Source organism: Thalassospira sp. CH_XMU1458 (assembly GCF_037027205.1).
Classification (GTDB): Bacteria; Pseudomonadota; Alphaproteobacteria; order Rhodospirillales; family Thalassospiraceae; genus Thalassospira; species Thalassospira tepidiphila.
Genome location: NZ_JAYMDW010000001.1, coordinates 1,148,167 through 1,263,509 on the forward strand (window position 1 = coordinate 1,148,167; position 115,343 = coordinate 1,263,509).

Annotated in this window: 96 protein-coding genes and 2 tRNA genes (1 of these 98 running past the window's edge); 56 read left to right on the forward strand and 42 right to left on the reverse strand. The window is 52.9% G+C overall.

Annotated features, from left to right (window positions below):
- Window positions 1-13: 13 nt before the first annotated feature.
- The 3 genes from WBY09_RS05230 to proC all read right to left on the reverse strand — a co-directional run bounded on the left by WBY09_RS05230 (window position 14) and on the right by proC (window position 2,238).
- Entirely contained in the window at window positions 14-466 is a 453-nt protein-coding gene (locus WBY09_RS05230) for a phasin family protein (protein ID WP_063088716.1), read from the reverse strand.
- Between the two features lie 197 nt (window positions 467-663).
- The gene (locus WBY09_RS05235) at window positions 664-1,380 is read right to left on the reverse strand and encodes a TetR family transcriptional regulator (RefSeq protein ID WP_336232156.1); all 717 of its coding nucleotides are present in this window, start codon (window positions 1,378-1,380) and stop codon (window positions 664-666) included.
- 42 nt (window positions 1,381-1,422) lie between these two features.
- On the reverse strand, window positions 1,423-2,238 hold the full coding sequence (gene proC, locus WBY09_RS05240; protein ID WP_336232157.1) for a pyrroline-5-carboxylate reductase: 816 nt from the start codon (window positions 2,236-2,238) through the stop codon (window positions 1,423-1,425).
- 55 nt (window positions 2,239-2,293) lie between these two features.
- On the opposite strand from proC, the gene WBY09_RS05245 reads away from it, so the two are divergent.
- On the forward strand, window positions 2,294-2,578 hold the full coding sequence (locus WBY09_RS05245; RefSeq protein WP_336232158.1) for a hypothetical protein: 285 nt from the start codon (window positions 2,294-2,296) through the stop codon (window positions 2,576-2,578).
- Here WBY09_RS05245 and WBY09_RS05250 read toward each other — a convergent pair whose 3' ends face one another.
- Together WBY09_RS05250 and WBY09_RS05255 are read right to left on the reverse strand one after the other, a co-directional pair.
- Window positions 2,579-3,085: a YbjN domain-containing protein gene (locus tag WBY09_RS05250; protein WP_120224348.1), complete on the reverse strand. Its 507-nt coding sequence runs from the start codon at window positions 3,083-3,085 to the stop codon at window positions 2,579-2,581. It lies immediately after the preceding gene.
- 246 nt (window positions 3,086-3,331) lie between these two features.
- Window positions 3,332-3,670, reverse strand: a complete 339-nt coding sequence (locus WBY09_RS05255) for an accessory factor UbiK family protein (RefSeq protein WP_336232159.1) — start codon at window positions 3,668-3,670, stop codon at window positions 3,332-3,334.
- 210 nt (window positions 3,671-3,880) lie between these two features.
- Here WBY09_RS05255 and rfaD point away from each other — a divergent pair, with 210 nt between their 5' ends.
- From rfaD to WBY09_RS05305, 10 genes are all read left to right on the forward strand, one after another.
- On the forward strand, window positions 3,881-4,867 hold the full coding sequence (rfaD, locus tag WBY09_RS05260) for an ADP-glyceromanno-heptose 6-epimerase (RefSeq protein ID WP_336232161.1): 987 nt from the start codon (window positions 3,881-3,883) through the stop codon (window positions 4,865-4,867).
- A 109-nt stretch (window positions 4,868-4,976) separates the two neighbouring features.
- Window positions 4,977-5,810, forward strand: a complete 834-nt coding sequence (gene lgt, locus WBY09_RS05265; RefSeq protein ID WP_174713872.1) for a prolipoprotein diacylglyceryl transferase — start codon at window positions 4,977-4,979, stop codon at window positions 5,808-5,810.
- 2 nt (window positions 5,811-5,812) lie between these two features.
- Entirely contained in the window at window positions 5,813-6,940 is a 1,128-nt protein-coding gene (locus WBY09_RS05270) for a class I SAM-dependent methyltransferase (protein ID WP_336232164.1), read from the forward strand.
- Between the two features lie 43 nt (window positions 6,941-6,983).
- Window positions 6,984-7,814 carry a peptidoglycan editing factor PgeF gene (gene pgeF / locus WBY09_RS05275; protein WP_336232166.1) on the forward strand — a complete coding sequence of 277 codons (831 nt, stop codon included), beginning with the start codon at window positions 6,984-6,986 and terminating at the stop codon, window positions 7,812-7,814.
- Between the two features lie 117 nt (window positions 7,815-7,931).
- Window positions 7,932-8,945 carry a hypothetical protein gene (locus tag WBY09_RS05280; RefSeq protein ID WP_336232167.1) on the forward strand — a complete coding sequence of 338 codons (1,014 nt, stop codon included), beginning with the start codon at window positions 7,932-7,934 and terminating at the stop codon, window positions 8,943-8,945.
- Window positions 8,946-9,264: 319 nt separating this feature from the next.
- Window positions 9,265-10,197, forward strand: a complete 933-nt coding sequence (locus WBY09_RS05285; protein WP_063088722.1) for a ribose-phosphate pyrophosphokinase — start codon at window positions 9,265-9,267, stop codon at window positions 10,195-10,197.
- A gap of 123 nt (window positions 10,198-10,320) precedes the next feature.
- Window positions 10,321-10,950 carry a 50S ribosomal protein L25/general stress protein Ctc gene (locus tag WBY09_RS05290; protein ID WP_064787368.1) on the forward strand — a complete coding sequence of 210 codons (630 nt, stop codon included), beginning with the start codon at window positions 10,321-10,323 and terminating at the stop codon, window positions 10,948-10,950.
- Between the two features lie 15 nt (window positions 10,951-10,965).
- Window positions 10,966-11,769, forward strand: a complete 804-nt coding sequence (pth, locus tag WBY09_RS05295) for an aminoacyl-tRNA hydrolase (RefSeq protein ID WP_336232170.1) — start codon at window positions 10,966-10,968, stop codon at window positions 11,767-11,769.
- Window positions 11,770-11,833: 64 nt separating this feature from the next.
- Complete coding sequence (gene ychF, locus WBY09_RS05300) at window positions 11,834-12,937, forward strand: redox-regulated ATPase YchF (RefSeq protein WP_336232171.1); 1,104 nt, start codon at window positions 11,834-11,836, stop codon at window positions 12,935-12,937.
- Between the two features lie 143 nt (window positions 12,938-13,080).
- The gene (locus WBY09_RS05305) at window positions 13,081-13,818 is read left to right on the forward strand and encodes a glutamine amidotransferase-related protein (protein WP_336232172.1); all 738 of its coding nucleotides are present in this window, start codon (window positions 13,081-13,083) and stop codon (window positions 13,816-13,818) included.
- Between the two features lie 9 nt (window positions 13,819-13,827).
- On the opposite strand, the gene WBY09_RS05310 is transcribed toward WBY09_RS05305, so the two are convergent.
- The 4 genes from WBY09_RS05310 to WBY09_RS05325 are packed head-to-tail and all read right to left on the reverse strand — an operon-like array spanning window position 13,828 to window position 17,364.
- Window positions 13,828-14,340, reverse strand: coding sequence for a DUF2478 domain-containing protein (locus tag WBY09_RS05310; RefSeq protein WP_336232173.1), 513 nt, complete (start codon window positions 14,338-14,340; stop codon window positions 13,828-13,830).
- 3 nt (window positions 14,341-14,343) lie between these two features.
- The gene (locus WBY09_RS05315; RefSeq protein WP_336232174.1) at window positions 14,344-15,384 is read right to left on the reverse strand and encodes a zinc-dependent alcohol dehydrogenase family protein; all 1,041 of its coding nucleotides are present in this window, start codon (window positions 15,382-15,384) and stop codon (window positions 14,344-14,346) included.
- A gap of 36 nt (window positions 15,385-15,420) precedes the next feature.
- Window positions 15,421-16,386 (reverse strand): rhomboid family intramembrane serine protease, encoded by a 966-nt coding sequence (locus WBY09_RS05320; protein ID WP_336232175.1) that lies wholly within the window; start codon window positions 16,384-16,386, stop codon window positions 15,421-15,423.
- 54 nt (window positions 16,387-16,440) lie between these two features.
- The gene (locus WBY09_RS05325) at window positions 16,441-17,364 is read right to left on the reverse strand and encodes a LysR substrate-binding domain-containing protein (protein WP_063088730.1); all 924 of its coding nucleotides are present in this window, start codon (window positions 17,362-17,364) and stop codon (window positions 16,441-16,443) included.
- Window positions 17,365-17,529: 165 nt separating this feature from the next.
- Between WBY09_RS05325 and WBY09_RS05330 the strand changes: the two genes are divergently transcribed.
- Window positions 17,530-18,057, forward strand: coding sequence for a peroxiredoxin (locus tag WBY09_RS05330; RefSeq protein WP_008889483.1), 528 nt, complete (start codon window positions 17,530-17,532; stop codon window positions 18,055-18,057).
- A gap of 181 nt (window positions 18,058-18,238) precedes the next feature.
- Window positions 18,239-18,775 carry a carboxymuconolactone decarboxylase family protein gene (locus WBY09_RS05335; RefSeq protein ID WP_064787361.1) on the forward strand — a complete coding sequence of 179 codons (537 nt, stop codon included), beginning with the start codon at window positions 18,239-18,241 and terminating at the stop codon, window positions 18,773-18,775.
- A 91-nt stretch (window positions 18,776-18,866) separates the two neighbouring features.
- On the opposite strand, the gene WBY09_RS05340 is transcribed toward WBY09_RS05335, so the two are convergent.
- Both WBY09_RS05340 and WBY09_RS05345 read right to left on the reverse strand, forming a co-directional pair.
- Window positions 18,867-19,673, reverse strand: coding sequence for an alpha/beta fold hydrolase (locus tag WBY09_RS05340; protein ID WP_336232176.1), 807 nt, complete (start codon window positions 19,671-19,673; stop codon window positions 18,867-18,869).
- A gap of 154 nt (window positions 19,674-19,827) precedes the next feature.
- Window positions 19,828-21,030, reverse strand: a complete 1,203-nt coding sequence (locus WBY09_RS05345) for an aspartate transaminase (RefSeq protein WP_296990420.1) — start codon at window positions 21,028-21,030, stop codon at window positions 19,828-19,830.
- 316 nt (window positions 21,031-21,346) lie between these two features.
- Between WBY09_RS05345 and uvrB the strand changes: the two genes are divergently transcribed.
- Window positions 21,347-23,482, forward strand: coding sequence for an excinuclease ABC subunit UvrB (gene uvrB, locus WBY09_RS05350; protein WP_336232177.1), 2,136 nt, complete (start codon window positions 21,347-21,349; stop codon window positions 23,480-23,482).
- Between the two features lie 112 nt (window positions 23,483-23,594).
- The gene (locus tag WBY09_RS05355; RefSeq protein WP_336232178.1) at window positions 23,595-24,365 is read left to right on the forward strand and encodes a substrate-binding periplasmic protein; all 771 of its coding nucleotides are present in this window, start codon (window positions 23,595-23,597) and stop codon (window positions 24,363-24,365) included.
- Window positions 24,366-24,452: 87 nt separating this feature from the next.
- Here WBY09_RS05355 and msrP read toward each other — a convergent pair whose 3' ends face one another.
- Window positions 24,453-25,421 carry a protein-methionine-sulfoxide reductase catalytic subunit MsrP gene (msrP, locus tag WBY09_RS05360; RefSeq protein ID WP_063088734.1) on the reverse strand — a complete coding sequence of 323 codons (969 nt, stop codon included), beginning with the start codon at window positions 25,419-25,421 and terminating at the stop codon, window positions 24,453-24,455.
- 245 nt (window positions 25,422-25,666) lie between these two features.
- On the opposite strand from msrP, the gene WBY09_RS05365 reads away from it, so the two are divergent.
- Window positions 25,667-26,950, forward strand: coding sequence for an amidase (locus WBY09_RS05365; protein WP_336232179.1), 1,284 nt, complete (start codon window positions 25,667-25,669; stop codon window positions 26,948-26,950).
- A 41-nt stretch (window positions 26,951-26,991) separates the two neighbouring features.
- Here the strand turns inward: WBY09_RS05365 and WBY09_RS05370 are convergent, their stop codons facing one another.
- The gene (locus tag WBY09_RS05370) at window positions 26,992-27,957 is read right to left on the reverse strand and encodes a PDR/VanB family oxidoreductase (protein ID WP_336232180.1); all 966 of its coding nucleotides are present in this window, start codon (window positions 27,955-27,957) and stop codon (window positions 26,992-26,994) included.
- A gap of 134 nt (window positions 27,958-28,091) precedes the next feature.
- A complete protein-coding gene (locus tag WBY09_RS05375; RefSeq protein ID WP_040822962.1) occupies window positions 28,092-28,814 on the reverse strand; it encodes a GntR family transcriptional regulator in 723 nt (240 codons plus the stop codon).
- A 175-nt stretch (window positions 28,815-28,989) separates the two neighbouring features.
- On the opposite strand from WBY09_RS05375, the gene WBY09_RS05380 reads away from it, so the two are divergent.
- The gene (locus WBY09_RS05380; RefSeq protein ID WP_336232181.1) at window positions 28,990-30,006 is read left to right on the forward strand and encodes an aromatic ring-hydroxylating dioxygenase subunit alpha; all 1,017 of its coding nucleotides are present in this window, start codon (window positions 28,990-28,992) and stop codon (window positions 30,004-30,006) included.
- Between the two features lie 152 nt (window positions 30,007-30,158).
- A complete protein-coding gene (locus WBY09_RS05385; RefSeq protein WP_336232182.1) occupies window positions 30,159-31,193 on the forward strand; it encodes a TRAP transporter substrate-binding protein in 1,035 nt (344 codons plus the stop codon).
- Window positions 31,194-31,342: 149 nt separating this feature from the next.
- Here the strand turns inward: WBY09_RS05385 and WBY09_RS05390 are convergent, their stop codons facing one another.
- From WBY09_RS05390 to trxB, 4 genes are all read right to left on the reverse strand, one after another.
- A complete protein-coding gene (locus tag WBY09_RS05390; protein WP_063088738.1) occupies window positions 31,343-31,813 on the reverse strand; it encodes a Dps family protein in 471 nt (156 codons plus the stop codon).
- 886 nt (window positions 31,814-32,699) lie between these two features.
- Entirely contained in the window at window positions 32,700-34,088 is a 1,389-nt protein-coding gene (locus tag WBY09_RS05395) for an adenylate/guanylate cyclase domain-containing protein (protein WP_336232184.1), read from the reverse strand.
- 920 nt (window positions 34,089-35,008) lie between these two features.
- Window positions 35,009-35,941, reverse strand: coding sequence for a LysR family transcriptional regulator (locus WBY09_RS05400; RefSeq protein WP_063088740.1), 933 nt, complete (start codon window positions 35,939-35,941; stop codon window positions 35,009-35,011).
- Between the two features lie 311 nt (window positions 35,942-36,252).
- Entirely contained in the window at window positions 36,253-37,203 is a 951-nt protein-coding gene (gene trxB / locus WBY09_RS05405; RefSeq protein ID WP_336232185.1) for a thioredoxin-disulfide reductase, read from the reverse strand.
- Between the two features lie 345 nt (window positions 37,204-37,548).
- On the opposite strand from trxB, the gene WBY09_RS05410 reads away from it, so the two are divergent.
- The 3 genes from WBY09_RS05410 (at window position 37,549) to WBY09_RS05420 (ending at window position 40,260) form a co-directional block, all read left to right on the forward strand.
- Complete coding sequence (locus WBY09_RS05410; protein WP_008889517.1) at window positions 37,549-38,034, forward strand: Lrp/AsnC family transcriptional regulator; 486 nt, start codon at window positions 37,549-37,551, stop codon at window positions 38,032-38,034.
- Window positions 38,035-38,440: 406 nt separating this feature from the next.
- Window positions 38,441-38,779, forward strand: a complete 339-nt coding sequence (locus tag WBY09_RS05415; protein WP_064779684.1) for a hypothetical protein — start codon at window positions 38,441-38,443, stop codon at window positions 38,777-38,779.
- Between the two features lie 17 nt (window positions 38,780-38,796).
- Window positions 38,797-40,260 (forward strand): methyl-accepting chemotaxis protein, encoded by a 1,464-nt coding sequence (locus tag WBY09_RS05420; RefSeq protein ID WP_287446090.1) that lies wholly within the window; start codon window positions 38,797-38,799, stop codon window positions 40,258-40,260.
- Window positions 40,261-40,396: 136 nt separating this feature from the next.
- Here WBY09_RS05420 and greA read toward each other — a convergent pair whose 3' ends face one another.
- The 3 genes from greA to carA all read right to left on the reverse strand — a co-directional run bounded on the left by greA (window position 40,397) and on the right by carA (window position 45,479).
- Window positions 40,397-40,870, reverse strand: coding sequence for a transcription elongation factor GreA (gene greA, locus WBY09_RS05425; RefSeq protein ID WP_008889520.1), 474 nt, complete (start codon window positions 40,868-40,870; stop codon window positions 40,397-40,399).
- A 103-nt stretch (window positions 40,871-40,973) separates the two neighbouring features.
- Complete coding sequence (gene carB, locus WBY09_RS05430) at window positions 40,974-44,216, reverse strand: carbamoyl-phosphate synthase large subunit (RefSeq protein ID WP_120224378.1); 3,243 nt, start codon at window positions 44,214-44,216, stop codon at window positions 40,974-40,976.
- A 96-nt stretch (window positions 44,217-44,312) separates the two neighbouring features.
- The gene (gene carA, locus WBY09_RS05435; protein ID WP_336232186.1) at window positions 44,313-45,479 is read right to left on the reverse strand and encodes a glutamine-hydrolyzing carbamoyl-phosphate synthase small subunit; all 1,167 of its coding nucleotides are present in this window, start codon (window positions 45,477-45,479) and stop codon (window positions 44,313-44,315) included.
- A gap of 368 nt (window positions 45,480-45,847) precedes the next feature.
- Here carA and WBY09_RS05440 point away from each other — a divergent pair, with 368 nt between their 5' ends.
- The 11 genes from WBY09_RS05440 to WBY09_RS05490 all read left to right on the forward strand — a co-directional run bounded on the left by WBY09_RS05440 (window position 45,848) and on the right by WBY09_RS05490 (window position 58,390).
- Window positions 45,848-46,303, forward strand: a complete 456-nt coding sequence (locus WBY09_RS05440; protein ID WP_008889523.1) for a GatB/YqeY domain-containing protein — start codon at window positions 45,848-45,850, stop codon at window positions 46,301-46,303.
- Between the two features lie 160 nt (window positions 46,304-46,463).
- On the forward strand, window positions 46,464-48,353 hold the full coding sequence (dnaG, locus tag WBY09_RS05445; RefSeq protein WP_336232187.1) for a DNA primase: 1,890 nt from the start codon (window positions 46,464-46,466) through the stop codon (window positions 48,351-48,353).
- A 116-nt stretch (window positions 48,354-48,469) separates the two neighbouring features.
- Window positions 48,470-50,551: an RNA polymerase sigma factor RpoD gene (rpoD, locus tag WBY09_RS05450; RefSeq protein ID WP_336232188.1), complete on the forward strand. Its 2,082-nt coding sequence runs from the start codon at window positions 48,470-48,472 to the stop codon at window positions 50,549-50,551.
- A 106-nt stretch (window positions 50,552-50,657) separates the two neighbouring features.
- Window positions 50,658-50,734 (forward strand) — tRNA-Ile (locus WBY09_RS05455).
- Between the two features lie 852 nt (window positions 50,735-51,586).
- Window positions 51,587-52,222 (forward strand): TnsA endonuclease N-terminal domain-containing protein, encoded by a 636-nt coding sequence (locus tag WBY09_RS05460; RefSeq protein ID WP_336232189.1) that lies wholly within the window; start codon window positions 51,587-51,589, stop codon window positions 52,220-52,222.
- On the forward strand, window positions 52,219-54,267 hold the full coding sequence (locus WBY09_RS05465; RefSeq protein WP_336232190.1) for a Mu transposase C-terminal domain-containing protein: 2,049 nt from the start codon (window positions 52,219-52,221) through the stop codon (window positions 54,265-54,267). Before WBY09_RS05460 ends, WBY09_RS05465 begins: the two co-directional genes overlap by 4 nt.
- Window positions 54,260-55,222, forward strand: coding sequence for a TniB family NTP-binding protein (locus WBY09_RS05470; protein WP_336232191.1), 963 nt, complete (start codon window positions 54,260-54,262; stop codon window positions 55,220-55,222). The genes WBY09_RS05465 and WBY09_RS05470 overlap by 8 nt, the downstream gene beginning before the upstream one ends.
- The gene (locus tag WBY09_RS05475) at window positions 55,209-56,810 is read left to right on the forward strand and encodes a TniQ family protein (RefSeq protein ID WP_336232192.1); all 1,602 of its coding nucleotides are present in this window, start codon (window positions 55,209-55,211) and stop codon (window positions 56,808-56,810) included. The genes WBY09_RS05470 and WBY09_RS05475 overlap by 14 nt, the downstream gene beginning before the upstream one ends.
- A gap of 58 nt (window positions 56,811-56,868) precedes the next feature.
- A complete protein-coding gene (locus WBY09_RS05480) occupies window positions 56,869-57,750 on the forward strand; it encodes a hypothetical protein (RefSeq protein WP_336232193.1) in 882 nt (293 codons plus the stop codon).
- A gap of 38 nt (window positions 57,751-57,788) precedes the next feature.
- Window positions 57,789-58,160: an MbcA/ParS/Xre antitoxin family protein gene (locus tag WBY09_RS05485; RefSeq protein ID WP_336232194.1), complete on the forward strand. Its 372-nt coding sequence runs from the start codon at window positions 57,789-57,791 to the stop codon at window positions 58,158-58,160.
- Window positions 58,161-58,313: 153 nt separating this feature from the next.
- Window positions 58,314-58,390: transfer RNA gene (locus tag WBY09_RS05490), tRNA-Ile, on the forward strand.
- A 7-nt stretch (window positions 58,391-58,397) separates the two neighbouring features.
- Here WBY09_RS05490 and WBY09_RS19895 read toward each other — a convergent pair.
- The 3 genes from WBY09_RS19895 to WBY09_RS05500 are packed head-to-tail and all read right to left on the reverse strand — an operon-like array spanning window position 58,398 to window position 61,749.
- Entirely contained in the window at window positions 58,398-58,892 is a 495-nt protein-coding gene (locus WBY09_RS19895; RefSeq protein WP_443082655.1) for a Mov34/MPN/PAD-1 family protein, read from the reverse strand.
- 5 nt (window positions 58,893-58,897) lie between these two features.
- A complete protein-coding gene (locus tag WBY09_RS05495) occupies window positions 58,898-60,562 on the reverse strand; it encodes a ThiF family adenylyltransferase (RefSeq protein ID WP_336232195.1) in 1,665 nt (554 codons plus the stop codon).
- A complete protein-coding gene (locus WBY09_RS05500) occupies window positions 60,562-61,749 on the reverse strand; it encodes a CBASS cGAMP synthase (RefSeq protein ID WP_336232196.1) in 1,188 nt (395 codons plus the stop codon). The genes WBY09_RS05495 and WBY09_RS05500 overlap by 1 nt, the downstream gene beginning before the upstream one ends.
- A gap of 75 nt (window positions 61,750-61,824) precedes the next feature.
- Between WBY09_RS05500 and WBY09_RS05505 the strand changes: the two genes are divergently transcribed.
- The 19 genes from WBY09_RS05505 (at window position 61,825) to WBY09_RS05590 (ending at window position 91,746) form a co-directional block, all read left to right on the forward strand.
- Window positions 61,825-62,517: a hypothetical protein gene (locus WBY09_RS05505; protein WP_336232197.1), complete on the forward strand. Its 693-nt coding sequence runs from the start codon at window positions 61,825-61,827 to the stop codon at window positions 62,515-62,517.
- A 722-nt stretch (window positions 62,518-63,239) separates the two neighbouring features.
- On the forward strand, window positions 63,240-63,803 hold the full coding sequence (locus WBY09_RS05510; RefSeq protein WP_083997108.1) for a cupredoxin domain-containing protein: 564 nt from the start codon (window positions 63,240-63,242) through the stop codon (window positions 63,801-63,803).
- Between the two features lie 78 nt (window positions 63,804-63,881).
- Entirely contained in the window at window positions 63,882-65,564 is a 1,683-nt protein-coding gene (locus tag WBY09_RS05515; RefSeq protein ID WP_064781635.1) for a copper resistance system multicopper oxidase, read from the forward strand.
- A gap of 17 nt (window positions 65,565-65,581) precedes the next feature.
- On the forward strand, window positions 65,582-66,289 hold the full coding sequence (locus WBY09_RS05520) for a copper resistance protein B (RefSeq protein ID WP_246879250.1): 708 nt from the start codon (window positions 65,582-65,584) through the stop codon (window positions 66,287-66,289).
- Between the two features lie 69 nt (window positions 66,290-66,358).
- The gene (locus tag WBY09_RS05525) at window positions 66,359-67,558 is read left to right on the forward strand and encodes an ABC transporter ATP-binding protein (protein WP_064781636.1); all 1,200 of its coding nucleotides are present in this window, start codon (window positions 66,359-66,361) and stop codon (window positions 67,556-67,558) included.
- A gap of 551 nt (window positions 67,559-68,109) precedes the next feature.
- Window positions 68,110-68,445, forward strand: coding sequence for a YHS domain-containing protein (locus tag WBY09_RS05530; protein WP_064781637.1), 336 nt, complete (start codon window positions 68,110-68,112; stop codon window positions 68,443-68,445).
- Between the two features lie 110 nt (window positions 68,446-68,555).
- Window positions 68,556-69,005 carry a c-type cytochrome gene (locus tag WBY09_RS05535; RefSeq protein WP_064781638.1) on the forward strand — a complete coding sequence of 150 codons (450 nt, stop codon included), beginning with the start codon at window positions 68,556-68,558 and terminating at the stop codon, window positions 69,003-69,005.
- Window positions 69,006-69,012: 7 nt separating this feature from the next.
- Entirely contained in the window at window positions 69,013-70,350 is a 1,338-nt protein-coding gene (locus WBY09_RS05540) for an APC family permease (protein WP_068518364.1), read from the forward strand.
- Window positions 70,351-70,392: 42 nt separating this feature from the next.
- Entirely contained in the window at window positions 70,393-72,759 is a 2,367-nt protein-coding gene (locus tag WBY09_RS05545; protein ID WP_287455979.1) for a heavy metal translocating P-type ATPase, read from the forward strand.
- A gap of 1,006 nt (window positions 72,760-73,765) precedes the next feature.
- Entirely contained in the window at window positions 73,766-74,404 is a 639-nt protein-coding gene (locus tag WBY09_RS05550; protein WP_336232198.1) for a TnsA endonuclease N-terminal domain-containing protein, read from the forward strand.
- Window positions 74,401-76,491 carry a Mu transposase C-terminal domain-containing protein gene (locus WBY09_RS05555; RefSeq protein ID WP_336232199.1) on the forward strand — a complete coding sequence of 697 codons (2,091 nt, stop codon included), beginning with the start codon at window positions 74,401-74,403 and terminating at the stop codon, window positions 76,489-76,491. The genes WBY09_RS05550 and WBY09_RS05555 overlap by 4 nt, the downstream gene beginning before the upstream one ends.
- A complete protein-coding gene (locus WBY09_RS05560; RefSeq protein WP_336232200.1) occupies window positions 76,484-77,434 on the forward strand; it encodes a TniB family NTP-binding protein in 951 nt (316 codons plus the stop codon). Before WBY09_RS05555 ends, WBY09_RS05560 begins: the two co-directional genes overlap by 8 nt.
- Window positions 77,421-78,974 (forward strand): TniQ family protein, encoded by a 1,554-nt coding sequence (locus WBY09_RS05565; protein WP_336232201.1) that lies wholly within the window; start codon window positions 77,421-77,423, stop codon window positions 78,972-78,974. The genes WBY09_RS05560 and WBY09_RS05565 overlap by 14 nt, the downstream gene beginning before the upstream one ends.
- A gap of 271 nt (window positions 78,975-79,245) precedes the next feature.
- Window positions 79,246-79,440: an antitoxin Xre/MbcA/ParS toxin-binding domain-containing protein gene (locus tag WBY09_RS19900; protein ID WP_443082656.1), complete on the forward strand. Its 195-nt coding sequence runs from the start codon at window positions 79,246-79,248 to the stop codon at window positions 79,438-79,440.
- Between the two features lie 185 nt (window positions 79,441-79,625).
- Window positions 79,626-83,135 (forward strand): protein NO VEIN domain-containing protein, encoded by a 3,510-nt coding sequence (locus tag WBY09_RS05570; RefSeq protein WP_336232202.1) that lies wholly within the window; start codon window positions 79,626-79,628, stop codon window positions 83,133-83,135.
- The gene (locus WBY09_RS05575) at window positions 83,132-83,827 is read left to right on the forward strand and encodes a hypothetical protein (protein ID WP_336232203.1); all 696 of its coding nucleotides are present in this window, start codon (window positions 83,132-83,134) and stop codon (window positions 83,825-83,827) included. Before WBY09_RS05570 ends, WBY09_RS05575 begins: the two co-directional genes overlap by 4 nt.
- Window positions 83,828-83,945: 118 nt before the next feature.
- Entirely contained in the window at window positions 83,946-85,616 is a 1,671-nt protein-coding gene (locus WBY09_RS05580) for a GmrSD restriction endonuclease domain-containing protein (protein ID WP_336232204.1), read from the forward strand.
- 9 nt (window positions 85,617-85,625) lie between these two features.
- On the forward strand, window positions 85,626-88,427 hold the full coding sequence (locus WBY09_RS05585) for a DUF1156 domain-containing protein (RefSeq protein ID WP_336232205.1): 2,802 nt from the start codon (window positions 85,626-85,628) through the stop codon (window positions 88,425-88,427).
- A 10-nt stretch (window positions 88,428-88,437) separates the two neighbouring features.
- Entirely contained in the window at window positions 88,438-91,746 is a 3,309-nt protein-coding gene (locus tag WBY09_RS05590) for a DUF499 domain-containing protein (RefSeq protein WP_336232206.1), read from the forward strand.
- 332 nt (window positions 91,747-92,078) lie between these two features.
- Here the strand turns inward: WBY09_RS05590 and WBY09_RS05595 are convergent, their stop codons facing one another.
- The 9 genes from WBY09_RS05595 to WBY09_RS05635 form a co-directional block, all read right to left on the reverse strand.
- The gene (locus WBY09_RS05595; protein WP_064779679.1) at window positions 92,079-92,597 is read right to left on the reverse strand and encodes a DUF2478 domain-containing protein; all 519 of its coding nucleotides are present in this window, start codon (window positions 92,595-92,597) and stop codon (window positions 92,079-92,081) included.
- 45 nt (window positions 92,598-92,642) lie between these two features.
- Window positions 92,643-93,266, reverse strand: a complete 624-nt coding sequence (locus WBY09_RS05600) for a carbonic anhydrase (RefSeq protein ID WP_336232207.1) — start codon at window positions 93,264-93,266, stop codon at window positions 92,643-92,645.
- Window positions 93,267-93,312: 46 nt separating this feature from the next.
- Window positions 93,313-94,131 (reverse strand): peptidylprolyl isomerase, encoded by an 819-nt coding sequence (locus WBY09_RS05605; RefSeq protein ID WP_336232208.1) that lies wholly within the window; start codon window positions 94,129-94,131, stop codon window positions 93,313-93,315.
- Window positions 94,132-94,188: 57 nt separating this feature from the next.
- Window positions 94,189-94,884, reverse strand: a complete 696-nt coding sequence (gene narI / locus WBY09_RS05610; protein WP_064779676.1) for a respiratory nitrate reductase subunit gamma — start codon at window positions 94,882-94,884, stop codon at window positions 94,189-94,191.
- 11 nt (window positions 94,885-94,895) lie between these two features.
- Window positions 94,896-95,600, reverse strand: a complete 705-nt coding sequence (gene narJ / locus WBY09_RS05615) for a nitrate reductase molybdenum cofactor assembly chaperone (protein ID WP_064779675.1) — start codon at window positions 95,598-95,600, stop codon at window positions 94,896-94,898.
- Complete coding sequence (gene narH / locus WBY09_RS05620; RefSeq protein WP_336232211.1) at window positions 95,600-97,123, reverse strand: nitrate reductase subunit beta; 1,524 nt, start codon at window positions 97,121-97,123, stop codon at window positions 95,600-95,602. The genes narJ and narH overlap by 1 nt, the downstream gene beginning before the upstream one ends.
- Window positions 97,120-100,860: a nitrate reductase subunit alpha gene (locus tag WBY09_RS05625; RefSeq protein ID WP_336232212.1), complete on the reverse strand. Its 3,741-nt coding sequence runs from the start codon at window positions 100,858-100,860 to the stop codon at window positions 97,120-97,122. Before WBY09_RS05625 ends, narH begins: the two co-directional genes overlap by 4 nt.
- A gap of 68 nt (window positions 100,861-100,928) precedes the next feature.
- Entirely contained in the window at window positions 100,929-102,323 is a 1,395-nt protein-coding gene (locus WBY09_RS05630) for a NarK family nitrate/nitrite MFS transporter (RefSeq protein ID WP_336232213.1), read from the reverse strand.
- A 61-nt stretch (window positions 102,324-102,384) separates the two neighbouring features.
- Window positions 102,385-103,749 (reverse strand): MFS transporter, encoded by a 1,365-nt coding sequence (locus WBY09_RS05635; RefSeq protein ID WP_063088761.1) that lies wholly within the window; start codon window positions 103,747-103,749, stop codon window positions 102,385-102,387.
- Window positions 103,750-104,006: 257 nt separating this feature from the next.
- On the opposite strand from WBY09_RS05635, the gene WBY09_RS05640 reads away from it, so the two are divergent.
- Together WBY09_RS05640 and WBY09_RS05645 are read left to right on the forward strand one after the other, a co-directional pair.
- Window positions 104,007-104,705, forward strand: a complete 699-nt coding sequence (locus WBY09_RS05640) for a helix-turn-helix domain-containing protein (protein ID WP_063089020.1) — start codon at window positions 104,007-104,009, stop codon at window positions 104,703-104,705.
- A gap of 11 nt (window positions 104,706-104,716) precedes the next feature.
- On the forward strand, window positions 104,717-105,022 hold the full coding sequence (locus WBY09_RS05645; protein ID WP_063088762.1) for a carboxymuconolactone decarboxylase family protein: 306 nt from the start codon (window positions 104,717-104,719) through the stop codon (window positions 105,020-105,022).
- Window positions 105,023-105,212: 190 nt separating this feature from the next.
- Here WBY09_RS05645 and ubiV read toward each other — a convergent pair whose 3' ends face one another.
- From ubiV to ubiT, 3 genes are read right to left on the reverse strand one after another with little or no spacing between them, the layout of a single operon-like run.
- The gene (ubiV, locus tag WBY09_RS05650; RefSeq protein WP_197145727.1) at window positions 105,213-106,130 is read right to left on the reverse strand and encodes a ubiquinone anaerobic biosynthesis protein UbiV; all 918 of its coding nucleotides are present in this window, start codon (window positions 106,128-106,130) and stop codon (window positions 105,213-105,215) included.
- Complete coding sequence (ubiU, locus tag WBY09_RS05655) at window positions 106,127-107,104, reverse strand: ubiquinone anaerobic biosynthesis protein UbiU (protein WP_286791947.1); 978 nt, start codon at window positions 107,102-107,104, stop codon at window positions 106,127-106,129. Before ubiU ends, ubiV begins: the two co-directional genes overlap by 4 nt.
- Window positions 107,105-107,128: 24 nt before the next feature.
- Complete coding sequence (gene ubiT, locus WBY09_RS05660) at window positions 107,129-107,839, reverse strand: ubiquinone anaerobic biosynthesis accessory factor UbiT (RefSeq protein ID WP_245227676.1); 711 nt, start codon at window positions 107,837-107,839, stop codon at window positions 107,129-107,131.
- 272 nt (window positions 107,840-108,111) lie between these two features.
- Between ubiT and WBY09_RS05665 the strand changes: the two genes are divergently transcribed.
- The 3 genes from WBY09_RS05665 (at window position 108,112) to WBY09_RS05675 (ending at window position 110,435) form a co-directional block, all read left to right on the forward strand.
- The gene (locus WBY09_RS05665; RefSeq protein ID WP_083996935.1) at window positions 108,112-108,819 is read left to right on the forward strand and encodes a DUF542 domain-containing protein; all 708 of its coding nucleotides are present in this window, start codon (window positions 108,112-108,114) and stop codon (window positions 108,817-108,819) included.
- A 205-nt stretch (window positions 108,820-109,024) separates the two neighbouring features.
- Window positions 109,025-109,762 carry a Crp/Fnr family transcriptional regulator gene (locus WBY09_RS05670; RefSeq protein WP_167351180.1) on the forward strand — a complete coding sequence of 246 codons (738 nt, stop codon included), beginning with the start codon at window positions 109,025-109,027 and terminating at the stop codon, window positions 109,760-109,762.
- Between the two features lie 34 nt (window positions 109,763-109,796).
- The gene (locus WBY09_RS05675; protein WP_167351179.1) at window positions 109,797-110,435 is read left to right on the forward strand and encodes a Crp/Fnr family transcriptional regulator; all 639 of its coding nucleotides are present in this window, start codon (window positions 109,797-109,799) and stop codon (window positions 110,433-110,435) included.
- Window positions 110,436-110,489: 54 nt separating this feature from the next.
- On the opposite strand, the gene WBY09_RS05680 is transcribed toward WBY09_RS05675, so the two are convergent.
- The 6 genes in view from WBY09_RS05680 to nosZ are tightly spaced (at most 6 nt apart) and all read right to left on the reverse strand, a layout consistent with a single transcriptional unit that may run on beyond the window.
- A complete protein-coding gene (locus tag WBY09_RS05680; protein ID WP_336232216.1) occupies window positions 110,490-111,428 on the reverse strand; it encodes an FAD:protein FMN transferase in 939 nt (312 codons plus the stop codon).
- Window positions 111,425-112,018 carry a nitrous oxide reductase accessory protein NosL gene (locus WBY09_RS05685; protein ID WP_064779666.1) on the reverse strand — a complete coding sequence of 198 codons (594 nt, stop codon included), beginning with the start codon at window positions 112,016-112,018 and terminating at the stop codon, window positions 111,425-111,427. Before WBY09_RS05685 ends, WBY09_RS05680 begins: the two co-directional genes overlap by 4 nt.
- Complete coding sequence (locus WBY09_RS05690) at window positions 112,015-112,836, reverse strand: ABC transporter permease (protein WP_064779665.1); 822 nt, start codon at window positions 112,834-112,836, stop codon at window positions 112,015-112,017. Before WBY09_RS05690 ends, WBY09_RS05685 begins: the two co-directional genes overlap by 4 nt.
- Complete coding sequence (locus WBY09_RS05695) at window positions 112,833-113,723, reverse strand: ABC transporter ATP-binding protein (RefSeq protein WP_336232219.1); 891 nt, start codon at window positions 113,721-113,723, stop codon at window positions 112,833-112,835. The genes WBY09_RS05690 and WBY09_RS05695 overlap by 4 nt, the downstream gene beginning before the upstream one ends.
- The gene (locus WBY09_RS05700; protein ID WP_336232370.1) at window positions 113,695-115,032 is read right to left on the reverse strand and encodes a nitrous oxide reductase family maturation protein NosD; all 1,338 of its coding nucleotides are present in this window, start codon (window positions 115,030-115,032) and stop codon (window positions 113,695-113,697) included. The genes WBY09_RS05695 and WBY09_RS05700 overlap by 29 nt, the downstream gene beginning before the upstream one ends.
- 6 nt (window positions 115,033-115,038) lie before the next feature.
- Window positions 115,039-115,343 carry the 3' end of a TAT-dependent nitrous-oxide reductase gene (gene nosZ / locus WBY09_RS05705; RefSeq protein WP_062957249.1) on the reverse strand. 1,642 nt of this gene lie beyond the right edge of the window, so 305 of the gene's 1,947 nt are visible here — the last part of the coding sequence; its start codon lies off the right edge, out of view; its stop codon occupies window positions 115,039-115,041.

The window sequence follows — 115,343 nt, forward strand, 5'->3', positions numbered from 1 at the left end:
ACAGCCAAAGCTGTTATTTCGAAGCTGCGGTCTTTTCGATAGCAGCTTTGAATTCGTCAAGGGATTCGGTAAAGCGAGTCTGCAGAAGAGCAAGAGCTTCTTCCTGTGACTTGGTTACCAGACCTGACAGTTCCTTGGCATTTGCAAGGGCTTCTTCGTAAGCCGTTTTTGCAGCTTCGGTCTGTTTTGCAGCCGAAGCCATCGGGTCGTCAGCGGAAGTAGCAGCGAAATCTTTGCCCTGGGTCTGAACTTTATCCAGCAGCGTTTTGAAGATCTCGCTCTGGCGCTGAGCGACAGCCTGGAAACCGTCGAAGGCCACCTTGTTGGCTTTGGTGAGGGCTTCCACGTTTTTACGCTGGAAAGCCATCATTTCGTTCACGTCTACACCCGGAACTTTGAAATCCGCAGTGTATTTGGTGAAGTCGAGATCAAAGAACGGATTGGTTGCCTTTTTTGCGGCGGTCATGGTTTGCACTCCATTAGTTTGCGACAGATATGCAATGAGGCGCTATTGTGCGCCGCACAAATTCAACTGCAATATGCCGGAATGATCGCCTGTCGTCAAGGATTATTTTGCACTGCACAAAAACTTATAGGTTATTGTTTTATGTCAAAATCATAACCTTGGGTGTATAGCCGGTTTTTGCGTTTCAGATCAGGGAATTAGGTGTTGGCCGTGGTTGACGTCGCCTGATCTGATGGGGCATCGGCAGGGCTGTTATCGCCCGGGGACGGTGATTTTTTGATCGAAAAAGTCTGGCACCGTTTCCTGATTTTACCACAAATCGATGATGCTTTGCCAAGACCCTTTTCAACCTGACGGTCCCAATTGGCGGCCTTGGAAAGTTCGCGATCAAGATAGGCCATGGTCGGGCCAAAATCGGTGCTGTCGTCATCAAGCCAGTGTTTGAAGGTCTTGGCATAAACGGCTGTCAAGCCCGCAACCCGCATGCTGCCATGCAGGCCCGCTGTTTGAAAACCGGCGGCCTCCAGCATCCAGCGCATGGCGCCAAAATGGGTCTTGATTGCCCGCAGCCCGTCGGCCGGGCCAAGGTCCCCGCCGGCATTGATGATCGATCGCAGTGCCGGGCGGTAATCAGAGAGGATATCAAACCGTGCCATGATCACCGCAATCAGGCGGTCATGACCGGGTTCGTTGAAATCCTCAGAGTCGATGTCGGCCAAGACTTCGCGGTCAACGCGTTTGACAAAGCGACGCAGAAGATCGCCCTTGCTGCTGCAATGGTCATAACATTCGGCAACCGAAACGCCGGCTTCGGTGGCGATATCAATCAGGGTGACATCATGCCAGTCCTTTTCTGCGGCCAGTTTCAGGGCCGCATCGATCAGGAGATTGGGGATATCCTTTTTGGGTGGCATGATGTTCTCCTTGGGTTGGGTGCCTTCGGTCGTAGGCGGGTATTAGCCTGCCAGTTCCTTTGACCGATCACGGGCAGCGGCGACCGCGCGTGTCATCAAATCGGGCAGGCCGGTTTTCGGATCCATCAGAACATTGAGTGCGGCCGCCGTTGTGCCGCCGGGGCTTGTGACATTCTCACGAAGCGTTGCGGCACTTTCTTCGCTGGCATCGAGCAGGAAGCCCGCACCCACCACAGTCTGGCGGGCAAGGGTCATCGCCTGATCGGCCGGAAGGCCGGCGGCCTCGCCCGCCTGCGCCATGGCTTCGACCAGATGGAAGATATAGGCAGGCCCGCTGCCCGACAGGCCGGTGACGGCATCCATCAGGCTTTCATCCTCGATCCAGGACACCATGCCGACGGCTTCAAGCAGGGTCTGGCACATGTCGCGCTGGGCGATGCTGACATTTTCGGTCGGGCACATCACGGTCATGCCACGTGACACAGCGGCGGGCGTATTGGGCATGGCGCGTACGATGCGGGCATGTTCGCCGAGGTGGCTTGTGAAGAAGTCGATGGTTTTGCCTGCGGCGACGGACAAAAAGACCGTTTCGGCGCGCACCAGCGGTTTGTAGGCGTCAATCAGATCGGGCAGGACCTGTGGCTTGACGGCAAACAGCACAACCTGCGGAATGAAGTCTTCGCGGATGTGGTCAATATCGGGAACGCCATTGATGCCGTATTGCGCTTCGAGCTTTTCAGCCGTTTCGCTCTGTTCAACGATAAAGACGTTCGATGCCTGAAGCCCGCGGGCCAGCCAGCCTTCGAGCATGGCACTGCCCATCTTGCCACAGCCAACCAGCAAAAGACGCGTATTCATAAATTCTGCTCCGCTTTATCCATCGGGTTTGGTTGATCGTGGGGGATCAACGCACATGATGCAATGCCGTAGCGATCTTCTCAAGGTGGGTCAAGTCAGCGCAGAGGGCAAGAGGGGCGTGCAAACAGTCCGTGTTTGCAGGCTGTTAGCCTTGATTAGGATGCTTTGGCTGAGAAGGGGCGGCTTTGCGGAATTTTCTGTTGTGATAGGCGGCCGGGAAAGCCGGTTTGCCGGTTTTGTGTTGAATTGGCGTCTGGCGGCAAAGGCCAAAAAAAATCAGCCGAAAAAGACAAAGGACGGCGATGAGGCCGTCCTTGGCAGGTTGGATGGGCTGATGTGATTAGGCCTGACCGGCAGGTTCGAGCATCGCGTGCATCAGGGCTTCGTCCGGGGTTTTCCCCTGGCCAAGCACAAAGTTAAACGCCGGGAAGAAACGTTCGCATTCCGAAAGCGCGATATCGATCAGTTCTTCAAACTGTTCGACCATCGGCGGGACATCGCCGCCAAACAGCAGGGTATGGCGGAACAGCGGCATGTTTTCTTCAAGCCACAGACCGAAATGCCCGATCCAGAGTTGCTCGTTACATTTGGCAACCAGTTCGTAGATGCGCGGGCGCAGCGGTTCGGGCACGAACAGATCAAAGCAGCACGCGATATGAAGCGCCTCGGCATCTTCACGCCAGGTGAAATAGACCAGATAGGTGCACCAGTGGGCCGGAATTTCGACCACAATCTCGTCCGAGCTGCGGCGTTCCAGATGCCACTGGTTGGTGCGGGCGATATCCTCGACCAGGATCAGCGGGTTTTCATCGCCGATGTCGCCGATATCTTCCATTTGGTCGTTCATTAATACCCAGCCTGTTCAAGCATGTGCGAAAGGGCGCGCACTATATGCCGGTGAACGCTTTGTTTCAACCGCTGCTGCGCGCAGGACAGCAATGAATATTCGGATCATTGTCACCCGGCCTGTTTGCCGGGTCCATTTGATCGACCGTCAAGCGGCCCTGCTTGTGACAGCAAATGCTGGCGCAGGCGCATAAAACGCCCGCGTCATTTCGCATATATGGGAATTATATGGGGATGGTTGCCCCGATCAGGCGTCTTTTTTTGCCGCCGTTTTGGGGGCGGCCTTCGGGGCAGCCTTGGTCGTGCTGCGTTTGGCGGCCGGTTTCTTGGCCGGCTCAGTTGCATCAAGACGCTTTTCAAGATCGGCAATCTTGGCTTCGAGCGCATCAATGCGTTCTGCGGCACGGACAGCAACATCGTGCACGACGTCATATTCCTCGCGGGTGACCAGATCCATATTGAGCAGGATCTTTTCAAACTGCTGGCGGATCATGGCATCTACTTCGCCTTTGACACCGGTCATGGTGCCCAATGCGGAATTGGTGACACGGGTCAGGTCATCGAGAATGCGGTTGTTGATCTGCATAGTGGTCTCCGGCTTTTTGAATCTGTTGTTGGGCATAATATGGCGCATCATCGGCTCAGGGCAAGCCGCACGTCATGAAGCGGACGTGACGATAGCGTTATTTTGCATGGCTTTTCTTGCTCCAGATCAGGGGCGGTCTTATAAAGTGTCGACAAACGTGATCAGTCGTCTGGGCCCATCGGGGCAGGGCGGCCCCGTCAGGAGAATGCAATGCTTATCGTCACTGGTGGTGCCGGATTTATCGGTTCCAATATTGTTGCTGCCCTTGAAGAGCGTGGCGAAACCGACATTGTTGTCGTTGATCGCCTGCGCGATGGCATCAAATGGAAAAACATCGCCAAGCGGAACCTGCGTGACATTGTTCATCCCGATGAACTGCCGCATTTCCTTGAAGAGCATGCCGGCAATGTCGAGGCGATTTTCCATATGGGCGCGATTTCCGCGACCACGGAAACCGATGCCGACAAGATCGTTGTCAACAACCTGAATCTGACCGCCTGGCTTTGGGAATGGTGTTCGCGCCATTCATCGCGCCTGATCTATGCATCGTCGGCGGCAACGTACGGCGATGGCAAGCAGGGCTTTGATGACAGCTTTGATGACGCCGATCTGGCGAAACTGGCACCGCTCAATGCCTATGGCTGGTCCAAGCATGCCACCGATCGCCGGTTCCGCCGCATTCTCGATCAGAACGGGTTCCGTCCCAAACAGTGGGCGGGGCTTAAGTTCTTTAATGTCTATGGCCCGAACGAGTACCATAAGGGCGGCATGCGATCCGTGGTGTCGCAACTGTTTGACAAGCTGTCGGCGGGCGAAACCGCAACCCTGTTTAAATCGCATCATCCCGATTACGAAGATGGTGGCCAGTTGCGTGATTTCGTCTGGGTTGGTGATGTGGTCGACATCATCATGTGGCTTTATGACAACCCGCAGGTCAGCGATCTTTTCAATATCGGTACCGGCAAGGCGCGCAGTTTCAAGGATCTGGCACTGGCAGTGTTTAGCGCCATGGGCAAGGAGCCCGATATCAAGTTCGTGCCGACGCCTGAATCGATCCGCGACAAGTACCAGTATTTCACCGAAGCCAATATGACCAAGCTGCGCGAAGCGGGGTATGGCAAGGAAATGACATCGCTTGAAGAAGGCGTGCGGTCCTATGTGCAGGATTATCTTGCGACCGAGGATCCGTTCCGCTGAGTGTCGCCTGCATGGTTCGGGGTGGGTTTGCCATGATGCTGCCCAACTCCTTTGCGACCTCAGAGCAGTCTTATCATCAAACCCAATCTGCTGATCCGGAGTATTCCAGATGCTGAGCCTTGCCTTTCCGGCGATAGACCCGATTGCGATTTCCATCGGCCCGATTGCCATTCGCTGGTATGCGCTGGCTTATATTGCCGGTCTGCTGCTGGGCTGGAAATATGTGGTTTATTACTGCACCAAAACGCCCAACATCATGAGCAAGCGCGATGTTGATGATTTGCTGTTCTGGGCGACGCTGGGTGTGATCCTTGGCGGGCGGTTGGGCTATATCCTGTTTTACAATCTGGATTATTATCTGGATAATCCGGCCAATATCCTGAAGGTCTGGCAGGGCGGTATGGCGTTCCATGGCGGGTTCATGGGCGTAATTGTTGCGATCATTCTGTTTGCCAGAAAGCGCAATATTTCGATCCTTGCCGTTTTGGATGCCGCCGCGGTGGCGACCCCGATTGGGCTGTTCTTTGGCCGGATTGCCAATTTCATCAATGGCGAGCTTTATGGCCGCACCACCGATGTTGCGTGGGGCTTCGTATTCCCCAATGGCGGTCCGGAGCCGCGCCATCCAAGCCAGCTTTATGAAGCAGCGCTTGAAGGTCTGATCCTGTTTGTTGTGCTGTTTATCCTGTCGCGCAAGGCGTTCGTGCGCCACCGTCCGGGGATCCTTGGCGGGACGTTTGTCGCGGGCTATGGCATTTCGCGCATCATCGTCGAATTCTTCCGCCAGCCTGATGCGCAACTGGGTTACCTTGCCGGGGGCATCACCATGGGGCAGGTCCTGTCGATCCCGATGGTGCTGGCCGGGATTGGCTGCATTGTCTATGCGCTGAAATCCAAGCCGATTGAGACCCGCATTCACCCCAAAGAAGCCGAAAACGCGTAATTATGAGTTCTGCGACCGACAGCCCGCTTTTGGCCCATATCAAACGCCGGATCAATGTATCGGGCCCGATCACCATTGCCGATTTCATGACCGAGGCACTGGCCCATCCCGAGCACGGCTATTACCGCAAGCAGGACCCGTTCGGGCGTGCCGGTGATTTCATCACCGCACCGGAAGTCAGCCAGATGTTTGGCGAGTTGATCGGCCTTTGGGCGGCGGTCACCTGGCAACAGATGGGCAGCCCGCCGAAAATCGATCTGATCGAATTGGGGCCGGGGCGTGGAACATTGATGTCGGACGCGCTGCGGGCTGTGCGCAATGTGCCGGGCATTGGCGATGCATTGACCGTGCGGTTTGTCGAAACCAGCCCGGTTTTGCGCACCCATCAACAAACATCGATCATGGCGTACGGCATTCCCGCCACCTGGCATGAAACGTTTGATGACATTCCAACCCGCGCCAACGTTCCGGCGATTGTGATTGGCAATGAGTTCTTTGACGCGCTGCCGATCCGTCAGTTCGAGCGCGGCGAGAAAGGCTGGGCCGAGCGGCTGGTTGGGCTTGATGCCAAAACCGGCGAACTTGGTTTTGTCCGGGGTGCCGAAACACCGATCACCGATGCGTTGATCCCGGCCACCATGCGTGGGGCCGCGAAAAAGGGTGATATCTTTGAAAGTTGTGCCCCGGCAATTGCCATTGCCGATCAAATCGCACGGCGTCTGAACGAGACGGGTGGTGGGGCCCTGTTTATTGATTACGGTCATCCCGGCAGCGCGTTTGGCGATACGTTCCAGGCGTTGAAGGGCCATGAATATCACCCGGTTCTGAGCGATCCGGGCGATGCCGATCTGACCGCGCATGTTGATTTTGCCGCCATCGGGCGGGCGATGAATGAGGCGGGGGCACGCACCGGTGCTGTTCTGACCCAAGGGACGTTTTTGCGGATGCTTGGCATCGAACAGCGGGCCGAGCATTTGAAAACCAGTGCCGATGATGCCCAGAAAACCGCGATTGATCAGGCGTTGTCGCGGTTGATTGATGCCGATCAGATGGGAACGCTTTTTAAAGTTCTGATCGCGTATGGTCGCGATACCACGCCACCGCCTTGCGTCAGTGGCGTGGCGGGCTAAATTGATTGCGACCGGAACGGTTTTGGGAACGGAGCAGGCCAGCATGACACATCCGATCAGCCAGGTTACCAACGGGATCGAACGCAGCACCAACGGGCTGACCTGGTTTGAAGCCGGGAACCTGTCGGACAAGGACGGCCTGCGCCACGGCTTCCTGAGCCGCAAGGGCGGGGTCAGTGATGGTATCCACGGCGGGCTTAATGTCGGTTTCGGGTCCGATGACGATAAAGACCGGGTGGCTGAAAACCGCGCCCGCGCAGCATCCGCATTTGACACCAGCCCTGATCGCCTGACCACGGTGTATCAGGTGCATGGCATTGATGTGGCCGTTCTGGACAAGCCGCTTTCACGTGACGAAGCGCCCAAGGCCGATGCCATGGTGACGGATCGCCCGAACATCATGCTGGGTATTCTGACTGCTGATTGCACGCCGGTTCTTTTTCATGATCCGGTGGCCGGTGTGATCGGGGCCTGTCATTCCGGCTGGCGCGGATCGCATGGCGGGGTCTCGGCCAGTACGGTGGATGCGATGGAAAAACTGGGTGCCAAGCGCGAAAACATTCACGCCGCTGTTGGGCCATGCATTGCGCGCAAATCCTATGAAGTTGATGGCACATTCCGCGATACCATCCTTGCCGGACCGGAAGGCCAGGAAGACCTGTTTGATCCGTCGTCGCGCGACGGGCATTTCATGTTTGATCTGCCGGAATATGTCCGCCGCCGGACGATTGCCACCGGGGTTGCCTCGGTCGAGCTTGTGGCGCGCGATACACTGGCCGAGGAAGATCTTTTTTACAGCTATCGCCGCACGACGCTTCGTAAGGAGCCCGATTACGGTCGGCAGCTTTCGGCGATCATGTTGACAGAGGCGTAGGACCCCGGGGGATATGCCATGCCACATCTGATAATGCTTTTTTTCTTTATGATCATCGCGACCATGGTTGGTTGCGTCATCATGTGATGGCGTAAATCCCGTTTTAGAAGTGCCCCTATGAAGTCTTTCCTGCGTTCTGTTGTTTTGGTTATTGGTCTGGCTGGGTTGCTTGCGGCCTGTGGCGATTTGCCGCGCCCGTTCGAGGGGGCAGGTCGGGCCGGGGATCCGGCATTGCTTGAGCTGCGTGATACCGGCACCGTGCGCGTGGAAAATACCGAAGACCTGCCCGAAGGGGCATCTGCCCATCTGGCGCGTGCGATGGCACGTGCCCTTCGTCTGCGTGATATTCCGGCCTATAGCGAATCTGATACGGGCGGGGATTACATTCTGCGCCCCAATGTTCAGGCCAGCCTCAGTGATACCGGTGCCGATCTTGATATTACCTGGGTTCTGATGCGCCCGGACGGGCTTGCCATTGATACCACACGGTCGACCGGCGAACTGGCCGCCGATCAGTGGTTTGCCGATCAACCCACGGGGCCCGAGGAAAGCAACCTCGCCATCCCGAAGGAACTGGTTGATAAAGTCCGCGAACTTGAAGGCAAGGCCGACGATCCGGTGGCGAAAACCTATGAGGGGCTGGTCGCGCAACCCGCCGATCAGATTGCCTTCATGATTACCGGCGATCGGTCTTCGTTGCGGGCAGCGCCGCTTATGAAGGTCGCGCTCATTGATTTTGCCGGTGCGCCGGGCGATGGCAATACAGCCCTTGCACGGTCGGCCGGGGCATTGTTGAAGGCGCGCGGGATCACGGTCGATAACCGCGAGATGGATGAAAACAGTGTCATCCTGTCTGCCACCATTGATGTCAGCCCGGTTACGGAAGAAACCACCACGCCGCTTGATCGTGTATCGATTGAATGGATCATCATGGAAGTCGATGGCACGGAACTGGGCCAGATGAACCAGAACAATGTCGTCCCGCGCGGCCAGCTTGATGAAAGATGGGGTTCGGTGGCGTCCCTTGCCGCCCAGGCGGCGGTTGAAACCCTTGAAGGTGTTCTGGGACAGATCGCAACCAGCAAGAAGCTTCAACTGCGTCCCGATAACAGGACAGCTTTGGCGCGTTGATTGCCGTTGTGATCGGTGATGCCAGAGGCTGATGGGCCGGACATGCATGACTGCCTTGTCGTTATTCGGCATTGGGCCCATTTACAGACTGTTAACGGCTGGTTATAAAGCCGCCGCGATCTGCCGGTATGCAGAAGTGTCAGGATTTGGTCTTTGAGTGTCGTGAAGGCGTCGTTGATTGGTCGGGAAATTCCCAGTTTCCGGGCTGTTGAGCGGCAAGGGCAACAAAAGGCTAGGGACGGCTATCTGTTCGGATCGGAGTCGCGCGAGTTTTGTTTAGTTATTCGCTTTCCCGGCACCCATTAACCGAGGCCCCGATATGAAGATCCTCGCTGGTAACAGTAACCGCCCGTTGGCTGAGGCAATTGCTGACCATCTTAATCTGCCGCTTACCCGTGCAGATGTTAAGCGTTTCTCTGATGAGGAAATCTGGTGCGAAATACAGGAAAACGTCCGCGGTGAGGACGTTTTTGTCATTCAGAGCACCTCTTATCCCGCAAACGACAACCTGATGGAACTGCTGGTGATGCTTGATGCGCTGCGCCGCGGTTCGGCGCGTCGTATCACGGCTGTTATGCCGTATTTCGGCTATGCCCGTCAGGACCGTAAATCGGGCCCCCGTACCCCGATTTCGGCGAAGCTGGTTGCCAACCTGATCACGGTTGCCGGTGCAGACCGCGTTCTGACCATGGATCTCCATGCCGGTCAGATTCAGGGCTTCTTCGATATTCCGCTTGATAACCTGTTTGCATCGCCGGTTCTGACCAGCGACATCCGCAACAAGTTTGACGGCCAGAAGCTGGTCATTGTCAGCCCGGACGTTGGCGGTGTGGCCCGTGCACGTTCGGTTGCAAAACGTCTGGATGCGGAACTGGCCATCATCGACAAACGTCGTCCGCAGGCGGGTGTTTCCGAAGTCATGAACGTCATTGGTGACGTCAAGGACGCGGCATGCATCCTGGTCGATGACATCGTTGATTCTGCTGGTACGCTTTGCAATGCGGCCGGTGCGCTGAAAGAACGCGGTGCATCGTCGGTTGCGGCCTATGTTTCGCATGGTGTTCTGTCGGGTCCGGCGGTTGAGCGTATTGCCAACTCCCCGATGACCGAAGTTGTTACCAGTGACTCGATCAAGGCATCCGATGCGGTGCGTGATTGTGGAAAAATCAGACAGCTTCCGATCGCACCGCTGATGGCAGAAGCCATCCGCCGCATTTCGGAAGAAAAATCTGTTTCCGTTCTTTTCGATTGAGGGTATAAGGCCCTCGCTGCGGTGGCACCCCTGGAGGCCACCGCACTTGTTTTCGCAGGCTTTCAGCGGTGATTCTCACCAACCTGCGGGGACAAACTACTTTTAGTTCAAGGAGATTTTCCGATGGCAAATTCTGTTATCACTGCGGAAATCCGTGAACGGGCCGGAAAGGGGGCCGCCCGTGCCGTGCGTCGTGCCGGTATGGTCCCTGGTGTTATCTATGGTGCAAAACAGGAAGCTGTTCTGTTCCAGGTTGACCCGCGTCCGCTTTGGAAACTTCTGCATGCGCCGGGCTTCTATTCCCACGTTCTGACCGTTCAGGTTGGCAAAGAGAAATACGAAGTTCTGCCGCGCGACGTTCAGTTCGACAAAGTATCTGACGAAATTCTGCACGTTGACTTCCTGCGCTTCTCCAAAGGCCAGACGATCAACGTTGAAGTTCCGGTTCGCTTCGTAAACGAAGAGAAATCCCCGGGCCTCAAAAAAGGCGGTGTTCTGAACATCGTTCGTCACGACGTAGAAGTTCTTTGCGCACCGTCTGCAATTCCGGAAGAGCTGGTCTTTGACCTGACCGGTGTTGAAGTTGGTGACTCGATCCACATTTCGGCGATCAAACTGCCGAAAGGTGTCGAGCTTACGATTACCGATCGTGACTTCACGGTCGCAACCGTTGCTGCGCCGTCTGCTCTGCGTTCGGAAGAGAACGAATCTTCTGACGAAGAAGGCGAAGAAGAAGCAGCGACCGAAGAATAAGATCGAGGTCTTACGATGTTTCTGGTGGTTGGATTGGGAAACCCGGGATCGGGATATGCCGCCAATCGTCACAACATTGGCTTCATGGCGGCGGACGAACTCGTCCGCCGCTATTCTTTTGGTCCCTGGCGCAAGAAATTCCAGGGCCAGATTTCCGAAGGTGAATTGAACGGCCAAAAGGTTCTGGTTCTGAAACCGGAAACCTTCATGAACCTTTCGGGGCAAAGCGTTGGCGAAGTGCTGCGCTTTTACAAGATTCCGGTCGAAGACGTTATTGTCCTGCATGATGAGCTGGACCTGCCACCAGGCAAGCTGCGCGTCAAACGCGGCGGCGGCCATGGCGGCCATAACGGTTTGCGATCGATTGACGCCCATTGTGGCAAGGAATATCGCCGCGTTCGTTTGGGCATTGGTCATCCGGGGGAAAAGTCCCGCGTGCATGGTCATGTGCTTGGGGATTTCTCCAAGGCCGAACAGGATGGCTGGCTGATGACGCTTCTGGATGCGGTGGCCGCGGAATTCGGACGCCTGACCAAGGGCGATGATGGCGGCTTTATGAGCAAGGTTTCCGCCATTGTTTCACCGCCCAAGCCAAAGGCGCCGAAAAAAGACAAACCGGCTGCTGACAAGCCCGGGGGCGATAAGGGCAAAAAGGGCGAGAAAGACAAAGATGCATCAACCGAGCCGCAGGCAGGTGAAGGCATCAATGATCTTTCAGGGGCGGCAAAGGTGCGGCTTGAGCGCGCCGATACCCCGGTAAGTAATGCAGCCTCGGCCATGGCCGAAGCGCTTGCCAAGGCATTTGGCAAAAAGAAATAGTCTGGTTTGCACATACGCAAACCGATCCTGATAAACAGAAATTCAAGTGACGGAGCCCGGAAAGATGGGATTCAAATGCGGTATTGTCGGTCTGCCTAACGTTGGTAAATCGACCCTTTTTAACGCCCTGACCCAGACGGCAGCAGCCGAGGCAGCAAACTTCCCGTTCTGCACGATTGAGCCCAATACCGGTCGTGTCAGCGTTCCGGACGAGCGCCTTGACAAGATCGCGGCAATCGCAAATTCGGCCAACATCATTCCGACCCAGTTGGAATTTGTCGATATTGCCGGTCTGGTCCGTGGTGCATCGAAGGGCGAGGGCCTTGGCAACCAGTTCCTTGCCAACATTCGTGAAACCGATGCCATCGTGCACGTGCTGCGCTGTTTTGAAGATGATGACATCACCCATGTCGACAACTCGGTCGATCCGGTCCGGGATGCGGAAACCATCGAAACCGAACTGATGCTGGCCGATATGGAAAGCCTGGAAAAACGTATTCCGGGTTTGCAGAAAAAGGCGCGTTCGAACGACAAGGACGCCAAGCTGGCGATGGATCTGATCGAACGCGCGCTTGAAGTGCTGCGTGAAGGCAAACCGGCCCGCGTGGTCGAGATTGACGGCGAAGACGAAGCCAAGGCGTTTCGTATGCTGCAGCTTCTGACCAGCAAGCCGATCCTTTATGTTTGCAATGTCGATGAAGACAGTGCTTCTGAGGGCAACGAACTTTCAGCCAAGGTTGCCGCCATGGCCGAGGCACAGGGTGCACGTTCGGTGGTGATTTCTGCGGCCATCGAGGCGGAAGTTGCCCTGCTTGACAGTGCTGAAGACAAGAAAGAGTTCCTTGAAGGTCTTGGTCTTTCGGAAACCGGCCTCGCGCGCATCATTCGCGAAGGCTACAAGCTGCTTAATCTTCTGACTTTCTTCACGGTCGGTCCGAAAGAGGCACGCGCATGGACGGTGTTCAAGGGCGCGACCGCCCCGAATGCAGCCGGTGTCATTCACACCGATTTCGAGCGCGGCTTCATTAAGGCCGAAACCATCGCCTATGACGATTTCATCGAATTTAACGGTGAAGCGGGCGCGCGCGATGCTGGCAAGCTGCGTCAGGAAGGCAAGACCTATATCGTCAAGGACGGCGATATCTTCCACTTCAAATTCAACGTCTAAGCACCCGCTTTTTCGGAATTATTCCAAAGGCCACCGTAAATTGCGCGGTGGCCTTTTGTTTTGGTCGGGCTGTTTTGGTGACGCAGGGCTTGTCAAAACGGCGTGGTGCGGTCTACCTTCGCTAATGCAGCAATGAGGACCGCATGAACGACCTGAGCCCGAAAAACCGCATTCTACTTGTTTTCAATTCTGCCACCGGACAGCCGGGGCGGTTGGGAACGGTGCTGCGCCGCTACGGGTTTGAGTTCGATATTCGCCGTCCCGGCGAAGGGGACCCGCTTCCGACTGATCTTGGCAAATATCATCTGGTGGTCGTGTTTGGCGGGCCGATGAGTGCCAATGATGATCATCTGGATAATGTGCGTGCGATCATGAACTGGTTGCCGCATGTGGTGGCCAGTGATGCGATGTATCTGGGCATTTGCCTTGGCGCGCAAATGATGGCGCGCCATCTTGGTGCGGATGTTGTGCCCCATCCCGAAGGCATGACCGAAATCGGTTATTACCCGGTGCAGGCGACAGAAGCAGGCGAACACCTGTTTCCAGATGAACTGATGGTTTATCACTGGCACAGTGAAGGGTTTGGTATTCCCGACGGGGCGGAATTGATTGCGACCGGCCCGACATTCCCCCATCAGGCCTATCACATTGACGAGCGCATCTGGGGCATTCAGTTCCACCCGGAGGTGGATGACGAAGCCCATGAACGCTGGCTTTCGAATGCGGCCGACAAGACCGACCGCCCGAACGCCCAATGCCCCGATACCCAGCGGGCCGGGCGGGCGAAATATGATGCAGCCTTCGGGGCGTGGTTTGAACGCTTTGCCGAGAAGGTTCTGGTCAAGAACCGCATGTCCTGCGATGTCGGGCAGAGCAGCTAACGGCCAACCTCAGACGGCCAGCGTATCTGCGCGTGCTTCCGACAGCCAGTTTTCGATGGCTTGGGTGTTAAGGGCCAGCGCATCCGCATAACCGCCATGGAACGCATCCCATGCAGCGCGATATTCATCGCGCACCCCGACCAGAACCGGAATTTCCAGATCCAGCGCGCGTGAAATCACATCACGCAGCCCGCGCCCCTCGGCCTCGCTTCGGCCAAATCGGGCAATGATCAGAATATCGGATCCGGCTTCTACATCGCGGGCAAGCTGCGCGGCCAGGGTGGAAAGCGCATCACCATCCAGCTTGCAACCCTTGGCCATTTTGCCACGGTTTTTCGTGATCGGCATTTCATCGCCACTGCGCAGATTGCGGACATGCACCAGGGTTCCGCAATCGGCATCCTTGCGGCGTTTTTGAACGTATCCGGCAACCGACTTGCCGTTTTCCAACATGGTGTCGGCAATCCCGGCCAGAAGATCATCAATCTGGTCTTTGGGCTGAAAGGCAATACCGGCCAGCATGGATCAGAACCGATCAATCACGGTAACGCCGGTCGAGGAGAAGCTGTCCATATTCATAAGCGCCGTTGCCCCCTCTGCCAGGGTGACGCGATCGGCAATCAGTTTTTGCGGGGCAAGCTTGCCAGACAGGATCATGTCGAGCATCGCGTCATAGCGAAATGCCTGCATGCCGTGGCTGCCAAGGATTTCAAGTTCATGGGCAACGACGCGATCCATCGGCACCTTGGCATGGGCATGATCACCGGTCATCAGCCCGATCTGAATATGTTTGCCGCGCTTGCGCAAAGATGCGACCGAGTTAAAGCAGGTCACGGCACTTCCAAGTGCATCGACCGACACATGCGCACCACCCCGGGTGATGTCCTTGATCGCGGCCGGGATGTCATCGATTGCGCGGGCATTCAACACCGCATTGGCGCCGATTTCTTTGGCGAAGTCGAGCTTGGCATCGTCAATATCGACCGCGATGACATAGGCACCAGCGGCCGCGGCAATCATGATCGCCGACAGGCCAACACCACCCGCGCCATGGACGGCGACGCTTTGACCGGCAGAAACCTTGCCCTGATCAATCACGCCGCGGAAACTGGTGGCAAAGCGACAGCCGAGGCTTGCCGCCGTCGCGAAATCCATTTCATCGGGCAGGCGGACAAGGTTGGTGTCGGCGTAATCAATCGCGACATATTCGGCGAAGCTGCCCCAGCCGGTAAAGCCCGGCTGGAATTGATGATCGCAAACCTGATGATTGCCGCTATGGCATTCCGGGCAATGACCGCAGCCCGATACGAACGGGACGGTGACACGATCGCCTTCCTGCCAGCGTTTGATGTCCTTGCCGACCGCGACGATGGTGCCGGCAAATTCATGGCCCGGCACATGGGGGACCTGAACATCGGAATCATGGCCCATCCAGCCATGCCAGTCACTGCGACACAGGCCGGTGGCCTCGACCTTGATGACCACACCGCCATTTTGCGGGGTCGGGTCGGCGACATTCTGAACCTCGATCGGGCCCTGATAGTCGGTGAAGTAGGCTGCGCGCATGACGGTATCCTCCTGGGACGATATTTTTTCTTTGGCCTAAGTATCGTCCTTGTTGCGGTCCGGATGCAAGCGGACAACTTTCGGGACGCCAACCGATGGTTTGGATTTTGGTTTTGGTGACGATTTCGGCTGATAGCGGCCCCACGGGGATGCATCGCGCTCCTCGCCCTCTTTGCCCCAGGGCCCGCGCTGATCGCGGCGCATATTGGCACGTTTGGCAGCGCGCTCTGCCTCGTAGGCAGCCGCCCAGGGCGGGATGTTCGATGTGCTGCCGCGCGTTTTGCGGCCGGGGCGATAGATGCCAAAGGCCGGTGCGGGGGAGCCATCATGCCACAGCGGCACATTGCGATGCTTGAAGAGTGGGATCAGGGCAACACCTGCGACAAAGCCCGCGATATGGGCAACCCATGCAATGCCACCGCCGGCACCACTGCCGAAATTGATCACCTGAGTGATAAACCAGAAGCCAAGCACGACCACGGCCGGAACATAGAAGATAAACACCCAGAAGAACCACACCAGCACGCGCGCCTTGGGATAAAGCAGGAAATAGGCGCCGAGCACCCCGGCAAGCGCACCGGATGCGCCGATCATGGGAATTTCTGACTGGGTATCAAGCAACCCGTGCCCAAGGGCAGCGGCAACGCCACAGGCGAGATAAAAGATCAGAAAGCGGAAATGACCCATCGCATCTTCGACATTGTTCCCGAAGATCCAGAGATACAGCATATTACCACCCAGATGCATCCAGCCGCCATGCATGAACATGGCTGAAAAGATCGACAGGAACCCGAAACCGGCCGGGAAGGGCGAAAAACCCGGTGGCAGTTCGGCATGACCAAACAGCACAGCCGGGATCGCACCATATTGCAGGTTCACAAGTGTGGCTGCGCGCGGATCAAGGGTGACGGTGCCGAGAAACACCACGACATTGATCGCAATGATCGCGTAGGTGACCCATGGCGTGATGGTGGTCGGGTTGTTGTCCTTGATCGGCAGCATTGGCTATGTCTGTTGTCTGTGTCCTAAGTGGTACGGCGGGCAACGGGCTGCCGATCAGGCGACGACGGCCTGATCACGCGGGGCAAGGCGATCACGCAGGTAGGCCGCCAACTGGCGATATTCCAGCTTGCGGGCCGAACTGCGCCGCCAGACCATGCCAATGCGCCGGATCGGCACCGGATTTTCGAACGGAACGATCTTAAGCAGATCCGGCCGACGGGCTTCGACTTCAAGCGACATTTCCGGCAACAGTGTGGCACCGATGCCGGCCCCGACCATCTGAACCAGGGTTGAGAGACTGTTGGCCTGGAAATCAGCCGACTTGTTCCAGCCAGCCTTCTGACAGACTTCAAGCGCCTGATCGCGCAGGCAGTGCCCGTCTTCAAGCAGCAGGAGTTTTTCATCCTTGATGTCGCTGATTTCGAGATACTTTTTGTGCGTCAGCGGATTGTTCGGCGCACAGGCAAAGACAAAGCGGTCCTCGAACAATTCGAACTCTTCAAGCCAGTTTTCATCAATCGGCAGCGCAATCAGGGCAAGGTCGAGTTTGCCGGCCATCAGAAGTTCCACCAGCTTGGCGGTTTGGTCTTCGCGCAGAAGCGGCTGCAATTTCGGGAAGCCCGCCTTGAGTGCGGCCATCACATCAGGCAACAGATAGGGACCGATGGTCGGAATGACACCAATATGGATCGGGCCCGAAAGCGGGTCGGAGGCGGCCTGCGCCATGGTGGTTAATTCATCGACTTCCTGAAGGATATTTCGCGCCCGCGAGACGACCTCTTCACCGAGTGGCGTCATCAGGACCTGACGCTTGTTGCGTTCGACCAGTTGGGCGCCCAGAAGGTTCTCAAGCTCGCTTATCGCAGCCGACAAACTTGGCTGCGTAATGAAGCAAGTCTCTGCAGCGCGGCCAAAATGTCCGGTTTCGGACAGCGCGACAAGGTATTTGAGCTGCTTGATGCTTGGTTGGGCAGCCATAAATTTTTCCTATCAAGAATCCAAGTTTTATCTATTTGTCTTAGGTAATGCATTTCTCTACAAATCGCTAGCAAGCAGTGCATTTTTTGCAACTGCACACAAAAGTTTTTGCGGCCTGTCGGGGGCCGCTCGTTGTTTTTACAAACTGGGTTAGGAGTAACCATAATGCTTACCGTTGGTGATACGCTTCCAGAATTCAATCTTACCGGCGTTTCGGGCAAAACCCCGGACAGCTTCGCACCGGTTACCGACAAGTCCTATGAAGGCAAATGGAAGATCCTGTTCTTCTGGCCGAAAGACTTCACCTTTGTTTGCCCGACCGAGATCGTTGGTTACGGCGAACTGAATGGTGACTTCGAAGACCGTGACGCGGTTCTTCTGGGTTGCTCGACCGACACCGACTTCGTGCACGCTGCATGGCGTACCCACCACGAAGACTTGGGCGACAGCCCGTTCGTATGGCTGGCTGACGAGAAAAAAGAACTCTCGACCGCCCTTGGTGTTCTGGCGAAAGACGCCGGTGTTGCACTCCGCGCAACCTTCATCATCGACCCGGACAACATCATCCGTCACGTACAGGTCAACGACCTGAACGTTGGTCGTAACCCGCAGGAAGCGCTTCGTATTCTCGACGCCCTGCAGACCGACGAACTTTGCCCGTGCAACTGGAACCAGGGCGACGAAACCCTGTAAGTCCAGTCCGGACCTATTTGTGGGATCGGGCCTCGGCCCGGTCCCGCCTTTCAGCCTGTGACTTTTGCCGACTTGCGCATTGTGCGCCCGACCAAGTGCGGCACTGCCACGGCTGACAATCCCCCCATTCGTTTTTGAATTACGCGTTTATCGTTTCAGACAGCTTCAGAGGATTTTTTCCATGACGTCGATCGTTGAAATCAAGGACTCCATGCCGGCCTATGCCAAGGACCTTAAGCTGAACCTTTCGAGCATGGCCAACAATCCGGGCATGACCGACCAGCAGGTTTATGGCACTGCCCTTGCGTGTGCCTTTGCATCGCGCAATGCCAAACTGACCAAGGCCGTTGCCGCAGAAGCAAAAGAAAAACTGACGCCTGAGGCGATTGAAGCTGCCAAGGGTGCGGCTGCCATCATGGGCATGAACAACATCTATTACCGGTTCAACCACCTGGTATCGGATGAAGAATACAGCACCATGCCGGCCCGCCTGCGCATGAACATCATCGGCAAGCCGGGCATTGATAAGGCCGATTTCGAACTGTTTTCGATCGCGGTTTCGGCGATCAATGGTTGCGGCATGTGCATCGATTCCCATGACAAGGTGCTGAAGAATGCTGGCGTTAAAAAGGAAACCATCCAGAACGCCATCCGCATCGCATCGGTTATTCATGCGGTTGCGGTCGTGATTGATGCCGAGGATGCATTGGCTGACTAAGCCTGAAATATTCGGGCAATCGCCCAGCAGAAAGCCCCGGTCACCTTATGGTGCCGGGGCTTTTGTTTTGCGTCGATTTGGGCGAGTGCCGCTAAGCTGATGCGGGTACTGCAAGGCCGAGATGATTGAGGCTGGCCTTGATCACCTGATCGGGTTGATCGAAATGCGGGATGTGGCCGCAGTCCTTGATCAGCATTTTGGTGACCGGGCCGCCGGTATTGGCACAGATGGTGTGGACTTGTTCGTCGCTGCCGAACTGGTCGTCATCGCCCTGAATGACCAGAAGCGGGCAGGTGATGTTGGCAAGCTCATCCACCATGTTCCAGTCACGGAATTCCGGTTGCCGCCATGTATCGACCCAGGCGCGGAAGACATCATCGGTCTGGGCAAAGTGATGGCGTTGCAGTTTGGTTTTCCAATCCGTTGTCGCATAGATTTTTGCCGCCTCGGTAATGCCGGCAACCGTGACATCCTCGACAAAAACATGGGCGGCCTCGGAAATCACTGCCGTTACGTTGTCCGGGAAGCGCGCGGCGTATTTAAGCGCAATGGTCGCCCCGTCGCTATGGCCAAACAGGATCGGTTTGGCGAGGCCCAGTTCCGCGATCAGGCCATGCAGATAGACATCGCTTTCGGTGTTGTGGAAATCAATCGCGCGCGGGATATCATCAACCGCGTGCGGGTCGGATTTGCCATGGCCGCGCCGTTCATAGACAACCACCGGATGGCGGGTCGCGGTCGCCAGTTTGGCCGGGAAATCGCGCCACATGCGGATCGTGCCAAGGGCCTCGTGCAGCATCAGGATGGTTGGCGCATCGGGGCGGACGTCCTCGGGGATGATCTGCTGACATGACAAGCTGATACCGTTCACGGTGGCATAGAAATTTTCGATCTTCATGTGAGGGGCAATCTTTGTTGGGGCGTGGTTTGGATGATTTATCGGTAATTCGGTGCGTAATTATTTAATTGTGATCATGACCAAAAAAACAGGGCCCGGCAAGTGCCGGACCCTGTTTGATACGATTTAATCCCGAAGACTGGGACAGCAGACCTTACTTCAGGGCTGCGCACGCACGTTTGATGCGTTTGCAGGCTTCGGTCAGGGCATCGTCCGAGGTCGCATAGGAAATGCGGAAATACGGTGCCAAGCCGAATGCCGAACCCTGAACCGCAGCAACGCCTTCTGCCTCAAGCAGGTAGGTGACGAAGTCGGTGTCGGTTTCGATTTTCTTGCCATCCGGAGTGGTTTTGCCAATTGCGCCCGCGCAGGACGGATAGACATAAAACGCGCCTTCAGGCGTCTTGCAAGACAGGCCTTCGCATTCGTTGAGCGCGGCAACCACAAGGTCACGACGCTTTTTGAACACTTCTGCCCGTTCTGCCAGGAAGTCCTGCGTGCCGTTGAGTGCTTCGACCGAAGCAGCCTGACTGATCGAGGAAGTATGCGTGCTCGACTGCGACTGGACCTTGTTGATGGCCTTGATCAGCTCGACCGGGCCTGCGGCATAACCAAGGCGCCAGCCGGTCATGGCATAGGATTTCGACACACCGTTACAGGTCAGCGTGCGGTCTTTCAGCTTCGGCTCGACCTGGGCGATGGTGGTGAATTCGAAACCGTCATAGACAAGGTGCTCATACATGTCGTCGGACATGATGTAGACGTTTTCATGTTTCAGAAGCACGTCGGCAAGCGCACGCAGTTCGGCGCGCGAATAGGCCGCACCGGTCGGGTTCGACGGCGAGTTCAGAACAACCCATTTGGTTTTCGGCGTGATCGCGGCTTCAAGTTCGGCAGCGGTGATTTTGAAGTCGTTTTCTTCCTGGCATTCAACAATGACCGGAGTGCCTTCGGCCATCAGCGCCATGTCCGGATAGGATACCCAGTAAGGTGCCGGAATGACGACTTCGTCGCCCGGGTTCAGGGTCGCGAAGAACGCGTTGAACAGGGTCTGCTTGCCACCGCAACCGACGGTGATTTCGTCGATGGTGTATTCCAGATCGTTTTCACGCTTGAACTTTTCGACAATGGCCTTGCGAAGCTCCGGCGTGCCGGCGACCGGAGTGTATTTGGTCTTGCCAGCGTCAATCGCCGCTTTGGCAGCTTCTTTGATATTGTCGGGGGTATCGAAATCCGGCTCACCTGCGCCAAGTCCGATCACATCAACGCCAGCAGCCTTAAGTTCGGCAGCCTTGGTGGTGACAGCAATGGTGGGAGAGGGTTTGATACGGCTCAAACGGTCGGCAATGAACGCCATTGGTCTGTTTCCCTGGAAATTATGAGAAGTGAAAAGAATCGTGTTCTTTCGGTTCGGACCCTACGCCTGCCTTAATTCCAATTCAAGGCTGTTTAGGGCCTTCTGCGGGTTCTTTGGGATGATTTTATCCAATTTTGCAGCCTTTCAGAAGTCCGAGCGGAAAGAACTGTTTTGCAAACGTGCCAAAACACCCGTTGTTCCCGGATTTACATCCTGACGTCTCCTGACACTTCCTGACAGGAACTGTCAGGGCGGGGGCTTGCGGTTGGGCGTATCTGACCTATAACTAGGGTTGGAATGAAAAGGGATCTGCCCGATGAATGCGCTACCGGAATTTTTGACCAAACGTCGCCCGCCTGTTGAAGGATCACGGGAATTCAAACTGGTGACCGAATACGAGCCCGCCGGTGATCAGCCGCAAGCAATTGCCGAGCTGATGGCCGGTATCGGTGAGGGCGAGCGCGATCAGGTTCTGCTGGGCGTGACCGGGTCGGGCAAGACGTTTACGATGGCAAACATCATCGCCAAAACGCAGCGGCCAGCATTGGTTCTGGCCCCGAACAAGACGCTGGCCGCCCAGCTTTATGCCGAGATGAAGCATTTCTTCCCGGATAATGCGGTGGAATATTTCGTTTCCTATTACGACTATTACCAGCCGGAAGCCTATATCCCGCGATCCGACACCTATATCGAAAAAGACAGTTCGATCAACGAGCAGATCGACCGGATGCGCCACGCAGCCACGCGTGCGATCCTTGAACGCAATGACTGTATTATCGTGGCGTCCGTTTCGTGCATTTACGGTATCGGGGCGGTGGAAACCTATCTTGAGATGACCCAGCGCATTTCGGTTGGTGACGAGGTTGATCGCAACGACATCATGAAGCGTCTGGTGGAGTTGCAATACACCCGCAATGATGCGGCCTTTTCGCGCGGCACTTTCCGGGTGCGCGGCGATGTTTTGGAAATCTTCCCGGCCCACGCCGAGGACCGGGCATGGCGGGTTTCGATGTTTGGCGACGAGGTCGAGGAACTGGCGGAATTTGATCCGCTGACCGGGCACAAGTTCGCCAGCATGGACTCGGTCACGGTTTATGCAAATTCGCACCACGTTACCCCGCGCCCGACGCTGGTACAGGCGATGGCCGGCATCAAGCAGGAGCTTAAAGACCGTCTGGCGCAGTTCCAGGCCGAGGGCAAGTTGCTGGCGGCCGAGCGGATCGAGCAGCGCACGACCTTTGATCTGGAAATGATGGAAACGGTCGGCCACTGCAAGGGGATTGAAAACTATTCCCGCTGGCTTTCGGGTCGTAATCCGGGGGAGCCGCCGCCGACCCTGTTTGAATATTTGCCGGAAAACGCATTGCTGTTTGTCGATGAAAGCCACGTGGCTGTGCCGCAAATCGGCGGCATGTATCGCGGGGACTATAATCGCAAATTTACCCTGGCGGAGCATGGCTTCCGCCTGCCGAGTTGCGTTGATAACCGGCCGCTGAAATTCGAGGAATGGGAAGCAATGCGCCCGCAAAGCGTGTTTGTTTCCGCGACCCCGGGTAACTGGGAAATGGAACGCACGGGGGGTGTGTTTGCCGAACAGGTTATTCGCCCGACGGGTCTGATTGACCCGGTCTGTATCGTGCGCCCGGTTGAAACCCAGGTTGATGATTTGCTGGGCGAGGCCAAGCAATGTGCCGCCAAGGGACAGCGTGTTCTGGTTACCACCCTGACCAAGCGCATGGCAGAGGATTTGACTGAATACCTGCATGAGCATGGCGTGCGTGTACGTTATCTGCATTCGGACATTGATACGCTGGAACGCATCGAGATCATCCGTGATTTGCGGCTTGGCGTGTTTGACGTTTTGGTCGGTATTAACCTTCTGCGAGAGGGGCTTGATATCCCGGAATGTGCGCTGGTCGCGATTTTGGATGCGGATAAGGAAGGGTTCTTGCGTTCCAAGACATCGCTGGTTCAGACGATTGGCCGTGCGGCGCGTAACGTTGAAGGTCGGGTACTGCTTTATGCTGACAAGATGACCGACAGCCTCGAATACGCGATTGGCGAAACCAACCGCCGGCGTGAAAAGCAGATGGCCTATAACGCGGAACATGGCATCACGCCGGAAACCGTGCGGTCGCGAATTAACGACGTCCTCGAAAGTGTTGCCGAACAGGATTACGTCACGGTTGATACCGGGGTGTCGGGCGACATCATGGTTGGCCATAACCTGCGCGCCCATATCGAAGACCTTGAAAAACGCATGCGTGACGCGGCCGGGAACCTTGAGTTCGAGGAAGCAGCCCGTCTGCGTGATGAGATCAAACGCCTTGAGGATCAGGAACTTGGTTTGGCTGAGGCCGGGCCGATGGCGCGCACCATTGGCACTGTTGGCCCCGGGTCAAAATCGGCCAATAAACCGAAATACAAAGGGCGCCGTAGAAAAGGGGCCTAGGATATTTAGAAAATTACAAATACAGGTTGCATTCGCCGTTGAGAATATTTGTCGTGATCACATATAACAACAGCAACACAGATCGCTGTGTGATCGCTATGGAGAAGACTTGATGCGGCGTTTGAAAGCCTGGAGTTTGGTCTTCACGGCGTTCCTGCTTGGGGCAGGATGGTTTGGCAACGAGGTTGCCGCACGTACATTGATCGTCGCGATCAATGATGCCCCGCCTTATCGTATTGTGACCGAAACAACTGATGAGCCGGTCTATAGCGGCATCTATGTTGATGTCGTGCGCGAAGCCGCCCGACGTGCGGGGATTGACCTTGTGTTTCAGGTGGTGCCGTTCAAGCGTGCACTTTTCCTGATGGAGAGCGGGCAGGCGGACCTGATGCTTGGTCCCAATCGCACCGAAGATCGTTTGCAATACATGTATTATTTCGGCGCAGCCCTGCCGAGCGAGCCGAAGGTGATTTATACCGGCGCACTGGATGCCAATGTGATCGAGATCGAGGATCTTGAGCACAAATTGACCGGAGTGCTGCGCGGGGCCAGTTATGGCTGGCAATTTAGCGAGGCGCCCTATATCCGGTTTGTCGAAGCTGCGGATTACGAGACGCTATTTCGGATGCTTGATCTTGGGCGGATTGATGCACTGATCGCACCGGAGCTTCTTGCCATTGCCCATATCCGCAAGTTCGGACCATTTCGGATCAAGCGATCTGATTTGTTGTTACAGGGAAAGCCATCTTTCATCGCGATATCGCGCCAGTCGGACTTTTTCACCGATGGCAGCTTTACCGTACTTGAAAAACACCTGATCGATATGCGCCAGGACGGCACCTTTGAAGAAATCTATGGCCGGTACGCGAATACGGATTCGTAACGTGTCCGATGGCCAACAGAATCGCCAAGAAAAAAGCCGGTGTCGTAAAACACCGGCTTTTGCGTTTGGGCGCTACGGGCGTGCGGGTCACATAAACAGCCGTTCGTTTTCCATGCCCTTGTAGATATCGGCAACAAAATCGCCATAGCCGTTATAGATCCGGGTGGGGACGCTTTCGCCGTTATTAAGCAGCCGTTCATAGGCCTGCGACCAGCGCGGATGCGGGACTTCCGGGTTAACGTTGGCCCAGAAGCCATATTCATCGGCGTTGATGTCTTCCCAGAAGCTTTTCGGGCGCGTGTCGGTGAAGGTGAACCGCACGATCGATTTGATGTTTTTAAAACCGTATTTCCACGGTGTGACCAAACGCAACGGTGCGCCGTTTTGTTTGGGCAATTCTTCTCCGTAAATGCCCGTGGCAATCATGGTCAGTTCATTGGTGGCCTCGGCCATCGTGAGGCCTTCGATATAGGGCCACGGATACCAGAACTGACGCAGGCCCGGCATGGTGTCCTTTTGGCTGGCGGTTTCCATTTCGACATATTTTGCGCCCGACAGGGGCTTGGCGAAATCAACCAGTGCCTTCATCGGGAAACCGGACCAGGGCACGGTCATCGCCCAGGCTTCGACACAGCGGAAGCGATAGACGCGCTCTTCGAGCGGCATCTTGCGCACAAGTTCTTCGAAATCAATTTCAATCGGTTTTTCAACCAGCCCGTCGATCACCACGGTCCAGGGACGGATGCGCATGGCTTGCGCTGCTTGCGAGATCGATTTGTGCGATCCGAATTCATAGAAGTTGTTATAGGTCAGCGCCTTGGACTTTTCGGTCATTTCGCGTTCGACCGTGTAGGCCGGGTTGCGATCCACCGGATAAAGATCGGCAGTCGATCCCGATCCTTGGGCCAATGCAGAGCCAAGCGGGAGGCTTGATGCTGTTGCGCCGATCGATCCGGCGGCGATCCCCTTAAGGAATTGACGGCGGTTTTTATAGATCGATTCCGGCGTTGCGTCTCGTTCGGGGATTTCCCAACCCTTTTTGCGGCGTATCAGCATGTCGTCCTCCAATTGCGCGGGTTTTCTAAATGTCCTTTGAAAACCGGCTTTGGGCAAGTCACGGCTCGGTGATCAGCGGGTGAAACCCTGATCATTTCCGGTTACTACCCGTTTTGTACGGGCGAAATTGCCGATCTGATCCTTGATCAGGCACGGGTGCCATCCTATGACAGTGAAACACAAATGCGCGGCGCGGATCGAATGGGGCCGTCGGATCGCGACAAAACAACAAATAGGGGTGCCAAATGGGTGCAATGATCGACAAGGCCAGACAAGCAATCGACAAGGTCAATCAACTTGGCGAGCTTAAGGACAAGATCTTTACCGAGTTTGACTTTGAGCGGATTTTAAAGGCTGCTGCCGAGGCGGAGCAATATTGCGCGCAAAACCCCGGCGCAGCACTTGCCGGGATGCTGGTATCGGTCAAGGATCTTTATGACGAGGCGGGCGTTGTCACCACGGCGGCATCCGAGCTTTTGAAGGGGCGCGCACCGGCCGAGGCCGACAGCGAATGCGTGCGTCGCATCAAGGCTGCTGGGGCCATTCCGTTTGGCCGCACGACGCTGAGCGAATTTGCCTATTCCGGTGTCGGGCTTAATCCGCATTACGGCACGCCGGGCAATATCTTTGATGCAGAGGGTATTCCGGGCGGGTCGACATCGGGCGGTGGATTGACTGTGGCGCACGGGATCGTGGATCTGGCGCTTGGCACGGATACCGGTGGCTCGATCCGCATTCCATCGGCGATCAACGGGCTTTATGGCATCAAGCCAAGCCGCCTTTTGGTGCCGGGCGCGGGTATTCATCCGTTGGCCAAAAGCTTTGACACGCCGGGGCCGTTGGCGGGCGATCTTGAAACTGCCATTCGTGCATTTGAAGTCCTGACAGACATCACCGTGACACCGCCGGAAGACGCGGCAAAATCGCTTCGCATTGGCGTGCCGGTGAATGCGTTTGTCGATGGGCTCGATGACCGGGTGAAGGCAGACTTTGCAATGATCTGCGCAAAGCTGAAAGAGGCCGGGCATGAGCTGATCGAGATTGATTTTGCTTTCATCGCCCAGAACGCGATCCTCAATAAGATGCTGGTGTCGTTTGAAGCGCACCGGATCTATGCCAAGGATTTCGCAAAGCTTGAAACCGTCGGTGACCCGCGCGTTTTGTCGCGGATGAAGTTTGCCGATACGCTATCAAGTGATGAGGTGATCGACGCCTATGCCAAGCGAACCGATATCGTGTCAATGTTCGGGGCGGCGATGGCGGATGTTGACGTCATGATCGCGCCGACCTTGCCGCGCATGGCACCCAAGATTGCCGAGGTCGAAGCCGACTTTGACAACCTTAATGCCCTGATGCTGCGCAATACCGGTTACCTGAACCTGGTCGATGCCTGTGCGATGTCGATGCCGGTTCAGATCAAAGGCGAGGTTGCACCGGCCGCCCTTATGATCGGGGCGCCCCATGGACATGATCAGGCGATCCTGGCTGCGGCCCGGTTGATTGATCCGCTGTTTGCCGGAAGAAGGTGACTGAACAAGAAGGCGGCCCGGAAGTTCCGGGCCGCTTTTGTTTAGAGGTCGAGCGTCAGGCGGCCGCTGCTTTGCATGCGGGAGACGCAAATGCACATCTGATCGTTTTGGGCCTTCTGGCTGTCGCTAAGATAGGCGTCGCGATGCGACAGATCGCCATCATGGGAAATCACAACCGATGTGCAGATCCCGCAATTACCCTTTTTGCAGTCGTAAAGCGGATCGATGCCTTCATCGATCAGGACATCCAGAACTGATTTGCCAACCGGGACTTCGAATGTCTGGCCGCTTTGCGCCAGATGAACTTCGAAACTGGTGTCATCAAGCTGGGCGGCAGGCGTGGTGAAGCGTTCATAATGAACATTCTCCGACGCCCAGCGATTGCGGCGCGCGGTATCAAGCACGGCATCAATCAGGCCGCCCGGGCCGCAGACATAAACGTGCTTTCCTGCTTCTGTCGTGCCAAGGATGCTAGAAAGGGACATGCTGCGTGACGCATCGCCGCCGTCGAAATAAAGCGCGCAGCACCCGTTGGCGGCGTCAAGGACCTCTGTCATCAGGGCCATGTCGGCGTGGTTGCGGCTGGCGTAATGCAGGACAAAATCCTTGCCGGCCTGTTGGAGCGCGGTCGCCATGGCAAGGATGGGCGTGATTCCAATGCCGCCTGCAATCAGGATGGTTTTGGCCGCACTTTCAACAAGCGGGAAGTCGTTTTGCGGCAGGTCGATTTCAAGGACATCGCCGGTTTTGACCTTTTGATGCATATACATGGATCCGCCTTCGCCGCCTTCTTCGCGCAGCACCGCGATCCGGTACAGATCGGCCTGCCCCGGGTTGATGATGGAGTAGGACCGTTTGACTGGTTGGCCGGCTGTGTCGGTGACGGTGAGTTTGATATGCGCGCCCGGTTCGGCGGGTGGCAGGCTTGCGCCATTTGTGGCAACAAGATCAAAACCGCGTATGCGGTCGGTCAGGTCATGGACCTGTTGAACGGTAACTTCAGGCATGGCGATTTTCCTTCCCAGGCCCCCGGATTTGCTCCGGGTGTGTTTGTCTGTTGGGCTTGACTGGATCCAGATTAGATCAATTGGATCCAATTTTGTCAAACCTGATGGGATCGGAAAATGCGAGGCAGGGTAGATTATGCGGTATCTTCGCGTTCGATGACGGTGAAGTTGTCGGGCATATCCTGTGTCGGACCAAGGATTTGCGTATAGCGCAATGCCGCATTGGCATGTTCACGCATCAGGGCTTCGGCGCGCGCGCCCTGGCCGTTGTCGATGGCATCGAAAATGATATGATGTTGCATATGGCTGAAATTGAATCGGCGGAATTCGCCAGTCATGTCGTCGCGGTTAAAGGCGATGGACGATACGGATGCAAATGGCAGGTGATCATTGCGTGACAGCGCGTCTTCGATGGCGATGTTGCGGCTGGCTTCAATGATGGTGTTGTGAAAGCGCATGTTGAAATCGTGATAGATTTCCATGTCCTCATCGGTCAGGAATCCCTTGGAAAACAGGGCGTCACCCGTGGACAGGCATTCGATCAAATGGCTGCGCGCCGGAAGGGAAATGCCGCGTTCACTGGCAAGGCGGGCGGCAAGTCCTTCGAGTACACCGCGCACTTCGATGGCATCGGCAATTTCGGTCGGGGTGATGGCACGTACCGTGTATCCGCGACGATCCCCTTTGCGCAGCAGGCCTTCCTGTTCGAGTGTCCGAAAGGCAATCCGGACCGGTGTGCGCGATACGCCAAGCCGTTCAGCAATCGGGATTTCTGCAACCCGTTCGCCCGGTGGAAGTTCCCCGTTGGCGATCATTTTCCGCAAGGTGATCAGGACGCGCTGGCCGTGTTTGCTCATGCCGTTTTCCGTTTTTGTGACTGCCGGGCGATCATAGTTCAGATCGAATTGTTTAAAAAGCATCTTGCCAAATTGGATCCAATTTGATTACGCTTAGAAGCATAACAAGAAATCTTGGTGGTAAAAATTCCACCTGCAAGCAACCTTGATTGGCCTTGCGCCAAGGGAGAGAAACATGTTCCTGCGTAACTTCTGGTACGTCGCAGGCTGGGATGGCGAAATTGGTCGCACCCCCGTCGCGCGCACGATCTGCAATGAAAATGTCGTTTTGTATCGCCGTGCCGACCGGTCACTGGTCGCACTTGAAGACAGCTGCCCGCATCGTCTTCTGCCGCTAAGCCAGGGCTATGTCGAAGGTGACCGTCTGGTTTGTGGTTATCACGGGCTGGAATTTGATGGTGATGGGGCATGCGTGCATATGCCCAACCAGCAAAGCATCCATCCCGAGGCCTGTGTGCGCGCCTATCCGGTGGTCGAGAAGGATCGCTTTGTCTGGGTCTGGATCGGCGACAAGGAAAAAGCTGACGAGGCGCTTGTGCCGGAAATTCCGCATGCGTCCGAAGACGGCTGGGTCTTTGATGGCGGTACATATGATGTGAAATGCGGGTATGAGCTTTTGGTCGATAACCTGATGGATCTGAGCCACGAGACGTATGTGCATCCGTCCAGCATCGGTCAGCTTGAAATCACCGAAAGCCTGCCGCAGACACGATCCGATGACGAAAGCGTCACGGTTGAACGCTGGATGGAAAACATCGTGCCGCCGCCGTTCTGGGCCAATAACTTGAAATCCAAGGAAGTCTGCGACCGCTGGCAGATCTGCACCTTTACCCTGCCATCCAATGTGATGATTGATGTCGGTGTAGCGCTTGCCGGGACCGGTGCGCAGCAAGGTGATCGATCCAAGGGTGTAACCGGCATTGTCGTGAACTGCATGACGCCGGAAACGGAAACCACGTGCCGCTATTACTGGGGCATGGTGCGCAACTTTGACATTGATGATAACGGGCTGACCCAAAACATCAAAGATGCGCAGGCCAAGGTGTTCTATGAGGATCTTGAAGTGGTCGAAGGCCAGCAGGCCAATATGCTGCGCCATCCGGAACGCAAGCTTTTGAACTTCAATATTGATGCGGGCGGTGTGCGTGCACGCCGTCTGATTGATCGGGCACTTGCTGCTGCGGCCGAATAACCAACGCATAAAAAGACAAAGCCGGATCCGAACCGGTCAAAGAACGCTACCAAAAGAGAGAGACGCTCAGTGCTGTGAAACACCGCGCCAAAACCGTGCCAAGCGGGCGGGGGTGCTGAGCGCATTTTCAGGGAAAACGTCTGAGGTTGAAAATGTTTAAACGCCTGTTTGTATCGGCAGCAGTTGCTGCTGGCTGTTTGGCAAGCGCGCTTTCTGCGCAGGCCGAACCGGAATTTACCTTTGTTTTGGAACATGTGCTGGGGCCAAAGGCAACGGCACAAGCCAAGTTCCTTGAGCCATGGGCCCAGCGGATCGAGGAACAATCTGACGGTCGCATCAAGATTGAGATTTATCCGGCGATGGCGCTTGGTGGCAAACCGACCGAGCTTTACAGCCATATTCGCGATGGCGCGGTGGATCTGGGTTGGAGTGCACTTGGCTATACGCCCGGTGTCTATCCGCGCAGTGAAGTGTTTGAACTGCCGTTTGTTCATACCGGCAGTGCGGCCATCACCAACATGGCCATTCAGGATATCTATGCTGAGCACCTGTCGCAGGACTTCGACGATATCAAGCCGTTGCTGATCCATGTCCATACCGGACAGGCGATCTTCACCACCGAGAAAAAGATCGAAAGTCTTGCTGATGTCGAAGGCATGAAACTGCGGGCACCGTCACGCACCGGCGCCTGGATGCTGGAAAGCTGGGGCGCACAGCCGGTCAGTATGCCGGTGCCAGATTTGCCGCAGGCCTTGTCGCTAGGTGTCGTGGATGGTGCGTTGATCCCGCATGAGGTTGCCATTCCGTTCAAGATCCCGGATATGACCCAGTATGCCATCGAGGGTGATCAGGGTGTCCGGTTTGGCACGCTGGTATTCATGTTTGCGATGAACAAGGATCGCTATGAAGCCCTGCCAGATGATCTGAAGAAGGTTATCGATGATAACTCTGGCCAGAGCATTGCGCGCGAAATTGGCGAGGCATGGGATGCGATTGAACCGCGTGGTGAAGAGATTTTCGCCAAATCGGGCGAGTTGGTGACGCTTTCAGCCGATGAAACCGCGAAGTTTGCCGCAAAGGCCGATGAGGTGATTGATCGCTGGATCGCGGAAATGAATGACAAGGGGGTTGATGGTGCCGCCATTGTCGCGGCGGCACGTGCGGCGATTGCCAAACACAGCCAGTAACAGGCTTTCAGCCCGCTGACCGGGTTGCTCCTTTCCCGGTCACAGGCATCGTGCGTCGCAAGGGTGTGGTGTTCTTGTGACGCACATATATAAAAACGGCCCGGAATGTTCCGGGCCGTTTTTGCGTTGGGGACGCGAAAAGTTGGTGCTTAGCCTTCAAGCAGGGAACGCAACATCCAGGCGGTTTTTTCATGGACCTGAATGCGGGCCGTCAGAAGGTCTGCAGTGGCGTCATCATCCGAGCTATCGCAAATCGGATAGAGCGAACGCGCGGTCTTGATCACGGTTTCATGGCCTTCGACCAGTTGCGCAATCATGTCCTTGGCGACAGGCACACCTTTTTCTTCCTTGATCGCGGTCAGTTCGCCATACGCCGAGAAGCTGGCAGGGGCGTATGCGCCCAGCGAGCGGATGCGTTCCGCAACCTCGTCAATCGCGGTTGCCAGTTCGGTGTACTGTTCTTCAAACATGGTGTGCAGGGTCTGGAACATCGGACCCGTTACGTTCCAGTGGAAATTGTGCGTTTTCAGATAGAGCGCATAGCTGTCTGCCAGAACGCGGCCAAGTCCGTCGGCGATAGCGGTGCGGTTGGATTCATTGATGCCGATATCGATCTGCATGTTTATCTCCTTTCGCCGCTTTCAATCCAAGCGGGCTTTGTGCTTTTTCGTGTTGAAGGCAGTATGAATGACAGCTGTTAATTACACCAATTGATTGTCTAACTGTTTGCGATAGGGCAATTCTATTACTGGAAGTGGGGTTATTTTTAAGGGTCCCCAACGTGGTTTTTAGGCGCTTGGCATCATCCAAACCCGATGAAAAGCCGGGTATTTGCCTGTGTCACTGATCTCGAAAAAAGCCGATATGATGCTTTTGGGCCCGTTGGGCGACAGTTGAATTCAATGAAATCATCAGGTTGAGTTTCAGGTGCCTTTATTGGAACACAATTCGCCCTGAAATGGCCCAATGTGACCTGTTTTCCCGCCTTGATTTCCGGGCATATTCACAACTGTCAGTCGAGGACGTGGTCAGCAGTCTCTGTCCCCCCTCACGATACTGGCCCAAATGGTTTCAGGTTGTTCCCCCACCTGAAATACCCCGGCTGACTTGGTCTCCCCAAGACCATGAATGACCCCGAATAGATTGGGGCGGGTTTTATCCCGCCCCACTTTTTTGTCCGGATGGCGGGGCAGCAAGATCACCCCATATAGGCGCCGCCGCAATTGCCCCAATTTGCCCCCAAATGGTCATCAGACACCGTATTTTGAGCCGCATTTCAAAGGCATATTCCTAACTGTCGGATGCGAAAACATCGATGCCGTGCCCCTCCCTCACGGCGCATCGAGGCCCGGAACGGACGCCCTTATCCCCCAAGGCGTCATGCACCCCACGGGCAAGGCAGCGCATCTGACAGGTCTCCCCAAGACCATCTGTCCCCAAAGCCCGGGCGAGCTTACAGCTCCCCGGGCTTTTAATTTGTCCGGGACGTGCCGTTGGTTACGATTTTCAGGCGCGGGATGCCGTTTGGCGGGCCGCGTCTTGTGCCGGGGTGTGACCGGTGATTTTGATCGGTGAGAGCGAGAAGATATTTGTCGCGTTTTCCCGGCCCCGCACCGTGACATCGCCGCGCGGCGTCCATGCCGGAATATCGTCGTGATTGCCACAGGCGCGCACTGTATCCTCTGTTGCAAGGATATAGGTGCCGAACTCCTTGTTCAGTGCTTCTAGTCGCGAGGCGATATTGACGTTGTCACCATGCACAGTAAAGGTCAGGCGGCTTTCGGAGCCGACAGCACCCAGAACAATTTCGCCGGAATTGATCCCGCAGCGGGTTTTCAACTGCCCGCCATGAGAATAAATGCGCCGATTGGCGAGTTCCTGAATGGCAAGGGCGGTGCGCACGGCATTGAGTGCATGATCGGTATCGGGGGTAACGGCATTAAAGGTGATCAGCATCGCATCGCCTTCAAACTGGGTAATAACCCCGCCGAAATGCGAAATCACCGCGTTGGTTTCGGTGAAATATTCATTGAGCATGGTGGCCAGTTCTTTTGGCGCGAGCTTTTCGGCGATTGATGAAAATCCTTCGATGTCGGTGAACATTACGGTTGCGTTGACTGCTTCACCGTCGCCCGGGCGGATCTGTTGTTCGGCATGGGTGATGCGATCGGCAATTTCGGGTGACACAAAGCGCGACAGATCGCGGGCGGCAATTTCATCCGTGACAGCCCGGATAAACGATCTTTTGGCCCGCATAACGGCGACGGTCAGAACAGCGGTAACCAGCAAAATGGCGATAATCTTGTCAATTTCCGCCCCGATCAGGATCGAGTTTGAGGTCAGGTAAGTCACATAATCACGCGTGATCATGCTTTTGCCGCCCTCCGACCAGATGACATAGCCAGTCAGGATGATCCAGCCTGCCGCCGCTGTCCCACCAGCTATCAGGATATAGCGCGGATCAAAGCGCAGACTGCGCAGGGCAATGAAGATGAAGACATAGAGCACGGTCGGTGCTTTGAGATAGAAGCTTGCTGGCTGCATGTACTGGATATGGAAGCTCCAGATCAGGACCATCAGAAGCCCGATATCGGCGATGACTGAAGCAGTCAGGAACCAGGTCGAGAGCTTGTTGCGATAGGTCAGAGCAAGGCGTTTGAGGGTAAACAGGTAATACAGCCCCAATGCCCATGGCACCGGATGGATGCCATCGGACATCACGGTTTTGGGGGAGATGGCATAGAGGCTTGCAAAGATCGTGACCAGCAACAGCTGAACCCAGCCGATCAGCTTCTCGCTTTCATATTGTTGCTTTTCGATCGCGCTCTGGACGCGCTCTGGCAAGTGACTGTTGGCGTTCTTGCCAAACAGGAAGGCGCTCAGCGTGCTTTTCATGGAGCCGATGTCCCGATCATGCAGATGGGTGTCCCTATTGGACACATTGATTGCCCATAGTGAAACCAAGGGCGGCACTTGCCAAGTCGAGATCGGGTGACGGCTGATCACAGCTGCGTGCGAGCAGGCGCAGTGGGGAGGATGCGAGGAAGCCGATAAAGCAAAAAAAAAGCCGGGCAACAAATGTGCCCGGCAAGTTTATCAGGGAGGCTTCACGTCTGGGAGACGTAGGACCCTTCGCAGGGCCCTGGGTAAGCCGGACAGGGCGTCCGGCTAAAGACCGACATAATCGGTCAGGGAGAAAACTCTGTACCGCGGTGCGGAGTGTTCCGCTGCGGTTCGAGGGAGAAGATAGCGTTTTTGACGATAATGACCACTGCCAAATTGCTTTTTCAGCCATGCATTTTCTGCATAAATATACGGGGACCTTTAGAATGCTATTAAGTTATTGATATTTATTAAGTTTTACGAGGATGTTTCGCCGGTTTTCTGGCTAGATCACTGTTTGCGGGGATAATTCATTGTGCAGGGGCACAAAAAAAAGCCGGTAGCGGGGGAGCTACCGGCAAGATCAACAGGGAGGCTTACGTCTGGGAGACGTAGGGAATCTCTTGAAGATTCCGGGCCGGATATCGTTCCGGCGGACGGATCGTCCAAAGATCAGGAAGCCGGAGCAGGCTCGCTTTGTGCGGATGCTCACAACTTATGATATGAATATAAGTGATCCTTGAGTGGACCAAAAATAGAATGACTACAAGTCAACCATGCATCAGGCGCATGACAATAAAATGTCAGCAATTTTAAGACATTATGGCGCGACTGATATTTGATGTGCCCCGATATTGGTAAAACACCCCATAAACGCCAACAGCCCGGCAGGGCCGGGCTGTTGCAGAATCGGATAAACGATGTCTGGGATTCTATTTCTCGGTCGTGGCACTGGCGCTGGCGGCTGCCGCGGCCTTTGCCTTGACCTTTGAAATTTCCTCGATCAGGAAGTCACGGAATACGGCGATACGTTTGGAGTGCCGCAGTTCTTCCGGATAGACGAAATAGGCGTCAAAACTTGGCCCTTCGAGTTCCGGCAAAATGCGGACCAGATTGCTGTTGGTTGGCAGCAAGTAGTCGGGCAGTGCCGAAATACCAAGACCGGACTCGGTGGCACGGAAGATGCCATAGATATTGTTAAGCTTCAGGATCGGGCGCATGTCCGGTTTGAACTGCTGCGCGGTTGCCATCATCCAGTTGACGTTGGAAACCGGCGGACGGGCATCCGCGCCATAGATAATCAGGCGATGGTCCTTGAGCTCTTCGGGTGTTTTGGGCATGCCGTGTTGCTTGATGTATTCCGGCGATGCAAACACGTGATAGCGCAGTGTCATCAGCTGGCGCTGAACCAGGTCGGCCTGACGGGGTGGCTGCATGCGGATGGCAACATCGGCCTCGCGCATGGCAAGGTCGAGTTCCTCGTCATTGAGCACCAGCGACAGTTCGATTTCCGGATACCGTTCAAGGAACTCGTTGATGCGCGGTGTCAGCCAGGTCGAACCGAAGGCCACGGTTGTCGTGACCTTGAGCGGACCGCTTGGCCGTTCCTTTGATTCGCGAATGCGGGCTTCTGCCATCGAAAGCTTGGCAAAAACATCATGTGCCGTGCGATACAGCAACTCGCCCTGTTCTGTCAGGATCAGGCCACGCGCATGGCGATGGAAAAGCGGGACTTTCACGCTTTCTTCGAGTGCGCTGATCTGTCGGCTGACGGCCGACTGGCTCAGATTAAGGTTTTCCCCTGCGTGGGTGAAGCTCCCGGCTTCGGCAACAGCGTGAAAAACACGCAGCTTGTCCCAGTCCATAGACCTGCTCCTAGATGTGCCAGCGCACGGTCGATGCGCAGGACCCCTGATAATTGTTCTCTTCTTTTATGGCCAATTTGGTTTCCACACTATTAAGTGCATCACAAGCTTTGACCAAGTGCATGATTATTCAATCAATATGAGGCCTGTGACATTTTCTGCAAGAAGACATTTTCCTGCAAAGTCCGTGGCGGGGTGCGGTTTTCGACACAATGTCAGTCAATTGGCCGGATCGCGGCCGTTTGAAACGATTAAAAAAGGGGACGCCAGATGCGTCCCCTTTGGTCTTTGAGCTCATTTACGCCAGAAGATCAGGATTCCTGCTCTGCGATGAACTTTTCTGCCTCAAGGGCGGCCATGCAGCCCATACCAGCCGCAGTCACCGCCTGACGATAGACCTTGTCGGTAACGTCGCCTGCGGCAAATACGCCTTCGATATTGGTCACCGTGCTGCCCGGCTTGACGAGGATATAGTTCTCGTCATCCATGTTGACCTGGCCTTTGAACACAGCCGTTGCCGGATCATGGCCGATGGCAACAAAGAAACCGTCCGCCGGAATATCAAGCAGCGCATCGGTTTTGACATTACGTACGCGCACACCTTCAACACCGTCCATCGGACCATCGCCGCCAAGAATGTCTTCAACCACGCTGTCCCAGACGACCTCGATCTTTTCATGCTTGAGCAAACGGTCCTGGAGCATTTTTTCCGCACGCAGTTCATCGCGACGATGGATCAGGGTGACCTTGGAGCAGATACCGGCAAGATAAAGGGCTTCTTCAACCGCGGTGTTGCCACCACCGACAACCGTGACCGGTTTGTTGCGATAGAAGAAACCATCACAAGTCGCACAGGCCGAAACACCACGGCCATTGAATTTCTCTTCGCCCGGAAGGCCAAGCCAGCGTGCCTGTGCGCCGGTCGAGATGATGACCGTGTCTGCGATATAGGTATCGCCGGAGTCGCCCTTGCAGACGAATGGACGTTTGGAGAAATCGACTTCGGTGATCAGGTCATGCACCATTTTGGTGCCGACATGCTCGGCCTGTGCCTTCATCTGGTCCATCAGCCAAGGACCCTGAATGACATCCGCGAAGCCCGGATAGTTTTCGACATCAGTTGTGATCGTCAACTGGCCACCCGGCTGAAGACCCATCACCATCATAGGTTCAAGGTTCGCGCGCGCGGCATAGATCGCTGCGGTGTACCCGGCAGGGCCGGAGCCAATGATGAGGACTTTGGTCTGATGTTCCTGGGCCATGTTCTTTGTATACGTCCGAGATGAGTAAAAACAGAGATCGAACATATGGGCAGTCCGGGCAAGACGCAACCGCTTCACGCAAAGTTTGAGCACCTTGTTTCGCGTTTTTTGAATGGTGAAATTTTACGTTTGAAACAGGTAGTTTCATTGTGGCATCGAAGCGTATCGGAATGGTCGTGCAGGATGGCGGAAATTTGGGCCAAAAAGCAGATTTTTCAGCGTTTTCAGTTACGGCATCCAAGCACAAGATTGCATTCTGATGCGGATTATATTATTGCCAGCAACTTGCCTCGCTGTAATATTGTTTCAATCGGGGTAAGTTTCGCGCACAGAATCGAGGAATAAATGCAACGGGTCAAACTCGACAAGATCGACCGCAGAATTTTGCGCGATCTGCAGGAAGATGGCCGCATGACCAATGTGGAACTTGCACGCCGTGCAGGTATTTCAGCGCCCCCCTGTTTGCGTCGTGTGCGCGCACTCGAGGAAACCGGTTTCATTCAGGGCTATCATGCCGATGTGGATGCGCAGGCGCTTGGCTACAACGTGACTGTGTTTGCAATGGTCGGGCTTGCCAGCCAGGCCGAACATGATCTGCGTGCGTTTGAAGCCCGCGCGGCCGCTTGGCCAGAAGTCCGCGAATGCCACATGGTGGCGGGTGAAATGGACTTTCTCCTGAAAATCGTCTCGCACAGCTGGGATGAATATCAGAAATTCCTGACCACCGAACTGACAGTTGCCGAGAACGTCAATCACGTTAAGTCGGCACTTTCGATTCGCACTGCGAAAAACATGCCCGGTGTGCCGATCGATATTGAGGTCGAAGACTGATTAGTCAGTTTTTCCGACATCTGACATTCCTGACGAACCCCGCAGAAACCGGCGCCCAGAAGCGCCGGTTTATTTGTTTTGCGCCATTTTATCGTGCGGGAAATCTAATCAATCCTAGTCGACCTATACATATTGCTATGTGCCATTGCGCCTGATCAAAGACGCCATTCTTTTGGCAGTTAACATGATCCGTATCAGATGGTTTGCGTAAATAATCCCAGATAGACGGCCATTTTCGCCGATTTCAAAGAACATTGTCTTTAGGGCGCAGAAACATCTCGCCGCGTGTCCTTGTTGCTTGCCGGTATAGTGCATACATAAAGAATGCCTATCCATTCGAGATCAGTTTTATATTTTGGGATAGTAATTGGAATTATTTCAAAAACATACGGAAGTGACGCCAAGATTGTCTTCGGAAGAAGATGGCTGGCGCGGGATTGTGCCAACGGGGCTGTTTGCCTTTGCGGGTGTGGTGCTGCTTGTGATTCTGTCCTATCGCCCTTCTGAAGCGCTTCAGGGGGTTGGGATGGTGTTCCCGTTTGACATGACCGAGGCAGAGATCCTTGAACGGGTGGTTGCTTCTGGCGGTCGCGTTACGAGGTTCGGTGGTTTTGGACATATGGCTGTTGTCGTGCATGACGATGGTGTGGTGCCAGAAGCCGACGATTTCGGCGCTTTGTTTACCCTTTCTCCCTTGATTGCGTCGGTCTGTTTTGATGCTGACGCCAACAAAAATGCCTTTTGATAATCGGGTTTGAACCTATGGAAAAGTTAGTAGAAATTCGCGCCAATGCGATCAAGGCCTTGTTCGTCATTCTGGCAATTCATATTCCGCTAAGTGCGGTCGCCGGATATTTCGCCAGCAGTGACGCGGTTTCGCCATTGATTGCCAGTGCGATCTTTGCGGCTGTTGCCTTCGTCGTTTGCCGTGCTGCCGGGCCGCAGGCCCAGATTTCGCGCTTTATTGTTTCTTCTGCGATGATTTTGCAGGTCGCGGTACTGGTCTATGCCTTCCGCGGACATGAATGGCAGATCGACATTCATATGTATTTCTTTGCAGCACTTGCTGTGCTTGGCGCGCTGGTGTGCTGGAAAACGATTGTTGTTGCAACCGGCGTGATAGCCCTGCACCACCTGATCCTGAACTTTGTTGTGCCCTATTGGGTCTTTCCGGAAGGCGCCGATTTCTTCCGTGTGGTTTTGCATGCGGTAGTGGTGATTGTTGAGGCCGGGGTTCTGGTCTGGTCGTGCAAAAGCCTTTATTCGACGTTGGCGCATGCCGATATTGCGCGGAGCGAAGCCGAAGAGGCCGCCAAATCTGCACAGGATTTGCTGGCCCAGAACGAACAGCTTCGTAAACAGCGCAACATTGAACGTGATAACTTCAAGCGCGAATTGGCAGATCAGATTACCAAGATGATTGGGAAATCTGCCGGTGCAGTGGATGCGGAATCGGTTCAATTGCAGAAGCGTGCGCAGCGCCTAGATGATCGGGCGCGTAAGGGCCGTGAAGCATCACTCGGTGCGGTTCATGCGTCCGAGGAAACCTCGCAGAATGTTCAATCAGCGGCCTCAGCCGTTGAAGAAATCAACGCGTCCGCCGACGAGATTTCGCGTCAGATCGTGCGCGCCCGTGAAATCACCGACAATGCGGTTGCGCGTTCCTCAACCGCAAGCGAGCGGATCGAATGGTTGTCCAAGGCGGCCGAGAAAATTGGTGAAGTCGTCAACCTGATTACCGATATTGCGTCCCAGACCAACCTGCTGGCACTCAATGCCACGATTGAGGCGGCGCGTGCCGGTGAAGCGGGCAAAGGCTTTGCGGTTGTGGCCAACGAGGTCAAGAACCTTGCCAACCAGACAGCGCGTGCGACCGACGAGATTGCCCAGCAGATTTCTGAAATTCAGGCGGCGACGGGGGATTCCGTTTCGGCCGTAAACGGGGTTTCGGAAACCATTGGCGATTTGGTTGAAGTCACAACCACGATTTCAGCAACGATGGAACAACAGCAGGGCGCAACGCGCGAGATTGCGCAAAGCCTGAATGTCACGGTTGACGCAACCCGCGACCTTTCGGACCTGATCCATCAGCTTTCCGAAATTTCCGATCAGACCGGGGAAACCGCGACAGAGCTTCTGGGCAGTGCGGATCATCTTGGTTCGGAAGCATCCGATCTGAACCAAAATGTTGAAGAGGTTCTCGATCAGTTGGCGAAATCGGGATAAATCGCAATACGCGTCCCAACCTGCGAAAAAGCCGGGCATTTGCCCGGATTTTTCTTTGTCTGTGTCTCAGATGAAATTCTGAAATGAAAAAGGCCCGGGAATGCCCGGGCCCTGATACGCATCAGTTGTTTCCCGGTCAGGAAAAATCGACCTTGAGAATTTCATAGCTTTTGGTGCCGCCGGGCACGGTGACTTCGACAGAGTCACCGACCGACTTGCCAATCAGCGCACGGCCGATTGGCGACGTGGTCGAGATACGACCAGCGTTGATGTCGGCTTCGATCGGGCCAACCACCTGATAGGTGGTTTCCTCGTCGGTGTCTTCGTCAACGAGCTGAACCTTGGCGCCGAATTTCACGACATCACCCGCAAGGGATTTGATGTCGATAACTTCGGAGCGGCTGAGCACGTCTTCGAGCTCGGCAATACGACCTTCGCAGAAACTTTGGCGTTCGCGTGCGGCATGGTATTCGGCATTTTCCGAAAGATCGCCATGCTCGCGGGCATCCGCGATGGCCTTGATGATTTCAAGACGTTCGACGGACTTGCGATGCTTCAGTTCCTCTTCGAGACGCTGATGCCCCTGGGGGGTCATTGGTACTTTTTCCATCGCGCTCACAGCCTATTCTTATTAGCGGTCGATACTACAAAATCAACCGCCCGGCATCCCGCCGGGCGGTCTGAATTCTTCCGTCAGGTTCAGATTAAGAACCTTAGTACTTGTCCCCAAGATATTCCTGAACGGGACGGACTTCAAGTGCGCCGCGTTTCAGGTTGTCGATGGCGCGCAGGGTAGCGCGGGCACCGGCGACAGTGGTGTAGTACGGGATGTCATCGGTAAGCGCAGTACGGCGGATCGAGAAACTGTCGACCACGGCCTGCTTGCTTTCGGTGGTGTTGAACACCAGCTTGATATCGCCGTTCTTCATCATGTCCACGATATGGGGACGTCCTTCCTGTACCTTATTGACCGGGGTGACGTCTAGCCCTTCTTTTTCAAGAGCTTCTGCAGTGCCATGGGTCGCAACGATGCCAAAGCCAAGCGCAATGGCGTCGCGTGCCAGTTGAACAGCGGCCGGTTTGTCATAGTTTTTGACCGAGATGAAGATCTTGCCTTCAAGCGGAAGCGTATGGCCTGCGGCCATCTGTGCCTTGGCAAAGGCGCGACCGAAATCGGTGTCCAGACCCATGACTTCACCGGTTGAACGCATTTCCGGGCCAAGCAAGGTATCAACGCCCGGGAAGCGGTTGAACGGAAGGACCGCTTCCTTGACTGCGATATGCTTGAACGGACCATGATCAATTTCAAAGTCGCCGAGCTTTTCGCCTGCCATGATGCGCGCGCCGATCTTGGCAATCGGGTTGCCGGTTGCCTTGGCGACGAACGGCACCGTACGCGAGGCACGCGGGTTCACTTCGATCAGATAGATGATGTCATCCTTGATCGCGAACTGAACGTTCATCAGGCCAATAACGTCAAGCGCCTTGGCAAGCTGAACAGTCTGTTCCTTAAGGCGTTCGATCATCGCTTCATCAAGCGAGTAGGGCGGCAGGGAGCAGGCCGAATCCCCGGAATGGATACCGGCTTCTTCGATATGCTGCATGATGCCCGCGACAAAGACGTTCTCGCCATCAGATACCGCGTCAGCATCAATCTCGATCGCGTCCTGCAGGAAGCTGTCGATCAGAACCGGGCTTTTGCCGGAAACCTGAACGGCTTCGTGCATGTAGCGCAGAAGGTCTTCGGTGGTGTGAACGATTTCCATCGCGCGGCCACCCAGAACGTAGCTTGGGCGGATGACGATCGGGTATCCGATGCCTTCGGCGATTTTGACGGCTTCGTCGACAGAGCGGGCAATGCCGTTGGCTGGCTGACGCAGGCCAAGCTTGTTGATCAGGGCCTGGAACCGGTCGCGGTCTTCGGCAAGATCGATGCTGTCCGGGCTGGTGCCGAGGATCGGAACGCCAGCCTTTTCAAGGGCCGCAGAAAGTTTCAGCGGGGTCTGGCCGCCATACTGAACAATTACACCCAGCAGTTCGCCGTTGCTTTGTTCAAGCTGGCAAAGCTCGATCACGTCTTCGGCGGTCAGCGGTTCGAAATACAGACGGTCTGACGTGTCATAGTCGGTTGAAACCGTTTCCGGGTTGCAGTTGACCATGATTGCTTCGATGCCGGCTTCGCGCAGCGCATAGGCCGCGTGTACACAGCAATAATCAAACTCGATGCCCTGACCGATACGGTTCGGGCCACCACCAAGAATGATGACTTTTTTGCGATCGGTGACTTCGGCCTCGTTTTCCGGCTCAACGAAACCATCGCCTTCATACATGGAATACATGTACGAGGTGCGCGACGGGAATTCGGCCGCACAGGTATCAATGCGCTTGTAAACCGGGCGCAGGCCAAGGGCATGACGATCCGCGCGAACGGCGTCTTCGTCCTTGCCAGCCAGTTCGGCAAGACGTGCGTCCGAGAAGCCGAGCTTTTTCAGGCGCAGCAATTCCTGCTTGTCGGTCGGAATGCCGTTGGCACGGACTTTTTCTTCCTCGGCGACCAGCATTTCAATCTGCTTGAGGTACCAGGGATCAAACTTGGTCGCACCCTGAATTTCCTTAAGCGTCAGGCCATGACGGAATGCCTGGGCAGCGTAAAGGATACGGAACGGGATCGGCTGGGTTAGCTTGGCACGGATGGCGGCCTTGTCCGGCGCACCTTCGATTTTGACTTCATTGAGGCCGGTAAGCCCGGTCTCCATCGACCGCAGACCTTTCTGCAGGCTTTCGGCAAAACAGCCACCGATGGACATCGCTTCGCCGACCGACTTCATCGCGGTCCCCAAAAGCGGTTTGGCGCCCGGGAATTTTTCAAAGGTGAAGCGCGGGATCTTGGTGACGACATAGTCGATGGTTGGCTCGAACGAGGCCGGGGTGACGCCGGTGATGTCGTTATCGAGTTCGTCGAGGGTATAGCCAACCGCAAGCTTGGCTGCGATCTTGGCAATCGGGAAACCGGTGGCCTTGGATGCCAGGGCGGAAGAACGCGACACACGCGGGTTCATTTCAATCACGATCAGGCGACCGTCATCCGGGTTAACCGCGAACTGAACGTTCGAGCCGCCGGTATCCACACCAATCTCGCGCAGGACCGCCAGCGAGGCGTCGCGCATGATCTGGTATTCTTTATCGGTCAGGGTGAGCGCCGGGGCGACAGTGATTGAGTCGCCGGTATGGATGCCCATCGGATCGACGTTTTCGATCGAGCAGATGATGATGCAGTTATCCGCATTGTCGCGGACGACTTCCATTTCATACTCTTTCCAGCCGAGAATGGATTCTTCGATCAGCACTTCGTGGGTAGGCGAGATCGCCAGACCATTGCGGACGATCTGTTCGAATTCTTCACGGTTATAGGCGATGCCGCCGCCTTCACCGCCAAGGGTGAAGCTTGGGCGGATGATTGCCGGAAGGCCGGTGACTTCAAGTGCCTTGACCGCATCTTCAAAGGTGCGAACCATGGCTGAGCGCGCGCTTTCAAGGCCGATCTTGTCCATGGCTTCGCGGAACAGCTGGCGGTCTTCGGCCTTTTCGATGACGTGCTTTTTCGCACCGATCATCTCGACACCGTATTTTTCAAGCGTGCCGTCGTTAAACAGGGCAAGTGCGGTGTTCAGCGCCGTCTGACCCCCCATGGTCGGCAGGATCGCGTCCGGGCGTTCCTTTTCGATGATCTTGGCGACCATGGCCGGTTTGATCGGCTCGATATAGGTCGCATCGGCCAGGTTCGGGTCGGTCATGATGGTCGCCGGGTTCGAGTTGACCAGAATGACGCGGTAACCTTCTTCCTTCAGGGCCTTACAGGCCTGGGCACCGGAATAGTCAAACTCGCAAGCCTGGCCAATAACAATCGGGCCGGCACCGATGATGAGGATTGATTTGATATCTGTACGTTTCGGCATGTCGTTTTCCGCTTTTCGCAAGGGCAGGCGCTATGGCTGCACCGCCTCGTTTAAGTCCGTTAATCGCGTAATCTTGGGCGTGTCCTGATCAGGGGATCAGGCTTTGGCGTCCTCGATCAGACCAACGAAACGTTTGAACAGGTAGTGGCTGTCATGCGGCCCCGGCGATGCTTCGGGGTGGTACTGAACAGCGAAGACCGGCTTGTCTTTCAGGCGCAGACCAGCAAGGGATCCATCAAACAGCGAGAAGTGCGTTGCTTCGACGTTGTCAGGCAGGCTGTCCTTGTCGACGACAAAGCCATGGTTCTGCGAGGTGATTTCAACAACACCCGTGGTCGTGTCCTTGACCGGGTGGTTGGCACCACGGTGGCCAACATCCATCTTCATGGTTTTTGCACCAAGTGCGAGCGCCATCATCTGATGACCCAGGCAAATCCCGAATACAGGCTTGCCGCTATCGATCAGGGTCTTGATGGTCGGAACCGCATATTCGCCGGTGGCTGCCGGGTCGCCCGGGCCGTTGGACAGGAAGATCCCATCCGGGTTCATCGCAAGGATTTCATCGGCCGAGGTGGTGGCCGGAACAACCGAGACCTTGCAATCAAGACTTGCCAGGTTGCGCAGGATGTTGCGCTTTACACCGTAATCGATGGCAACGACATGGTGCTTGGCATTGCCAACCTTGCCATATCCGCCTTCGCGGGTCCAAAGCGCTTCGTCCCAGTCGTAACCGGTGGTGCAGCTATTGTCCTTGGCAAGGTCCATGCCTTCGAGGCCCGGCCAGTCATTGGCCTTGGCGATCAGGGCGTCGATATCAAAACTGCCATCTGCGCTGTGGCAGATCACACCGTTTGGCGCGCCTTCGGTCCGGATGCGTTTGGTCAGGCGGCGGGTGTCCACACCGGCGATCCCGATCCGGCCATGTTCAGCCAGCCAGTCGTTGAAATGTTTCTGCGCGCGGTAGTTTGACGGCTCGGTAATGTCCTGGCGCAGGATGCAGCCAAGGGCGACCGGTTTGGCGTTTTCGATATCTTCGTCGTTGGTGCCGACATTGCCGATATGGGGGAAGGTAAAGGTGATCATCTGACCGGCATAGGAAGGGTCGGTCATGATTTCCTGATAGCCCGTGATCGACGTGTTGAAGCAGACTTCACCAACGACCTCTCCTCGGGCCCCGACGCCGCGTCCCCAAAAAACTGAACCATCTGCGAGAACCAGAACGGCAGAAGCACCAGGGGGCGGGGTGTGCGTGGGCGCTGACATTGGCAAATGTCCTTTCGATCTTTCCACGGTGAAACACGGATTCTTTTTATATATAATAATTCTGCGCAGGCCGACAAAAACGGCTGCTGTTAACCTGCATACCGGCCATGCAGACGTGCCAAGTGGTTTCCAGCAAGGTATGCCGACAGCGCAAAAGCGTCAGCAAGGGGTTGCGGAAAGCGGGGCAAAGCGTGATCCCGGCAGGCAAATTGGCGGATGTCTACGGGAGTCGCCATGGCATGTCAAGGACGCATCTAAACTTTTATTTTTGCAATAAAATCAATAACTTACGCGTTAACGTTTTCTTTGCGTCAAATGCCGTTTTGCGGTATGTTCGCTCCTTTCTTCCACAGAATCAGAGATGAGCCATGCTGCGATCGCAGCTTAACGACGCTTTGAAAAAGGCCGTCCTTGCCAAGGATGCCTGCTCCGTAACCACCGTGCGCCTTATTCTGGCGGCACTGAAAGAACGCGATATCGCCGCACGGAGCGACGGCAACACCGATGGCATTTCAGATGATGAAATCATCAATCTGCTTCAGGCGATGGTAAAACAGCGCCGCGAAAGCATTGAAATGTACACCAAGGGCAATCGCCCGGAACTTGCCGAACAGGAAGCCTCCGAGATCGAGGTCATCGAAAAGTTCCTGCCGGCCCAGCTGTCCGATGAAGAAATCGAAGACGCCGTGCGTGGCACTGTTTCGGAAATCGGTGCGACCTGCCTTAAGGATATGGGCCGCACCATGGCAGCCCTTCGTGAAAAATACAGCGGCACGATGGATTTCGGCAAAGCCGGTGGTGTCGCCAAAAAACTGTTGGGTTAATCCTAACAGCACACTGTAATTTGGAAGCCGGGCGTGTAAAATCGTCCGGCTTTCGTCGTCCCGGGACCGGACAATAATCACATCAATCAGGTCGACCGGGGCAGGGACCAATCAACAGAGTTGCAGCACAATGCTGTGACATTACGGGAACGGGGCACACATGAGCTTTCCCCAGTCGTTTCTAGACGACCTGCGGGCGCGGGTGGGACTGGCGGATGTCGTCGGTACATCGGTGAAGCTGATCAAGCGCGGCCGGGAATATTCCGGGCTGTGCCCGTTCCATTCTGAAAAATCCCCGTCCTTTACGGTCAATGAGCAAAAGGGTTTCTATCACTGCTTTGGTTGTGGCGCGCATGGCGATGTCATCAGCTTTGTGATGAATACCCGTGGCCTGACCTTTATCGAGGCGGTCGAGGTGCTGGCCAATCAGGTCGGCATGGAAGTTCCCAAACAATCCCGCGAAGCCCAGGAACGCGAACAGAAGGCGAAAACCCTTTACGAGGTCATGGAAGCAGCCTGTGCGTTTTTCGAACGCATGTTGCGCATGCCCGAAGGCAAGGAAGGGCTTGATTACTTCCATCAACGCGGACTGGATGACAAAACGATATCCGAATTCCGGTTGGGCTATGCCCCGGACAGCCGCGGGGCGCTGAAGGCAGCGCTCAAGCGCGAAGATATTGACGAAAAACTGATGATCGAGGCCGGGCTTCTGATCGAGCCCGAAGAAGGCAACCGGCAAAGCTATGACCGCTTCAGGGGGCGCGTCATGTTCCCGATCCTGGATCGGCGCGGACGGGTGGTGGCGTTTGGCGGGCGCGTCATGGGCGATGGCAAACCCAAATACCTTAACAGCCCGGATACGCCGCTGTTTCACAAGGGTCGGTTGCTTTATGGCCTGCCGCAGGCCCGTGAAGCATCGCAACAGGATGCACCGATCATTGTTACCGAAGGCTATATGGATGTGATTGCCCTGCACCGTGCGGGCTTTCGCGGGGCGGTGGCGCCACTTGGCACCGCAGTGACCGAAGAACAGATTGGCGAACTTTGGAAAATGACCAACGAGCCGATCCTGTGTCTGGATGGCGATGTTGCGGGCAAGCGCGCAGCGGTGCGCGCGGCAGAACGCGCACTACCAATTTTGCGCCCGGGCAAGTCATTGCTGTTTTCGATCCTGCCCGAGGGTGAAGACCCAGACAGCCTGATGGCAGCCCCGGATGGCTTTAACAGTTTCCGCAAGATCATCGAACATGCCGTGCCGTTGGCCGAGCTTGTCTGGCGCATGGATGCGGGCACGCACAAGATTGATACTCCGGAACGTCGTGCAGCCCTTGAGGCGACGATAAATCAACGCATTTCCGTGATCGCCGATGAAGCGGTGCGGTCGCAATACAATTCGTTTTTCCGCGATCGTATCTGGAAGCTGTTCAAGGGCGATCGGGGCGGAAAGCCCGCAAACCGGTCGGGAAATTCGGGCAATTTCCAAAATAAAAAATCCGGATGGGGTGGCAAACGCGGAAAAAATGACCATTTCTGGGGTCCGGCCGGTAAAGCGGTTCCGGGCATGTCGCGACCGCCCATGCAAAAGAAGCGTGACCTGCAAGACTCCATTCTTTTGCTGACATTGATCAACCATCCTGCCTTGCATGATGAGATTGGTGAACAGCTGGGAATCTATAGTTGTGCAGACTCCGCGCTTGACAATCTTCGTCGGGCCGTCTTAAAGCTGCTTGACGATGATCCTGGACTTGATTGCGAAACGATCAAGGCCCAATTGGAGCGCGACGGGCTGTCAGAGACAGTTTTGCGGGTGGTTAGTGCCGATGTTATTGCGCACGCCGCTTTCGCCAAGCCCGAAACGCCGCTCGAACGGGCCCTGACGGGTTGGAAACAGGTTTTTTCCATGGCTGTAAGCTCCCTGGAGGACGAAGAGGCAAAATACGCCGTCCGACAGTTGGCAGCAGATACCAGCGAGGAGGAATGGGAAAGATTTTCTCACAGACGAGAGGATCTGGCCCGACGCCGGGAGAAAGTGTTTAAGCTCGACGACTGATCATTGATCACGTGTGTGGTCTGGATCAGCGATCGGGCTATTTGTGATTTGCGCTGAAAGACACGGCGCTTGGGACAACAACGGTACGAACGTACCCAGCGGGAAACGGGGAATAGATGTCGTCTAAGACTTCGAACGCTGAAGAGAAAAAGAACTCTTCTGAAAACGCAGACGGACCTCTTCTCGATACATATAAGTCGGCCATAAAAAAGCTCATTGCCAAGGGCAAGGAGAAGGGCCACATCTCGGTCGATGAGTTGAACGCGGCCCTGCCATCCGAGCATTTCTCCTCGGAGCAGATCGAAGACGTGATGAGCAATCTCAACGAGATGGGCATCAATGTCATCGATGGCGATGAAGCCGACGACAATGACGACAACGACGATTCCGATGCTGATCCGCGTGGCAACATCTCCGAAGATGATGTTGGCCGGACCGATGATCCGGTGCGCATGTATCTGCGCGAAATGGGCAGTGTTGAACTGCTGTCGCGCGAAGGCGAAATCGCCATTGCCAAACGTATCGAAGCCGGTCGCGACATGATGATTGGCGGGATTTGCGAAAGCCCGCTGACCATTCGTGCGATTGTGAACTGGCATGACCAGCTTCAGGCTGGCGAACTTTTGCTGCGTGACGTCATTGACCTTGAAACCACCTATGGCGGTGGCCCGGAAGCGGAAATTGCCGCGGCCGAAGGTGAAGACGAAGAAGATACCGACGTCGATGCAGAGGCAGATGTCGAAAGCTTCGAGTCGGCCAATGACGACGATGACGAAGAAGCCGAGACCGAAACTCCGGCCGGCCTCACCGATGAGGCCGAAGAAGACGAGGACGAAGAGGACGACGAGTCTGAAAAGTCCGAGGACGAAGAGGGTGAGGCCACTGGCGACGGCGACGATGATGACGACGATGACGAGAACGAGCAGGTCAACGTTTCGCTTTCCAAAATGGAAGAGGAACTGACCGAGCAGGTTCTCGAAAAGTTCGAACTGATCGCCAAGACCTATGAGAAATTGCACAAGGCGCAGGAACAGCGTCTGGTGGCAATGAACAAGGGTGAAAGCGTTCCTGCTGCGACCGAAAAGCGCTATAACAAGCTGAAGAACGAGATGGTTGACCTGATGGAAGATGTTCACCTGAACAACTTCCGCATTGAGGAACTTCTCGATCACCTGACCGGTTTGAACAACCGTTTGCTGGGCCTTGAAGGTAAGCTTCTGCGCTTTGCGGATCGTTGCAAGATCAAACGCCCCGATTTCATCAAACAGTATCAGGGCCATGAACTTGACCCGAACTGGATGGAACGTGTTGGCGGCTTGCCGGGCAAGGGTTGGAAAACCTTTGTTGAACGCTATTCCGAAGAAATCGCCAACCTGCGTGAAGGCATTGGTGGTGTTTCGGCCGAGGTCGGTTTGCCGGTTGGCGAATTCCGCCGCGTTTACGGCGTGGTCAACAAGGGCGAACGCGAAGCCGGTCGTGCGAAAAAGGAAATGATCGAGGCCAACCTGCGTCTCGTGATCTCGATCGCCAAGAAATACACCAACCGTGGTCTTCAGTTCCTTGACCTGATTCAGGAAGGCAACATTGGCCTGATGAAGGCGGTGGACAAATTCGAATACCGCCGTGGGTATAAATTCTCTACCTATGCGACCTGGTGGATCCGTCAGGCGATCACGCGCTCGATCGCCGATCAGGCGCGCACCATCCGTATTCCGGTTCACATGATAGAGACCATCAACAAGCTGGTGCGGACCTCGCGCCAGATGTTGCATGAAATCGGCCGTGAACCGACCCCGGAAGAGCTGGCAGAAAAACTGCAGATGCCGCTTGAGAAGGTCCGGAAGGTTCTGAAAATCGCCAAGGAGCCGATCTCGCTCGAAACCCCGATCGGGGACGAGGAAGACAGCCATCTTGGCGATTTCATCGAAGACAAGAACGCCGTTCAGCCGCTTGATGCTGCGATCCAGGCCAATCTGCGTGAAACCACCACGCGCGTTCTGGCATCGCTCACCCCGCGTGAAGAGCGTGTTCTGCGTATGCGTTTCGGTATCGGCATGAACACCGACCATACCCTCGAAGAGGTTGGTCAGCAGTTCTCTGTGACCCGCGAACGTATCCGTCAGATCGAAGCAAAAGCGCTGCGCAAGCTCAAGCATCCGTCGCGCTCGCGCAAACTGCGTTCGTTCCTCGATTATTAAGAAATAACGCGACGTTCGGGCTTGACCTTGGCCGGAAAATCGCTAGTTTTCGGGACCGCACCGGACCACCGGTGCGGTCTTTTCTTTACCCGGACTTTTGTCTTGGGGGCCCGTAGCTCAATTGGTTAGAGCCGACCGCTCATAACGGTCTGGTTGGGGGTTCAAGTCCCTCCGGGCCTACCATTTTTTCTGTGTCGATGTCACGTGCCACAAAAGTTGTCATTCGTGCCATAAAAGCTGTCATTCGTGCCAAGAAGTTGACAACGATTTCGCTCTACGGCGGCTAGCTTCTTCTCACCTACATCTAGACCATCAACGAAACAGCAATTAGCTAGTTTGTTGTTCACGCCGAACAGAAATTCGCGCCTGGGGTTTGAGCTGGTCGGCCATGCGTTGCCCCAACCCAAGCGTAAAATAAGAAAACCGCCCCGAGTCTTATAAGTTATTTAATCGGCATCAGGTCTTTTCCGGGTTGGCTTAGGTTAAGAAAGTCTATTGAGATCGCTTCATTTCAAACTAAACTTCTATCATAAGTTGAATTATGTATTTTTGAAAATTTATGTAAGTTTTGGATTTGTTTTTTGGAAATACACAAAATCGGAAGCAGGTTGTTATGGTGGGGATTGGTAGATCGCTGCCAGTGAACTGACATAGCCCTAATTTAAATACAAAAATGATTATGTATTTAAATGTATTCCATAAGAGCTGATTTGGAAAATTCAGACTGCACGCGGATACAGAATAAATAGCCGGTAGTCTTTTGGAAAAATTCAGATACTACCATTGGTAGATCTTCTGTCTTGAGGGCCAGTTGACAAAAACGCCTGTGGCAGGATTATGAAGGCCGAAATAAATCCGTAAACGGAGGCCCAAAAACGCAAAAAACCGATCCAGAGAACTGAACCGGTCAATTACGTCGCTAAAGCGAGCTGTGTCGTAACTCTCCTTTAGCACGTTGCCAGATCCAAGGCAAGCACTGCGTGTCAGCACGCCACGGGTGAGCTTTGCCTGCTTCAAGCGAAGGAGAAACTTATTATGAAACCGGTACGCCAAGTTGTAAGCCGCAGCAAAGGGCGAGTGCACGGTCTTTACTACAGCCGTAAGGTCAAACGTCTACTTCCCTGGGAATCTCAGCTTGAAAGAGATGCCCTCATCATTCTCGATCTTATTCCCGAAGTTGATGATATTGCGGTGCAGCCATTCAAATTGAGCTACCAGTTTGATGGTCGCGACAGAGTGTATTTTCCGGACATCTTGATCACTGGTGACTTCGGTCGGAAAGTGATTGAGGTCAAGCCCAAGCACAATCTTGGGAAACCGGAGAATTTGAAACGGTTTCCGGTAATCGAAACGGTGCTAGCCGAAAAAGGCTATCAGTTCGAGATTTGGACGGAAGATGACATTCGGCGTGAACCAAGAAGTTCGAACGTCAGGTCCCTTAGTCCTCACCGCTTGAGTGCTTCCCCAGAGTTCGATGTGAGTATGCTCAGGTCCTATTCCGAGAGCGCAGGAAGTTTCCTGATTCAGGATGTGATGGAAATCATGGGTGAAGAGGCGACCCTTGATGACGCTTTGACATTGGTGGCAACGGGAAAACTTAAGCTCAATCTGGATGAAAAGATCGGGATGATGTCCTCTGTCGAACTCGCGGACGAGGGAGGAAAGAAATGACGAGAATTCATCTTCCTGAAGGCTCTCGCCTCGCGTTTCAAGGTGCGCAGTATAAGGTCGTGACTTTGACCGAAAACCAAGACGTTCATCTCAGTAGTCTGGATACGGGCGAGCCGTTGCTGATACCGTCTAAAGAGATTGCACAGGCAGTATTTGACGGTGAAGTCGAGATTTTGAGCGCCTCTCCCGATTATGCTCATCACCAGTTGGTCTCATTCGACTCTTTTAGCGATCAGGAGCGAGCTGAAGCCCGAGCCAGACTCGAGTTTGTCAGGCACGTGGATAAAGCTTCAGGTGCGAGCAATCTTAATCAAGCGGTTCGCTGTGTAATTCGGCGTTACGATCAAGATGGTTACGATGAACTTCCTTCAAAGCGCACCCTAATGCGCTGGTACAAATCCTGGATTTTAGGCGGGAAGGATATTCGTGCCTTGTTGCCCAGAAATTGTTTCAAGGGCCCGCGCCAGAGGCGTTTTGACAACCGAGTTGAAAGTATCGTTTGGCAAATTGTGCATGAACGGTATTTGAAGCCGGAATACAGTACTGGAACGGAGATATATCGGGCTATCTGTCGCCGAATAAAAAAGGAAAACCAGACAGCGTCAGTTGGCATGAAGTTAAAAGCTCCTAGCCGTCGAACAATTTATCGGTACCTCAGCGAGCTGGACCCTTACGAGGTACTGCTGGCCCATCATGGACAACAAGTGGCAGATCAAAAGTTTGGTCCTGTTGGTTCGGGGGTTGGTACGGACTATCCCCTGGAGCGGGTCGAGATAGATCACCACCTGATTGACTTATTAGTTGTCTACCCAAACGGTGATGTGATGGGCCGCGTTTGGTTGACGTTAGCCATAGACAGCTACAGCCGCATGGTGGTCGGCTTTGATATTAGCCCTGAACCACCGTCCTATCGCTCAATCATGAGGTGCTTGAGAAATGCGATAGCCCCCAAAGACAAGTTCATTCAGAGCGTTGTTGATGAATTCAAAGCCCAAAGCGGCAATGAAATTGAAGCTGACATCGAAAATGAATGGCCTTGTTTTGGTTTGATAGTTGTTTTGGTTGTCGACAATGGTCTGGAGTTCCACTCACAGAACTTGCTTGATGCCTTGAGCCAGCTTGGAATTTCTATCGAATACAACCCGAAGCGAACACCCCGCTACAAGGGTAAGGTCGAGCGGTTTTTCCAAACCCTGAATTCCAAACTGATCCATACGCTTGATGGGACGACATTTTCCAACACTCAACAGCGCGGAGATTATGCGTCCGAAAAGAACGCAAAGCTTACCATTCAAGATCTGATGTTGCTTGTGACGAAGTTTGTGGTGGACGAGTACTCAAACACCTATCACGAAGGGATCAAAGATTGCCCAATACACAGGTGGACAAAAGGTACGGAAAAGCATCCTGTCCGCCTCCTAAGTAACCTAGAAGATCTGAGCGTTCTGACCTCGTGCGTCGAAACATGTACGCTATCACGTATCGGCGTGCGGTTGTTCAATCTGCAATTCCAATCAGAAGCGATCCAACTGCTTTACCGTCGGCTGATGACTGGAAGAATGAACTTGGGTCGCAACCCAAAAGTTCGCGTCAAATATGATCCGGAAAACCTGCTCTTGGTTTATGTGGAGGATGCTCAGAACAGAATTTTCTTACCTGCAAGTTGCGTATATGCCTCATATGCTGACGGTTTGTCAGTTTGGCGTCACAAGTTGATCAGCAGGGTTGTTTCCAATGAGACGAACGGCGCGCGTAAGCACTCTGAAGAAAAGCTCCTTAATGCGCGGGTGACAACCTTCGAACTCGCACAGCAGCTGAAGACGAGTAAGAGAAAGACCCGGCGCAACAAGGCTCACAGATATGTTCGAGAAGAAGTCATAGCTGAGGTGGTGACTAATTTCGAGAATGCATCAGAGGATAAGCAAAGAGAAGATATTCCGGTCCAGGAATTTGATTTTTCATCCGATGAGATTGCAGCGGAGATCGAAAAATCTCACTGGAAATCGACGTCTCCGTCCAGAGGAACGGGAGGCGACAATGCATAGAGAAATGATCCTGACCGATGCTCAAGCGGATGGTTTAGCCGCTTTTCAAAATCAGCGGATCCATCACAGCCAGTTCCAGCAAGCAACTGCTCGGATAACAAACTTTCACCGATCAGGTGCTCGGGCATATGCGCCAGGTATAATGACGTTGGTCGGAGAAACTGGAGCTGGAAAATCGTCTATCATCGAGAACTTTTGCACAGTCGCAAATAATGGACATGATTGCAGCCGAGTTCTGTCCATTATTATTCCGCAAAGTTGCACGATCAAAAACCTGGCGTCCCGTATCCTTCATGCATTAGGGGATCCGTGCGCGAGTATGGGCACGCGAGAGTCTATGGAGCGACGGATCGCACGGTTTGCAGATCACACCAGTGTTAGCATGCTAATCTTCGACGAATTTCAGCATTTGACCAACAAAGGTAGTCAAGCTCGTCGCTACGATACGGCCGACTGGTTGAAGACGCAGCTCGAAATTTTACGCAGGCCTGTGTTGTTTGTTGGACTTCCTGAGGTCAACGACATCTTTATGGTGAACCCTCAACTTGAAACGCGCCGGCGCGGGCGAATTGAGCTGCAGCCGTTTGATCCTTCGACGAAGGATGGTGCGAAAGAGCTCCTAATGTTGTTCCATTTCTTGAACAACGAACTGCCGTTACCTGATCCATCAAAGTCAGTTCTTAAAAGCAGTGAAGTCATGTTGAGGCTTGCCCGGTCGTGCAAAGGGCTAATTGGTTACATCACAAAGGTTATCTATCGAGCTGTTGAAATTGCGCTGTTAGCGCGGTGTCAGGCACTCACTGAACAACATCTTATGGCTGCCCTCTCGGAGCTTAAGGAAGCTTCTGCTGAGCTCGATACCAAGGCTATTCGGCCATCGCAATTTGGGCAGAGCAAAGCGACCGGTAAGATGAAAACGGGGCTGCAGAAAGGGGTATCTGATGTGCCTTTCTGAAGTGGTACCAATTACTGCGCCGCCTATTCGAGATGAGAGCTTGATCGGATATCTGATACGAGTTTCTCATATCAATTTCTATGAGCGTTCGTCGTGGATTTTGAAGCTCGCTGGTCTCGATTACTCAAGGATCAAAGCGTCAAAGTGGAACAACGCTCTGCCGAAACTTTCCTCAATCTTGGGGCAAGATACCGGAAAACTTAGCCTGTTGGCGCCTTTGAACGCCCTCGAGGGAAACCACTCAAAGGTCGGAATACCAAATGGCGAAGTGATTTCTCGATATTTCCTTGAGTGGCCAACGAAAGCAATTTGCTCTCAATGTGCTCGGGAAAACGGATATCTGTCGAGTTTTTGGGATCTGAGGTTGGTGACGCATTGCCCCAAGCATCTTTGCAGATTGCGAGAAGGATGTTCAGATTGTGGTGAGAGTTCCCGTTTTTATCGAACAACTGTCGACTTTTGCAGGTGTTCAATGCCCAACGAGAATGCAGATTCTGCCCTATCCAATGCGCATATTGGCTTGCTAAGGCTTTTGTCCAACAAGTATGTGGGGACTGATTTTGATTTGGAGCAGTACGGTTTTTCGAACCAGCTAAAGAGTGCTTCCTTTCGAGAAATCATAGAGACAGTCGCAATACTTGGCTCTTCACTTCTCACTTACGCTAACCTGGATGGAAGATGTTACCATCAGTTGAGTGTAGATAAGATAGTGAACCACGTGGCAGTATCTGCCGATGCGCTCGCCAATTGGCCGAACGGTTTCATCTCTCACATTGGGAAGTTGTTCTTTCCCGCTGAGGACTATTCAGCACTGTCTTGCATTGGATACAGTCTGGAAAAGTTGTATCAGTTTAGTCTAGATCATCATGACCGTGTCCCGGTCGTCTTCGCAGGTTTCGAGGCTTATCTGCACTCGGTGGCTGGCGACGCTCCAGTCGAATTGCGGAAAACTATCACCCCTAGATCTGGGAGACACAAATGGCTTGTTTGTGCTGCTGACGCGCGCGAATGGCTTCGGGTCAGCCGGGAGCACTTCGATAGGTTGATCAAAGAGGGGCATCTCAAAACAGTCACGTTCCGTCGAGGGGGCACGGTAAATCGACTTCTTACTCACGAGAGTATCGATGCTTATCTGGACTTAAAGTCGAGATTGATAAGTATCGGTGCTGCAGCCAACATGTTGTCGATCTCCTTGCATACTTTGAAGACATTGGTCGATGCAGGCTTCTTGAGGCCGTTCCATTCTCCAGATCTGGATGGCAACCATTGCTGGCGCTTTGATGAAGAAGTTGTTGCCGGGTTCCTGCATGAATTGGAAGAGACCGCCAAAAAGTGCTCAGTCCTTCCAGTGCAGTTAGTGGCAGCTGTGCAGAAGTACAACAAACAGGGGCTGTCATATGTGAGAATGTTGAAGATGATCAAAAAGGGAGAAATTGAATTGTTGATGTACTCCCAAAAGGAACGTGGATTTCTCAAGTTCGGGGTTGATCCAGAAGTTCTTCAAAAACTTTTCAGCGATGAAAGACAATTTGTGCAGCCTAAACCTGTCCCTGAGTGGCATCGCAGAACAGGTTTGTTCAATGGTTGACCGAAGCACGTTTCCATTCTTGCGCTCACTTCTGTGGCAGGGCGATCGAGAGCGGCACTTGGATGATTTTGATGTGCTTAGTGTATACGAGAGAGGTTGGCGTTTCCGCGATGTTCTTGGTCAACTGGACGCTGCCGAACTTGCTTACGTTAAGCAATTGGCATCCGTCTATGGATCTTGGCTGGAAGTCGAATGTGAGAGACTTCAGTCAGCTTGTCTGAAATTGGGCGCGGATCGAGACATTGAAGATGGATATGCCGCGTCTGGCGTAGTTGCGTTAATTGAGGCGCTGCGGGGTAAGTTTATTCTCGATAGATGTCTTGGGTTGTCTGGTCGCACAGCTCTATTTGCTTCTATCGTTGATTTCGATGTTCCCAATGAAGTGTCGCTAACGTTAGTGAACGCACCTCAGAATGTCAGAACCTTCCGGGAAACGCTTAGCCGCCATGGTCCACAGGTTCTTTTTGATGAAATAGGAAGTGAGTCGTTTGTTTTTGGGCGTTGCTATTTCGATCAGGCTGGCATGTGGGTAAGCATTCGTCCCAGTGATAATTCACGCGCGATCAAGTTGGCAGTCTATTATGACCCACGGAACAAGCGGGTTCAGTATCGGCAATTGAGAGCAAATCAGTGCAAGCTTGTCCCGATGGTTGCTCCTGAAGATGAACTGTTGTTCGAACTTGTTGATGCTGTGGGTATTCACCCCTCCTCTGATTTAAACCACATCGACTGTGAGCTGATTATCTTGCTTTCGGGATATGTGGACGAGATAGAGGCTGTTGCCGAAAGGGCTTTAAGCTTCGGCATAAGCCCAATGGAGCTGAACCACGCCTTATCCTGCGTGTTGGGTGGCTCACACTCATCAATCGCCTCCAAGGATCTGTTCTTGAAGGGGAAAGCCCGTTTAACGGCATTACTTGATCAGCTGTCATATTGGTAAGTTCTAGCTCTGGAGTGTGCTCCCCACTGGAGGTGAGAATGTCGGAAAAGCAGGTGCAGAACGTACTTACTCAGAAGGAAGCTCAATCATTGTGCCGAGCGGCATTCAGATTGCTGAAGAACTGGGAGCTCTCGGATGCCGAAGTGCAGGTTCTTCTTGGTGGCGACGAGGCTGCGTTTAAGAACGAGCAGCAGTCCCCAAACGAGAATATTTTGGTTCGGGCCCATTTGTTACTAGGCATTCATAAGCAGCTAAGGGTGCTTTTTTTCGACAAATGGAGAGGGTATCAGTGGGTGAAGAAGCCGAACCAAATCTTCAACGGAATGAGTGCCCTAGACGTAATGATGCAAAGAGGTGTTGAGGGCATTCTTCAGGTCAAAGAATATCTTGAAGCTGAAAATGCTCACTAGGTTGAAATCAAAGTTTCTGAGACAAATTGATCCAGAGGTCTTGCCGTTAACGTCCATAAGCGTGATCTGAGTTCGCGCTTGACCTTGGCTCGAATTTATCTAGTTTGCGACGGCGTATTGAGCATTCGTTATACTCCAAAGTTTGCTCGATTAGGGCCTGTAGCTCAATTGGTTAGAGCCGACCGCTCATAACGGTCTGGTTGCGAGTTCGAGTCTCGCCGGGCCCACCATTCTTCTTCAAAATATAAACTTGGCTTTTGAGTAAAAGTTCCTGTGTTCTCCGAACAAGGTTGCAGAGGAACTTGACTCAATACATTGCAATGGGACTAGCCGCTTTGGAGAGTGGTTTTGCAGGCCTACATACCATCCAAACTTAGATAAAATTAAGAACACCATTGGTTTTTTTGTATGTTCTGAAAGCCTCACCCAGTTTGCTATGTCTGTTGTTGAAGGTGCCGAGTTCCCGGCGGGATGAGTATGCCACTCCCCTATCCAGTCGACAGTTCCTCTTGATTCCCCCCATGCTTTCAAAGCAAGTTGCGCGTGTCCTTCTGAATTGCGCTTGAAAATCGTCGGGGACGCTAAGTCTGACCTTTGAGGAAGTGTAAAGCCAGTGATCTGAAGGCCTGACTTCTTTCTGTAACCTAGTAGTAAACCACCTTGTTCATTCTGGGCCCATTGGCCTTCAGTCTTGTTCTCTAAACTTAGTAATGTCGACTTTTCTACTAACACATATGTCAAGGCGAGCCTCTTGAATGCGAGCAGGCAGGGCAGAGCTTGGATGGTGTTGGTGAGACAGGTTTTTGCGTTCTTCCGCGTTGAAAATCGATAACAACGGTCCGTAAGCGTGGGCCGGGGTTGCCTGTTGCCCAGTCAAGAACAGCTTTATTGGCCAAGCTTGCTGCCATGGTAGAAACATCGACAGAAAATGGTACGTAAGCCCCGTCACCGCACGAAGCGGGCATGAGGTTTAGTGGTTCATCCTCGTTTCCTGCTGGATAGCGCCACTGACCTGCAAAGTCCGGTTTTAAGCAGCGGAAACAAGCATAGTCGTCGCCTAAGTTGAGAAAACTCTGTACAGCTGCTCCATTCATGAATGCCCAGGAATGGAGTAGAGCCTTAACGTTCCCTCGGTCTTCATTCAGGAAGCTATCATTAATAGCTGTTTGAACATTCCATTCACCTGTGGCGTCGATGATTATATCGTGTTGTTTAAGTCGCCCCCACATTGTCATCGCGTCACCAGTGTGCGCAAAAACTTGAACGTCCGGATGAAAGCGCTCCAGCTCAGCTTTAACAGCGAGCGCTTTGTTTTTTCCGATATCACCAAATCCGAGCAGGTGTCGGCCAATATTTCCTTCTGCCAAACGATCTCTATCAAATAGAGACAGTTTTCCGGAACTTCCGACCCCGCTTTGGATAAGCATCTTGGCGAGGTGGCCTCCAATGGTCCCACATCCAACTAAAGCAACAGAAGTTTCTTTCAAGTTTTGGCTTCCAAGACAGTTTCTGGACGCAATATCCTCAAGCGAACACCATGAGCATGAGTAGCGAAGAAGCTTCAAATTTTTTTGGTTTTTAAGTAACAGGTCCGCAAGTTTTCTTTTACGAATACGTTTACGGTCGACCGCACTTTTTAAATGGGCCGGAACTTCTAGCTGTAGGCCGACAACTGCGTTGGGGGCAGCTAAGATTAGTAAGCCTTCGTTTAGAAGCAAGTTTTCGGCTTTCGACCAGCTCATTTCGGCGGCTAACTTCTGGCTGCTCAGCCAATCATTTAGCTCCGAGTAATATAAAGGTACTTTAATCTTTGCTGATGGGCCGATGTTTTCAGAAAGAGACCATATCTGAGCTTCTGCAAAAAATGAGAGAGTGTAACCACTCAAGTTTTTCGAGCTTCTAATTGCGATAAACTCAGCCTTGCCGTCCTTCTTGGCGAAAAAAGCACTTGTTTCAACTACACCCGTTGCTGACGATCGGGGGAGAAAAACACTGGCACCATATTTTGCTCGCCAATATAACTGATACTCATCTATGAACTCTTGCTGGGCTCGTCCTTTGTAAGAAAGCCCGAGGGTTCGTTTTACCTCCTCTAAAACCCGTAAAATAGCTTCCCCTGGTTGGTACATGTCGAGAGGTAGGCCAGCGCCAGATATGTAACAAATGCCCCCATCTCCGCTGTCAATATGGGCAAGCGTTTCAAGAGGAATTTGGGATCTGTCAGTCAGGGAAACGCGCGGCTTCTCAGCAAAACGAACATCAGGTATCGAGAGCTTTACATCAATCTGCTTGCCATTGACGTCAAGTGCCCCCGAGTAATCACTCGGTCCTGGGCCGATGTATTTGAAGCCTTTGTCTAATAGCGTTGCTTCTATGATCTGAATGGATTGAGTTTTATTCATTACCCAGATGTTGAAGCGACGATAGCGGGCGCAGCCACTGTTGCAGGCTTCTCTTTTTGGACGGCTTCTATCTTCGAGCCGATTTTCACAACGTCTGGTCTATTCGGAATCCTATCTCCAAAACGAACGCGCAGCTTGTTCACGACCTTTGTTGCATCACCGGTCTGCATTAAAGCAGAATGCATCTCTGCATACAGTTCTTCTGACGCAGAGATAATTGCCTCCCTATCTTTCTCTTCCCACTCGTTAAGAGACAAATCGCGTAAAACAGGATTTTGAACTGTCTTTCCCAAAATCAGGGGGAGCTTCTCTGCAACTAACATAACAAGTTCATCGTCACGGTTCTGGGATGGAAAGCCTGGTAGCTCTTCAAGGGCGATTTCTACTGCACGCATAATGCACAATGACGACAATGGAGAACTCAGCCAATTAAAGTCTCTCCATGCTTTGAAAAAGCGACAAAGTCTTGTGTAGCATGTGCCCAACCTATCTTTCCGAGCTTTTACCCACTCTTCTAACTCTTGCGGGTCGGACCTTAACCAAGAGCCGTCGCTCTGAGCCAACATGATTTTGTCCGAAGGTATGCGCATATCATTCGACAGATACGCTCTGGAGATATTTGCCTCCGCAAAATTAGCACTGTCCATCGCTGCTCTCAGAGCAGCAAACTTCTCTGTCGGAATGGAGTAGATGGGAATATCAATATGTGCGCCTTGCCAAAGTTGTACGCGAACGCAGCTCCGCTTTTCTTTAACAGTCCAGCCGTTTTGACTGCAGGCATCTGATAATGAGTTTGTCACAAAGCTAAACAAGCCTTTTGCAGCTAGTGCCGGCTCACCATTTTCTAGAAAGTCGACAGGAACATACATTCCGTCGTCTAGATCGATTTCTTGCTTCGGAGATTGCGCCGGAATATTCAAGGTGCCGTAGGAGAAGCTACCCTGAGTCATGAACTTTAGCGTTACTCTTGTTGGGCGAGAGTGTCTGTATGTCCTGAATTTCGAACTCTCTTGCCAAAACGTGTCGTCCTTCAGCAACGTATCTGCAGAAGCTTTTAGTATGCTGCGAATTTTGTTCCTCGCTGCAAGTAACTTCGCACGATCGATATCGTCGATATTAAGGCTAGAGAGAAAGCTTGAAGTGTTCGATGGCCCACAAAATAGAGCGTGTGCATTCGCTAAAGTCACAACATATGGCTCCTGATCACGTTTTGTTCATACTAGCGCTTTCTAAAATTCTCTACAACCTATAAGGTGACTCTCATGTACAGAATGTTGCCTAAAAAGTTCATCGTCTTTGCAATCGCGTGGCTGGTAATTGGCTTGTGTATGGTCGTGATCTCATACGGAGAGCTACTTGGCGTGCCGATTGGGCTTACCTCGATACCTTTGATGGTATGGGTGATGCTTCACTTGCTCCTGCTCAACCCTGTTTGGAGGTGGGTTTGGGCGAAAATACCTTGGCTGTCAGTGCACTTCTTTCCAGATCTAAACGGAAAATGGAGAGTTGAGTTGCATTCAAACTGGCCCCGGCAGCTTCAACTGCTTGAGGCTGCGCAATCAAAAGAAAAAGAATTTGATATGCGCAACTGCGGCGAAACAGAGCTTGCCGAGTTGAGTATATTGGAGCTTGAAGCTGACATCCGTCAGAGTTGGTGGAAGATAGAGATGAGTTTGTATAACCCCGCCAGCGTAACGCCGATCAAGCAGTCAAATACAATTTCTATCATTCCTTTCGCTCAAAATGGCCTCCAGAAGTCTGGGATCCTATACATTTTTAAACAAGAAAATATGACTGACAATGTATCCGATAGTAACGAGTTCTATGGAGCGGCCAGATTAGAATACGACTTTGGGAAAGACGAATTGAGTGGGCTCGTATGGACCGCCAGAATGTGGCAGAGAGCGATGAATACTGCTTCAAAGGTAACTTTTAAAAGGCTTCCCTGTGAATGAGGTTTTAGTGCTGGACAGCAAGGTCTGCTACTCTTCTTTTTTGTGATTAACAGATGATATTGCTGAGAGGGCTGTCGCTCCGAATTGTCATAATTTGGGGCAATGATGCTCTTTGCTCTCTGGGTGAAGCAGGTTGACGATAGTCAGCGACGTCAGCATTGGCTGAAGAAAAGTGTTTTGGTCATAACCTCGACAAGTTTGCCACAATATTGCCACTTGACCGCATTGATACATCAAGATAACCATTGCGCTGCAACATTGTGATAGGATTCTCCTTTTGCGGATCATCTCGTGCATACTTTCGGTTATCATCGCGTTGACAGTAATGCTGTCTGGCGCTGAGGCCGTGCATGCCAAAGCCGCTGATATTAACAGTGGCCATCACAGTGTTGTCTCCGTCATGGCTGACAGTAGTTCTCACACACAGGATCCATCGCACAACGATGTTTGTGGCATGGCTGTTTGTGGTCCCTATTTGCAGCAAATGTCTGGTAACTGGAACGCTGCACCTGTTTTGTTGTCTGTAAAGTACTGGGCAAAAGACAGAACGCTCTCGCCTGCAGAGCTTGATGTTAGCGTCAAACCTCCCCGCACCTAAGATATTCAGTTCCTTATCTAAACTGCATTCGTGACGTAATCTGTCGCTATGAGTCCGATCACTGACTCTGTGTAAGGTTTGCGTAACGAGATCCTTTATACTGAATTATCTCGGGAGCATTTTCATGCCCAAATACACTACTTCTGTCCTTCGCCTTGCTGTTGCTTCCGCCCTTGCTATGGGTAGCCTTGCCGGTATCCAGACTTCTGCATTTGCTGGTGCAGGTCATAGTGGCGGTCATAATGATGGCGTCGAAATCGGAGCGCCTGGCGATATCTCTGATGTTCGCCGGACAATTCGGATCACGATGGAAGACAATTTCTATGACAAGGAAAAGATTGTTGTTCGCGGCGGCGAAACCGTTCGTTTTCTAGTCGAAAACAAGGGTGAGTTCGTTCACGAATTCAACATCGGCACCGCAACCATGCATGCTGACCATCAAAAAGAAATGATGATGATGATGGAACACGGGGCCCTTGAAGTAGACAAAATCAACATGGACATGATGGAAATGGACATGGGGAACGGTGAAACCATGAAGCACAACGATCCGAACAGCGTACTTCTGGAGCCGGGTGATTCTGCCGAGGTGATCTGGACCTTCCCGAAAGACGCAGAACTTGAATTTGCGTGCAATGTACCAGGCCACTACGAGAGCGGCATGGTCGGTAAAGTTCGCCTGCAGTAACCACTGCGCAGGGTCTCGCGCCAGAGGGAATCCCTCCCTGTTGCCTCTGGCGCACCTCAACCATCGGAGATCATGAGAATGAGAAAACTTCTTGGGCGTGCCCTTTTGGGGGCGCTAAGCACTATTGCTGTGTCAACAGCAGGGTATGCGGCAACCTATAATCTGTCTGTCGATTACGTTACCATCGACACAGGTGATATGAAAACCAAAGCAATTGGCTATAACGGGTCCTCGCCCGGTCCGACCTTGCGCCTCAAAGAAGGCGAAGATGCCGTCATCAACGTGACGAACAACCTGGACGAGACTACATCTATCCATTGGCATGGGTTGATCCTTCCCTACCAGATGGACGGTGTGCCGGGCATCAGCTTCACCGGGATCGAACCGGGCGAGACTTTTACCTATCGCTTTCCTGTCAAACAGAGCGGGACCTATTGGTTTCACAGCCACTCTGGCTTCCAGGAACCAGATGGCGCTTACGGCTCAATTGTTATCGAACCCGAAAAACGCGAGCCATTCAAGTTCGACCGTGAATATGTCGTTGTTCTGAAAGACAAGCACCCTCATTCCGGGGCGCGTATTCTGCGCAACCTAAAGATGATGCCGGACTACTACAACCGTAACCAACGCACGCTCGGAGACTTCATCTCCGACGTTTCGGAAAACGGTTTGGGAGAAACTCTCTCTGAACGTGGAGACTGGGGCAGCATGCGCATGATGCCAACAGATATTGAAGACGTTCAGGGCTTCGTCGGCCTCATCAATGGTAAATCACCGGAACAAAACTGGACCGGACTATTTGAGCCAAACGAACGTGTGCGCCTGCGCTTCATCAATGCATCGGCCATGACTTACTTCGACGTCCGCATTCCGGGACTTGAAATGACTGTTGTCCAGGCTGACGGCAACAATGTTCAACCGGTCAAGGTTGATGAATTCCGCATTTCGGTTGCAGAAACATACGACGTGATTGTTCAGCCGACAGCTGAAAAGCCGTATGCAATCATGGCCGAATCAATGGGACGCTCGGGTTATGCATTCGGATCGTTGTCGCCGCAAGAAGGGTTGAAAGCTGAAATGCCAGCCAGACGCATGGACGCTCCGTTGCTGACAATGGCGGACATGGGAATGGATCACGGTAGCATGGCCGGAATGGATCATTCTTCGATGGGCAGTGGTAACGAGAACGGTATGGCTGGAATGGACCATTCGAATATGGCCGGAATGGATCATTCTCAGATGGGAATGTCCAAAGATGATCCCTTCTATGCCGCTGGAAGTGGTTTGACACCAAAAGCAGCCAATGGCGGAAAGTTCCTCTCCTATGCCGACCTGAAGGCACAGAAGCCTTTGTACCCTGAACGGCCTGCAACGCGTGAAATTGAACTGCGCCTTACCGGAAACATGGAACGCTATACGTGGTCAATCAATGGCGTCAAATATGAAGATGCAGAACCTATCCGCTTGAAATATGGCGAACGGGTGCGCTTCAAGTTCGTCAATGAGACCATGATGTCACACCCGATGCATTTGCACGGGATGTGGTCAATCCTCGATACTGGCAACGGTAAATGGGATCCGGTTAAACACACCATCAATATCAACCCTGGCATGACCGTTTATTCGGAAACCGAAGTTGATGAACCTGGGCAATGGGCTTTCCACTGTCACCTTAGCTATCACATGGCTTCTGGCATGTTCCGAAAAGTGGTTGTAGAGGGCGGTCCAGCCGTCGCGGCACTTGAGAATGGAGTTCAATAACAATGAAAACACTAACTTTGGCCGCGATTGGTGGTGGTGTTCTTTCCACGATCCTGTCCTTCTCGTTCACTGCCAAAGCAGACAATCACATCTTTTATGGCATTCAAATGGAGCAGTTTGAATACCGCTCTGGTGACGAAGGGGAAAATCTTTTCGTTTGGGATGGTGATGCATTTGTTGGCACCGATGAACTGAAGTTACGTTGGCAAGGCGAAGGCGAGCGTGATCTCAAAAACGACCTTTACGAAAACTTCGAGAACAGACTGGTCCTGCAAACACCAATCAGCGACTTTTTCGATGCCAAAGCCGGTATTCGTCTGGATACGCCAAGCACAACAGATCGTTGGTATGGAACCGTTGGAATCATGGGGCTTGCTCCTCAATGGTTTGAAGTCGACGCTGATCTGTTTGTCAGCGAGACCGGAGACGGCAGTGCGCGGCTTGATGTTGAGTATGAAGGCTTGCTGACCAATCGTTTAATCCTCACACCTTCGCTTGAGCTGAATGCTGCGTTCTCTGACGATCGCGAGATTGAGGTCGGACGCGGGTTTTCAAGCGCAGAGATCGGACTGCGGCTTAGCTATGACCTCATCGACCGTGCCGTTGCACCGTATATCGGGGTTGCCTATGAGCGGAAACTCGGCAAAACCGCAGACTTTGCAAAAGATGACGGCGAAGATTACGAGGCAACTTACCTCGTAACCGGTCTCCGCCTTCTTTTCTAAGCATCACACGACAGGGAGGACTTTCCTCCCTGTCTGTTTTGCCGAACCTTCTCAAGGAACCTAACTACAATGATGGAAATCGTCCACGATATGGGGCATCGCTTGACGCACTACATATCAAGCGATGCACACTGGTGGGTTCATCTTGTATTCCATTTGGTGGTGTTTGGGGTGCCGGTTGCGCTAATTATTATTCTCAGCGCGACGGGATACAGGGCTTTAAGACGCCGCAGATCTGTTCTTGCGCAACAGGCTCAAAAGCCCTCGGCAAAGAGCGGAACAGCGCTCCTGCAGTACATATTCAGAGCTTCATGGAAGCGGCAGATAAAACTGGGGCTACTGGCGACGGCCTCTTTGCCGGCTCTTTACATGAGCCTCGAGCTTCCGAAGTTGATCATCAACAACGCCATTGAGTCAGGACATTTTCCAGTTACCTATTTAGGAATGGAGTTCTCTCAAACGATGGCTTTACTTACTCTCTGTCTGCTTTTTTTATTGGCGATTGGCGTGCATGGCTGGCTGAAATATCAGGTTAATTTGCAATCCGGTGCGCTGGCAGAACACATGTCACGCCGCCTACGGCTTGATATTTCAAAATTCAGCTTTCGAAAGCCATCCCCCAAAGGAGGGGAATTGATTCCGGTTATTGTGCAGGAGGTAGAGCCCGTAGCTGGATATGCTGCAGAGTCGATTGTGCTGCCTTTGTTACAAGGCGGTACATTCCTGACGATTCTGACTTTCATGCTCGTGCAAGATTTGGTTTTGGGCATCGCCGCAACCGCACTGTTGCCGCTTCAGATTTTTGTCATCCCCAGATTCCAGAAGAAAATTAATGCTTTGTCTCGAACGCGGCTGAAGGAAGTCAGAGTTCTCGGCGAGAAGATAGGGAACATCTCAAACGATAACCAGCCAGGTGCCCGGGATATTTACGGGTCATACAAGCGACTTCACGACCTTCGTCTCTCTATCCACAAGAACAAGTTCGCCATGAAGTCTTTAAACAATTTCATATCACAGATGACGCCCTTCTTCTTTTACACAATTGGAGGGTATCTGGTGATAAAAGGCGATCTCACGCTCGGGGCTCTAATCGCAGTATTAACTGCATACAAAGACATGGGCGCTCCGCTAAAAGAGCTCTTTCGCTACTATCAGGCGCAAGCCGATGCTCACGTCAGATACTCCGAAATCAAACCTTACATCTCAAAGGAAATCAACAGTACGGACAACCGGCTTGCAGATGTAACGGTTCTGTCTGAAGTCGGTTAAAAAAAACGTCCCCTTAATTGAGGTAGGTCAACGTAACTCGATATTTAAGGGCATAAGTGTTACGTTACTGCCCAAAGGAAGTTTGATCAATGAATGCACAGCAAGCACTAATACGCGCCGTACTGATCCTGCTCGTCGGGATGAGCGCTATTATGCTTGCTCCCCATATTGCAGTCGCGTCGACTGGATCTTTTCCTGCGCATTCTGCAGAACTCAATGGTTTTGACGTTGAACACCAGCATGACCTGGCTTCGTGCTGCCCTCAGGTTTCTTGTCACTCCACATCAGCGGTCCTTACCGAGATTATCCTACCGGTTTCCGAGTTTTCCCATGTACAGAACGGGATAGAAGAAGTGTCCCTTCAGCCGGTATCTCGGTCATGGATTTTCCAGCCTCCCATATCCTGATCCTCCCGAACAAATAGCGAATAACTGTTCTGGGTTCTGCACCTGCCGATGGCATGCGTACAGATTGAGCCTTGGTGTTCTGCACCATGCTGCTTTCAGACGGAACAGTCATACCTAAAGGTATTTATGGGATGGCGAAGAGAAATGGAAAATATTCTCAGTTGGTTGCTTTGGGGAGCCTTCATCATATTGATGATGCGCTTTGGTTGCGGTGCTCACATGTTTGGGCACAAAAAGCACACCCACAATAAGAAACAAGCGGACGGTCAGGCTGAGGCAATCCGATGGGAGCACCCTCAGTCCGCCGTTGACCCGGTTTGTCATAAAACTGTCGATCCGCGCATCGCCAAAACAGCCATTTATGGCGGTGAAGTATTCTACTTCTGTTCAGACACCTGTCGTTCGAAATTTGAAGTGTCGCCAGATACCTATGTCGATGGCAGCGCAATTAGCCGACAAACTCACGTATCGCCAAGCTAGTTCAGCGAAATCAATAGGCGGCAGCAACAGGACCAGGGTTGACTAGTTCCCTTGGTCTCACGTGTCTTCGAATATTTGATACATACGCATAAAACAAAGGCCCGAAGAAAATGAAAAAACAAATCAATTGGCCAAAGTATTTGGTTATCGGTTTTTTCGCAGTAGGGATCATCGCCATGACCCTGAATTCGTTTCTGCCCGGGAAAGATGACATCAAAGATCTTGAACTGACTGATAGCGGGATTGCGCTCCCCAGTTTCAGCAAGGAAGCCATGGTAGGAAACCAGCTTTTCGATATGAACTGTGCTGCTTGTCACGGAGGCAATGCAACAGGCACAGAGCAAGGCCCGCCGCTGATGCACAGAATCTACAATCCGGGACATCATTCAGATCGCGCATTCTATCTAGCTGTTCAAAACGGGGCAAAACAACATCACTGGCCCTTTGGCGATATGCCAGCCCAGCCTCAGGTCAGTTCGGAACAGGTAGCACGGATCATTCGTTATATACGCGAGCTGCAAGAAGCAAACGGCATCGCGTACCAAAAACACCAAATGTGAGGCAGGAATGGATCATCAGGCAGAATACAAGAAAAACAGTATCTCGCTCCTTGGCGCCATATCCATGGGCACCGGTGTTATGATCGGAGCAGGAATTTTTGCTTTGACCGGACAAATTGCCGAACTTGCAGGAAAGTGGTTCCCGTTGTCGTTCCTGTTTGGCGCACTTGTCACTGCTTTTAGCGCATATACCTACATCAAGATGTCCAATGCTTTCCCGTCTGCAGGCGGGATCGGAATGATCCTCCAAAAAGCATACGGGCCGGGAGCCATAGCAGGCGGCGCAGCATTGCTGATGGCCTTTTCGATGGTCATCAACGAGAGTTTGGTCGCAAGAACATTTGGAACCTATGTTTTGCGGGCGTTTGACCTGACAGAGCTTGAAGTTCTTATACCGGTATTGGGTGTTTGCCTGATAATTTTTGCATATGCTGTTAACAGAGCTGGCAACAAATCGGTTGGCCTGTTTTCAATGGTCATGGCCGCGTTGAAGATCGGCGGCATTGCATTGTTTGCAATTGCAGCGCTGTGGGCTGGTGGATACTCGTTCGAGCCGTCATCACCCGACGGCGCGAGCTTTCCATTGGCCGGTTTTGTCGCATCAATTGCTCTTTCAATTCTGGCCTTCAAAGGGTTCACAACGATCACAAACAGTGGTGCTGAAATCGTGAGCCCTCATAAGAATGTGGGTCGTGCGATTACGTTCTCAATCCTGATTTGCGTTGTCGTATATATTCTCGTGGCGCTTGCTGTTGGTTCAAGCCTTGACTTGGACGAACTGATAAAAGCCAAAGACTATGCCCTCGCCCAAGCTGCACAGCCAGCATTGGGGCCCATCGGATTTTATCTGACTGTGCTGCTCGCAGTCGTTGCGACGGCGTCCGGTTTGCTAGCAAGCGTGTTTGCGGTGTCAAGAATGCTCGCGATGCTGACCGATATGGAGATGATCCCGCATAGTCATTTTGGAATGTCGGGTTCAATCAAAGACCACACACTTGTTTACACGGTTGTCGTGGCAGCGCTGTTGACAATCTTTTTTGATTTAAGCCGGATCGCTTCACTTGGCGTGTTTTTCTATCTGGTCATGGATGTGCTCATCCACTGGGGATGCTTTAAGTACCTACGACAAGAAATAGGAGCACGCGGCTTTGTAATGATTACAGCAATTGTCTTTGACATCATCGTGCTGCTCGTTTTCGCCGGCATGAAATTGCAAAGCGACCCATCCATTGTTCTCATTGCAACTTTGATGATCGTTGCTGTGTTCATTTTTGAACGTTGGTTCCTGTCAAACTGGATAAACCAATCGGCCAAGGCGCACAGTCACGATCACTCAGAACATTGATTATCCGCAGTGACATTGCAGCATAACAGCAGGAAGCAGACCATGTCTGATCATCATCATAAGAAGCACCAGTATAATCACAAAATGTCTGATCAATCAGGACAGTCGACGGATCCTGTTTGCGGTATGTCGGTCACGGTGGATGCCGATACACCACGCTCTCGGTACGGCAGTGAGACATATTATTTCTGTTCGCAGAAATGTAAGGGCAAGTTCGATAGCTCTCCTGAGAGCGTATTGTCCTCAGAGGAAGAGACATCTGCTGCAAACAGCGCTTCGTCATCGACTTCGGGTCGCTACACCTGCCCGATGCATCCAGAGATCATACGATCCGAACCTGGTTCCTGTCCGATCTGCGGAATGGCACTGGAACCGATGGATATGCCAACAGAAAATGACGCACCAAACCCCGAGATTCGGGATTTCAAAAAGAGATTCTGGTTAGGCGCAGCTCTTACGGTGCCGCTGATTGTCCTAACGATGGGGCCGTTTGTTGGTTTGGGTTTCATCCGGGAAATGATTGGAGAACGCGTTACTCTTTGGGTGGAGTTGGTTCTCGGAACGCCTGTTGTCCTGTGGTCCGGCTTCCCATTCATGGTTCGTGGATGGCATTCTGTGGTGAACCGTTCTCTCAACATGTTCACCTTGATCGGGATGGGCGTTAGCGCAGCTTATATATTTAGCGTCGTCGCAGTGATTTCTCCGGGTATTTTTCCTGATGGCTTCAGAGACGCACAGGGACATGTCGGTGTGTATTTCGAAGCTGCAGCTGTCATCGTTGTCCTTGTGCTTCTTGGCCAACTAATGGAATTGGGGGCTCGGGAACGAACCGGCTCGGCAATCAAAGCGTTATTGGGTCTTGCTGCGAAAACAGCCCGCATTATTGAAGATGATGGTTCTGAACGAGAAGTTCCTCTTGAGGATGTAACCGTCGGAATGCGTTTGAGGGTTCGCCCAGGTGACAAGATACCTGTCGATGGCGTTGTCGTTGAAGGACGGTCGTCAGTTGATGAATCCATGATTTCGGGTGAACCCGTTCCAATTGAAAAAAATCCAGATGACGATGTCACCGGAGCAACAATCAACGGAAATGGCAGCCTGATCATCCTGGCCAAACGGGTTGGCAAAGATACTGTCTTGAGCCAAATCGTTGATATGGTCTCCCATGCTCAGCGAAGCAAAGCGCCAATCCAAAAGGTTGCAGACACGGTTGCAGGCAAGTTTGTGCCTGCTGTTATCCTGGTTGCTTTGATCGCCTTCGTCGCTTGGGCCATCTGGGGGCCCGATCCGTCATTGTCATACGGGCTTGTCGCAGCGGTTGCTGTTCTGATCATTGCGTGTCCCTGCGCCCTTGGTTTGGCAACGCCGATGTCAATCATGACAGCGACCGGCCGTGGTGCACAAATTGGTGTGCTCATTAAAAATGCAGAGGCCTTGGAGCGATTTGCGAAGATCGATGTGCTCATTGTCGATAAAACCGGGACTTTGACAGAGGGTAAACCAAAACTTGCAGGTGTAATCGCCCAACCAGATTTTCAGGAGGAGGAAGTTCTTTCTGTCGCTGCGGCGCTGGAAAAGGGATCCGAACATCCATTGGCTGACGCCATTGTCAGTGCTGCTCAGGAGCGCGGATTGTCCCTTGATAAGGCAGAGGAATTTGAAGCTGTAACCGGTCAGGGCGTCACCGGAAAGGTGGGTGGCAAGTCGGTTGCCCTAGGTAATAGCAAACTCCTTCAGACTCTCAATATCGATCATTCTGCTGTTGATAAAATAGCAAATGATCGGCGAGATATGGGGGAGACGGTAATGCATGTCGTTATTGATGGAAAGATCGCTGGGCTCATTTCCGTTGCCGATCCGATAAAGCAAACAACATCGGATGCCCTGGCCGCATTGAAAAAGCAGGGCTTCAAAATTGTCATGGCTACTGGCGACAATCAACGAACAGCAAAAGCTGTTGGCAGTAAACTCTCGATTACCGATATCCGGGCCGATGTCTCACCGGAAGATAAGGCCAATTTAATCAAAGAGCTAAAAGATAAAGGTCATCAAGTCGCGATGGCGGGTGACGGTGTTAACGATGCCCCCGCACTTGCGCAGGCCGACGTCGGAATTGCGATGGGTACGGGGGCGGATGTTGCAATCGAGAGTGCAGGATTCACTCTTGTCAAAGGTGACCTGAGCGGGATTGTTCGCGCCCGCGACCTCTCGGAAACAACCATGCGCAATATCCGACAAAACCTCTTCTTTGCGATGATTTACAATGCAGCAGGTGTCCCGGTTGCCGCAGGGCTACTTTATCCGTTCTTTGGCATTCTTATCTCGCCCATGTTTGCCGCTGCAGCCATGAGCTTGTCTTCGGTGTCTGTCATTGCCAATGCATTAAGACTTCGGCGCGCTGGCATATAGGGAGAAGCGGTCTCAGGTTTACACGGCTATACGCTGATTCCAGTGATGTTTGGCTATGAAACAGCACTGGCTACAGCATTTAAGAGAATTGTCAGCTTTTCTGTCAATTCTGCAGATTTTTGTCACCTTTTGTGACAATCGATGACAACTTATCTGGCAATCTAAAATGTTAAGGCGTTGATTTCGCAAGAAGTTGAATGTCAGCTTTTGTGGCACGTGACAGTCGAGTGCCACAAAAGTTGAAATTTTCGCCAGAGAAGATGAAATTCTCGCCGGAAATGATGAAACTGGCACTCGACAATGCCCCTCTCCTGTCTATTCCAACTGATGGTTGTCGCGAGTTAGAAGCCAGTTTGGTGCCAGAGAGTACCTAATAATAACTGGTTTGCCGCTCGAAATTTCTCGCTTGAGAACGCCGGCCGTTCGCTCTATGAGCTCGCCCGAGTCCTCCACTCAGTTTTGAATAAAACGCGCAGAGATGGCGTTCGGGTAGTTGTTCGCAGAAAAAAATGTCACTGAACTAAGTGACATTGTAGCCGCTCAATTAAGGGCTGTCTGATCAGGTTTGCAGCCGATCGCTAAAGAGACGGATACATCCTTTTCAATGTAATAATCACTCTCTTACGGTGGGATTATGACAGGCAAAGTCATGACGCTCTATTTGTTGTGCGCGCGTCAGAATGTAAAGCACCTCTTTCAGAAATTTTGCAGGATAGAACATTCTGAGCTGCTGTCTGAGCGGGGGTGTCCGAACTTCAGTTGATAAATCCTCGGACCAGACATTGACCGATTGTTAACAAATCGGAATCATTTCAACCCAACAGAAACCAGTTGGGAGCTCCAAACGCAAAAACCGCCACAGAATGTCTGAAGCGGTTGGTTACGTCGCATAAGCGAGGATTAGTAGGATTTTTCTCCTTTAGCACGTTTCCCCCTATCAGGCAAGCACTGCGTGTCAATCACGCAACAGGATCACTTTGCCTAACTTTGGCTAAAGGAGATGAAAATGTATGAACCAGCACGCCGGGTTGTCACCCGGAGTAAAGGTCGTGTTGTAGGATATTTTTACAGCAGGAAAAACCGGAGACAGGTAGCGTGGGAGTCACAATTAGAGCGTGATTGCATGCGGGTACTTGATGTGTTGCCTGAGGTGGTGAAGTACAAGGCGCAGCCATTTCGGTTCATTTACGAATGCAACGGCAGAAGTCGCTTTTACTACCCAGATATCGAGGTTCTAACCAGAACCGGACGCAAAATTCTAGAAGTTAAGCCGGTCAAGAAACTCTTTGAACATGGTGTGCTTGAGAGGCTCGAGCTCATGCGTGAAATGTTGCGTGAGGAAGGATACGGCTTTGAAGTCTGGACAGAAGACCAAATCAGAAAAGAGCCGCTCTGGTCGAACGTAAAGCTCCTGCAACCGTATCGGCTGCTTGGGGGGACACTTTACTCAGTCCTATCGATCTATCGAGCATTCAATGGTCAAGATCGCATTTCAATCGGTGAACTAGCTAAGCAAGTCAGTGCTGACAATGCGCTGGAAGCAGTCTTGCCATATATCGCAGAGGGAAAACTCTGCGTCGATCTCAATGAACCGATCACAGCAGACAGTCTAGTTTGGTTCTACGAAGGGGAGATCAAAAAATGAGCATGATCCACATCCCTGTAAATACCAGAGTTTGTCTAGATGCAGAGGTTTACAAGGTAGTTTGCCACACCGAGTCCGACGAGTTGAACCTGACCTGTCTTCGAACAGGTAAACCTCTTTTGATCTCTGCACGAGAGCTGGCTGAGAAAGTGGTTGAGGGCGAGGCCTCTATTGACCAGCAAATACCTGAAATGGACACGTCGCTTAAGGGGCAGCTCGAGAAGCGCTTTGAGGCCTTCAGTGAAAGTGACAAGGCTGTAGCGAGAGAGCGGCTAAGTTACATCCACAAAGTTGAAGAGCTTTTGGTCAGCAGTAATTTAACCATGGCGATAAACGAAGTTATCAAGGGCGCGGAGCGAGGTGGAAAAGCTATCCCTCCAAGTTTTAGTGCGATTTGGAGGTGGTACGACGAATGGCTCAAAGGTGGCCGAAATATCACTGCTTTGGTTCCTAGGCATCACCTCAAAGGCCGAAGGCCAACGTGTCTGTGTAATCGGTCTTTTGAGATCCTGCAGGAAGTTGTCGAGGACCACTATCTCGTTCGAACGCCCAAGACCAAGCTTGGCGTCTTTAATCTATTCAAAAGTCGGCTGATGAAGGAGAACAAGCTTTATCCCGAAGCTGGACGAATGCACATCCCGTCCTCGAGAAGCATCTATCGTTTTTTGGCAGGTCTTAATCCGTATGAAGTGATGGCGGCACAAAAGGGCCGACGGCAAGCCGATAAGGTGTTTGCGGGTGTCGGACCAGGCATCGTTGCCAAGTTTCCTTTGCACATGGTCCAAGTTGATCATCAGCTTATGGACATTATCCTAAGAACCAAGGATGGAAAGGTAATTGGAAGACCTTGGTTAACCCTGGCTTTGGATCTTTACAGCCGAATGCCCGTTGGATTTTACGTTAGTTTTGACAGTCCGGGCTATGTTTCGGTGATGCATTGTTTGAAACATGCAATCCTTCCAAAAGAAGAGTATCTCAAACAAGTACTCGCTCAATTTGAGGCTCAACCCGGCACCACATCGGATGCTAACTTTGGGTCGATCTGGCCCTGTTTTGGGGTGATGGACACTTTGGTGCTCGACAATGCCTTGGAGTTTCACTCGCAAGATCTGCTGGATAGTTGCAGCCAGCTTGCAATTTCAGTGGAGTATAATCCGGCAAGAACCCCTCATTACAAGGGAGCTGTAGAACGTTTCTTCGGAACATTGAATACAAAGTTGATCCATACCCTGCCAGGGACAACTTTCTCTAACCCTGAGCAACGAGGTGATTACAATTCCGACAAGTCGGCCTGCCTAACAATTGAGGACCTAGAGTTCCTTTTGACGAAGTTCATCGTAGATGAACACGCAGTCACAGAGCACTCGACTCTCAAGAAGCTCCCTTTAGAAAAATGGCAGAATGGCGTTCGTGAGCACCCTGTTCGGTTCATCTCGAACCAGCAAGATGTTGCCGTATTGCTGTTCAAAGTGAAGGTCAAGAAATTGACCCGAACTGGTATCAGGATCATGGGGCTGAACTATCAGTCGCACAGCCTGCAGATCCTCCGTCAACGTTTGATGACGAATTCTTCAGGCAAGCCTGCCAATCCGGAAGTTCGGATCAAGTTTGACCCAGAAGACCTGGCGGTAATTCATGTTGAGGACAGTCGAGCCAAGTTGTTCATTCCTGTGAACTGCACCCATGAGACTTACGCTTTGCAATTGTCGATTTGGCGTCATCGCCTAATCCGCAAAGCGATGCTTAAACGGAAGTTGGATCTCAGGAAAGTTTCGGAAGATGATTTTCTTGAGATACGGCAGTCATTGTTTGAGGTCGCTGAAGAGCTCATCGAGAGCCGTCAGAAACGTAAACGCAAGGCAGCCAATCGTTTCACCAGTGAGGAGAAGAAAGCAGGGAACGACAACGGACCGCATCCAAAGACTGAACGTACCGTTGAAGAGCAAGCTGACGATGTCAGTTCTGATGAGACCTTTGCTTCACCGTTCCATTCTCCAGAAGAACTTGAGGACGAGTTAAAGCGTCGGGGATGGCGTACCTCGCGTGCAGGAGATCCGAACCAGGGCGGAGGTGAGGCCGATGCATGAATTCGAAAACGGATTAAGCAACGAACAAGCTATCAAACTCGCTGAATTTCGGGATCGTAGGATTGCTCATGATGCCTTTCAGGATGCGCTGACCAAGATCGCGAATTTCCACCAAACTGGTCGACATGCCTCTAGGCCTGGAATTCTGACGATGGTTGGTGAAACGGGTGCTGGCAAGACCTCTATCATCGAGGACTATTGCAATTTCCACAACAAAAGCGGCCGGTTCAAGAAGGTCCTTTTTGTCATCGTACCTGAAAGCTGCACCGTTAAGAATCTAGCTGCAAGCATCTTGATGGCATTGGGGGACCTGTCGAGTGTGAAAGGCACACGGCAGGACATAGAGCTCAGGATCAAAGATTATGTTGTTCGGACTGGCGTTGAATTGCTGATCTTTGACGAATTCCAGCACCTAACGAACCGCGGCAGTGCACGACGACAATATGATGCTGCAGATTGGCTAAAGACGCAGGTAGAGATACTTCGAAAACCCATCGTGTTCGCAGGCTTGCCGGAAGTTCACAATATATTCTCTGTGAACCCTCAGCTTGAGACGAGAAGAAATGGCAAAATCGGGATTGAGCCATTCAATCTTGATGCTGAGGAAGCACGAAAGTCCGTGGTTCTCTTTTTCCACATGCTCAATAAGCACCTGCCTTTGCCGAGGCCTGAGGTCTCGGCACTAAATGACCCTGTGGCGATCAAGTATGTCGTTGATGAAAACAAGGGACTGCTTGGATACATGATGCGGACTGTGCATTGTGCGACCGAGCTGGCGATGCTTGAAGGCGATGAAACCCTTCGCCTAAATCATCTTCATGAAGCTGTCCGGATTTTGGGGGCGGTAGAGTTCGATGTCGGAGAAGCGACAATCCGACCGGGAAAAAAGAAAACACCAAAAGACAAAGGCATCGGCAAGGAGGATGATCATGACATCTTCTAAAACGCTTTTGTTCCAGTCTCCACCAATCAAGCATGAGAGCTTGATGGGTTATCTTGTCCGTGTAGCAGAGCTGAACCGTTATCCCAGGATGTCCTGGATCGGAAATCTGGCTGGTGTGAGCCTAACGGACCAAGCGCAATCGAAAATTGCCGATAAGCTTGGGAAACTCTCCAAAATCATCGGTGTGACGGAGGATGAGATGAAGTCTCTGTCCTTCTACACAAGTGCACGCGGTAACAACTCTCATGTGATTCTTTCCACAGGTGAAATCATTCCGAGACAGTTCCTCTATTGGCCAAGTGAGCGTGTCTGTTTCTCGTGTTTGAGAGAGAAGGGTTTCGTTTCAGGGCTCTGGGACCTTAAATTTGTTACTCATTGCCCAGAGCATGGAGAGCTTCTCAGGAATGCTTGTCCGTCCTGCGGAGAAGATGTTGTTTCTAACAGGGGGCGTGTAGCCCCCTGCCTTCCCGGGTGTCAGTTCAAGGCTGCAGCCACTGAGTGTTCGAACCCAGTAATAGCCTTGATGCAATTGATCTCTAACAAATTCATGGGCACAGAGTTCGACGTCAGTGCGCAACGGTTGCCAGCTCAGCTGGTCGATGGAGATCTATATTTTCTTCTGCGCACGATATCTTTTTTGTCGACGCGCCTATGGCACGAGAATGAAGATTTGGACGAGAAGTGGCACGAAGAAACCAGCGATATTGTTGTTTCAAACGTAGAGCGCGTAGCCACAGCGCTAGCGAATTGGCCACATGGATTCTGTGATTTCATAGATGATGTTTGTGCCGGTAAGGGGGCACCAAACGGCATGATTGTAATGCACCAGATGTTTGGGAGTTTTTATAAGGCATTGGTGTCACAGCGAACTCAGCTTGGGTTTCTCTTCGATGCTTTACAGGACTACATGAACAACCGGCTGAGTGCGGGTTATGTGAGTGCGCGTGGAAGCCCCGCGGTGTTTAAGGTGAGAGATCGCAGAGCCTTCATGCCGGGGTTCGTTGCCCGCAAACAGCTGGGTGTTGGCAAACAAGAGTTTAAAAGGCTGGTGGAGCGGAAATATCTGCAAAGCAGGGTATTTGATACGAACTACGGCCGAATGATCTGTGTTCACCGTGAGAGCGTCAAAGAGTACGGAGAGACCAGAAGCCGTCTTGTGGATCGCAAGCAACTGGCAGATGAGCTCGGGGTATCCCAGCATGTGCTGTATTGTCTCAGTGCTACGAACATCTTGACGCCGATACATTCCCCAGATGGAGACGGTTGGCCGAAGTGGTTCTACGACCGCAAGGTTGTTGATTCCTGGATGGCGGATCTAAGGGCAGGTGCAAAACGGCCCCCAAAGGTCAAAAAAACACTCCGTTTGGGGCAGGCTGTTGCCAAGTTTAACAAGCAGGGTTTGAGTTACAGCAAGCTTCTGACTGCAATCAATCAAGGTCTCTTGAAGCTGTATGTCCCTCGGAAAGATGAGGAGACGGGTTTACAGGCTCTTCACGTCGACGAAGCTCAGTTGGAAAACTGGTATAGCAACGTCCACTAGCAACATTTCGTTAATCTTTGAAGTAACTTAGTGGAGTGGTCCGATGTCGTTGAACGGTGATGCTCTATCCTTCCCGGCCTCAATTACCGAGAAAGACTGTGCTCGTCTCAGTGGTCCGGGGTTAAAGGCGTTTCGCCATATTACTCCCGCTTGGGGATTAAGTACGAATGACCAAGTCAAGTTGCTTGGACACCCTTCAAGGTCAACCTACTACAGATGGTTGAGAAAGCAGAAGTCAGGAGAGCGGTTGGTCATTCCGTATGATGTACTTATGCGAGTCTCTGCAGTTTTGAATATCTACAGGAGTCTCTTTGATCGGTTCCCAGTCAAAGAGGAAGCGCTCATTTGGATGACAGGTAGACATCATGCGCCAGTGTTTGATGGTCGGTCTCCGTTGGTCGTTATGCTAGAAGATGGAGATCGCGGTCTAGAGGTTGTGGCTAGATATCTACACTCTTGGCGTTAATGATAGAACTCTGGATTCCGAGGTCTCCGCATTATCACCGGAAAGAACTAGCTCTTGCCAGTGTGATAAAATACTCGCAAAAATTGTGATCAATGTGCAAAGCTATGCACTACGAATTACACTCAGGCTGAGCAGTTAGAAGGCTGCAAAGCTTTTACCAAAATGAGTCGCGGGAGGACTAAGCGTTGGCTGAACTTGAAACTATAAGGAATGGTTCAGTTGTCCTTGGCATAATCCCAAATCAATCTGTCGAAGTTATCAGCAGCAGCTGGATTGGCGACCAAGCTGTAAATGTTGTTTATCGCACAACGTCAGGCTCTGTTTCTGAGGCGACACTTTATCGCGATGACGAGCACCGGCTGAGTTTGGAAAGTCGTGGACATTTATGGTCGTTCGACGCTGATGGGGCTCTTTTGCGCCTCGTGACCGAGGCCAATAGAATCAAACTCGCTCACTACTTCGACCCATATCTTGCGATACACACCAGCCTTGTCGATCCGCTGCCACATCAGATATCAGCGGTATATGGAGAAATGCTGCCGCGTCAGCCTTTACGCTTCTTGCTGGCCGATGATCCAGGCGCAGGTAAAACCATTATGGCGGGCTTGCTGATCAAAGAGTTGGTCGCGAGAAGTGATCTGGAACGTTGTTTAGTTGTGGCACCTGGAAGTTTGGTGGAACAATGGCAGGATGAGCTCGGCGAAAAGTTTGGTCTGGAATTCGACATTCTCTCTCGCGATATGATCGAAACATCACGGTCAGGGAATGTATTCAATGACCGAAACAGATTGATTGCCCGACTAGATGTATTAGCGCGCAATGAGGACCTGCAAGAAAAGCTTGCAAGTTCAACTGAGTGGGACTTGATCATTTGTGATGAAGCTCACCGAATGTCGGCAACCTTCTTTGGCGGTGAGGTCAAATTCACCAAGCGTTACCAGCTTGGACAGCAACTGGGGCAGATATGTCGTCATCTGCTGTTGATGTCGGCAACGCCGCACAATGGCAAAGAAGAAGACTTTCAGCTTTTCATGGCATTGTTGGACGGAGACCGCTTTGAAGGTCGCTTCCGAGATGGCGTGCACTTGGCTGACACCTCAGACATGATGCGGAGGCTCACCAAAGAGGAACTACTCAAGTTTGATGGTCGACCGCTATTTCCCGAGAGGCGTGCATATACCGTCAAATACGATCTCTCCCCTCAAGAGGCAGAGCTATATGGCGCGGTTACTGAGTATGTCCGCAACGAGATGAACCGTGTCCGGCGGTTTGCGGAGCAAGATGGAAAGAAGCGGAACAATGTCGGATTTGCTTTACAAATCTTGCAAAGACGCCTCGCGTCATCTCCAGCCGCGATTTATCAATCTTTGAAACGTCGTCGTGAACGGCTTGAGACAGAGCTTTCGGAAGCTCGGTTGATACACAAAGGTCGTAAGTCACGGTTTGATCAGGATTTCGATTCAGATGAAATCCTGAGAAACATTGATGAATATAGCCAAGATGAGATCGATGATCTTGAGGACAGTATTTCCACCGGCGCAACAACAGCAGAAACGGTCGAACAGCTTGAGATAGAAGTTGAGACGTTGAAAGGGCTCGAGGCTCTGGCTATGGGTGTTCTGCGTTCAGGACAAGACACCAAGTGGACGCAGTTAAACCGAATTCTCGATGATGAGTTGATGGTTGATGCTGATGGTAATCGTCGAAAGCTAATTATCTTCACTGAACCAAAAGACACTCTCCATTATTTGCTCGATAAGGTGAGGTCGCGATTAGGTCGGCCAGACGCTGTGGAAGTGATCTATGGCGGTGTAACCCGCGAAGAGCGGCGCAAGGTTGTTGAGCGGTTCATGCAGGACCGGGATATGCTCGTACTGATTGCCAACGATGCAGCTGGCGAAGGTGTTAACCTTCAGCGCGGCCATCTGATGGTGAATTACGATTTGCCTTGGAATCCCAACAAGATCGAACAACGCTTCGGACGTATTCACAGGATTGGCCAGACCGAGGTCTGTCACCTTTGGAATCTTGTCGCGTCGGATACTCGGGAGGGTGAAGTATACGCTCGACTGCTTGAAAAGCTTGAAGCGGCGCGCGAGGCATTGGGCGGTCGCGTTTACGATGTGCTTGGAGAGTTGTTCGAGGGGGCTGCCCTGAGAGACTTATTGTTTGAAGCAATTCAATATGGCGAACAAGAAGAGGTTAAAGCACGTTTGTTTAACGCCATTGATGGGGCCGTCGATCAAGAACACTTGTTAGAACTGCTTCGACGGAGGGCGTTGACGAACGACAGCATGCCAGAGGCAAGGGTTCAGGAACTAAGATTACAGATGGAGCAAGCGGAGGCGCAGAGATTGCAGCCTCATCATGTCCAAAGCTTCTTTATCGAAGCGTTCCAGCATCTGGGCGGACAAATCAAATCGCGGGAAGAAGGACGTTGGGAAATAACACATGTCCCGCTAGCAATTCGAGAGCGCGATAGACAGGTTGGTACATCTGCGCCAGTACAAAAGAAGTACGAGCGCATATGTTTTGATAAAAAGCTGATCAATAAGCAACCTGTTGCAACATTTGTGTGCCCTGGCCACCCGCTGTTGGAAGCGGTCATTAGCTTGGTCAGGGAACAGTACGGCCATCTTATGAAAAAGGGAGCTGTTCTGATTGATGATACGGACCCCGGCTCTGAAGTGTCGGCGCTGTTTATGTTGGAACACAGTGTCCAGGATGGACGGGAAACCTCGCTTGGAAAACCTCATATCATTTCTGAAAAACTTCAGTTTGCAGCAATCGATAAGAACGGTGTCGTCACAAATGCGGGGATTGCTCCGCATCTAAATCTTCGACCTGCAACCGACGAAGAGCTCTCTCGGCTTGATGACGTCCTGAACGAAGATTGGCTTCGAAACAATCTTGAAGAAAATGTTGTTCGGTTTGCCACTATGGAACTCGCGCAGGATCATGTTGCAGAGATCAAAGCACGCCGTTTACCAGAAATTGCCAAAGTTGAAACAGAGGTTCAGGCACGTCTGAAGAAAGAGATCAATTACTGGGACGCGCGTGCTTTTGAGCTCAAAGAACAAGAGCGAGCGGGAAAGAGAACCAGGTTAAACTGGCAAAATGCGCAACGAAGAGCGGAAGATCTTGCCGAAAGACTAAGTCGTCGTCTGGAGCAATTGAAGCAGGAGAAATTCATTTCTTCGGCACCACCTCGCGTGCGGGGAGGAATGATCGTTATTCCTGCTGGTTTGTTGAGTGTCGAGGAGGCTCTGGCAGGCTCAGGAGGTTTCTCAGAGGATCCTGTTGCGCGGAGGGAAATCGAACTAGCAGCAATGAATGCGGTGATGGCTGCCGAGAACGCACTTGGCAATGTTCCAACTGATGTGTCCGCACAAAAAGTTGGTTATGACATCGCATCATTTGATCCTCGGACTGGGCATCTGCGCTTTATCGAAGTTAAAGGCAGGATTGATAGTGCGGACACGGTGATGATTACGCGACAAGAGGTCATTACCTCTCTTCACGAACCAGACAAGTTTATCTTGGCCATTGTGCAGGTTGAGAATGGCTTTGCCCGTCAACCTCTGTATGTGCATGGAGCACTCGATACGCGCGAGCCTCCGTTCGATCAGAATGCAATTCAGTTCAATCTCAAGCGTCTATTGGAAAAAGCAATAGCTCCAGGGGGACGGCGATGAGATTTTCTGAAAAAAGCTTTGAAGTCCGATTGTGTGCCACTTTTTCCGCCGCGCTTATGCCATTCAACCGCAATCCACAATGGTTTGGAATGACCCAGGCGCAGGAGCGAATGACTGGAATTGACACGATGCTGAGTATCGGCGGGAAGTTGCTAATTTTCCAGTTTAAGGCCAAGCAGGATGATAAGTTTAAGCTTGAGAAGTTTCAGTGGCGCAATCTCGCGAGAATTGGGAAGAAGTATCCCAAAAGTACATACTATGTTTTTCCCGAAGCGGGAGATTTGGCAGCGGCTGCTTCCGCTCGCTGTTTGTTGAATACGAGCTGGTGTTGTGACGTTAACGACATCGGCAAAGGTTTTAGGTCAACTGCTGCTTCTATGTCGCTAACTCTGGTCAAAGCTAAATCGGCGCTGACCAGATCCAAACCAGATCAAGATTTCACAGCACAAAAGGCTTGCGAGGTTTTCGGGTGCTTTTGTCCAGCGTTTTTCCCATTGGAGGGTGAGGTCGTGGAAGGGGACGGAGGAAACTTGTTCTATCTCCAAGTCGGAACCTCTAGCGACTCAAAAGTTGACCGAACATTTCCTCCGTATCCGAAGAGCCTGGCGGGTATTCCGATTGGTACCATTTCCGGTGAAGAGGGGGGCAAGGCGAGCCAATTACTTCAGTGGAACAATTTGAGCAAATGTTAGGTGACAGTGCCCGGCAAAATCTTGGTAGCGGCCTATCGGGCCTTTTTTTGCCTAGCCAATAACAGTTCGAGAACTCTGAACTGCTGTTGCGAACGAAATTTAAGTGTGGGGAAATGCCGTGACCATTAATGCTCAAAATCGATTGCTCCCTGACTGGTTTACAAGGATTAGAACCCGTCAAACAGTATTGCCGCGTTTTCAGAGGTTTGAGGCTTGGAGCCATTCGACCGTAACTCAGCTGTTTAACACTATTCTTCAAGGGTTGCCTGTTGGCGCATTGCTCGTCCTTGAAATCGGAAATGAAGAACCGTTTATCTCGCGGACGATTGTTGGCGCTCCCACGACTGGTGAGCGGGTTACAGAGCATTTATTGGATGGGCAACAGCGACTTACCGGGCTTTGGCGGGCACTGCTTAATAACTATAATGACCGGACTTATTTCGTTTACTTTTCCAAAGATGAAGAAACGGGCATGCCCTATTATGTGGATTCTGTTGGCCGCTGGATGCAAGACGGAGACACTGAGGTTCGTCCTTTCTGGGCGAATAAGCCAGTCGAGCAATGGGGGCGGAAAATGATCCCGCTTGATCTGTTCGCGCCGGGTGACGATGCCCATGAAAAGTATAAAATCTGGGCGCGTGAGGCGATCCCAGACTCCGATGAACGAGAGGACGTTTCCGAAATTAGATCGCAAGTAAGGCAAACATTTGCGACTTTTAATTTGCCATTTTTGTCTTTGCCGGTCTCAACATCCAAGGAAACCGCGCTTGATGTGTTTATTAAAATGAACACATCGGCAGCACCTTTAAAGACGTACGATATTGTCGTGGCGCAGGTTGAGGCAGGACTAGGTAAGTCTCTTCATGATTTGGTTGCATCGGTTAAGACGGACTGCCCGAACATAGCGTCGTACTATGAACCAGAAGAACTGACGCTATACGCTAGTGCGCTCCTGCAAGGAAAATCCCCAACAAATAAGACCTATCTTGAAAAAGAGTTTGGGAAAAATCTCCTGGACCACTGGGAGGAACTCATTAATGGCATCAAAAGAGCGGAAGTATTCCTTGAAGAGGAGCGTGTGTTTGATGCTGCTCGGTTGCCGACCGACATTGTAGTTCCCGTTTTGACGGCTCTTTGGGCGAAAACGCCTGCAGGTTTAGATCAAGAGGGATTTGCTAGAGCGACGTTACGGAGATACATGTGGCGAGCCTTCTTCTCTGACCGATATCAGAAGTCAACAAACTCTCGCGCTCTGACTGACTATCTTGAACTCCGTGCATATCTTGATGGTAAGTCCGATCTAAAGCCTGTGGTGCTTGACGCTGAGCAACACCCATTGCCCGAGGAAAGGGAACTTATGCTTGCCGGGTGGCCGACCAAGAAAGAGCGACTTGCGCGCGCTATTTTGGCGATTGCCCTTCGTGAAGGCGGTCATGATCTTGCTGATGGGAGTACAGTCAGTCGGTCAAATCTAAAGAAGCGAGAGTATCATCATCTTTTCCCGGATGCATACCTGACGAAACTAGGTAGGGAGTCGAGCGAGATATATCGCTCTCTGAACTGTGCCTTGATCACTTGGAAAACGAACCGAAATATTTCCGATAAGGAACCAGAAAGATATATTGCTGAACGCCTTGAGGGAACAGGAGTTGATGAAAGTGAGGTGCGTCAGCGAATTGCCACACATCTTGTGCCGTACGATGAGATGATCGAAGGTGATTATGATGCTTTCCTTCGCAAACGGGCTGAAATCGTGTATGCGAAGATGCATGAAATTTGCAGTGTTTGAAGGACGTCCATGACCCTCACTTACAAAAAGAAACTTATTGAGGTCGCCATTCCGTTGGAAGCCATCAATGCCGCAGCTGGATATGAAAAGATGCCGGGTATTGGACCTCACCCAAGGGGCCTGCATCAATATTGGGCAAGGAGACCGCTATCAGCAAGTCGTGCGATTTTGTTCGCGCAGTTGGTGGACGATCCCTCAAGTCATCCGGACAAGTTCCCTACCGACGAAGCAGTGGAGACAGAGCGTAAGCGCTTGTTCCAAATCATCGAGGAACTGGTGAAGTGGGAAAACTCGACCAACGATGAAGTTCTGCAACGCGCGCGGGCGGAGATCCGTGCCAGTTGTGGTGAAGAGCTACCCCCCGTCTATGACCCGTTCTCCGGCGGCGGGTCGATTCCGATGGAGGCTCAGCGGTTGGGCCTGCCAGCATATGGGTCCGACCTGAACCCGCTTGCGGTGATGATCGGCAAGGCGATGATTGAGATACCGCCGAAGTTCAAGGATATGGATCCGGTTCATCCCGGTTTGAAGGACCGCAACCACTATCGCCATGTCGAAGGTTTGGCCGAGGATGTGAAATACTACGGGGAATGGATGCACCGGAAAGCGTGGGAGAGCGTTGGGCACTTTTACCCAAATGTCGAACTTCCGAACGAGTATGGTGGCGGAAATGGAACTGTAATTGCATGGGTTTGGGCGAGAACGGTCCCTAGCCCGGACCCAGCATTTTCAGATGTTCCCGTGCCGATTGCGTCAAGTTTCTTGCTTAGCTCAAAGAAAGGGCAAGAAGCGTGGGTTGAGCCTATGGTCGACAAGTTGACGAAGAAAATCACATACCGGGTTCGACACCAAGGCACGAAAGAAGAGATCGCCAAGGCAAAGGAAGGTACAAAAGCTGGACGAGGGGCGTCTTTTCGATGCCTTCTGTCAGATACTGCAATCACATCCGATCATGTCATTACGGCAGCAAAGTCAGGTGCTTTGGGTCAGGCGCTTATTGCAATTGTCGCTGAACGCAAGGGAGGGCGAGCTTATGTCGCTCCGAATGAGAGGCATGAAAGCACCGCTTTGTCCGCAGAGCCTCATTGGAGGCCAACGCAATTGCAGCCGCGGAATCCCCGATGGTTTTCGACACCGGCCTACGGAATGGAAACCTTTGGCGACTTGTTCACAGACAGGCAGGCCCTCACATTAAGTACTCTAAGCGATTTGCTAGACGAAGTTCGCACAAATATAGAAGCTGACGCTGTTGAAGCAGGTTTTCTGGCTGATTCTACGCCGTTGCGCGATCAGGGCCGAGGTGCGAAAGCTTACGCCGAGGCTGTAAGTGTTTATCTCCAGTTCGCAATTGATCGCTGTGCAGATTTTTCAAATACTGCTGTACGCTGGAACCCGAGCAATCAGAAAGTAATGAATCTATTTGCTCGTCAGGCAATTCCGATGACTTGGGATTACGGAGAGGCAAATATTTTGGGAGACGTAGTCGGAGGGTTTCGCCCCGCTGCGACATTCATTTCAAAATGTATTCAGACACTGGTGCCCTACAGTGACGGCTATCTAAGGTCCCATGACGCGCAGACCGTTAGATTCCCAAAGAATGCGGTAGTATCTACGGATCCCCCCTACTACGACAACATTGGCTATGCTGATCTTTCTGACTTCTTCTTTGCTTGGACCCGACGCGGTCTGAAAGAAGTATATCCTGAGATTTTCAGTGTTCTAGCAACCCCAAAATCAGAGGAACTCGTTGCAACGCCATACAGGCATGGCGGCGTTCAATCTGCTGAGAAGTTTTTTCTTAATGGCATGAGAGAGGCAATTAGGAATTTTTGTAGCCAAACCAGATCTGATATCCCAGCAACCATATATTATGCCTTCAAGCAGAGTGAAATTGAGAAGGAAGGTATTAGTTCAACAGGTTGGGCAACTTTTCTACAAGCAGTGTTGGAAGCTGGATACTCGGTGGTAGGTACGTGGCCTATCCGTTCTGAACAGACTTATCGGATGGTTGCAGCTGGCACTAACGCGCTTGCAAATTCGGTTGTCCTTGTCTGCCGTAAAAAGGAGGACACCGCCGAAACCATAACTCGAGCTGAGTTCATCCGCGCCTTAAAACGGGAGTTGCCACCAGCGATCTCTGAACTTCAAGCAGCCAACGTCTCCCCCGCTGATATGCCTCAGTCAGCGATCGGCCCTGGCATGGGCATCTTCTCCCGCTATAAGGCCGTTTTGGAATCCGACGACAGTCAAATGAGCGTGAAAACCGCCCTACAGCTTGTCAACGCGGAACTCGATGACTTCCTCGGCGGCATTCAGGGTGAGTTTGACCCCGACACCCGCTTTGCCATCAGCTGGTTCGAACAGAACGGAATGGGCAAAGGCGATTATGGTGTCGCCGACAACTTAGCCAGAGCGCGAGGGATCGCAGTCGAAAGCGTGAAACATGCTGGTATCGTTGAAAGCCAAGCGGGGAAGGTGCGTATCCTTAGACGTAATGAGCTGGATCCTTCCTGGGAACCACAGACGGATACCCACTTGACCATTTGGGAATGCCTCCAATACCTCGTGCGAGCGCATGAGAAGGACGGTATTTCTTACAACACTGCTCTGTTGCTTCGAAAGATTGACGACAAGGCAGAGGCGGTGAAGGACCTCGCCTACTGTCTGTACGACATTTGTGCGAACAAGCGACAGGATGCGAAAGAGGCGACGGCATACAACGCGCTGATCGCGGATTGGACGGAGCTGACGCGGCAAGCCGCCATGATCCACGATATTCGTGGAACAGGTCAGACAAGCATGGATTTCTGAGGATAGACTAATGGCCAAAAGCACGCGTCAGCACGTATTCGAAGGCATGGAGTTACTGCCCGAAGGTTTGATTCCCTTTGTTGAGAAACGGTTGGAAACGCAAATCACGGGGCACTGGCAGGTTCAGGTTTTGGAACGTGTCAGAGGACTGAGAGCCAATGCAAATGGTGAGGTGAACTGGGATCAGCAAGGTTTGCTTCAGGCCATGATGGCGTTTTGGAAGGACGCCTTTGCCATGGTGCTGGGACATCCAGAGCGATCATATGTTTCCGAGCTTCTTGATGTCCGTAACAAGCTCGCGCACAATGAAAGCTTCACCTATGACGATGCAGAGCGCGCGCTGGATACCATGCGCCGTCTGCTTGAATCCGTGAGTGCAAGGGAAGTTGCAGAGAAAATCAGTGCATCTCGAGACACAATCTTGCGAACAAAATATGCCGAACTGCAGCGGAATGAAGAGCGCCGTAAATCGCAGCGCGCAGACATTTCGGTAGAGACTGTTGCCGGTTTGATGCCATGGCGAGAGGTTGTTGAGCCACATCGGGATGTCGCGACTGGCGAGTTCCAGCAAGCCGAATTTGCGGCTGACTTGGCCAAGGTACATAATGGCAGTGCACCTTCAGAATATAAGAACCCGACGGAGTTCTTTGCTCGCACATACCTCACGGAAGGCTTGAGCAATCTGCTTATCGGGGCGGCCAAGCGGCTCTCTGGTTCAGGCGGCGATCCTGTTGTTGAGTTGCAGACGAACTTTGGCGGTGGCAAGACGCACTCGATGCTTGCTCTCTATCACATGGTTAGTGGAGTACCAGTTCAGGACCTGTCAGGGCTTGATCAGTTGTTGTCTCGAAACGAACTTTCGGTTCCAGAAAAGGTAAATCGTGCTGTTTTGGTTGGGACTTCTCGTGGTCCACAAGACGTTATCAGCATTGAAGGTGGAACGAAGATCAAGACAACTTGGGGTGAACTCGCTTGGCAGCTTGGTGGGACCGAAGGTTTTGACATGCTGGCTGAGAATGATGAGCGCGGAATAGCGCCGGGCTCAAACCTTCTTGAAGCATTATTTAAAAGATTTTCACCGTCGCTCATCCTGATTGATGAATGGGTTGCTTATCTCCGTCAGGTTTACAAAGTTGATGGGCTGCCTTCGGGGTCGTTTGATGCAAACCTTTCGTTTGTTCAGGCACTAACAGAAGCGGTTAAGGCAAGCCCGGGTACGTTGCTTGTCGCGTCCTTGCCTGCGTCGCAGATTGAAGTTGGTGGTGAAGGTGGGCAAGAAGCGCTTGCGCGTTTGAAGCAGACATTTAGCCGTGTTGAATCTTCGTGGCGTCCTGCGAGCCAGGAAGAGAGCTATGAGATTGTGCGGCGTCGCCTGTTCAAGGAGATTCCGGGCGACAAGTTCCATCATCGTGATAATACCTTAAAGCAGTTCGCAAAACTGTATCGGGAAAACGCGAACGACTTTCCGCAAGGCTGTTCCGATGAGGACTATCGCAGGAAGCTGGAGAAAGCCTACCCAATCCATCCTGAGCTGTTTGATCAGCTGTATACCAGCTGGGGATCTCTGGAAAAGTTCCAGCGTACCCGTGGGGTTTTGCGGCTAATGGCACAGGTTATTCATGAACTCTGGATGGGCAATGACCCTTCAGTTGTAATCATGCCAGGCAGTGTTGCAATTAGCACGGCCAGAGTAGAGCCTGAGTTGCTGCATTATCTTGATGCAAGTTGGCAATCGATTATTGCTGGTGACGTTGATGGCGTTGGTTCGACACCTTACAAAATTGACCAAACTGCACCAAACCTGAATCGTTACTCCGCCACACGACGGGTGGCGCGAACGGTATTCATGGGGACAGCGCCAACACATGGGCAGGAAAATAAAGGACTTGATGACAAGCAGATTAACCTAGGCGTCGTGCAACCGGGTGAACGACCTGCGATTTTTGGTGATGCACTACGGCGACTGACCAATCAGGCAAAGTTCATGCATAGTGACCTTGGCCGATATTGGTACTCGGTTTCAGCAAGCCTTAACCGGATTGCGGCTGACCGTGCTCAACAGATTGAAGAGGCACTTGTTCTAGTCGAAATTGATAAGGCGTTGAACAAGTACATTAACGGTCTCGGAGATCGCGGTAATTTTGATACAGTACAGATTGCCCCTGTTAGCTCGTCAGACGTGCCCGATGAAGCTGGTGGTATTCGCGCAATCGTCCTCGGTGTTGAATACGCGCATACTGGACGCGAAGGTTCTTCCGCACTAGGGCAGGCCCAAGAGATTTTGATGCAGCGCGGAAGTACGCCGCGAGTGTATCGGAATATGCTCGTATTCTTGGCGGCAGAGCAAAGACAGCTTGATAATTTGAAGCAGGCTATGCGTTCTGCTTTGGCTTGGGCCGAGATCGTCCGTGAAACAGACCGCTTGGATTTGAAACAAAGTGATGTCGCGCTTGCCAAGGCGAAGCTCTCAGAAAGCAACGAGACGGTTAAGACCAGGCTCAAAGAAGCGTGGTGTTACTTGCTTTATCCTGTTCAGGAAGGTGCCCAGGCTGATCTTGATTGGACGACAGCGAAGATCCAGGCTCAAGATGGTGTGCTTGCACGTGCGAGCAAGAAGTTGGCCAGTGATGAAGGACTCTTGACGGAACTCGGTCCAGCACGCTTGGATCGGGAGCTTCAGAAGTATATTTGGAATGGGAAGGACCATCTGTATCTGAGGGAGTTGTGGGAATATCTCAATAGATACACCTACCTCCCACGTCTCAAAAATCGCGATGTTTTAGCCAAAACTGTGCAGACGGCTGTCGGTGGCATGCTTCCTGGACCTTTTGCTTACGCGGAAGGTTGGGATGAAGGGAAGCAATCCTATTTAGGCCTGGCGATCTCAGGGGCTGGTAGTACCCAAATTATCATTGATAGTGATTCTGTCATTATCAAGCCAGAGGCTGCAGAGCGGCATCGCGTAGCGATGTCGGAGAGCTTGGCAACCGCAACTGAAGATCGGATGCCCGTTGGTTCAGGAGACGTTGTCCAACCGATTTCTGGTTCTGCTGCAATTTCTGGCGAAAGTGCACCGGAGATCCAAAAAGATCCCACGCGATTTGTGGGGACTGTCATGATTTCCGCAGATCGGCCAGCGCGTGAAATTCATCAGATTGTTGAGGCGATTGTCGAGCAGTTGACGACTATTCCCGGCAGTGAAGTGTCTCTTAAGCTCGAGATTGATGCGGAAGTTCCGTCCGGGTTGGATCGTGGCAAGGTGAGGACTCTTATCGAAAATGCGACCACGCTAGGCTTCATCGACAAGTCGGTAAGCTAGGATGAAGTGTTCTTGCATATGTCTCCTTTCGGTTTTCTAGGTGGATGTGTAACGGCACTTTTCGGTTGGGATAAGTTTCATTGTGACAAACTATATGAATCGATCTGATTAAAACTCAGCTTTTCTGTCAATTCCGCAGTTTTTTGTCAGCTTATGTGGCAATCCGTGTCAACTTATCTGGCAATCTGAAATGCCAAGTGTTTGATTTCGCGAAATGTCTAATGTCACCTTTTGTGGCACGGGACATTCTGAAAAATTTATGCGGCCTGAGCCCGACGCATATATGCGTCGGTGCAGCTATTTGATTGTCATAGTTCGGGTTAATGCGCGTGCTAGGCTGGCAGGGACAACGCACAATTCTCCTCAAGCCAATCAAAAAGATCGTTTTCTTTTGGAGGCAAGGCGATTTCCAGACCTCCGGCAAATTCCTTGAATGCTTCGAGGTTTAGTTGGTTCAGGCCGACCAATACCGTGATGTCTTTTACCAAAGCATCGGCAATGACATCCCTAAAACCGCGCCCTTCGGCCTCGTGCTTGCCGAATTTGTTGATAACGAGAACATCGGCACCTTTTTGAAGCTCCTGGGTGACGAAGCCAACGGCATCTTCCAGTGCACTTGTATCAAGGCGGCAGCCGCGTGAATGTTTGCCCAGTGCCTGAGAAATGCGAATAACCGGACCATCCGGCAGTACCTTGACATCCATATCGCACGGATCGTCCATTTCCCGTTCGGAGTTGATCTGAACTGTTCCGCAAACGCGCAAGCCCGTGTCCGAGAGGCGCCGGGCAACGCGCGACAAAAGCAGGTCTGTGTCACCTCTACCCGCTGCCATCGTGTATGCGATTTTCATCTTGGTATTCCTTGTTTCGTTTCATCGGGGAGTAGCTCACCTGAGTCAGGGAGCCCGTTCCTCGGAATTGGGAAAATCCGAGCGACGGATCGTGCATTCAAGGTCACGCAGAAGGCCGTCTTTCAGGCTATAAATCAGGCCATGAATTTTGATTTCTGCGCCAGCGCGACAGGCACGCCGCATGATCGGGGTTTCGGCCACCCGGCTGACACCCTCGATCACATTGAGCTCCGCGAGCCTGTCACGCCGAACCTCGATGTCACTGTGCTGGTCAAGTGCACGGGCATGATAGCGGGCCTGACGACGGATCGGTTCAAGCCAGTGATCGGCCAAGCCATGGGGAAGGTCCTCCGTCGCTGCTTTCACACCGCCACAACCGTAGTGACCGCAAACAATAATCTCGCGGACCTTCAGGGTTTCGACGGCAAACTCAAGCGCAGACAGAAGGTTCAGGTCTGATGAATGCACCACGTTTGCAACGTTGCGGTGAACAAAAACTTCTCCGGGATCAAGCCCGGCAACTACGTTGGCCGGTACCCGGCTGTCCGAACATCCGATCCAGAAAAACTCTGGCGCCTGATGGCTTGCCAGTCTGGAAAAGTATCCGGGCTCTTCGTCTTGCCGCGATCGTGACCAGAGCCTGTTTCGTTCCAAAAGGTTTTCAAGCATGGAAACCTCACACCTTTTGTGGCTTATATGCGGTAAAACCGCGCGCTTAATTGGGTTTCGTATTGTTGGTCCCGCGTCCAAGGTCGGCTCCGGTGATGGAGGAGGACGCGATAAGGCCGTCGACAAACGCCTTTGCCTTGCGGGCCCACTGGGCTTTTTCCATCGCTTCGGAAATTTTTGGTTTCACGGTCTCGAACGGCAGTGGATGCCCCTCTGCCAGTGCATCTAGCCGGAGGACGTGATAGCCATATCTGCTCAGTACAGGCTCAGGCGCGATGTCGCCCTCAGAAAGCTGGCGAAGAGCGGCTTCAAATTCCGGAACCGTGTCGCCGGGGCGCAACTGACCAAGTGATCCGCCTGCTGAACGCGATCCACAGTCGCTTTGCGTGCGTGCAATCTTTTCGAACGTCTTGCCGTCTTTGCGAAGGTCGCTGAGGATATCGTTTGCCCGTCTGAGGGCCAGTTCTCTCTCCACGGCGTCATTCGGATCGCATTTGCACAGAATGTGGGACACTTCCCACAACGGCATCGAACGAAACCGTTCAGGATCCTTTTGCCATTCGGCACGAATGGCTTCTTCGCTTGGGGGAATGATATCGATCTCTGCTTCAAGCAATGCGCGGATCATGGCCTCTTCCCCGGTTTCAAACCGGTTTGGTGAGACTTCCAGCGGGACTGCTTCAATACCGTTTTTGCGTGCTTCCTGAAGCAACAGGGTACGGATGACCAGTGCATTTGCCGCGTTACGCAAAGCGTCGGCAAAATTGTCCTTTGACGCCGTGTGGTTTTGCAATTCCGCAGCAACCGCTGTTTGCGGAATGGTTTCGCCATTGATGACGAGATCGGGAAACATTTGCGTATTCATAGCGCTTTGTCCTTTGTTTTCAGGAGGTCGTCGGCGCATGAATGCGCCGACTGTCCATTATCGATGTGACAAAGGTCTGGTGCGGCGTGACCGGACAATCTGATACCCCGGACGCAAGAAATACCGCACTGGAACTGACAGCATGTGCACAAGGCGCGTGAACGGGAACACCAGGAAAATCGTCAGGCCCAGAACCAGATGCAGTTTGAAGATCCAGGCCACATTGGTAATGTGGCTGGCGGCATCAGACTGGAAGGTGAAAATTCCCTGTGCCCAAGCCATGAACTTGGTCATTTCATACCCGTCGAGATGTTCAAGCGACACAAAGATGGTGCCGATCCCAAGCACAAGCTGTGCCAGCAACAGGGCCAGAATGCCAATATCGGCAAAGCTTGACGTTTTGCGGATACGCGGATCGGTGATCCGGCGATGAAACAGCATCAGGCCACCAATCAGGGCCATGACACCGGCAATGCCACCGGCCACAACTGCCAGGGTCTGTTTGGCACCATGAGTGATCCCAAGGGCATCAAAAATCCAGATTGGCGTCAAAAGTCCGACCAGATGGCCAAAGAAAATGACCAGAACACCGACATGGAACAGAACGGAGCCCAGCATCAATTGCCGGCGACGCAGAAGCTGACTTGATGATGTTTTCCAGGTGAAGGGATCACGTTCATATCGGGCGATAGAGCCGATAATCAGGACCGATAGCGCGATATAGGGATAGATCCCGAAAAGGAAGTTATGCATTTGGGCCTCCTTTACTCTGCTGCTGCCGGCGGTACCGGTCCAGCGGGTTGATCAATACGCGACAGAATGTCACGCACCTGCGGGCAACCGGCATTCGGGTCCGGTCCGAACGTGACCTCGCTTTCCTCCCAGACTTCGTCGAGGGCCTCGAGGTCATTGGGGTCGTCTTCGGGTTGTTCAAGGAGTTCGGCAACGGCATTGGCGTCAGCCGTGACATTGGCCAGTTGCTGCAAGGCGGAAAACACCGCCTGATAGGGGCTTTCGCGATTTTCGAGACGGGCGCGGATTGCCTCAAAGATGTGTGCTGCGTCAGCCAATGTGTCCTGCACCTCTGCACGCGGCCGGGTTGACAGGAATTCCAGCAGCACAGGAAGATGGTCTGGAAGCTCCGTTGTTGCCGGTTCAAAGCCGCCAGCCCGATATGTTTCAAGCAGGCTGACCATGGCACCACCACGGTCGCGGCTTTCGCCGTGAACATGCTCGAACAGGTTAAGTGACAGGCTGCGCGAACGATCAAACAGCATGACGAAACGTTCCTGAAGATCGTAGATGTCATCGTTTGACATGGCCTCGACCAACGGTCGCAGATCGCGACGCGCCGCCGCTGTCAGGCGGGTGTCCGATGCCAGAACACCACCGATTTCAGGCATGGCTTCTTGCAGTTCTGTTGTCGGATAGCTCAGCAGAAGCGAGAACGATTTGAGTGTGCGGTCCATCAGCGTACCTCCTCTGGCATTTTCAGAGGCTTCTTGCTGCCACCAAACAGGGACCCCTGACTGATGCCCGAAGAACAACCGTTGCAGTTTGTGAACCCTTCGCCGCCACGCAGGTCATAGGCTTCCTCGACCTGTTCGCGATGGGTGGTCGGGATGACAAACCGGTCTTCGTAATCGGCAAGCGCCATGATTTTGTACATGTCCTCGATGGTTGCACCATCAAGACCGACGCGCTTGGCGACCGACTCATCAATGACACCATCGACGGTTTTCGACCGCATATAGGCCCGCATGGCCAACATCCGTTCGAGAGCATGTGCCACTGGCTCCTCGTCCCCTGCTGTCAGCATATTGGCAAGGTATTTCAAAGGAATGCGAAGGTTGCGGACATCGGGCATTGCCCCATCCATGCCGATTGCGCCGGCTTCGGCAGCATTCTGGATCGGGGAAAGTGGCGGGATATACCAAACCATCGGAAGGGTGCGGTATTCCGGATGCAGCGGGAAGGCAACTTTCCACTCCATCGCCATTTTCCAGATCGGGCTGTCCTGGGCTGCCTTGATCCAGTCTTCCGGAATGCCGTCGGCACGGGCCGCCGCGATAACTTCCGGATCTTTGGGATCAAGGAACACACCAAGCTGGGCATCATAAAGATCGGTGGTTTCTTCGGCATTGGCCGCTGCTTCGATCTTGTCGGCATCATAAAGCATGACACCGATATAGCGGATACGCCCGACACAGGTTTCCGAACAGACCGTCGGATTGCCTGATTCAATGCGCGGATAGCACAGCGTACATTTTTCCGATTTGCCCGTTGACCAGTTGTAATAAACCTTCTTGTACGGGCAGCCCGATACGCACATGCGCCATCCCCGGCATTTTTCCTGATCGATTAGAACAATGCCGTCTTCTTCACGTTTATAAATCGCCCCAGACGGGCAACTCGCAGCACATGCCGGGTTCAGGCAGTGTTCACACAGACGCGGCAAATACATCATGAATGTATTTTCGTATTCGCCGTAAATATCTTTCTGGATGCCTTCGAAGTTGTAGTCTTCCGAGCGTTTCGAAAACTCACCGCCAAGAATTTCTTCCCAGTTTGGGCCTTTTTCGATTTTTTCCATCCGTTCGTCAGAGATGCGCGAGCGTGGACGGGCCGTTGGAAAGGCTTTCACTTCCGGGGCAGATTTCAGGTGATCGTAATCGAAATCGAACGGTTCGTAATAGTCGTCGATTTCCGGTAGATCCGGGTTGGCAAAGATGTTTGCCAGGATCCGCCATTTCGATCCCTGTTTGGGCTGCAGCTTGCCCGACTTGGTGCGTTCCCAACCACCATTCCAGCGGTTCTGGTTTTCCCAGTCGGTCGGGTAGCCGGTGCCAGGTTTGGTTTCGACGTTGTTGAACCAGGCGTATTCAACACCATCGCGGCTGGTCCAGACGTTTTTGCAGGTTACCGAACAGGTATGGCATCCAATGCATTTGTCGAGGTTCAGCACCATGCCGATTTGTGCGCGGACTCTCATTTCCCGACCTCCTTGTCGTTTGCTTCTTCGTCGAGCCAGTCGACCTTCTGCATTTTGCGGACAATGACGAACTCATCACGGTTGGCACCCACGGTTCCGTAGTAGTTGAAACCGTATGATTGCTGGGCATAGCCCCCAATCATGTGTGTGGGTTTAAGTGTCGTGCGGGTGACAGAGTTATGAATGCCGCCGCGTTTGCCGGTCTTTTCGGAGCCGGGCGTATTCACGATCTTTTCCTGCGCATGGTACATGAAGGTCGTACCATCCTTGATGCGCTGGGAAACGACTGCGCGGGCGGTCAGGGCACCGTTGGTGTTGTACAGTTCCACCCAGTCATTATCGACGATCCCGGCGCGTTTTGCGTCGTTTTCGCTGATCCAGATCACCGGACCACCACGGTTAAGCGTCAGCATCAACAGGTTGTCGCTATAGGTCGAATGGATGCCCCATTTCTGGTGCGGTGTGATGAAGTTCAGCACCACATGGGGCATACCGTCGCGGGCTTCGTCGTTGATTTCCGTGGTAATGGTTTTGAGGTCAACCGGTGGACGATAGGAAACAAACCCTTCGCCAAAGGCCCGCATCCACAGGTGATCCTGATAAAGTTGCTGACGTCCGGTAAGGGTCCGCCACGGGATCAGTTCGTGAACGTTGGTATAGCCCGCGTTGTAACAGACATGCTCGGACTCAAGGCCCGACCAGGTCGGCGAAGAAATGATCTTGCGCGGTTGGGCGGCAATGTCGCGGAAGCGGATTTTTTCATCTTCCTTGGGAAGGGCGAGATGGGTGTGTTCCCGTCCTGTGATCTTGCCAAGTGTATCCCAAGCCTTGACCGCAACCTCACCATTGGTTTCCGGTGCCAGCATCAGAACCACTTCGGTGGCATCGATATCGGTATCAATTTTCGCACAGCCCTTGGCAGATCCTTCCTGCCACACACCGTTCAAATCACGAAGATGCTGAACCTCGACCTCGGTCTTCCAGTTGATCCCCTTGCCGCCATTGCCCAGTTTGTCCAGCAACGGGCCAAGTGCGGTAAAGCGATCATGGATTGCGGTGTAATCGCGCTCGACGGCGATATAGTTCGGTGCAGTCTTGCCGGGAATAAGTTCGCATTCACCCTTCTTCCAGTCTCTGACCTGATCCTGGGCGAGTTCACCCGGGGTGTCATGAAGGATCGGCAGGGCGACAATGTCGGTTTCCTTGCCAAGATATCCCGGAACGATTTCCTGGAGTTTCTTGGCAATGGCCTTGAAGATTTCCCAATCAGACTTGCTTTCATAGGCCGGGTTGACGGCCGCCTGAAGCGGGTGGATGAACGGGTGCATGTCTGACGTATTCAGATCGTTCTTTTCATACCAGCTTGCGGTTGGCAGAACGACATCGGAATAGACTGCGGTGGTGCTCATCCGGAAATCAATGCAGACCAGAAGATCAAGTTTTCCACGCGGGCCTTCTTCATGCCATTTGGCTTCCTTGGACAGTTGATGGCCTTCTTCGCCCAAATCCTTGCCCATGACACCATGATCGGTACCAAGAAGGTGTTTGAGGAAATATTCGTGGCCCTTGCCCGAAGACCCCAACAAGTTGGAACGCCAGACAAACAGATTGCGTGGCCAGTTCTTTGGATCATCCGGATCTTCACAGGACATTTCCAGTTCGCCAGATGTCAATTTTTCGGCGACATATGCCGGAATTTCCTTGCCGGCTTCTTTGGCGGCCTTTGCAACATCGAGCGGATTGGTCTTGAGCTGTGGGGCAGATGGCAACCAGCCCATCCGTTCGGCACGGATATTGTAGTCGATCATTGAAACGTCCCAGTCGCCATCCGGGGCGGTCGGAGACAGGATTTCTTTGGCCGTCAGCGTCTCATAACGCCACTGATCGGTATGGGCATACCAGGCACTAGTCGAATTCATGTGCCGAGGCGGGCGTCCCCAATCAAGAGCGAACGCCAGTGGTTGCCAGCCGGTTTGCGGACGGAGTTTTTCCTGCCCGACATAATGGGCCCAACCGCCACCCGATTGGCCAACACAGCCGCACATGACCAGCATGTTGATGACACCACGGTAGTTCATGTCCATGTGGTACCAGTGGTTCATCGCAGCGCCGATAATGACCATTGATTTGCCTTTGGTCTTTTCGGCATTTCCGGCAAATTCCCGGGCGACATGAATGATCTTGTCAGCTGGAACACCCGTAATCTTTTCCGCCCATGCCGGGGTTCCGGGCATGCCGTCGGCATAGTCACTGGTGACCCAGTCACCACCCAGCCCGCGATCAAGGCCATAGTTTGCACAGAACAGGTCAAATACGGTCGCGACCATGACCTGGCCATCGGCGGTCTTGATGCGTTTGACCGGAATGTTGCGGTTCAGGACATTGGGATGCTGGGCATCGGTTGCGAAATGCTCCGAGGTGTCGCCGCCGAAATACGGGAAGTCGACACCGACAATCTCATCATGATCTTCTTCAAGAATCAGCGACGTCTTGAGATTGGTATCTGCACCGGCGGCTCTTTCTTCCAGGTTCCATTCACCAGCTTCACCCCAGCGATAGCCAATTGACCCGTTCGGAGCAACAAGGCTGCCGGAGTTGTCGTCAATCGCAACGGTTTTCCAGTCGGGATTGTTGTCCTCACCCAGTTTGTCACTCAGGTCAGAGGCACGCAGGAACCGGCCCGGAATAAGCGAGCCATTCTTTTCATCGAGTTTTACCAGCATCGGGAAGTCCGAATATTTTCGGCAATACTCTTCGAAATATTCGGTCTGACGGTCGAGATGGAATTCCCGCAGGATCACATGGCCAAACGCCAATGCCAATGCGGCATCCGTACCCTGTTTAACATTGAGCCAGACATCGCCGAACTTTGCGGCTTCGGAATAATCCGGGCAAATAACCGCTGATTTGGTTCCGCGATACCGGGCCTCGGTATAGAAATGCGCATCCGGTGTTCTGGTTTGCGGTACGTTCGATCCCCAAAGGATGAGATATCCGGCATTGTACCAGTCTGCGGATTCCGGAACGTCGGTCTGTTCGCCCCAGGTCATCGGCGATGCCGGTGGCAAATCGCAATACCAGTCATAGAATGACATGCACACACCGCCAAGAAGGCTGAGATAGCGTGAACCCGCTGCATAACTGATCATCGACATCGCCGGAATGGGCGAGAAACCAAACACACGGTCAGGACCATATGTTTTCGCCGTAAAGGCGTTTGCCGCCGCAACCAGTTCGGTTGCCTCATCCCAGGTCGCACGAACAAACCCGCCTTTGCCGCGACTTGCAACGTAACTTTCCCGAAGAACGGGATCGTTTTGAATGGCGGTCCATGCCTCGATCGGGTTCATTGTGGAACGCATCCGGCGCCAAAGCTTCAAAAGCTTGCCACGGATCAGCGGGTTTTTGACGCGGTTGGCAGAATAGAGATACCAGCTATAGCTTGCCCCACGTGCACAGCCGCGCGGTTCATGGTTTGGCAGTCCGGCACGGGTGCGCGGGTAATCGGTCTGCTGGGTTTCCCAGGTGACGATCCCGGATTTCACATAGATTTTCCAACTGCAAGAACCGGTACAGTTCACACCGTGTGTCGAACGAACGATTTTGTCGTGGCGCCAGCGGTTGCGATAGGTATCTTCCCAGTCGCGATTTTCGCGGGTGACCTGACCGTGGTCGTTTGAGAACCTCTCCAATTCCTTGTTCTGGAAGAAGTTCAGTCTGTCTAACAGGTGACTCATGGCGTTTCTCCTGAAGGCTGCGGACCCTGCCCAAACCGGTTAGGTTGGGCAGGGAAAATTTTGGGTGATCAACACGAAACCGGTGCGTTCTTGCGGCTGTAGTAGAACCAGGTGATCGCAAGGCAGACCGCGTAGAAGACGGCAAAGCACCAAAGCGCACCTGCGGGACCACCGGTCAGCGCGATGGAGGTGCCATAGGCTTTGGGAATGAAGAATGCGCCGTAGGCGGCAATCGCACTGGTAAAGGCGATGATCGCGGAACTTTCGAGTTCCGACTGTTTGAGCTGGGTGGCCTGATCGGCATCGGGCATCAGGCGCGGGATTTCCTGACGCATGATCGACGGGATCATCTGGAAGGTTGATGCGTTGCCGACACCGGTCAGGAAGAACAGCGCCATAAAGCAGGCAAAGAATCCCCAGAAATGGCCGCTCGTTCCGCCAAGCGGCAGGAATTGAAGGACGCCGACAACGGCAATAATCATGCCGATAAAGGTCCAGAACGTTACCCGGCCGCCACCAAGCTTGTCAGAAATCCATCCTGTACCTGCACGGCTCAGCGCACCAACCAGCGGGCCAAGAAATGCATATTGCAAGGCATCGACTTCCGGGAACTGGGTTTTCATCAGCAGCGGGAACCCGGCGGAATACCCGATAAAACTGCCAAATGTGCCGGTATAAAGGATGCACATGATCCAGTTATGTTTGCGGCTAAAGATGATCGACTGCTTTTTGAAGCTGGCTTTGGCATCCGCGATGCTGTTCATGCCAAACCAGGCAGCAATGGTCGAAACCACGATGAACGGCACCCAGATGAAACCGGCATTCTGCAAGAAGATTTCGCCGCCACCTGCAATGCTTTGGGCGGCACCTCCGAAGGCGCCGAACACACCGGCCGTGATCACAAGCGGGACCACAAACTGCATGACCGAAACACCAAGGTTGCCAAGTCCGGCATTCAGGGCCAGGGCGTTGCCCTTTGTTCTTTTCGGATAGAAATAGGCGATGTTTGCCATCGAGGAGGCAAAGTTGCCGCCCCCGAACCCGCACAACAGTGCAAGAATAAGGAACCAGCTATAGGACGTATTGGGGTCCTGTACGGCAAAGCCGATCCCAAGGGCTGGCAGCAACAGGGATGCTGTGCTCAGCGTCGTCCAGACGCGGCCACCAAAGATTGGCACCATAAAGCTATAGAAAATACGAAGCGTTGCCCCCGACAAACCGGGCAGTGCGGCCAGCCAGAAAAGTTGGCCGGTGGAGTAGGTGAAGCCAATGCCCGGCAGCTTTGCGACAACAACCGACCAAACCATCCAGACCGAAAACGCCAGCAAAAGGCAGGGAATGGAGATCCAGAGATTGCGGGTGGCGATTGCACTGCCTTTGCTTGACCAGAACTCTGTATCTTCTGGTCGCCAATCGGTCAGGACAGCGCCTTTTTGACCATTGTCTGCGTGCGTGATTTCCAAAGGAACCTCCCGATGAAACTGTTGGAGAGGCAGAGCGCAATCTGCGCTCTGCCGGTTTGTCTTACTGAGCAGGTTTGGTGGTAACGCCCGATGGTTTGCCAGTGGCAGGTGCCGGTTTCTCCAGCGGTTTGTCGGGCACATCTGAAAGGTATTTTTCGTCTGCCAGTGCCGGATGACGCGAACGTTCCATGCGGCGGATCACCACATGCATCCAGATCGTGGACACCGCGACCAGCACGAACAGCAGCATGAATGGCGCGGTCCAGACATTGGTCAGATCAAGAAGCACTCCGAAGGCGATTGGCAGGAAGAAACCGCCAAGGCCACCGATCATGCCAACCAGACCGCCAACCGATCCGACGTGATGTGGGTAGTAAACCGGGATGTGTTTGTAGACTGCCGCTTTGCCCAGGCTCATGACAAAGCCGAGAACGACTGTCAGGGCGACAAACATGCCAACTGAAACACCGAAATCAAACTCGATGGGGCCGTTGATGCCCGAAACCAGATAGGTCGTTTGCGGGTAACTCATGATGAACAGAACGACCAGGGAGACGATGAAGGTCAAATACATGACCGCACGTGCACCCCATTTGTCCGACATCCAGCCACCCAGTGCCCGAAAGACCGAGCCGGGTAGAGAATAAAGTCCGGCAAAGACGCCCGCCGTCGTTAGTTCCAGCCCATAGGCGCCGACATAGTAGCGCGGCAAAAAGCTTGCCAGCGCGACAAAGGCACCAAAGACAAAGAAGTAATAGGTGGCAAAACGCCAGACCTGCATGTTCTTAAGGGGCTCAAGCTGTGAGCTGGCCGATACCGGGCCTTCGCCAGATTCCTTGCGCGCTTGCTGGACCGGGTCGGTTTTTGCCAGCAAGAAAAACAGTACGGCTGTGATGACAAGGACGACGGCGTAAACGCGGGCCGTCCCCTCCCAACCAAGGGCGACTACCAGAAATGGGGCGGCAAAGTTCGTTACAGCCGCGCCAACGTTACCGGCGCCAAAAATCCCCAGCGCAGTGCCCTGACGTTCCTTTTCGAACCAGCGCGACGTATAGGCGACACCAACGATAAAGGACCCACCAGCAAGGCCAAGACCAAGGGCGGCAACAAGAAAGATTTCATAGCTGTGGACGGACGTCAGGAGCCAGACACAGACGGCTGTAATCAGCATCTGCAGTGGGAACATAACCCGACCGCCAAATTGCTCTGTCCATACGCCAAGGAAGATACGGCTGACCGAGCCGGTTAGAACCGGTGTCGCGACCAACAGCCCGAATTGTGTATCGCTCAGGCCGAGTTCCTGTTTGATCTTCACCCCGATAATGGAAAAGATCGTCCAAACCGCAAAGCATACCGTGAAGGCGAAAGTACTCAGTCCCAGAGCACGGTATTGGTCTGTTTGTGAAACCCCTTTTAACGTATGCATGGCAATTCCCCTCGAGCATCTGTCGTTACATTGGAGCGTGTCCGAATGGCCTGATCATTGTTTGAGGGGACCCTCGTCAGGGTTGATCTAAATCAGAAAACGTGGAACGCTTCGGTGAAATAAACAGCCACGCCAAGTATGTGGTCCGGCGGTTTGCCGAACCTCAATACACAGAGAGAGCAAGAGCAAATGCCCGCTTGATAAATATCAAGTAAGCAGCAGGCACGTTTCTGCGCAGGGTTATAAGTGAGGAAAAAATGTCCGATTCGACCTTCCCGGAGGTGCGCAGTCTGGATCTCTTCGCTGATATGAGCGACGAGAACTATGCCAAGCTCATGCGCGGCGCTTATTTGCAAACATTTCCACCGCATGTTGACCTGATAGGTGAAGGTGAAGGTGCTGATTTCCTTCATGTTTTGGTCTCAGGCGCGGTGGATCTGTTTTCGCGTTGGAATAACCGGGAAACGAGTGTCATGATCGTCAAGCCGGTTTCAACTTTCATTCTTGCCGCTACCATTCGCGATGCTCGCTATTTGATGTCGGCCAGAACAATGGAGAAAAGCCGGATTGTCATGATCCCCAGTCAGGATGTCCGGGCGATCTTTGACCTTGATGCAGGCTTTGCTCGTGCGGTTGTCGTCGAATTGGCCGCCTGTTATCGTTCAGTGATCAAGACCACCAAGAACCTGAAGTTGCGCACAGCCCTCGAACGTCTGGCGAACTATTTGCTGTCCCGACATCGGGCCTATGGTGCCCCGGCGAGTTTCGATCTTGATCTGGAAAAACGGCAACTTGCGTCGGTTTTAGGGATGACACCCGAAAATCTCAGCCGCGCGTTCAAGGCACTTCAGGCATATGGGGTCGCGGTTAACGGAGAAAAAATAGAGATAACTAACCCCGCCCTTCTTCAGAAATTTGCCAAGCCGACATCTCTGATTGACGATGATCAAACGTAAGGAGAGAGCCTATGGTTAAATCTATGCCCGGTGCTGCCGGAACACTGGCGGACCAGTATCCCGATATCTGGAAGGCTTATGCTGAACTTGGTAAGGCCGCTGCAGAGGCAGGACCTTTGACGGATCGGGAACGCCGCCTTGTAAAGCTTGCGCTTGCAATCGGTATTGGTTCTGAAGGAGCGGTACATTCACACACCCGGCGTGCCAAGGCCGAAGGTATCGCCCAAGAAGATCTGTTGCAGATTGCGATGTTGTCTATCGGACCCGTCGGTTTGCCGCGTGCGGTTGCCGCGAAAACCTGGATTGAGGACATCTAGGGCCCTTCCGACATGGTTCCATTCGGGCGCTTTCAGTTGATCATTGTCAAGGGTTCCCACCATCGCAGTGTTATGCTGATTGGTGTTCACAATGTAATGTCATGCGAACTCCCCGACTTGTGAATGTATTGAAGGGCTGCAATCGGTAAGATTGCAGCCCTTTCTTTCATTGTGAGTTCTGCCGTGGTTCTTATTCTGCCTGCCGCGCGCGCGTCTGACGAAACTCGGCCCCCGGGGCTTCGTGCAAGAAGCCGTTGGCAAAGTTCATCGGGAAACGCATTTCCTTCAGGCGGTGCCTGAGTTCTTCCGGATCGGTTTTACGCGCGAGAACTTGACGATAGAGATCCGAAACCCTGGTCATGTCCAGACTATGTGGCGACAGGCGGAACGCTGTCACACCGGCGGTTTGCATCTGTGCGATATTGTCCGCCATTTCAACATAGTGGCTGGACAGGGTTTGCAACCCGTTGACCGCCAGAAACGGCGTATCGTCGAGTGTTTCGACATCCATGCCATCAAGGTGGTCCCCGCAAACGTACCGGCAGCCATCCTTGTGCAGGCCTTGCGCCCGTGCTGAATAGCAGCGGGCCGAAATGGCCAAAGGCATACGACCAAATACCTGTACCTCAATCTCGGCCGCGGTCTGCGCGCCACATAATGCTGCGATCGAGGACATCGGTAATTCCCATGGCAGGGCGATCCGTTTAGCGCCTTTTTCGGCAAAGTAGGACAGCGTCCCTTCATTATAGGTGTTGATGTAGGGACCAATCATGTGCGGCTGACCTGCGAGCAAACGCACAACGGAAATATCGTTGGCCTCAATCATAATGTCGGGCATCTGCGCGATGTCGCGTATTTGATTAACTTCGCGCTCATTCATCACCAGTGCGAGTGTAGAGAGAACAACTTCCTTGCCGCTGCGCTGAAGTCGTTCGATAACGCTTGGGAGGTGCTTGTCAAAGAAGGGCATCCGTTTCGCGCAGACAACTTCGCCAACATGGACGGTATCGACGTCGGTTTCATCTGCAATGCGGCTGTAGAAATCCTTTTTGCGGTCCTCGTCCCAGTGAAAAAGAACCGGGCCCATAACAAGTCGCGATCTTTTCATTGCCAGCTTCTCCGGTATGCACCTGTGGTATCGCTTTGACCTTCACTCAGCGTGCTGAGTTTTGATCGCGCGTCGCGTTGTCCCTCGGCGATCTTGTCCAGTGATGTTCGAAATGCGCCAACCACCTGCGATATATAGGCCTTCCCGCGTTGCCGCCCTTCGATCTTGAGCGCGGAAACGCCTGCATCTGCCAGTTCCGGCAGCATGGCGGTGACATCAAGGCTGGTGGGTTCTTCAAACAGATAGCCGGATTTGTCCATGGCACGAAACCGGCCCTTGCACAGCGTCGGATAGCCGACCTTTTCATCGCTGTCATAGATGTTGATGGTGAAATTCCCCAGTCGGGAAACTGTCGTGTCGCCGCGTTCTTCATAGTGAACATGTGCTGCCGGCGAACAGACGCCGTTCATATTCGGACTTTCGCCCGTCGCGTATGAAGACAGTGAACAACGGCCTTCGGCCATCACGCACATCCCGCCAAATGCGAATACTTCTGTTTCGACCTGTATGCGTTGATTAAGCGTGCGGATCTCATCAAGCGACAGAACACGGGGCAGTACAACACGGCGCACACCGAATTCCTGATGATAAAATCGAATGGCTTCTTCGTTCGAGGCCGACGCCTGTACGGATAAATGCAAACGTGCGTCAGGATGATGATCGCGCGCATATCGCAGCAAACCGATATCAGCAAGGATGATGGCATCGACACCAATTGCCACGGCATCATCAACTGCCTTATGCCAGATTTCTTCAGCCCCGGCTTGCGGATAGGTATTGCAGGCAAGATAGACATGAACTCCGTGCTTGTGCACATGTTTGACGGCATCGCGCAACTCGGCACGTGAAAAGTTCAATCCCGGAAAGTTTCGGGCATTCGTTGCGTCCCGAAAACCGCAATATACAACATCAGCACCCGCCGCAACGGCGGCATGCAGGCTGGCAGGTGTTCCTGCAGGACAAACGAGTTCCATATTGAACCTGTGAATAGTTGTGGATCAGGGATTGGCGGGCAGCGCGAAATCATCCTTGGCCGCACCGGATGGTTTGGGGCGCGTATGGCGGTTCCGCCTTTGTATTGTTTTCTCGATCTCAGCCAGTGTGACCGCTTGCGCGGATGCGCGTTTTTCCACGCCGAGCAAACGTTTGGCGGTGGGGGACGTCAATGCATTTGCCGTCCGGTTCATGTCGTGCTGAAGTTGTCGATAAATTTTTTCGGCAAGGCCAAGTGCTGCCCTAGCTGCTGGGCCCATCATGCCAAAGCTTTCCGCCACGGCGGATCGCAGATCAATGGACTCTCCATCCAGGGCATTGCGAAGTGCGACAACAAGTTCAGTGCGTCCCTCGATCCGCAATGTGCGCGAAAAGAACAGTGCGTCACCATCCGATGTCCCCTGAAGAAGCTCCAGCAGCGCGGGTAACGGTCCTGATATCTGTGCTGCGACAGTTTCTTCTTCTATATGTCTTGCGGGGCGGAGTTCAGGATGATCGGCATCTATTTTTAAATAGAATTGCAAATCCAGATCAGTCGGAGAAATCAGCAACGCGAATGCTTCTTGCTCTGCCACCCGTTCAAATACCGGTCTGTAGCGATGATGCATCGTCGCCATCGCGTGACGGCATATACGCTCTACCAAAAGGGCTGGCGCATTGCGTATGAACGGGTTTGCCAGCAAAAATGGCGTAAAGGATGGATAGCTTTCTGTCACGGCATACTCCCACGGCATACTCCGGCGTTTTGCATGGCGAAGTATCACTGGCCCGGGCGGGTTGGCGTTTGATGTTTGTCAAATCACCGTGAGATTGGAATTACGCTTAGTTGGAACAAGCCGACAGGATGTTACTTTGACGTGATAATCGAACAGAACCGACCGCAACATTTTTTGGCATAAATCCATTTGACCATCGTCAATCTGCCAAATTGTCGCTGGTTTAAACTCCCTTTCGTTTGCTGGATGCCGATCTTAGGGAGGACACCTTTATGCAAGATGCGTTGAACACGGCAACACAGGACGTTAAGCCCGCCGAACTGCTTGATCAGAGTCTGGGGGGCTTGATTTCATGTTTCCCCGGCGCAACGCTGGTTTTTCGCCGTCATCGCATCGGGTTTTGTTGTCATCCTGACCAGACACTTCAAGAAGCTGCAAAGCGCAAGGAACTTGATCCCCACGCGATTGCCGGGGAACTCTGCAAGCTTCCCAAGGGACCTTTGACCATGCCCGATGTGGGGGATGTTGATGGGTTTATCGATTTCATCCTTACGCGCTATCACGATGTTCACCGCGAAGAGTTGATCGAGCTGATTGCGCTGTCTCGCGAAATTGAAATTGTGCATGGTGACCATCCGGACGCGCCGGTAGGGCTGGCAGATGCATTGATGGAAATGGCAGAGCAACTTGATATGCACATGACCAAAGAGGAAAATATTCTTTTCCCGGCGATGCGTGAAATGAGCAGGAATACCTCGATTACGTCGGCACTTGCCATGCCTATCCATTGTATGCGCGAAGAGCATGACGATCACGGCCAAGCCATCCACAAACTGCAGAAATTGACAAACAATTGCACCTTGCCTGACGGGGTATGCGGTTCGTGGCGCAGGTTGTACAGCGCGATCGGTAAGCTGATCGAAGATCTTGTTGCACATATGTATCTGGAAAATTCGATCCTGTTCCCGCGTTTCGAATAGTCTGCTGCAAAATGTGACAGCGATGTCGTCGCGTGTTTTCTGTGACAAAGCCCTGCTGACTGGCAGGGCTTTTTTGCTGGACGGTGCACTTTGTTTTATGGGCCTGACGGACTTGTTTGACATGGAACAATCCACCCCGGCCGGTTGAATGTTAGATTTGTTCCAATGCTTAACTACAACCGCGTTTTTCCATGGAAACTTCACAATGAGAGATATTGATCGAATCTCGGGTGTTCTCCAGTCTGGGCGCTATTTCAAAAACTGGCCGAAAGACGACATTCTGGAACTGGCGTCATTGTGTACGTGGGTTCGGTATGATCCAGATACGGTAATCATCCATGCCGGAGACTCAGCATCGGCCCTTTTTCTGATTGTGAATGGGCATGTTGAGTTGTCCTACACGGACGGGGAGGGCAAGGACGGTGTTATTGATTTGCTGGGTGACGGACAGCTTGTAGGTGAGTGTGCGCTGGCACCGGAAGCCTGTTACGCCGTTTCAATCAAAACGCTGGACGCGACGACCGCCATCCGGATTGACGGCGCCGCCTTTGCCGATTTTCTCTCGGCGCACTTTGATCGGGCATTAACCATGATGTCGGTTGTAACAGAAAGACTATGTCAAATGTTACGCCAGACCGAGGAACTGAAATGCCGGTCAGCGGCCCAACGTTTGGGGATATATTTGCTTGCAGATGCCGTTCCTGTCGGGGATGCGCATGAAACGCCGCTTACCGTGGAAAAGTCTGCGTTGGCACGCAAGATTGGCATGACAAGCGAGACATTTTCCCGGGCGCTTAAAAAGTTGTCGGAACATGGCGTTTCCCAACACTCCAACGGGTACATCATCCGTATTGCAGATACCGAGATGCTGGCCGAGTGGTGTGGTTTATCAAGCAGTGAAGCCAGGGAGGAACAGTCTGATGGTTTCAAGGTCGCTGTCTAGCGCAGATCATGATGTAATCTTTCAGGTGCCGCTGTTGGCAGCACTTGGGGAAGAACGGCTAAAGACACTGCTGGGAACATGCAAGGTCGAAAGCCATGCGCGGGGGGAACATCTTTTTCGGGCCGGTGATGTGGCCGAATATTTCTACATTCTTTTGTCCGGTCATTTGCGGCTTGTGAAAACCTCCTCGCAGGGGGATGAAACAGTGATGCATTTCCTGACCGAGGCCGGTTCCTTTGCGGAGGCAGTTTCCTTTGCGGGCCGGTCCTATCCGGTTGAATGTCAGGTCGTCGAGAATTGTGAAATCGTGGCCATTCCGCGCACTGCCTATCTTGGCATCCTCAAAAGCGCGCCTGACGTTGTCGGAGATGTGCTGGCAAGCCTGTTGCGGTGGGAACGGTTCTTCCTTGAGGAAATCTATAAACTGCGCCATACGCGTCCGATCCAACGGATTGCTGCGTTTCTGATCGATTTTGAAGACCGAAATGGCGCGGCCATCGACGGCACAAGTGGCAAAAACTTTCCCGATAAGCGCCAGATTGCCAGCCGGATCGGTATTACACCAGAAACGTTTTCCCGGTCCTTGCGCAAACTTGAAGCATCTGGCGCCATATCGGCGGGGCCGAAACTGCAGATACTTGATCGTGAGGCACTTCTGGAACTGGCCCACTAGCTCAGCGGCGTTCCAAACGTTTGCCAGAAATGTCATCCAGTATGGGAGGCAAAGCTAGACCAGTTTTGCGCTCGGGAACTGTGCGAGCAATTTGTCTGCCTCGCCTTTATTCATAAGGCAAATTGCCGTGCTGAGCCCATCGGCCACAGCTGCCTTTGTTGCAGTTACACTAACCGCTGTTGGGCGTGCTTGTGCGGGACGGCCGGTGCGCGGATCAAGAATGTGACCAACAAGGCCCGCCTGATCAAAGAAGGTGCCGTTCGGCAGTGATGTTGCCAAGGCGTTGTCGCGCAACATTACCCTTTCTTTTCGAATTTCTGATCCGGTATTGATTGAAACAGGCCAGTCTTCACCTTCAGGGTGGCCGCCCAGAGCCGCGAACTCGCCGGTATTGATCAGGACGTTGTTCAATCCGTCATCGCGAAGCAACTTGGCGATACGGTCTGCAACGTAGCCCTGGGCAATTCCATTCAGGGTCATTGCCATGTTCGGTCTTCTGAAGCTGACCTGGCTCTGATTGATAACAACCTTGTCCCAGCCTGTTCTTGAAAGTGTTTTACGGATAAAAACATTCTCGGGCGCCCGGCCTTCTGAATAGCTTTGCGCATAGAGTTGCCAAAGCGGCTGAACCGTTGGATCAAAAAGGCCACCACTTGCCTGGTTTATGGTCCCGCACAGTCCCAGGCATTCCAAAAGTTCGAAAGGCGGAGTGTTAACCACACCATCGCGGTTCAATTGTGCGAGCGTGGAATTTTCCCGATAGAGACTGAAGATATTTTCCAGTCGTTCAAGTTCGCGGGTTGCACGCAAAAGGATGTCGTCAGCGTTGGGGTGCGACAGGCTGATCGATGCAGCAGACCCCATTGCAACGCCCTTCCAAGTGCGGACCGGATGCTGTGCCTTTAATGCAAACGGTGCAGTCGAGAGTGCGCCAGCGGTGGCAAATATGGTCAGAAACCGGCGTCGTGAAAAGTCGGACATGGCGGACCTCATTCTTTGCGAAGTTTTTCAAGACGCGCGCGATAATCGTCGTCATCTGGCATGATCGCCGTTTCGTGTGTCTCGGCGGATGGTGTTACGGGCACACTGTTTAGAACCAGCACGTCATCAATGTCTTCAAGGCGCATTATCTGGCCGCCATGGCGACTGACGAAATTCTTGGCATCGTCCTGATCAGAGAAGGGAACAAGTTCCGGTGCCCCCATACCCCCGGTCTTGGCAGAAGCGACGACATAATGCGCACTGGTTGCCGGTATCCAGTTTTCTCGTCCCACATTTTCCCAGTCATGGGCCCTGGACATGTCGGTGACGTAAATCGCACGGATTTTATAGTTTTGTTCGGGCATGCGTTCATAGGCAATGCCATCGCGAACCTGACTGAAAAACAGGGGGTAGGGCAAACCTTCAAGATGAATTTGTGCCTTCGGGCCTGCATGCTCAAGAATGTTCATCTGGCAGAAATGTCCGACAGCTTCTTCAGTCATGGCGACCGGTGGCGGCATGGTATCTTTCGTCTGCTGCTGACATCCGGCAAGAATAAGCAGGCCGATTGTGACTGAAGATAGCGCAAGTCGGGAAATCATGGCGTCACCCTCCTGAAAATCTGCCAGGCGAGGATCGTGGCAATCACCGGCCAGATCAGAATGGATATCAGGGCATGAACAGCGGGGATGCTATTGGCAGCCCCCGTCAGGCCGGCTGCAGCAGCGGTCGCATCCGAAACGGCAAGGTTATATATCCGAAAGGCATCTGCCGGATTGCCGATTAGCAACCACGGAAAATAATGCGTTGTGAAGGTTCCGCCATCATCGGCGACAATGGCCGCCAAGAGGCCAAGATCATATAAAACGATCAGAACCAGCCAGAGCCCGATCACCAATCCTGCTGCTGCGCCGGGTCTGCGTGCGAATGCCGATATGCCATAACCGATCCCAAGGAACGTCGCGCCAAGAAGAAGCGACGACCAGAATAGGCGAAACAGTGCAGGGATGCCAACAAGCGCATTGGGGTCTGTTGCAATCGCAGCAACGGCGGCAATTCCGTAGCCGGCCAAGACGGCGATACTCAGGATCGCCAGATGGGCGATGAATTTCCCAAGGACCAGTTCCCCGCGGGCGACGGGATAGGTCAGAACAAGGGACAAGGTGCCGCGTTCGATTTCGCCTGCGATTGCGTCAAAGGACATCAACAGTGCAACCAACGGCACAAGATACACCGCAAGGGATGTCAGGCTTGCGACGGTGACGGACAGTTTATCCACACCAACTGCGCCGGTCGGGGCACTGCCCGCAGCAGATAATACAAGTGAAAACAACACCATCATCGCGACAGAAATCGCCACCCAGCGGTTACGAAGCGCAATGATGAATTCGCTATGGGCTGTTGCCAGAACCTTGTTCATGCGTTCCCCCGTTTGCTGAAATGGCTATAGATATCTTCCAGGCTTGGCGGAATGACATCGACATCATCGACCAATGGCCCCAGTGCCGAGATATCGCCAAGACGTGCGAGCTTTTGCTCGGAATTGCACACCAGATCGACAATCACGCCGTTGCTGCGTTCCCCGGAAAGCTTTTGGGCGACCTCGTCTGCCTTGCCGCGTTGGGCAGATACCTGAAGGCGGATGGGTAGCGATGCCTGTTGACGCAGGTTTGCCAGGGTATCGTTTGCGACCATTACGCCTGACGACAGAATGACAATCCGGTCAGTTCTGGCCTCAACCTCGGTAAGGGCATGAGAAGACAAAAGAATTGCGGTGCCTTGTGCTGCCAGTTCATCAAGAATGACATAGAACTCGCGTCGTGATACCGGGTCGAGACCGCTTGTCGGTTCATCAAGGATCAGGAGTTTCGGTTCACCAATAAGCGCCTGAGCCATGCCGACACGTTGGCGCATTCCCTTGGAATAGGTGCCAATGCGGCGGTTTGCTGCTGCCCCCAATCCGACGCGTTCAAGAAGCGATGCGGCCTTTCGGGGATCTTCGCCGCGAAGTCGAAGATAATATCGAAGCTGTTCTTGTCCGGTCAGCGACGGATGAAAGGACGCGTTTTCCGCGAGATAGGCTGTTTGCATGCGGGCCCGGTAACTTCCGGGTGCAAGACCATGGACAGAAACCGTTCCCCCTTCCGCAGTGACAAGGCCGAGAATGATCTTCATCAGTGTCGATTTTCCGGCACCATTATGGCCGAGCAAGGCAACGCGTTCACCTGCGGCAACATAAAAGCCAACCGCATCAAGAACGGTATGATCATCATAGCGTTTAGTGACTTGCGAGAGGGTCAGACACATTTTCAGTCCTTTCACGCAGCCAGACAGGATTGGCGCGAGCAGCCATTTCAAGAGAGACGATTTCTTCGGGAACCGGAATTTCGATCGGTTTCATGAGCGGGAAGCTGTCGACGACCCCGCCCGGCAACGTTGCGGGGAAGTGTGCCTGGCTCCAGCGGATCAATTGAACGGCGGGTGATCCCAAAAGCATACCGGCTGCGGGTTGGGACCATAAAATATGATCGACAAGATCGTTTGGCCGGAACCGGCTGTCAGCAATGCCGTTGCCATCAAGATCGAATACCGGATGATCGGACCAGAAATTTCCCCGGCCATCGAAACTCCATTCGACGTCACGGGTCCCGACATACTTGACCTGGGTTTTGTTGGCGATGAAGGCATTGCCTGTCAGGGCATTGCTTTCGGAACCAGCGGTGAAATGTATGCCGGTCTGGCAGCCCTCGAACCGGTTGTCCCCGATCAGATTGTGATGCGCGTTATAGATAAACAGGCATTTCCCTCCTGCGCCGCGTACCAGATTTCCGACCAGATCAGACTTGTTGGTATAGTTCAGCATCAAGCCCTGGTCACGATCAGCAAGAGACAGATTATCGCGCACCGTGATGCGGTTCGAATACATCAGGGCAAAACCAAGGTGATTGCCAATCGACACATTGCCCGAGATTTCTGAATCATGGGCATACATGTAATGCACCGCAAATCGCAGATCGCGCATCAGATTGCCACGGAAGACGCCGCGATTGGAGGTGTTCACGAAAATGCCGTCGCGTCCGAATTGGATCTCGTTGTTTTCGACCAGTGTTCCCGGCGCGTTCCAGACATATATGCCGTTGCCACGCGAATTCAGTCTGTGATCGCGGCGTCCGATAATGACATTTTCGCGCACCGTGGCTTGTTTGGCGCCGTGAATATCAACCCCATAGAGGTTTCCGAGGATGCGGTTATCCTCGACCAGAATACGTGCGGCTGTCCGATGGAGCTGGATGCCGGAATCAATTGTTTCATGTGCTGAACCCGAACCCACGATCTCAAGCCCACGGATGGTGATATCCGTTCCGGTTACAGAAATGACGCTTCCGGTCTTGTTTCCATAAATTTTTGCTTTGCCCTGACCATCAATGGTGACGGGCCTATCGAGTTCTATGGGACCCTGATGGAGCCCCGGATCAAGCAGCAGCACATCGCCGGGGGCAGCCCCGGCGATGGCAGAGATCAGCGCCCCGTCAGTTGACGGCACAGATTGCGTTGCCGCAAAAACCTGCAGCGGCAAGACAGCCATGGCCAAGATCATCATGACGGGGCGCAACATCACAGGTTAACTCCGCGGTTCAACGAACATACGGCCACGCATTTCCATGTGCAGGGCATGACAGAACCACTGGCAATAGTACCAGTAGACACCCGGTTTGGAGGCGACAAAGGTTGCCGATGCAGTTGCTTGTGGGCCGACCTCGAATGCAACGCCATGGTCCCCCATGGTGAAACCGTGTGTCAGGTCATCGATGTCGTCCATGTTGGTGATGATGACGGTTACTTCATCGCCTTCCTTGACCTTGAAGGACTCAAGGCTGAAGGTTGGCGCTGAAGAACTCATATAGACACGGACCTTGTTGCCATCGC

What these genes read in the sequence shown, in the direction of transcription:
- WBY09_RS05230 (WP_063088716.1), bottom strand. Translation starts at nt 466, where the DNA reads ATGACCGCCGCAAAAAAGGCAACCAATCCGTTCTTTGATCTCGACTTC.
- WBY09_RS05235 (WP_336232156.1), bottom strand. Translation starts at nt 1,380, where the DNA reads ATGCCACCCAAAAAGGATATCCCCAATCTCCTGATCGATGCGGCCCTG.
- proC (WP_336232157.1), bottom strand. Translation starts at nt 2,238, where the DNA reads ATGAATACGCGTCTTTTGCTGGTTGGCTGTGGCAAGATGGGCAGTGCC.
- WBY09_RS05245 (WP_336232158.1), top strand. Translation starts at nt 2,294, where the DNA reads ATGATGCAATGCCGTAGCGATCTTCTCAAGGTGGGTCAAGTCAGCGCA.
- WBY09_RS05250 (WP_120224348.1), bottom strand. Translation starts at nt 3,085, where the DNA reads ATGAACGACCAAATGGAAGATATCGGCGACATCGGCGATGAAAACCCG.
- WBY09_RS05255 (WP_336232159.1), bottom strand. Translation starts at nt 3,670, where the DNA reads ATGCAGATCAACAACCGCATTCTCGATGACCTGACCCGTGTCACCAAT.
- rfaD (WP_336232161.1), top strand. Translation starts at nt 3,881, where the DNA reads ATGCTTATCGTCACTGGTGGTGCCGGATTTATCGGTTCCAATATTGTT.
- lgt (WP_174713872.1), top strand. Translation starts at nt 4,977, where the DNA reads ATGCTGAGCCTTGCCTTTCCGGCGATAGACCCGATTGCGATTTCCATC.
- WBY09_RS05270 (WP_336232164.1), top strand. Translation starts at nt 5,813, where the DNA reads ATGAGTTCTGCGACCGACAGCCCGCTTTTGGCCCATATCAAACGCCGG.
- pgeF (WP_336232166.1), top strand. Translation starts at nt 6,984, where the DNA reads ATGACACATCCGATCAGCCAGGTTACCAACGGGATCGAACGCAGCACC.
- WBY09_RS05280 (WP_336232167.1), top strand. Translation starts at nt 7,932, where the DNA reads ATGAAGTCTTTCCTGCGTTCTGTTGTTTTGGTTATTGGTCTGGCTGGG.
- WBY09_RS05285 (WP_063088722.1), top strand. Translation starts at nt 9,265, where the DNA reads ATGAAGATCCTCGCTGGTAACAGTAACCGCCCGTTGGCTGAGGCAATT.
- WBY09_RS05290 (WP_064787368.1), top strand. Translation starts at nt 10,321, where the DNA reads ATGGCAAATTCTGTTATCACTGCGGAAATCCGTGAACGGGCCGGAAAG.
- pth (WP_336232170.1), top strand. Translation starts at nt 10,966, where the DNA reads ATGTTTCTGGTGGTTGGATTGGGAAACCCGGGATCGGGATATGCCGCC.
- ychF (WP_336232171.1), top strand. Translation starts at nt 11,834, where the DNA reads ATGGGATTCAAATGCGGTATTGTCGGTCTGCCTAACGTTGGTAAATCG.
- WBY09_RS05305 (WP_336232172.1), top strand. Translation starts at nt 13,081, where the DNA reads ATGAACGACCTGAGCCCGAAAAACCGCATTCTACTTGTTTTCAATTCT.
- WBY09_RS05310 (WP_336232173.1), bottom strand. Translation starts at nt 14,340, where the DNA reads ATGCTGGCCGGTATTGCCTTTCAGCCCAAAGACCAGATTGATGATCTT.
- WBY09_RS05315 (WP_336232174.1), bottom strand. Translation starts at nt 15,384, where the DNA reads ATGCGCGCAGCCTACTTCACCGACTATCAGGGCCCGATCGAGGTTCAG.
- WBY09_RS05320 (WP_336232175.1), bottom strand. Translation starts at nt 16,386, where the DNA reads ATGCTGCCGATCAAGGACAACAACCCGACCACCATCACGCCATGGGTC.
- WBY09_RS05325 (WP_063088730.1), bottom strand. Translation starts at nt 17,364, where the DNA reads ATGGCTGCCCAACCAAGCATCAAGCAGCTCAAATACCTTGTCGCGCTG.
- WBY09_RS05330 (WP_008889483.1), top strand. Translation starts at nt 17,530, where the DNA reads ATGCTTACCGTTGGTGATACGCTTCCAGAATTCAATCTTACCGGCGTT.
- WBY09_RS05335 (WP_064787361.1), top strand. Translation starts at nt 18,239, where the DNA reads ATGACGTCGATCGTTGAAATCAAGGACTCCATGCCGGCCTATGCCAAG.
- WBY09_RS05340 (WP_336232176.1), bottom strand. Translation starts at nt 19,673, where the DNA reads ATGAAGATCGAAAATTTCTATGCCACCGTGAACGGTATCAGCTTGTCA.
- WBY09_RS05345 (WP_296990420.1), bottom strand. Translation starts at nt 21,030, where the DNA reads ATGGCGTTCATTGCCGACCGTTTGAGCCGTATCAAACCCTCTCCCACC.
- uvrB (WP_336232177.1), top strand. Translation starts at nt 21,347, where the DNA reads ATGAATGCGCTACCGGAATTTTTGACCAAACGTCGCCCGCCTGTTGAA.
- WBY09_RS05355 (WP_336232178.1), top strand. Translation starts at nt 23,595, where the DNA reads ATGCGGCGTTTGAAAGCCTGGAGTTTGGTCTTCACGGCGTTCCTGCTT.
- msrP (WP_063088734.1), bottom strand. Translation starts at nt 25,421, where the DNA reads ATGCTGATACGCCGCAAAAAGGGTTGGGAAATCCCCGAACGAGACGCA.
- WBY09_RS05365 (WP_336232179.1), top strand. Translation starts at nt 25,667, where the DNA reads ATGGGTGCAATGATCGACAAGGCCAGACAAGCAATCGACAAGGTCAAT.
- WBY09_RS05370 (WP_336232180.1), bottom strand. Translation starts at nt 27,957, where the DNA reads ATGCCTGAAGTTACCGTTCAACAGGTCCATGACCTGACCGACCGCATA.
- WBY09_RS05375 (WP_040822962.1), bottom strand. Translation starts at nt 28,814, where the DNA reads ATGAGCAAACACGGCCAGCGCGTCCTGATCACCTTGCGGAAAATGATC.
- WBY09_RS05380 (WP_336232181.1), top strand. Translation starts at nt 28,990, where the DNA reads ATGTTCCTGCGTAACTTCTGGTACGTCGCAGGCTGGGATGGCGAAATT.
- WBY09_RS05385 (WP_336232182.1), top strand. Translation starts at nt 30,159, where the DNA reads ATGTTTAAACGCCTGTTTGTATCGGCAGCAGTTGCTGCTGGCTGTTTG.
- WBY09_RS05390 (WP_063088738.1), bottom strand. Translation starts at nt 31,813, where the DNA reads ATGCAGATCGATATCGGCATCAATGAATCCAACCGCACCGCTATCGCC.
- WBY09_RS05395 (WP_336232184.1), bottom strand. Translation starts at nt 34,088, where the DNA reads ATGAAAAGCACGCTGAGCGCCTTCCTGTTTGGCAAGAACGCCAACAGT.
- WBY09_RS05400 (WP_063088740.1), bottom strand. Translation starts at nt 35,941, where the DNA reads ATGGACTGGGACAAGCTGCGTGTTTTTCACGCTGTTGCCGAAGCCGGG.
- trxB (WP_336232185.1), bottom strand. Translation starts at nt 37,203, where the DNA reads ATGGCCCAGGAACATCAGACCAAAGTCCTCATCATTGGCTCCGGCCCT.
- WBY09_RS05410 (WP_008889517.1), top strand. Translation starts at nt 37,549, where the DNA reads ATGCAACGGGTCAAACTCGACAAGATCGACCGCAGAATTTTGCGCGAT.
- WBY09_RS05420 (WP_287446090.1), top strand. Translation starts at nt 38,797, where the DNA reads ATGGAAAAGTTAGTAGAAATTCGCGCCAATGCGATCAAGGCCTTGTTC.
- greA (WP_008889520.1), bottom strand. Translation starts at nt 40,870, where the DNA reads ATGGAAAAAGTACCAATGACCCCCCAGGGGCATCAGCGTCTCGAAGAG.
- carB (WP_120224378.1), bottom strand. Translation starts at nt 44,216, where the DNA reads ATGCCGAAACGTACAGATATCAAATCAATCCTCATCATCGGTGCCGGC.
- carA (WP_336232186.1), bottom strand. Translation starts at nt 45,479, where the DNA reads ATGTCAGCGCCCACGCACACCCCGCCCCCTGGTGCTTCTGCCGTTCTG.
- WBY09_RS05440 (WP_008889523.1), top strand. Translation starts at nt 45,848, where the DNA reads ATGCTGCGATCGCAGCTTAACGACGCTTTGAAAAAGGCCGTCCTTGCC.
- dnaG (WP_336232187.1), top strand. Translation starts at nt 46,464, where the DNA reads ATGAGCTTTCCCCAGTCGTTTCTAGACGACCTGCGGGCGCGGGTGGGA.
- rpoD (WP_336232188.1), top strand. Translation starts at nt 48,470, where the DNA reads ATGTCGTCTAAGACTTCGAACGCTGAAGAGAAAAAGAACTCTTCTGAA.
- WBY09_RS05460 (WP_336232189.1), top strand. Translation starts at nt 51,587, where the DNA reads ATGAAACCGGTACGCCAAGTTGTAAGCCGCAGCAAAGGGCGAGTGCAC.
- WBY09_RS05465 (WP_336232190.1), top strand. Translation starts at nt 52,219, where the DNA reads ATGACGAGAATTCATCTTCCTGAAGGCTCTCGCCTCGCGTTTCAAGGT.
- WBY09_RS05470 (WP_336232191.1), top strand. Translation starts at nt 54,260, where the DNA reads ATGCATAGAGAAATGATCCTGACCGATGCTCAAGCGGATGGTTTAGCC.
- WBY09_RS05475 (WP_336232192.1), top strand. Translation starts at nt 55,209, where the DNA reads ATGTGCCTTTCTGAAGTGGTACCAATTACTGCGCCGCCTATTCGAGAT.
- WBY09_RS05485 (WP_336232194.1), top strand. Translation starts at nt 57,789, where the DNA reads ATGTCGGAAAAGCAGGTGCAGAACGTACTTACTCAGAAGGAAGCTCAA.
- WBY09_RS05495 (WP_336232195.1), bottom strand. Translation starts at nt 60,562, where the DNA reads ATGAATAAAACTCAATCCATTCAGATCATAGAAGCAACGCTATTAGAC.
- WBY09_RS05505 (WP_336232197.1), top strand. Translation starts at nt 61,825, where the DNA reads ATGTACAGAATGTTGCCTAAAAAGTTCATCGTCTTTGCAATCGCGTGG.
- WBY09_RS05510 (WP_083997108.1), top strand. Translation starts at nt 63,240, where the DNA reads ATGCCCAAATACACTACTTCTGTCCTTCGCCTTGCTGTTGCTTCCGCC.
- WBY09_RS05515 (WP_064781635.1), top strand. Translation starts at nt 63,882, where the DNA reads ATGAGAAAACTTCTTGGGCGTGCCCTTTTGGGGGCGCTAAGCACTATT.
- WBY09_RS05525 (WP_064781636.1), top strand. Translation starts at nt 66,359, where the DNA reads ATGATGGAAATCGTCCACGATATGGGGCATCGCTTGACGCACTACATA.
- WBY09_RS05530 (WP_064781637.1), top strand. Translation starts at nt 68,110, where the DNA reads ATGGAAAATATTCTCAGTTGGTTGCTTTGGGGAGCCTTCATCATATTG.
- WBY09_RS05535 (WP_064781638.1), top strand. Translation starts at nt 68,556, where the DNA reads ATGAAAAAACAAATCAATTGGCCAAAGTATTTGGTTATCGGTTTTTTC.
- WBY09_RS05540 (WP_068518364.1), top strand. Translation starts at nt 69,013, where the DNA reads ATGGATCATCAGGCAGAATACAAGAAAAACAGTATCTCGCTCCTTGGC.
- WBY09_RS05545 (WP_287455979.1), top strand. Translation starts at nt 70,393, where the DNA reads ATGTCTGATCATCATCATAAGAAGCACCAGTATAATCACAAAATGTCT.
- WBY09_RS05550 (WP_336232198.1), top strand. Translation starts at nt 73,766, where the DNA reads ATGTATGAACCAGCACGCCGGGTTGTCACCCGGAGTAAAGGTCGTGTT.
- WBY09_RS05555 (WP_336232199.1), top strand. Translation starts at nt 74,401, where the DNA reads ATGAGCATGATCCACATCCCTGTAAATACCAGAGTTTGTCTAGATGCA.
- WBY09_RS05560 (WP_336232200.1), top strand. Translation starts at nt 76,484, where the DNA reads ATGCATGAATTCGAAAACGGATTAAGCAACGAACAAGCTATCAAACTC.
- WBY09_RS05565 (WP_336232201.1), top strand. Translation starts at nt 77,421, where the DNA reads ATGACATCTTCTAAAACGCTTTTGTTCCAGTCTCCACCAATCAAGCAT.
- WBY09_RS19900 (WP_443082656.1), top strand. Translation starts at nt 79,246, where the DNA reads ATGCGAGTCTCTGCAGTTTTGAATATCTACAGGAGTCTCTTTGATCGG.
- WBY09_RS05575 (WP_336232203.1), top strand. Translation starts at nt 83,132, where the DNA reads ATGAGATTTTCTGAAAAAAGCTTTGAAGTCCGATTGTGTGCCACTTTT.
- WBY09_RS05585 (WP_336232205.1), top strand. Translation starts at nt 85,626, where the DNA reads ATGACCCTCACTTACAAAAAGAAACTTATTGAGGTCGCCATTCCGTTG.
- WBY09_RS05590 (WP_336232206.1), top strand. Translation starts at nt 88,438, where the DNA reads ATGGCCAAAAGCACGCGTCAGCACGTATTCGAAGGCATGGAGTTACTG.
- WBY09_RS05595 (WP_064779679.1), bottom strand. Translation starts at nt 92,597, where the DNA reads ATGAAAATCGCATACACGATGGCAGCGGGTAGAGGTGACACAGACCTG.
- WBY09_RS05600 (WP_336232207.1), bottom strand. Translation starts at nt 93,266, where the DNA reads ATGCTTGAAAACCTTTTGGAACGAAACAGGCTCTGGTCACGATCGCGG.
- WBY09_RS05605 (WP_336232208.1), bottom strand. Translation starts at nt 94,131, where the DNA reads ATGAATACGCAAATGTTTCCCGATCTCGTCATCAATGGCGAAACCATT.
- narI (WP_064779676.1), bottom strand. Translation starts at nt 94,884, where the DNA reads ATGCATAACTTCCTTTTCGGGATCTATCCCTATATCGCGCTATCGGTC.
- narJ (WP_064779675.1), bottom strand. Translation starts at nt 95,600, where the DNA reads ATGGACCGCACACTCAAATCGTTCTCGCTTCTGCTGAGCTATCCGACA.
- narH (WP_336232211.1), bottom strand. Translation starts at nt 97,123, where the DNA reads ATGAGAGTCCGCGCACAAATCGGCATGGTGCTGAACCTCGACAAATGC.
- WBY09_RS05625 (WP_336232212.1), bottom strand. Translation starts at nt 100,860, where the DNA reads ATGAGTCACCTGTTAGACAGACTGAACTTCTTCCAGAACAAGGAATTG.
- WBY09_RS05635 (WP_063088761.1), bottom strand. Translation starts at nt 103,749, where the DNA reads ATGCATACGTTAAAAGGGGTTTCACAAACAGACCAATACCGTGCTCTG.
- WBY09_RS05640 (WP_063089020.1), top strand. Translation starts at nt 104,007, where the DNA reads ATGTCCGATTCGACCTTCCCGGAGGTGCGCAGTCTGGATCTCTTCGCT.
- WBY09_RS05645 (WP_063088762.1), top strand. Translation starts at nt 104,717, where the DNA reads ATGGTTAAATCTATGCCCGGTGCTGCCGGAACACTGGCGGACCAGTAT.
- ubiV (WP_197145727.1), bottom strand. Translation starts at nt 106,130, where the DNA reads ATGAAAAGATCGCGACTTGTTATGGGCCCGGTTCTTTTTCACTGGGAC.
- ubiU (WP_286791947.1), bottom strand. Translation starts at nt 107,104, where the DNA reads ATGGAACTCGTTTGTCCTGCAGGAACACCTGCCAGCCTGCATGCCGCC.
- WBY09_RS05665 (WP_083996935.1), top strand. Translation starts at nt 108,112, where the DNA reads ATGCAAGATGCGTTGAACACGGCAACACAGGACGTTAAGCCCGCCGAA.
- WBY09_RS05670 (WP_167351180.1), top strand. Translation starts at nt 109,025, where the DNA reads ATGAGAGATATTGATCGAATCTCGGGTGTTCTCCAGTCTGGGCGCTAT.
- WBY09_RS05680 (WP_336232216.1), bottom strand. Translation starts at nt 111,428, where the DNA reads ATGAGGTCCGCCATGTCCGACTTTTCACGACGCCGGTTTCTGACCATA.
- WBY09_RS05685 (WP_064779666.1), bottom strand. Translation starts at nt 112,018, where the DNA reads ATGATTTCCCGACTTGCGCTATCTTCAGTCACAATCGGCCTGCTTATT.
- WBY09_RS05690 (WP_064779665.1), bottom strand. Translation starts at nt 112,836, where the DNA reads ATGAACAAGGTTCTGGCAACAGCCCATAGCGAATTCATCATTGCGCTT.
- WBY09_RS05695 (WP_336232219.1), bottom strand. Translation starts at nt 113,723, where the DNA reads ATGTGTCTGACCCTCTCGCAAGTCACTAAACGCTATGATGATCATACC.
- WBY09_RS05700 (WP_336232370.1), bottom strand. Translation starts at nt 115,032, where the DNA reads ATGTTGCGCCCCGTCATGATGATCTTGGCCATGGCTGTCTTGCCGCTG.